Consider the following 110,929-nt stretch of genomic DNA (forward strand, 5'->3'; position numbering starts at 1 on the left):
AAAACCCCACTCTGTTTTTTGGTCCCCCCGGCCGGCGCCCCCCCACCCGCGGGCCGTGGGGGGGGTTGAACCCCCTTAAACGTTCACCCCCCCGGCCCTGTAGCAGAGTGTTACTCCCCCGCCACCTGCGCGGGCTCGTCCTCGTACCGGCCGTCCAGCCGGGAGACGAGGCCGGTGACCTGCCGGGCGATGTCCGGGGCGGTCAGCCCGATCTCGGCCATGACCTCCTTGCGGGAGGCGTGGTCGAGGAACTGCTGCGGGATGCCGAAGTCGCGCAGGGGGACGTCCACGCCCGCGTCGCGCAGCGCCTGCGAGATCGCGGAGCCGACGCCGCCGGCGCGGCCGTTGTCCTCGACGGTGACGACCACCCGGTGGCGGGCGGCCAGACCCGGCAGTGCCTCGTCGACCGGCTTGACCCAGCGGGGGTCGACGACGGTGGTGGTGATGCCCTGGGCATCCAGCAGGCCGGCGATCTCCAGGCACATGGGCGCCAGCGCGCCGACCGAGACCAGCAGCACGTCGGGCCGCTCGGCGCCGGCCTCGCGCAGTACGTCCATGCCGCCGACCGTGCCGACCGCCTTGACGGCCGGGCCGACCGCGCCCTTGGAGTAGCGGACCACGGTGGGGGCGTCGTCGACCTGGACGGCCTCGCGGAGCTGGGCCCGTACCTGGTCGGCGTCGCGCGGGGCGGCGATCCGCAGGCCGGGGACGACCTGGAGGATCGACATGTCCCACATGCCGTTGTGCGAGGCGCCGTCGGTGCCGGTGACGCCGGCCCGGTCCAGGACGAAGGTCACGCCGCACTTGTGCAGGGCGACGTCCATCAGGACCTGGTCGAAGGCGCGGTTCAGGAAGGTCGCGTAGACCGCGACGACCGGGTGCAGCCCGCCGGTGGCCAGGCCGGCCGCCGAGGTGGCGGCGTGCTGCTCGGCGATGCCGACGTCGTAGACCCGGTTCGGGAAGGCCTTGGCGAACTTGTCCAGGCCGACCGGCTGGAGCATCGCGGCGGTGATCGCCACGATGTCCTTGCGCTCCTTGCCGAGCTTGACCATCTCCTCGCCGAAGACCGAGGTCCAGTCGGCGCCGCCGGCCGAGATCGGCAGACCGGTGTCGGGGTGGATCGGGCCGATGCCGTGGAAGCGGTCGGCCTCGTCCTGCTCGGCCGGGCTGTAGCCGCGGCCCTTCTCGGTGAGGCAGTGCACTATCACCGGGCCGCCGAAGCGCTTGGCCCGGGTGAGCGCGGACTCCAGGGCCTCGATGTCGTGGCCGTCGATCGGGCCGACGTACTTCAGGCCGAGGTCCTCGAACATGCCCTGGGGGGCGATGAAGTCCTTCAGGCCCTTCTTGGCGCCGTGCAGCGTCTCGTACAGCGGCTTACCGATGAGCGGGGTGCGCTCCAGCAGGTCCTTCGTACGGGTGAGGAACTGCTCGTAGCCGTCGGTGGTGCGCAGCGTGGCCAGGTGGTCGGCGAGGCCGCCGATGGTGGGCGCGTACGAGCGCTCGTTGTCGTTGACGACGATGACGAGCGGGCGGTCCTTGGCGGCGGCGATGTTGTTGAGCGCCTCCCAGGCCATGCCGCCGGTGAGGGCTCCGTCACCGATGACGGCGACGACGTGGTCGCGCCTGCCGAGCAGCTGGTTGGCCTTGGCGAGGCCGTCGGCCCAGCCGAGGACGGTGGAGGCGTGGCTGTTCTCGATGACGTCGTGCTCGGACTCGGCGCGGGAGGGATAGCCGGACAGACCGCCCTTGCCCTTGAGCCGGGAGAAGTCCTGACGGCCGGTGAGCAGCTTGTGCACATAGCTCTGGTGCCCTGTGTCGAAGAGCACCTTGTCCTGTGGCGAGTCGAAGACCCGGTGCATGGCGATGGTGAGCTCGACCACGCCGAGGTTGGGGCCCAGGTGGCCACCGGTCTTGGAGACCGCGTCGACGAGGAAGGTACGGATCTCGCCCGCCAGCTCCACCAGCTGCTCCTGGCTGAGCCGGTCGAGGTCGCGCGGTCCCTTGATGCGGGTCAGCAGCGCCACCCGTGCCTCCTTCTTGCTGTCGCTTACCGGTTTCCCGAATTGCCGAGTCTATGTGGTGGCCTTTCGGCCCCCGCACACACCTGTGCCCGGCACCGGGAACGATCATCCTGGTGCCGGGCACATGGCGCTACCGCTGGCGTGTTACACCCGGGTGGTCACGCCCGTCCGGAGGCCTTCTGGCTCTTGCGCGACACCGAGTCGATGACCACGGCGCCGAGGAGCACCGCGCCGGTGATCATGTACTGGATGGACGTGTTCATGTTGAGCAGGTCCAGGCCGGTCTGGATGGACTGGATGACCAGCATGCCCAGCAGGGCGGACCAGACGTTGCCCCGGCCGCCGAAGAGGCTGGTGCCACCGATGACGGCGGCCGCGATGGCCAGCATCAGGGTGTTGCCGCCACCGGCGTTCAGGGTCGCGGTCTGGGTCTGCCCGGCGAAGAACATGCCGCCGATCGCCGCGAAGCCACCGGAGATGGCGAACACGGTGATACGGACCATGGGCACGTTGATACCGGCCCTGCGGGCGGCCTCGATGCCACCGCCGACCGCGAAGACCTTACGGCCGTACGTGGTACGCCGCAGCACGAAGTCCACGATCACCAGCGCCGCGAGGAAGATCACCAGGGAGTTGGTCACACCGGCGGCCTGGTTCAGCACGTACGCCGAGACGAAGGCCGCCACGGCGAGCGCGCCGACCCGCAGGGCGATCTCGCTGGTGGGCCGGAAGGGCACACCGGCCGCGCGCCGGCGGCGCTGGTCCATGAGCGAGCCCACGAGCATGGACAGGACACCGAGGCCGGCCAGCAGATAGGCGCCGATGACGGCCTGGTCCAGGAAGAAGGAGTTCTGGCTCAGCAGGTGCGACGGGCCCGCGTCCGGGACGTTGATCGTCCCGTTCGAGCCGAGCAGCCACAGCATCAGGCCGTTCCAGCCGAGGAAGCCCGCCAGGGTGACGACGAAGGCCGGTACGCCGATTCTGGCGAAGAACCAGCCCTGCAACGCGCCGATCAGGGCACCGATCACGATGGTGACGATCAGGGCCAGCCAGGCGTTCACGCCGTGGTTGACCACGAAGACGGCGAAGAGGGCGGACGCCAGTCCGCTGAGGGAGCCGACCGACAGGTCGATCTCACCGAGCAGCAGCACGAACACCAGGCCGATGGCGAGCATGCCGGTGGCCGACAGGAAGTAGCTGATGTTGGAGAGGTTGTCCGCGCTGAGGAACCGGGAGTTCTGGGTCTGGAAGATGGTCCAGATGACGATCAGGCCGACGAAGACCGGCAGCGAGCCCAGCTCGCCGCCCTTCACCTTGCGCTTGAACTCGGTGAAGTAGCCCTTCAGGCCCTCTTCGCGGATCAGCAGTCGCGGGTCGACGACGGACACCGGCGCTGCCGTGGGGTCGTCGGCCGGGGCCACGGTGTTCTGGTTCTCCAGCGCCGGGTCCGGCTTCACGGTCTTGGACGTGTCGCTCACTTTGACGCCTCCGTGGTGCGACGCCCCGCACGACGGGTCACGGCGTTGTCCGTGGCACCGGTGATCGCGGCGATGATCTCTTCGTGGCTGGTGTCCTTCACCGGGAAGGAGCCGTTGTTCTTGCCCAGGCGCAGCACGTGGACGGTGTCGGCGACCGCCTTGACGTCGGCCATGTTGTGGCTGATGAGGATGACGCCGAGGTCGCGCTCACGCAGCCGCTCGACCAGGTCGAGGACCTGGGCGGTCTGCTCGACGCCGAGGGCGGCGGTGGGCTCGTCGAGAATGACGACCTTGGGGTCACCGATCAGGGCACGGGCGATGGCGACGACCTGACGCTGGCCACCGGAGAGGCTGGCGATCGGGATGCGTACGCTCGGGATGCGGATGGAGAGCGTGCTCAGCAGCTCGCGGGAGTTCTTCTCCATGGTCACCTCGTCGATGACGCCGCGGTGAAGCAGCTCGCGTCCGAGGTAGAGGTTGCCGACCACGTCGAGGTTGTCGCACAGGGCGAGGTCCTGGTAGACGGTGGCGACGCCGAGTCCCTTGGCGTCATGCGGCTTGTTGATGCTGACCGGCCGGCCCTCCCACTCGATGACTCCCTCATCGATGGGGTGCACCCCGGCGATCGTCTTGACCAGGGTGGACTTTCCGGCGCCGTTGTCGCCGACCAGGGCGACTACTTCTCCGGCGTGGACCTCCAGTTCGACATCGGTGAGCGCCTGCACCGCACCGAATCGCTTGGAGACTCCGCGCAACGCCAGCACGGGCGTAGCGGACACGTGAACCATCTCCTTCGCCGCCTGACCGGCGGGGATGCCGCGCTTGAGAACAGGCGCGGAGGGTTGTGCGCAAGGCACAGGTTTACAAGACGAACATGCGCGTGGCCGGTGCCCATTGGCAACGGCTACGTCTACTGCGTTTGCAAGGGGTCTGTCCGGACGCCCGCCCCGCAGCGGGGTGTGGAGGTGGGGCGGGCGCCGGACAGGCTTTGCGTGCCGCAGGGCGGCAGTTACTTCAGACCGGCGGCCGCGCAGGCCTTGGCGTAGGCGGCGGTGCAGATCTCGGGGACGGTCCAGAGCTTGTCCTTGACCACCGTGTCCGCGATGTTGGCCTTGGTGACCGACACCGGGGTCAGCAGCGCAGAGGGGACCTTGTCGCCGGAGCCGCTGGTCAGAGTCGTGGTGGTCAGCGACGAGTTGCTCTTGCCGTTGAGCAGGTTGACCGCGAGCTCGGCAGCCGTGTCGGCCTCCGGCTTGTAGGCCTTGTAGACGGTGCTGGACTGGGTGCCGGCGACGATCCGCTGGATACCCGCGAGCTCCGCGTCCTGGCCGGTCAGCGGGATGCCGCTGATGCCGGCGCCCTTGAGGGCGGTGGCGATACCGCCGGCCATGCCGTCGTTGGCGGAGTAGACGCCCGCGATGTTCTTGGCGCCGAGCTGGGTGATGGCGGCCGACATCTTCTGGGCCGCGATGGTGTCCTTCCACAGGCCGGACTGCTCGTAGGCGATGTTGACCTTGCCGTCGAGGGCCTTGTGGGCGCCTGCCTTGAACTGCGCGGCGTTCGGGTCGGCGCTGTCACCGTCGATCATGACGATCTTCGACTTCGTGGTGGCCTTGGAGCCCAGCGCGGTGAGCAGGGCCTGACCCTGGAGCTCGCCGACCTTGACGTTGTCGAAGGAGACGTACGCGGAGACCGGGCCCTGGGCGAGGCGGTCGTACGCGACGACCTTGATGCCCTTGTTGACCGCGGACTGGATGGAGGACTTGATCGCGGCAGAGTCCTGGGCGCTGATCACGATGACCTTGACGCCCTTGGTGATCATGGTGCTGACCTGCTGGGCCTGCTTGGCCGCATCGGCGCCGGCATTCGCGTACTGGACCGTGCAGTCGGAGCAGAGGGCCGCGACCTTGGCCTCGAAGTACGGCTTGTCGAACTTCTCGTACCGGGCCGTGACGCTGTCGGGAAGCAGCAGGCCGATGCTCTTGTTCGAGCTGCTGCTGCTGTTGTCCGAGCTGCTGCCGGCCTTGCCGCAGGCGGCCACCGAAAGGGCCATCGAAACCGCGGCGGTGCCGATCACAACGCGACGCATCATTGCGTTCATCTGGGGTTGCCTCCCTGACAGGGCCGCAACGCTGCGGCCGAGGTGAACGTGAGTCAACTCGGCCGCAGCTTTGTCGTCAAGAAGTAAATCCTTAACGAGATGGCAACGGTGCGTTTCGTTATCTAGATGAACGCAGCGTCACCCTGTGAATGCCGGGGCGACTGCGGGGACAGTACCATCCAAAAGGTGTGAATCGCCCACCTCGCTCAGGGCCAATGCGAGCGCGCCGAGCACCTCCGCCCGGGCCCCCAGGGAGCCCGGGACGATCGAGAGTTGGCGGGCGGCGCTGGGGATGGCGTAACGCGCCACGGACTCCCGGATCGGCGAAAGCACCAGCTCACCGGCCTCCGCGAGGTCGCCACCGAGGACGATGCGGCTGGGGTTGAGCAGATTGCAGAGGCTGGCGACACCCATGCCGATGTGCCGGCCGACGTCGGCGATGACCCGGCGGCAGCCCGGATCGCCGTCGCGGGCCAGCTGAACCATGCGAGGCATGGTGAGATCGGGGCCGTGACTGCCGCGCAGCAACTCCAGCACGTAGCGGGCGGCGGTGAAGGTCTCCAGGCAGCCCCGGTTGCCGCAACGGCAGACCGGACCGGCCTCGTCCAGGGTGATGTGGCCGATCTCGCCGGCCGTGCCGCCGGGGCCGCGGTAGATCCGGCCGTCTATCACCAGCCCCGCGCCGACACCGCTGGCGACCTTGATGTACGCCAGGTCCTTGACCCCCCGGCCGCCGCCCCAGACCAGCTCGCCCAGGGCCCCGAGATTGGCGTCGTTGTCCACCTGGACCGGCATCCGCAGGCGTTCCGCGAGCTCCTGGCGCGGGTTGATGCCGCTCCAGCCCGGCAGGATCGCTGTCGACCCGAGGGCGCCGGTCTCCACGTCGATAGGGCCGGGGACGCCGAGGCCGACGCCCAGCACCTTGCCGGGTCCGACGCCGGTGGCCTCGATCAGCTGGCCGACGAGCTCTTCCGCCCGGTCAAAGCCTTGTGAGGCCGAGGCGTCCACGTCGATCGGCTCGGACTGCTCGGCCAGCACCTGGTGGGCCAGATTGCCGACCGCGACCCGCAGATGCGAGTGGCCGAAATCAACCCCCACCACGATCCCGGCGTCACCGGACAGCGCCACACTGCGGGCCCGGCGGCCACCGGAGGAGGTCGGTGTGACCTCGACCGTTCCGTTGTCCCGCAGCTCACGAACGATGTTGGAGACCGTGGCCGCCGACAGTCCGGTACTCCGGGCGATCTCCGCCTGGGTGAGCGAACCGGCCAGCCGTACGGCCCGGACCACCCTCTCCAGATTGGCCCGGTGCAGCGACGACTGCGATCCCGGAGTCTCCACGACCAACCACTCCTGCCGGTACATGGCGGCGGAGTCGCACCGATGAGACCCCGTCGTCTACAACATGTGAACCCTAAGCTGAGCGTTTGGGCTTGTGTTCCGTCAAGGGGCAGAACCACACCGTTATCGGAATCGGCCGAAAACGCGCAGGCGGCCCCGTGGTGTCACAGGGCCGCCGGACAGGTGTACGTACGGTTATTACTTGAGGGCGCCGGCGGTCAGACCGGCCTGCACCTGCCTCTGGAACACTGCGTAGACCACGAGTACCGGAAGCATCGCGATCGACAGTCCGGCGAAGAGTCCGGACCAGTCGCCCTTGTACCCCTGCTGCACCGCGAGGTCGGCCAGGCCCTGGGTGAGGACCCACTGCTTGGTCTCGCCCTGGTTCAGCACCAGCGGCAGCAGGTACTGGTTCCACTGGCCCAGGATGTTGAAGATCCCGACGCTGATCAGGCCCGGCTTGGCCATCGGCAGCATCACCTGGAAGAAGGCCCGGCTGTGCGAGGCCCCGTCGATCAGCGCCGCCTCGGCCACCGAGGTCGGCAGGGTTCTGAAGAAGGCCGTCATGAAGAAGACGGTGAAGGGGAGCGAGTAGGCGATGTAGACCAGCACCAGCCCCGGGACCGTGTTGAGCAGCTGCATGTTCTTCAGGACGAAGAACAGCGGCACCAGCACCATGATCACCGGGAACGCCATGCCGCCGACGAAGAGGAAGTAGACGAAACGGTTGCCGGGGAACTCGAAGCGGGCCAGCACGTAGGCCGCCATCGAGCCGAGGACCATCGTGCCGACGGTCGAGAAGCCGACCACCACGAAGGTGTTGAGGAAGTACTGCCCGATGTTGGCCTTGGTCCAGGCGCGCGCCCAGTTCTCGAAGTGCAGGTGGGTCGGCAGCGACCACGGCGAGCCGAGGATCTGCGAGTCGGTCTTGAAGGAGCTCCACACCGCCCACAGCAGCGGCACGCCCACCATCAGCGCCCAGAGGACCAGGAAGCCGTGCGAGAAGACGTTCAGCACGCCGCCCTCGCTGGAGCGCCAGCGCCGCTTCGTACGCGTCGCCTGCCGCTGCCCGGCGTCCGCCTTCTCCACCCGTACGGTGTCCGTCGTCATCGCAGGCTCCCTAGAACTCGACCCGCTCGCGCCGCGAGAACCGCAGCGTGAGGACGGCGAACACCATCGTGACGATCAGCATCGCGATACCCATCGCAGCCGCGAGGCCGTATTGGCTGCTTTCCCGGAACGCTGTCTTCCACAGCAGCAGCGGCACCACCTGGGTGGCGTTGTCGGGGCCGCCGTTCTGCACGGACATGATCTGGACGTACGCGAAGGCGTCCATGCAGATGATGCCCATGTACACCCAGCCGGTCTGGACCGTGTCCCACAGCAGGGGGAGCGTGATCCGGAAGAAGGTCGCGCCCCGGGTCGCGCCGTCCAGCAGCGCGGCCTCGTAGATGTCGCTCGGGATGGAGGACATGCCGGCCGAGAAGAGCACCACGTAGAAGCCGACGCTGCACCACACCATGACGGCCATGATGCAGATGAGCGCCAGGTTCGGATCGCCGAGCCAGGACTGCTGGAGCGAGCCGAGTCCGACGGCTCCCAGGAGGGAGTTGAGGAGGCCGTCGTCCGGGTCGGGGTTGTAGATCTGCTGCCACAGGACGGCGACGATCGTGATCGACAGCACCTGCGGGAAGAAGTAGACGACCTTGTACAGGCCCGCGCCCCTGACGCCCGTGACGGCCGCCGCGCCCTTTCTGCGGCGGCCGCCCACATTGAGCATGAAGGCGAAGAACAGGCCCAGGCCCAGCGTCACGACCGGCACCACCAGGAGAATGATGACGTTGTGCCAGAGCGCCTGCCAGAACAGGTCGTTGTGCACCAGCTTGTCGTAGTTCTCCAGACCGATGAAGTTCATGTCGGGAGTGAGGCCGCTCCAGTCCGTCATCGAGATCTGGAACGCCTGGATGAACGGCGAGATCACGAAGACGGCGTACATCGCCAGTGGAGCTGCCAGGAACCCGATGATGAACCGGTACTTGCCGTGCCGCATCGCGCTGTCCCGTCAGGAGTGCTTGAACTTCTTGATCGACGAGTCCTTCTTGGTGGCGTCGGCGCCCTTCTGCGCACGCTTGATCCACTCGGCGGACGTGATCTTGCCGGTCAGCAGCTGCCCGGTCGCTCCGCCGATCGTTTCGTTGCTCAGCGTCGGATACCAGTCCGCCAGCCGGGGATTCACCACATTGGAGCCGGCCGCCTTCAGCGCGGCACTCGCCGAGGTCAGGCCCGGGGTCAGGGTCAGCCCCTCCTCGGCGCCGGCGTAGCAGGTCAGGGACTTCAGCGACTTGGTGAAGGCCTGGGCGTTCTTCTTGCTGAGCATGATGCGCAGCAGCTCCATGCCCCCCTCGGGGTTCTTGCCCTCCTTGGCGACGATGAAGGGCTCACCGGCGGCCGCGCGGACCGTACCGAAGGGGAGCTTGTCGCTGCTTCCGGTGCCGATGGTGGCGCCGACGCCCAGCTTGAAGTCGGCCGGCATGGTGGGGGCGGCCTCGTTCTCCACCCAGGAGCCGTTGGGGATGAAGGCGGCCTTGCCCTTGGTCCAGGCGGTCTGCGCCTGGATGTGGGTCATGCCCTCGGAGCCCTTGAGGAAGTAGCCCTTGGCGGCCAGCTCCTCGTAGTACGCGACCACCTGCTTGACCGCGTCGGTCTGCCAGGCGCCGTCCTCCAGGTTGTCGATGGCGTTGATGGCTTCCTTGCCGCCGACCTTGGCGATCTGCGCGAAGAGGTCGAAGTGCACGTAGTACGGGTATTTGCCCGGGTACGTGAAGGGGGCGATGCCCGCCGCCTTGATCGTGGCGGCCAGCTTGATCATGTCGTCGAAGGTCTCGGGGTAGGCCCAGCCCTTGTCGGCGAGCAGCTTCTGGCTGTACCAGGTGCCGTACACGGTGAAGGCGTAGTTGAGGGCGTAGACCGCGCTGGTGCCGTACTGGCCCTGCTCGATGGTGCCGGCGACGAGGATGTCGCGGACCTTCTTCGCCGGGTCGTCGATGGTCGCCGCGTCCAGCAGCGGGGTGAGGTCGGCGAGCTGGCCCTGCGAGGCGAGGGACGCGGTGTCGAGGTTGTCGGCGCCGGAGTTGTCCATGACGTCCGGCGGGGTGCCACCGGCGAAGCGGGGCTGCAGCTTGGGGCCGAGCGACTGGGTGCCGGTGTGCTTGACGGTGACGCCGTAGGTGGCCTTGTAGTCCTTCTCCGCGTTCTTGACGTAGTCGTCGCCGAAGCCGCCCTTGAAGATGAACGCCTCCAGTGCGACGCCCTTCTTCACCCCCAGGGGGTTCGTGGCGGACGTCTTCCCCGCCGGGGCGGTGGAGTTGCCGCTGCTCCCGCCCGAGGTGGCGCACGCGCTCAGCAGCGCTGCGGAAGGGGCTGCCACCAGGCCGACGGCCATGGCTCGCTTGATCAGATCGCGGCGGTTGATGTCGGATCCCATACTCAAGTCCTCGCCTTCTCCAGGACCAAGCGGTAAGGGAAGACTGATGTGAGCGGGCCACACACCCGCCGCTCCCCCCGCCCGGACGCAGAAAGGTATAGTCCACTCTCTGTGATGTGGGCAAGGTCATACACACGTTTGGCGGACAGCTTTCCCTAGTTGAGACCTCCCCGAAACGGGAGCGGGCCCGCACCCCGGTGAGGGTGCGGGCCCGGTCGGCGCTGCCGAGGCGTTTACTTGCGGATCAGCGAGCGCAGCACGTACTGCAGGATGCCGCCGTTGCGGTAGTAGTCCGCCTCACCGGGGGTGTCGATGCGCACCTTGGCGTCGAACTCGACATCGCCGGCCTTGACCTTGACGGTCTCGGGGATGCCGCCGTCGTTCAGGGCGGTGACACCGGTGAAGGAGAAGGTCTCCTCGCCGGTCAGGCCCAGGGTCTCGGCAGACGCGCCCTCGGGGAACTGCAGGGGCAGGACGCCCATGCCGATGAGGTTCGAGCGGTGGATGCGCTCGTACGACTCGGCGATGACGGCCTTGACGCCCAGCAGCGAGGTGCCCTTGGCCGCCCAGTCGCGGGACGAGCCGGAGCCGTACTCCTTGCCGGCCAGGATGACCAGCGGGATGCCGGCCGCCTGGTAGTTCTTCGAGGCGTCGTAGATGAAGGAGACCGGGCCGCCCTCGACGGTGAAGTCGCGGGTGTAGCCGCCCTCGGTGCCCGGCGCGACCTGGTTGCGCAGCCGGATGTTGGCGAAGGTGCCGCGGATCATTACCTCGTGGTTGCCACGGCGGGAGCCGTACGAGTTGAAGTCGCGCCGCTCGACGCCGTGCTCGGTGAGGTACTTGCCGGCCGGGGTGTCGGCCTTGATGGCGCCGGCCGGGGAGATGTGGTCGGTGGTGACCGAGTCGCCCAGCTTGGCCAGCACGCGGGCACCGGAGATGTCGGTGACCGGGGACGGCTCCAGCGCCATGCCGTCGAAGTAGGGGGGCTTGCGGACGTAGGTGGACTGCGCGTCCCACTCGAAGGTGTCGCCGGTCGGGATCGGCAGCGACTGCCACTGCGCGTCGCCCGCGAAGACGTCCTGGTAGGACTTGTTGAACATGTCCTCGCCGATGGCGTTGGCCACGACGTCGTTGACCTCGGCCTCGGTCGGCCAGATGTCCTGGAGGTAGACCGGCTTGCCGTCCTGGTCGGTGCCCAGCGCGTCCTTGGTGATGTCCACCTTCATCGAGCCCGCGAGGGCGTACGCGACGACCAGCGGCGGCGACGCCAGGTAGTTCATCTTGACGTCGGGGTTGATCCGGCCCTCGAAGTTGCGGTTGCCGGACAGGACCGCGGCGACCGCGAGGTCGTGCTCGTTGACGGCCTTGGAGACCTCCTCCGGCAGCGGGCCGGAGTTGCCGATGCAGGTGGTGCAGCCGTAACCGACCAGGTTGAAGCCGACCTTGTCGAGGTACGGGGTCAGGCCCGCCTTGTCGAAGTAGTCGGTGACGACCTTCGAACCCGGGGCCAGAGTGGTCTTGACCCACGGCTTGCGGGTCAGGCCCTTCTCGACCGCCTTCTTGGCGACGAGCGCGGCCGCCACCATGACGTACGGGTTCGAGGTGTTGGTGCAGGAGGTGATCGCGGCGACGGTGACGGCGCCGTGGTCGATCTCGTACGTCGACCCGTCGGGGGCCGTGACCAGGGTCGGGCGGGTCGGCACGCCGTTGGTGGAAGCCGGGGCGTCGGAGGCCGGGAAGGACTCCTTGCCCGCCTCGTCGTCGTCCTCGACGTAGTTGCGTACGTCCTGCTTGAACTTCTCGGCGGCGTTGGCCAGGACGATACGGTCCTGCGGGCGCTTCGGGCCGGCGATGGAGGGGACGACCGTGGAGAGGTCGAGCTCCAGCTTCTCCGAGAAGTCCGGCTCGGCGGCCGGGTCCAGCCACAGGCCCTGCTCCTTGGCGTACGCCTCGACGAGCGCGAGCTGCTGCGCCGGGCGGCCGGTGAGCTTCAGGTACTTGATCGTCTCGGCGTCGATCGGGAAGATCGCGGCGGTCGAGCCGAACTCCGGCGACATGTTGCCGATGGTGGCGCGGTTGGCGAGCGAGGTCGCGGAGACGCCCTCACCGTAGAACTCGACGAACTTGCCGACGACGCCGTGCTTGCGCAGCATCTCGGTGATCGTGAGGACCAGGTCGGTCGCCGTGGTGCCGGTCGGCAGCTCGCCGGTCAGCTTGAAGCCGACCACGCGCGGGATCAGCATCGACACCGGCTGGCCGAGCAGAGCGGACTCCGCCTCGATGCCGCCGACGCCCCAGCCCAGCACACCCAGGCCGTTGACCATGGTGGTGTGCGAGTCGGTGCCGACGAGGGTGTCGGGGTACGCCTGGCCGCCCCGGACCATGACGGTGCGGGCCAGGTGCTCGATGTTGACCTGGTGGACGATGCCGGTGCCGGGCGGGACGACCTTGAACTCGTCGAACGCGGTCTGGCCCCAGCGCAGGAACTGGTAGCGCTCCTTGTTGCGGCCGTACTCCAGCTCCACGTTCTGCGCGAAGGCCTCGTTGGTGCCGAACTTGTCGGCGATGACCGAGTGGTCGATGACCAGCTCGGCGGGGGCCAGCGGGTTGATGCGCGACGGGTCGCCGCCCAGGTCCTTGACGGCCTCACGCATGGTGGCGAGGTCCACGACACAGGGCACACCCGTGAAGTCCTGCATGATCACGCGGGCCGGCGTGAACTGGATCTCCTGGCTCGGCTGCGCCTGGGAGTCCCAGCCGCCGATCGCCCGGATGTGGTCGGCGGTGATGTTCGCGCCGTCCTCGGTGCGGAGCAGGTTCTCCAGCAGCACCTTCAGGCTGTAAGGGAGGCGCTCGGAGCCCTCGACCTTGTCCAGCTTGAAGATCTCGTACGACTCGTCGCCCACCTGCAGCGTGCTGCGGGCGTCGAAGCTGTTCGCCGACACGACAGTCTCCTTCATTGCATGAATTCGCGCGTACCACCGCATGCTGCCGCTTCGGCCGCGTGGCCGGTCCGCTAAGGTAGGGCTTAGTTAGGTAACCCTTACCCCGGGCGACAGCGGTACGCCTCGGCAGATATCTCGATGTCGAGATAACTCTAGTACATCACCGCTGCGAGGTCATGCCCTGGGCCGTGGCCTGTGCCCGCGCCGCGCCGGACCACTCCGCCGGCTCCACGGCCGGTTCCCTGCTGCCGAACCAGACCCTGCTGGTCGTCGAGGTCACCTCGCAGTCCAACGGGGACACCGACCGGATCGTGAAACTCCGCCGCTACGCCGAGTACGGCGCGCCGCTGTATCTCGTGGTCGACCGCCAGGAACGGTCCTGCACCCTCTACGCCGAGCCCGGGGAACTCGGCTACACCAGGGCGGACGGCCCTCACCCCTTCGGCACGCCGGTCCAGCTGCCGGCGCCGTTCGACCTGGAGCTGGACACGTCGGAGTTCTGAGCCGGAGCTCAGCCACGCATCAGGGCGTTGAACTCGCCGTAGGCGATGGCTTCGCCGAAGGAGTCGTACGTCCCCCGCTCCAGCAGTTCTCGGGCGCCGCGCCGGACCAGGGCGTACGCCGACTCGGCGAGGGCGCCGCCGACGCTGATGCGGGCGGGGCCGGCGGCGGCGAGCTCGGGGACGGGCGGGGCGCCGGGGCCGGTGAGGATGCCGAGGGGGGCGTCGATGGCGGAGGCGAGGTCGGCGACGAGGGCGGGGTCGGTGACGCCGGGGACGAAGATGCCGGAGGCGCCGGCGGCGAGGTAGGCGGCGGCGCGGTCGAGGGTTTCGGACAGGCCGCCGGCGCCGCGCAGGTAGGTGTCGGTACGGGCGTGGATGAAGAGCGGCACGCCGGCCTGGTCGGCGGCCTCGCGGGCGGCGGCGATGCGGGCGGACTGCTCGGCGGTGTCGCGGAGGGCGGGGCCCTGGGAGTCCTCGATGTTGATGCCGACGGCTCCGGCGGCGAGCACGCCCCGGACGGTCTCGGCGACGCCGTCGGGGTCGTCCCCGTAACCGCTCTCGATGTCGGCGGTGACCGGGATGTCGACGGCCGCCACGATACGGGCGAGGGCCCGCAGGACCTCGTCGCGGTCGGCGTGGTTGCCGTCGGCGGCGCCCAGGGCCCAGGCGACGCCGGAGCTGGTGGTCGCGACGGCGGCGGCGCCGGCCTCCCCGATGACACGGGCGCTGGCGGCGTCCCAGGCGTTGGGCAGGACCAGCGGGTGGCCGGGGGCGTGGAGGGAGTGGAAGAGCTCGGCGCGGGCCTCGAGGTCGTGGGTCGTCGTCATGAGGCCAGTCCATCAGGCGGCGCGGTGGCCCGTCCGGCGATTTTCCGACACGTACCTCCGCCCCACCTCGATGTCGGATTCTCGCTAGCCTCAGCGGCCCCCCGGGGCGAATGCTGGAGGACATGTACACCGACTTCGAGCGCTGCGTACGTGCCGTACAGGCCAAGGACTCCCGCTTCGACGGGTGGTTCTTCACGGCTGTTCTGACCACGAGGATCTACTGCCGCCCGGGCTGCCCGGTGGTGCCGCCGAAGCCCGAGAACATGACCTTCTACCCGAGCGCGGCCGCCGCCCAGCAGGCCGGATTCCGGGCCTGCAAGCGCTGCCGGCCCGACGCGAGCCCGGGGTCGCCGCGGTGGAACGAGCGGGCGGACCTGGTGGCGCGGGCGATGCGGCTGGTCGCCGACGGGGTGGTGGACCGGGAGGGGGTGCCGGGTCTGGCGGCGCGGCTGGGGTACAGCACGCGGCAGATCGAGCGGCAGTTGCTGGCGGAGCTGGGCGCCGGGCCGCTGGCGCTGGCCAGGGCGCAGCGGGCGCAGACGGCGCGGCTGCTGATCGAGACCAGCGGGCTGCCGATGGCGGAGGTGGCCTTCGCCGCCGGGTTCTCCAGCATCCGTACCTTCAACGACACCGTGCGGGAGGTCTTCGCGCTCACGCCCTCGGATCTGCGGTCCCGGGCCCGCCCGGACCAGCAGGCGGCCGGGTCGCTGTCGCTGCGGCTGCCGTACCGGGCACCGCTGTGCCCCGACAACCTCTTCGGGCATCTGGCGGCGACCGGGGTGCCGGGGGTGGAGGAGTGGCGCGACGGCGCCTACCGCCGCACGCTGCGGCTGCCGCGCGGGCACGGCGTGGTGAGCCTGCGCCCGGCCGCGGACCACATCGCGTGCCGGCTGTCGCTGACGGACTGGCGGGACCTGTCGCTGGCGATCAGCCGCTGCCGGTGGCTGCTCGACCTGGACGCGGATCCGGTGGCGGTCGACGAGCTGCTGCGGCGCGACGCGCTGCTCGCGCCGTACGTGGACAAGGCCCCGGGCCGGCGGGTGCCGCGCACGGTGGACGGCGCGGAGTTCGCGGTCCGGGTGGTGCTGGGCCAGCAGGTGTCGACGGCGGCGGCGCGCACGCTGGCCGGGCGGCTGGTGGAGGCGCACGGCGAGCCGGTGGCCGACCCGGAGGCCGGGAACGGGGGCGAGCTGACCCGGCTGTTCCCTTCGCCGGAGGCGCTGGCGGCGCTGGACCCGGCCGCGCTGGCGATGCCGCGCACCCGGCGGGCGACGCTGACCGGCCTGGTCGCCGCGCTCGCGGCCGGCGAGGTCGACCTGGGCGTCGGCGCCGACTGGGACCGGGCCCGCGAACGGCTCGCCGCCCTCCCCGGCATCGGGCCCTGGTCCGTCGAGGCCGTCGCCATGCGGGCACTGGGCGACCCCGACGCCTTCCTGCCCACCGACCTCGGCGTCCGGCACGCCGCCCGCGCGCTGGGCCTGCCCGCCACGCCGGGCGCGCTGGTCAGGCACTCCGCCGCGTGGCGCCCGTGGCGCGCGTACGCCGTCCAGTACCTGTGGGCGACCGGCGACCACCCGATCAACGTCCTGCCTTCGAACGGATCCTGACATGCGTACGCACACCATGACCGACAGCCCGGTCGGGCCGCTGACCCTGGTCGCCGACGACGGCGTCCTGGCCGGGCTCTACATGACCGAGCAGCGGCACCGCCCGCCGGAGGAGAGCTTCGGCGAGCGCGACCCCGCCGGTTTCGACGCCGCCGTCGAGCAGTTGGCGGCCTACTTCGCGGGCGAGCTGACCGCCTTCGACCTGCCGCTGGCGTTGCACGGCACGCCGTTCCAGCGGCGCGTCTGGAAAGCCCTCCAGGGCATCCCGTACGGCTCGGTGGTCTCGTACGGACAGCTGGCCGACCGCCTCGGGCAGCCGACCGCCTCTCGGGCCGTGGGTCTGGCCAACGGCCGCAACCCGGTGGGCATCATCGTGCCCTGCCACCGGGTGGTGGGCTCGACGGGCAGCCTCACCGGCTACGGCGGCGGGCTGGCCCGCAAGCGTCAGCTGCTGGACTTCGAGCGCGGCCTGCGGGAGCCGACATCTCATATGTGAGATAGTCTCGCCCCATGGGAGACGACTACCTCGCACGTATCGGCAAGCTCATCCGTGACGCGCGCCAGCACCGGGGCTGGACACAGGTACAGCTCGCGGAGGCGCTGGGCACCAGCCAGAGCGCGGTGAACCGTATTGAACGCGGTAACCAGAACATCAGCCTTGAGATGATCGCCCGGATCGGCGAAGCGCTCGACAGCGAAATCGTCTCCCTCGGGTACGCCGGACCGATGCATCTGCGCGTCGTCGGCGGTCGCCGGCTGTCCGGCAGCATCGACGTCAAGACCAGCAAGAACGCCTGCGTGGCCCTGCTGTGCGCCTCGCTGCTCAACGCGGGGCGCACGACGCTGCGCCGCGTCGCCCGGATCGAGGAGGTCTACCGGATCCTGGAGGTGCTGGCCAGCATCGGCGTCCGGGCCCGCTGGATCAACGACGGCAACGACCTGGAGATCGTGCCGCCGGCCCGCCTCGACCTGGAGTCGATGGACACCGAGGCCGCGCGCCGCACGCGCAGCGTCATCATGTTCCTGGGCCCGCTGATGCACCGCACCGACCGCTTCCGGATCCCGTACGCGGGCGGCTGCGACCTCGGTACGCGCACCGTGCAGCCGCATATGACGGCGCTTCGGCACTTCGGGCTCGAGGTCACCGCCACCACCGGCATGTACCACGCCCAGGTGCACCGGGACGCTTCGCCCAGCCGCCCGATCGTGCTGACCGAGCGCGGCGACACCGTCACCGAGAACGCGCTGCTGGCCGCCGCCCGCAACGACGGGGTCACGGTCATCCGCAATGCCAGCTCCAACTACATGGTCCAGGACCTGTGCTTCTTCCTGGAGCAGCTCGGCGTCAAGGTCGAGGGCATCGGGACCACGACCCTCACCGTGCACGGCGTGCCGCACATCGACCGCGACGTGGACTACGCACCCTCCGAGGACCCGGTCGAGGCGATGAGCCTGGTCGCGGCGGCCGTGGTCACCGAGTCCGAACTGACCATCCGGCGCGTGCCGATCGAGTTCCTGGAGATCGAGCTGGCGGTCCTGGAGGAGATGGGCATCGACCACGAGCGCTCGGCCGAATACCCGGCCGACAACGGCCGTACGAGGCTCATCGACCTGACCGTACGCCCGTCGAAGCTCCGCTCCCCCATCGACAAGATCCACCCGATGCCCTTCCCGGGCCTCAACATCGACAACGTGCCCTTCTTCGCGGCCATCGCCGCCATGGCGCAGGGCTCGACCCTCATCCACGACTGGGTCTACGACAACCGCGCGATCTACCTCACCGAGCTGACCCGGCTCGGCGCCAACGTCAAGCTCCTGGACCCGCACCGGGTGCTCGTCGAGGGCCCGACGCGGTGGCGCTCCGCCGAGATGATGTGCCCGCCCGCGCTGCGGCCCGCGGTGGTCGTGCTGCTGGCGATGCTGGCGGCGGAGGGGACCAGCGTGCTGCGCAACGTCTATGTGATCAACCGCGGTTACGAGGACCTGGCCGACCGGCTCAACTCGATCGGCGCGCGCATCGAGACCTTCCGCGACATCTAGCCCGGGGCATCCTGGGCCTCCGGGGCATCCGGGGCCCTTTACGTCAGCACCTGCTCGGTCCAGATGGTCTTGCCGGTCGTGGTCTGCCGGGTCCCCCAGCGCTGCGTGAGCTGCGCGACCAGCAGCAGCCCGCGGCCGCCCTCGTCGAAGATGCGGGCCCGGCGCAGGTGCGGGGAGGTGGAACTGGCGTCGGAGACCTCGCAGTTGAGGGTGCGGTCGCGGATCAGCCGGAGCTGGATGGGAACGCCGCCGTAGCGGATGGCGTTGGTGACCAGTTCGCTGACGACCAGTTCGGTGACGAAGGCGGCCTCGTCGAGTCCCCATTCGGTGAGCTGCTCGGCGGCCAGCCGTCGGGCCTCGCTGACCACGGCCGGGTCCGAGGGCAGGTCCCAGGCCGCCACCTGGTCGGCGTGCAGGGCCCGGGTACGGGCGATGAGCAGGGCGACGTCGTCGGTGGGGCGTTCGGGGAGCAGGGCGGACAGCACGGTGTCGCACGCGGCCTCCAGCGAGGCGGCCGGGGTGGCCAGGGCGATGCGCAGGGCCTCCGTGCCGGCGTCCAGGTCACGGTCGCGGGCCTCGATCAGGCCGTCGGTGTACAGGGCGATCAGGCTGCCTTCGGGCAGTTCCAGCTCGGTGGCCTCGAAGGGCAGTCCGCCGACGCCGAGCAGCGGCCCTGCGGAGAGTTCGGCGACGTACGCCGTGCCGTCGGGCGGCAGGACGACGGGCGGCGGATGACCGGCGCTGGCGAGGGTGCACAGGCGGGACACCGGGTCGTAGACCGCGTACAGGCAGGTGGCGCCGATCTCGCCGCCGCTGGTGTCGGCGCTGTCGTCGCCGCTGGCGAGGTGGAGGACCAGGTCGTCGAGGTGGGCCAGCAGCTCGTCGGGCGGCAGGTCGACGTCGGCGAGGGTGCGGACCGCCGTACACAGCCGGCCCATGGTGGCCGAGGCGTGGATGCCGTGGCCGACCACGTCGCCGACGACGAGGGCCACCCGGGTGCCGGAGAGCGGGATGACGTCGAACCAGTCGCCGCCGACGCCGGCCTGCGAGCCGGCCGGCAGGTAGCGGGAGGCGGCCTCGACGGCGGCCTGGCCGGGGAGACCGCGCGGCAGCAGGCTCTCCTGGAGGGCGAGGGCGTTGGCGCGTTCGCGGGTGTAGCGGCGGGCGTTGTCGACGCAGACGGCGGCCCGGCTGACCAGCTCCTCGGCGAGGGCCACGTCGTCCGCGACGAAGGGCTCCTCGCGCCGGATGCGGATGAAGACCGCCACGCCGAGCGTCGTGCCCCGGGCGCGCAGCGGCACCGCCAGCACGGAGCGGATGTCCTCGCCTCGGGCCTTCGCCGCCCTGGCGCTGTGCCCGGCGATCCACCGGTCGAAGTCGGGGTCCCCGGAGCCGCTCAGCACCGGGCTGCCGGACAGCAGCGCCCGGGCGGGCGGCGAGAACACCGGGTAGGTGTCTGCCGCGCCCAGGCCGATGACCGCCTCCGGGGTGCCCTCGGTCGGCGAGCGGTGGGTCACCCTCCGCATCACCACCGCGCCATCGACCGGGCCGGGGGTGGGTTCGTCCCCGAGCACCACCGACTCCAGCAGGTCCACGCTGGCGAAATCGGCGAACCTGGGTACCACCATCCCGGCGAGTTCCTGGGCGGTGCGCGTCACGTCGAGCGTGGTGCCGATGGTGGCGGCGGCCTCGTTCAGCAGCGCCATCCGCTGCCGTGCCCAGTGCTGCTCGCTGCTGTCGAAGGCCGCCAGCGCCACGGCACGTACCTGCCCCGAGGGGTCCCGGACCGGCCACATCTCGGTGTTCCAGGCGTGTTCCCGGGTCCCCGACGGGGCGCGGGTGTGGCTCTCGTAGTGCACGGGGCGCCCGGACTGCGCCACCTCGCGCAGATGCGCCAGGAAGCCGCGGCTGTGCTCCGCGTTCTCCACGGTGTCCGGGAAGTACCGCCCCTGCAGCGTCGACTCCTCGACGCCCATCACCCGGCAGGCCGTGTCGTTCAGCCGCAGGTAGCGCTGCTGGGTGTCGAAGATGGACATGGAGACCGAGGCCTGGTCGAAGGCCCACGCCACCATCTCGCGGTCGTCCTCGTCCCCGCTGTCGGTGTCCACTCCCCCAGCGTGATCCTTGCGCGGCGCAGCCTCAACTCGGACGTTCCGGGCTCCCGCCACGGCCGACGCCGGTCAGGGCGTGTCGCGGATGAACTCCCGCAGCGCCTTGACCAGGGCGGCCGGCTGGTCCTCCGGGATGAGGGTGCGCGAGTCCGCGATCTCGACCAGTCGCCCCTGCGGCAGCAGCGCCGCCAGCCGCAGGCCGTGGTCGCGGGGCATCAGCAGATCCTCCTCGGCCCAGACGACCAGGGCGGGGCGGTCGAATGCGCGGAGCCCCTCGGCGGCCTCCACCAGGTCGCCCTTACGGGTACCGAGCAGATAGCGGCGCAGGTCGTGGCGGATGGCCGGATCGGTGAGCAGGGGCTCCAGCCAGCCGTCCACGATCTCGTCCGGGACCGGGCGCTTGGTCATCGCGCCGAGCCCGACGGGCAGCCGCCGCAAGGACTTCAGGGCCAGCAGCCGCACAACGGCGTTGAGTCCACCGGGGATCCGGGCGGCCAGCACGAGCAGCTTGCCGGGCAGACCCGGCGGATAGTTGTCCAGCGCCTCACAGGCGACCAGGACGAGCCGCGCCAGGCGTTCGGGGTGCTGGACGGCCACGGTCTGGGCGCGGCCCGAGTCGTTCTCGACCAGCGTGACGCCGGTGAGGTCCAGCCGGTCCAGGAACTCGGCGACCAGGTCCGCCACCGACTGCGGGGTCAGCTCGGCCTCCGCCCGCATGGCCTTCCGGTGGCTGCCCTCGGGAAGCGTCGGCACCACGCACCGGAAGTCGGCGCGCAGGTCGGCGACGACATGCCGCCACAGCGTCCCGTCCTGCGTCAGGCCGTGCAGCAGGACCACCACCGGTCCGTCGCCGCCGGTGTCCTCGTACGCGATCGGGCCGAGGGACAGGTCGAGTTCAGAGTTCACGGCAGCACCGCGCTCCCGTCCGCTTCGGCCGGCGTCTGTTCATCCCACCACCGTACGACGCCGGTCACCGCCACGCCGGATGGTCACCGCCTGCCAGGGCGCGCCGGACCCGGCCGAGTTCAGCGGACGCGCCCCGGGGGAGGACGCAGGTCCGTGGAGCCCGACGTGCCGCCGCGTATCTAGAGTGATCGCGTGACCACCGAGCATGCCTCTCATACGCCCAGTTCGCTCATCCTGACCTTCTTCGGCGCTTACGGGCGGGCCGAGTTGGACGGCCGGGTGGCGGTGGCCGAGCTGATCCGGCTGATGGGCGCGGCCGGAGTCGACGCGCAGTCGGTGCGGTCGGCCGTCTCGCGGCTCAAGCGGCGCGGGCTGCTGGTGGCGGAGGCGGTGGGCGGGGCGGCGGGGTACGCGCTGTCCGGCGAGGCGCGGGAGCTGCTGGCGGACGGCGACCGGCGGATCTACGACGTCCCCGGTGGCCCGTCCGGCGACTGGGTGCTCGCCGTCTTCTCGGTGCCCGAGAGCGAACGCGCCAAGCGGCACCTTCTGCGCTCCCGGCTGGCCCGGCTCGGCTTCGGCGCCGCCGCCCCCGGTGTCTGGATCGCCTCGGGACACCTCGAGGACGAGGCCCGGCACACCCTGACCCGCCTCGGCCTCGACAGCTACGCGGAGCTCTTCCGGGGCGCGCACGTCGGCTTCGAGCCGACGGCCGACGCGGTACGCCGCTGGTGGGACCTCGACGCCATCGCCGACCTGTACGAGGCCTTCCTCGCCGCCCACGGGCCCGCGCTCGGCGCCTGGGCCTGGCGGTCCGGCGCCGCCCCGGCCGACGAGGCCTTCCGCGACTACGTACGCGCCCTCGACGCCTGGCGCCGACTGCCCTACGCCGACCCCGGGCTGCCGGCCGCCCTCCTGCCGGAGGACTGGCCAGGGGCCCGCGCGGCGGAGGTCTTCGGCGAGCTGCACCGGCGCCTGCGGGACGCGGGGGCGGCGTTCGTGCGGGTGGACGGCTGACCGGCTCAGGCCAGGGTGGCCACCAGGATCGCCTTGATCGTGTGCATGCGGTTCTCGGCCTGGTCGAAGACGACCGAGCGCGGCGACTCGAAGACCTCGTCGGTGACCTCGAGGGAGGTCAGCCCGTGCCGTTCGTAGATCTCCTGGCCGACCTTGGTGCCCAGGTCGTGGAAGGCGGGCAGGCAGTGCATGAACTTCACGTCCGGGTTGCCGGTGGCGGCCAGCACGTCGGCGGTGACGGCGTAGGGGCCGAGCAGCGTGATCCGCTCGTCCCAGACCTCCTTGGGCTCGCCCATCGAGACCCAGACGTCCGTGTGGACGAAGTCCGCGCCGCGCACGCCCTCGGCCACGTCCTCGGTGAGCGTGACCCGGGCTCCGGTGCCCGCCGCGAGGCGGTGCGCCTCGGCGACCACGGCGTCGTCCGGCCAGAGCTGCTTGGGCGCCACGATCCGTACGTCCATGCCGAGCAGCGCGCCGGTGATCAGCAGGGAATTGCCGGTGTTGTAGCGGGCGTCGCCGAGGTAGGCGTAGGCGATCTCCTCCAGCGGCTTGGCGCTGTGCTCGGTCATGGTGAGCACGTCGGCCAGCATCTGGGTGGGGTGCCACTCGTCGGTGAGGCCGTTCCACACTGGCACGCCCGCGTATGCCGCCAGTTCCTCGACGATCTGCTGGCCGTTGCCACGGTATTCGATGCCGTCGAACATGCGGCCGAGGACGCGGGCGGTGTCCTTGACCGACTCCTTGTGCCCGATCTGTGAGCCGGCCGGGTCGAGGTATGTGGTCGAGGCGCCCTGGTCGGCGGCGGCGACCTCGAAGGAGCAGCGGGTCCGCGTCGAGGTCTTCTCGAAGACCAGGGCGATGTTCCTGCCCCGCAGCCGCTGGACCTCGGTGCCCGCTCGCTTGGCCGCCTTCAGCTCGGCGGCCAGCTCCACCAGGTGGCGGAACTCCTCGGTGGTGAAGTCCAGCTCCTTGAGAAAGTGGCGGCCCGTGAGGTCGATGGCCATGGGGGCTCCTAGGTCGCGGTCGTAGGGCAATAGGACTGACTGACCCTGGAAGTCTATACGACCCGCCGCATCCTTATACAGCGTCCCGTTCGATGGGACAGCTCATGCAGCGCGGGCCGCCGCGCCCCCGCCCCAGCTCGCTCCCGGGGATCTCTATCACCTCGATGCCGCGCTTGCGCAGGTAGGTGTTGGTCGTGACATTGCGTTCGTAGGCGAGCACCACGCCCGGTTCCAGGGCCAGCACATTGCACCCGTCGTCCCACTGCTCGCGCTCCGCCGCGTGCACGTCCTGGGTCGCGGTGAGCACCCGGATGTCGTCGAGCCCGAGGGCGGCGGCGATCGCCCGGTGCATGTGCTCGGGCGGGTGGTCGGTGACCTTCAGATCGCGCTCGCCGGCGCCGGGCCCGATCGTGTACGAGCGGAGCATGCCGAGCCCGGCGTACTTGGTGAAGGTGTCGCCGTCGATCATCGTCATCACGGTGTCCAGGTGCATGAACGCCCGGCGCTTCGGCATGTCCAGCGCCACGATGCTGCGGGCCGAGCCGGCCGCGAACAGCCGCTGGGCGAGCATCTCCACGGCCTGCGGGGTGGTGCGCTCGCTCATGCCGATCAGCACCGCGCCATTGCCGATGACCAGGACGTCGCCGCCCTCGATGGTCGAGGGGTAGGCGGCCTGCCCCTCCGACCAGACGTTGAAGCCGCCCGGCGCGAAGAGGGGGTGGTGCTGGTAGACCGCCTCGTAGTGGATGGTCTCGTGCCAGCGGGCGGGCCAGCGCATCGCGTTGATGCTGACGCCGTCGTAGACCCAGGCGGAGGTGTCCCGCGTGAAGAGGTGGTTCGGCAGCGGATTGAGCAGGAAGTCGTCCGCGCCCATGACGTGGAAACGCACCGAGGTCGGCTCGGCGAAGCGCTCCAGGAACTCGCGCTTGGTCATGCCGCCGACCAGCGCCTCCACCAGGTCGGCGGCGGACAGTTCGTCGAAGGCCGCACGGAGGTGGTCGGTGACCACGGGACCGTACTCCTTCTCGTCGAAGACCCGGTCGAGGACCATCCGGCGGGCCTCGGGCAGGGTCAGCGTCTCGCGCAGCAGGTCACCGAAGAGGTGCACCTCCACGCCCCGGTCGCGCAGCACGTCCGCGAAGCCGTCGTGCTCGGCGCGCGCCCGGCGCACCCAGAGGAGGTCGTCGAAGAGCAGCGCGTCCTTGTTCGACGGTGTCAGTCGCTTCAGCTCGAGATCGGGCCGGTGAAGGATGACGCGGTGCAGCCGCCCGGCCTCTGAGTCCACATGGAAGCCCATGGGAATGACCTTCCCACTCCGCGCCTGATTTAGCGGCGGTTCGGCCAGGACGGGGCCGATGTCACATCCCGCGCCCCCGGTGCGTCCAAGAGGTGAAGTCCACGAGGTGAAGGACTGCGGGGAGCGAACGAGGAGACCGACCCATGCGGCACCGATCCATGCGGCACATCACGGTCGTCGGCGGCGGGTTCGCCGGGCTGACGGCGGCGATCACCTGCGCCGAGGCGGGCGCGCGGGTCACGCTCTACGAGACGCACGACACCCTTGGCGGCCGGGCTCGCACCGCCGAGGGCGCCTACCGTACGAACGAGGGCCCGCACGCCTTCTACGCTTCCGGCCCGCACTGGACCTGGCTCACCCAGCGCGGCCTGACCGGGCCCCTGGCGAAGACCCCGCCCCGCGACGGCGCACGGCCGCGCTTCCGGTACGGGGGCCGGCTGCGCCGGATGCCGCCGCTGGGCGTGGTGCGGCTGCTCTGGCAGCGCGAGGCCCCGGTCGGCCAGGACTTCGCGGGCTGGGCCGCCGGCCTGGTGGGCGGCCGCGCGGCGCGGGCGGCGGCCCACTACGCGGCGGTGGCGCTCTTCCACCACGACCCCGGCAGCCTCTCCGCCGCCTTCGTCCAGGAACGGCTGCGGCGGTTGGCGGCCGTGCCGCCCGAGGCCCACCACCCGGTCGGCGGCTGGGGCACGGTCATCGAACGGATGGCGGCCCATGCCTGGAACCTGGGCGCCCGCCTGGAACTCGGCGCCCGGATCGACACCCTGCCCGAGGATGGCCCGGTCGTCGTCGCCACCTCGCTGGACGCCGCGCGCGCCCTGCTCGGCGACGACTCGCTGGTCTGGGGCAGCGGCCGCACCGCCCTGCTCGACCTCGCCATGCGGCGCGGGCACGGCGACGCCCTCGCCCTGTCCGACCTCGACGCCCCGGGCTGGATCGGCCGCTTCACCGCCCACGACCCCACCCTCGCCCCGCCCGGCGAATCGCTCCTCCAGGGCCAGATACCCCTGGCCCCCGGCGAGGACCGCACCGCCGCCACCGCCCGCGCCGAGTCCCTGCTCGACCTCGCCTTCCCCGCCTGGCGCGACCGCCTCACCTGGCGCCGCGAAGCCCTCGCCACCGGCCGCACCGGCGCCGTCGACCCACCCGGCACCACCTGGCGCGACCGCCCCGCCCTCGACCGCGGCTCCGGCATCTACCTCGCAGGCGACCAGGTCGCTGCCCCCGGCGTCCTCAGCGAGGTGTCCTTCACCAGCGCCATCAACACGAGCACCCTCGCCCTGGCCCCGCCCCGGCGTCACAACCGCAGGTCAACCGGCTCCGACTCCAAGGCAAGAACCGCGAAGACCGCCTCATGAACCCACAACCCGGCTACCCGACCGGCCAAACCACCGCCGGACGGAGTCCGGCACAGCCGCCCGAAGCGCGGGAGGCGCCCCGGCGCCGAGCGCTGCGAGGACGGCACGAAAAGGTTCAGCCCAGGTCGCTGCGCCCGGCGTCCTCAGCGAGGTGTCCTTCACCAGCGCCATCGCCACGAGCACCCTCGCCCTGGCCCCGGCCCGGCGTCACAACCGCGGGTCAACCGGCTCCGACTCCAAGGCGAGAACCGCGAAGACGGCTTCGTGAACGCGCCAGAGGGGCTCGCCGGTGGCCAGGCGGTCGAGGGCTTCGAGGCCGAGGGCGTACTCGCGGAGGGCGAGGGAGCGCTTGTGGCCGAGGGCGCGGGAGCGGAGGCGGGCGAGGTGGTCGGGGCGGGTGTATTCGGGGCCGTAGATGATGCGGAGGTATTCGCGGCCGCGGCACTTGATGCCGGGCTGGACGAGGCGGTTGCCCGACTCGCTGCGGAGGAGGGCCTGGAGGGGCTTGACGACCATGCCCTCGCCGCCGGCCGCGGTCAGCTCCAGCCACCAGTCGGTGCCGGCGGCGACGGAGGCTCCGTCGCCGGTGTCGACGACCAGGCGGCGGGTCTCCTGGAGCAGGCCGGTGGGGTCGGCGGCGACCAGGCGGTCGATGAGGGCGAGTTGGTCGTCGTGCGGGAGCGCGGCGAGGCTGCGGCCCTGGACGGCGAGGATCTGGAAGGGCGCGAGGCGCACGCCGTCCAGTCCTTCGGTCGTCCAGCAGTAGCGGCGGTACGCGTCCGTGAAGGCGGCGGCGTCGGCGGACCGCTCCTGCTGACGGGCGAGCAGGCCGGCCACGTCGGTGCCACGGGCGGCGGCCGATTCGAGCGCGGCGAGCGCACCCGGGAAGACCGCGCCGGAGGCGGCGCCCACGGCGGCGTACTGCCTGCGCAGCAGGCCGGAGGCCTTGAGCGACCAGGGCAGCAACTCGGCGTCGAGCAGCAGCCAGTCGGTCGCCGGCTCGTCCCAGAGCCCGGCGGCGGAAATCGCCTCGCGCAGCCGGCCGAGCACCTGCTCGGTGACGGCCGGGTCGTCGAAGAACGGCCGCCCGGTGCGGGTGTGCAGGGCGCCGGTGACCCCGTCGGTGACGCCGAAGCGACCACGGGCGGCCTGGGCGTCGCGGCAGACCAGGGCCACCGCGCGGGAGCCCATGTGCTTCTCCTCGCAGATGACCTGGCGTACGCCGTCCTCGCGGTAGGCGGCGAATGCCTCGTGAGGGTGCTCCAGATAGCCGTCGAGCTGCGAGGTCGCGCAGGGCGACATGGTCGGCGGCAGGTAGGCGAGCAGGCGCGGGTCGACGGCGAAGCGGCTCATGACCTCCAGGGCGGCCGCCGCGTTCTCCTCGCGGACGGCGACGCGGCCGTGGTGGGTGGTCTCGACGACCCTGCGCCCTGTGACGTCCGCGAGGTCGAGCGGGCGGCCGTCGTGACCGCCCGGTGCCTCGTTGGTGAGCGGCTTGGCCGGCTCGTACCAGACCTGCTCGGCGGGTACGTCAACCAGTTCACGCTCGGGCCAGCGCAGCGCGGTCATCCGGCCGCCGAAGACGCAGCCGGTGTCGAGGCAGATGGTGTTGTTGAGCCAGGTCGCCGACGGGTTCGGGGTGTGGCCGTAGACCACGGCGGCGCGGCCCCGGTAGTCCTCGGCCCAGGGGTAGCGGACCGGCAGGCCGTACGCGTCGGTCTCGCCGGTCGTATCGCCGTACAGCGCGAAGCTGCGCACCCGGCCCGAGGTGCGGCCGTGGTACTTCTCCGGCAGGCCGGCGTGACAGACCACCAGCTTGCCGCCGTCGAGGACGTAGTGGCTGACCAGGCCCTCGATGAACTTGCGGACCTGCTCCTTGAAGTCCGGGTCCTTGGTGTCCTCCTGGGTGAGCTGCTCGATGGTCTCGGCGAGGCCGTGGCTGTGCTGGACCTGCTTGCCCCTGAGCCAGCGGGCGAGCTTGTTCTCGTGGTTGCCGGGCACGCACAGCGCGGTGCCGGCGGCGACCATGCCCATGACCCGGCGCAGCACCCCGGGGCTGTCGGGGCCGCGGTCGACGAGGTCGCCGACGAAGACGGCGGTGCGGCCCTCGGGGTGGACGCCGTCGGCGTAGCCGAGCTTGGCGAGCAGGGTCTCCAGCTCGGAGTGGCAGCCGTGGATGTCGCCGATGATGTCGAACGGGCCGGTCAGGTGCCGCAGGTCGTTGTAGCGGCGCTCCAGGACGACCTCGGCGGCCTCGATCTCCTCGACCCCACGCAGGTGGTGGACCTTGCGGAAGCCCTCGCGCTCCAGGTGCTTCAGCGAGCGACGCAGCTCGCGCTGCTGTCGCTGGATGACGTGGCGCGGGAGACCGGCCCGGTCGGCGCGGCCGGCGTTGCGCTCGGCGCACACCTGCTCGGGGACGTCCAGCACGATGGCGATCGGCAGCACGTCGTGTTCGCGGGCGAGCCGGACCAGCTGCTTGCGGCTCTCCGGCTGGACGCTGGTGGCGTCGACGACGGTGAGCCGGCCGGCGGCGAGCCGCTTGCCCGCGATGTAGTGCAGGAGCTCGAAGGCGTCTCCGCTGGCGCTCTGGTCGTTCTCGTCGTCGGCGACCAGGCCGCGGCAGAAGTCGGAGGAGATCACCTCGGTGGGCTTGAAGTGCTTGCGGGCAAAGGTGGACTTGCCCGAGCCGGTGCTGCCGACCAGGACCACGAGGGACAGGTCGGTCACGGGAAGCGTGCGCTGCTCCGACGGTACGGTCATGCTGCCGCCTCCTTCGCGGTCGTCTTGGTCAGGGTGAACACAGCCATCTGGGTCGGCGGTCCGACCTCGGGGTCGTCGGGCCCGACGGGTGCGAACCCGACGCCGTACCCGTGCCGCCGGGCGACCTGGCGGGCCCACGCACGGAACTCCTCGCGGGTCCACTCGAAGCGGTGGTCGGAGTGCCGGACGTGCCCGGCGGGCAGCGTCTCCCAGCGCACGTTGTACTCGACGTTCGGCGTGGTCACGATCACCGTCGCCGGGCGGGCGGCACCGAACACCGCGTACTCCAGGGCGGGCAGCCGCGGCAGGTCGAGGTGCTCGATGACCTCGCTGAGCACGGCGGCGTCATAGCCCTTGAGGCGCGCGTCGGTGTAGGCGAGCGAGCCCTGCAGCAACGTCAGGCGGGAGGACTGTCGCTCCCCCATTCGCTCCAGACGCAGCCGCCGTGCCGCCTCGTTGAGCGCGCGGACCGAGACGTCGACGCCGACGATCTCGGTGAAGCGCACATCCTTCAGCAGCGCGCCGACCAACTGCCCCTGACCGCAACCGAGGTCGAGCACCCGGCTCGCCCCCGCCGCGCGCAGCGCGTCGAGGATCGCCTCGCGGCGCCGCACGGCGAGCGGCACCGGTTTCTCGTCGGTGTCCGTCTCCTCGTCGATCGCGTTGTCGATCTCCTCGGCCTCGGTGTCGTCGGTCTCGGCGAGCCGGGCCAGCTCCAGCCGCTCCAGCGCCTGCCGGGTCAGCGACCAGCGCCGCGACAGATAGCGGCTGGTGATCAGCTGCTGCTCGGGGTGGCTCGCGAGCCAGCCGTCGCCCATCCGCAGCAGCTTGTCCACCTCGTCCGGCGACACCCAGTAGTGCTTGGCGTCGTCCAGTACCGGCAGGAGCACATAGAGGTGTCGCAGCGAGTCCGCCAGCCGCAGCTCGCCCTCCAGCACCAGCCGTACGTAGCGCGAGTCGCCCCACTCCGGGAACCGCTCGTCCAGCGCGACCGCTTCGGCCTCCACCGTCCAGCCCAGCGGCTCGAACAGCCGCCGTACGAGGGCGGCGCCACCCCGCGCGGGCAGCACCGGAACCTCGATCCGCAGCGGCAGCGGGCTCGCCGCACGCTCGGGCAGCGCATTGCACACGCCCCGGAGCGCGCTGGCGAACGCCGTCCGCAAGGCGACCGCCAGCAGCGACGACGCGGCATACGGCCGGTCGTTGACGTACTGCGCCAGCGACATGTCCGGGGCCCCGCCACGGCCTTTGCCCTTGCCACGCCGGACCAGCGCCACGGGATCCACCTCCAGCAGGAGCGCGGCGGTGCAGCGCTCGGCGGACGCCTCGGGGTAGAAGACGTGCGCGTCGCCATAGGAGGTGGAGAAGGCCTGGGCCTTGTCGGGGTGCTTGTGCAGCAGGAAGCCGAGGTCGGTGGCCGGAAGGCCGTTGCTGCCGGTGGTGGAGATCGTCAGGAACACGCGACCGAGTATCGTGCCCGGGCGCGGCCCGGGACCATGGGTTTTCGGTTCCTGCGCCCGGTCGCCGTGCCCGTCAGCCGCCCAGGACGGCGGCCAGTTCGGCGATCTCACGGGGCCCCACGCGGCAGCAGCCGCCGATGAGCCGGGCGCCGTCCCTCTGCCAGTGGCCCACGCGGGCGGGCTGGAAGGTGGAACCGCCGCGCCAGGCGCGGGCCCGGGCGTCCCAGGTCTCGCCGCTGTTGGGGTAGACCGCGACCGGTTTGCCAGTGGCCTCGGCGGCGATGCTCACGGCCCGGTCGGCGTCCTCCGGTATGCAGCAGTTGACGCCGACCGCGATGACGTTGTCCGCGCCGGCGGCCAGCGTGAAGGCGTCCTCCAGCGGCTGTCCGGCCCGGGTGGTGTCGCCGTCGATGGTGTAGGTGAGCCAGACCGGGACGCCGGTGCCCTCGACTGCGCGGAGCAGGGCCTCGGCCTCGTCGGTGTCGGGGACGGTCTCCAGGGCGAGCACATCGGGGGCCGCCTCGGCCAGGGCCTCGATCCTGGGCCGGTGGAAGGCCTCCAGCTCCTTGACGCTCAGTCCGTAGCGGCCCCGGTACTCACTGCCGTCCGCGAGCATCGCGCCGTACGGGCCGACGGACGCCGCGACCCATACGTCCTCGCGGTCGCCGGCCGCCAGCCTGGCCAGCTCGACGCTGCGCCGGAGCAGCGCCGAGGTCTCGTCGCGGCTGATGCCGCGCTTGCCGAAGCCTTCGTACGTGGCCTGGTAGCTGGAGGTGATGAGCACCCGCGCGCCCGCCCGCACATAGGCCGCGTGGGCGGCCTGGATCTGCTCGGGGGCGTCGGCGAGCAGCCGGGCGGACCACAGCTCGTCGGACAGGTCGCAGCCCTGGTCGGCGAGTTGGTTGGACAGGCCGCCGTCGAGGACGACAGGTCCCTCGGCCAGGGCCGCGGCGAGCGGCTTCGTGGAGGCGGGCATCGCGGGTGCTCCTTGCGGTTGGTGCGCTTGCGGGTCCTGTTCCGCGAGCTCAGGTGAGCTGCGACTGGACCTCAGAGGAAATCAGTTCAAGGTGGTCGATGTCGTCGAGGTCCAGAATCTGGAGGTAGAAGCGGGTGGCGCCCACCTCGGCATAGCGGCGGATCTTGTCGACGACCTCGGCCGGGGTGCCGGCGAGCCCCTCGGCCTTGAGCTGGTCGGCCTCGCGGCCGATGGCGGCGGCCCGTCGCGCGACCTCCGCGTCGTTCTTGCCGACGCACGCCACGAGCGCGCTGGAGTAGACGATCTCGCCGGGCTTCCGGCCCTCCGCGTCGGCGGCTTCACTGACCCGGGCGAACTGCCGGTCCGAGTCCTCGACCGAAGCGAACGGGACATTGAACTCGTCCGCGTAGCGGGCGGCGAGCCGCGGGGTGCGCTTGGCGCCGTGTCCGCCGATCAGTACCGGGACCTTGGCCTGGACCGGCTTGGGCAGCGCGGGCGAGTCCTTGAGCTGGTAGTAAGTGCCCTCGAAGGTGAAGCGCCGGCCCACCGGCGTCGACCACAGCCCGGTGATGATCGCCAGTTGCTCCTCCAGGCGGGCGAACTTCTCCTTCGGGAAGGGGATGCCGTACGCGGTGTGCTCCTCCTCGTACCAACCGGCGCCGATCCCCAGCTCCACCCGTCCGCCGGACATCTGGTCAACCCCGGCGACCTCGATGGCGAGCACGCCGGGCAGCCGGAAGGTGGCGGCCGTCATCAGTGTGCCGAGCCGGATCCGCTTGGTCTCGCGGGCGAGCCCGGCGAGGGTGATCCAGGCGTCGGTCGGCCCGGGCAGACCGTCCGACGCGCCCATGCTCACGTAGTGGTCCGAACGGAAGAAGGCGTCGAAGCCCAGCTCCTCCGTGGCCTGGGCGACCTTGAGGAGGGTGTCGTAGGTGGCCCCCTGCTGGGGCTCGGTGAAGATGCGAAGATCCATACCTCCATCCTGCACCGCACGAAGCGGAAGAGGATCGTCAACAGCTCACCCCGATGGTCACGGCCAGGTGCCCCGGCGGGGTGAAAATCGGCCAACTCGCCCTTCAGCGAGGCGTATCCACAGTGACTGGTGGGGCGTGTGATCGTTGGCTCGGGCGGAGCCGGACCGCCCGGCCCGCACGCCGGCGGCCGCTGCCGGCGGTCACGACGCGTCACCGCCCTCACGCCCCGGGAGGGCCAGGACCCGAGGAGGCCACGATGTCCCAGGAAACCGTGCCCGAGCAGGGAGGCGAGGCGCATCCGCCCGCCGCGGCACCCAAGGGGCTGCTGCAGCAGATGGAAGAGCTGATGGCCGCGCTCAACGCGGACCTCGCGGGTCTCGACGCCGATCTCCAGTCCGCCGGACGGGGCACCGCACCGACCGCGCCCAGCGCCTGGGACGACGCCCCCCGTTCCTCCTGAGGCTCGGTTCGCCATGGGGCCCCGGGGCCGGTCCTCGGGGCCGTTCACCGGTCTCGCTCCTGTGCCAGGGCCGCTTCGGCCTCGCGGAGCAGCGCGCACACCCGTTCCCTGCGGTCGGCGGCCCCGTCCAGCGCCTCGATGCACTGCCAGTACACCGCCTCGTCCTCGGTCGAGCAGGCGGCCGACACCAGCACCGCGCCCAGCTCCGACAGCAGCTCGCGCAGATCACGCAGGGCTCCGGCCGGATTCCGTACGTCAGTGAGAGCCGCCCCACGACCGGGCGCCGCACGGGGGGCCGGGCCGGTCGGGGGCCCCTTCGCCACCGTCCCGTCCGGTACGAGGTGGCGGATGACCGCCTCCGTCAGGGCCTGCGCCTGCCAGGCCTCCGCGAGCAGTTCCCCCTCGCCCCGGGTCTCCTTGAGCGCGCGCCGGGTGCTGCCGATGAGCCGTGCAGCGTCCATGTGGTCCACTCCCCCTCCGCCACGTATGTCGTTCACTCAGAGTGACCGATCACGTACGCGAGGGGAAGGGCCCTCCTCCGGCCTGTGGATAACTCCCAGCAGGTCCCGCAGGACGGGTCAGTCGCCCTCCCCCGGCACGGGAAAGCGCAGCTCATTGCGGTCGATCTTGGCGCCGAGCGCCTCCAGCGGATCGATCCCCAGCACGTCGCAGAACTGCAGCAGATACGCCAGGACGTCCGCCACCTCGTCCTTCACCCGGTGCGCCTTCCCGGCGTCCGCCATCACGGCGGCCGCCTCCTCGGGCGTCAGCCACTGGAAGATCTCGAGCAGCTCGGAGGCCTCGACGCTCAGCGCCGCGGCCAGGTTCTTGGGCGTGTGGTACGGCTGCCAGCGGCGGGCAGCCGCGAAGGCGGTGAGTCTGCGCTGCAGCGCGTACAGATCCTCGGTCACGCTGCCCAGGTCTACCGCATCGCGGCGACCGCGCGCGCCTCGCCCTGAGCGGGCTGAGCGGGCTGAGCGGGCTGAGCGGCAGCAGCGGCCGGCCCGGGCTGGGCAGGCACCCGGGACGGACGGCCGAACTCCACCACCGATACCCCGCCCACGCCCTCGGCGACCGCCGGGTCGTGGGCCGTCGCCAGCAGCCGGATGTGCCCGCGCTCGGCCGCCTGGCTGGCCAGGTCCAGCAGTTGGCGGGTCTGGGCGCGGTCGAGGCCCAGGTCGAGTCCGTCCGCGAGGACGGTCAGTGCCTGGAAGGCGGGCAGCAGTTCACCGCTGGTGTCCACCTCCAGCACGTCGGGGCCGGTGAGCAGCACCAGGCCCAGGGCCAGGAAGCGCAGTTCGCCATCGCCGAGCCGGTCCACCGGCACCATTCCGAGCGGGCCCCGGTCGACGGCGGCCAGCACACCTGAACCCTCAGGCCCCACAGGCACGGTCGTCAGCCCCTCCACCGGCCCGCTGCACACCGCTCGCATCGCCCGGACCAGGGCGGCATGCCGCGTCCGGCACTCGCCCTCGGTACGGTGCAGCACGGCCGAGAGGTTGTCGCAGGCCTTGCGCAGCATGCCGTCCTTCACCGCCACCGGCTGCCTCATCCGCTGCGGCAGCGGCTCCACGGCGAACACCCCGCGCAGGGCCACCACCATCTGCTCGGCGCCCGCCAGCACCAGCCGCTGCCCCTCCGTCGTCCCGGCGACGCGCAGCGGCAGCAGTGCGGTGGCCAGCCGGTCGTCCGGCAGCGGCGCCCTGGTCACCGGTACGGCTCCCGCCGTGTGCCAGGCGGCCTGGACCGTACGCCGTCCCGGGTCGCGCAGCGCCGTCGTCAGCAGGGTCTCGCCGGCTCCGGTCAACCGCTCGCCCACGATGCGCAGTTCAGGCTCGGTCTGGACGGCGACGTCCAGCCTGACCGGACCCAGCGGTCCGTCGGCCGTGCAGCCGATCCGGAATCCCCGGCGTCCCTCCGCGTCCGGCTGCGCCCCGTGCGGCACGCATGCCCCGACCCCGCCCCGTACGACCCCGGCCTCGGCGGCGAGCACCTCGCTCAGTTCGTCACCGCCCGCCAGGCGGCCGAGTACGGCCAGGGCCTCCAGGACGCTCGACTTGCCGGTCCCGCTCGGGCCCGCAAGCAGCGTGAGGGGGCCCAGCGCGAAGCTCGCGCCGCGATGCGACTTGAAGGCGGACAGCCGCAGTTCGGTGACGATCGGGCGCTCACTCTTCGCGTTCATGCCCGCGAACGTATCGACGCATCCGGCCGCCGAACCGTTTCCCCGGTTCCCCGTCCTCCGAATGGACGACCTCCGGCAGGATCATCCGCATGAAGATCGTTGACGCAAGTCCCGCCTCCGGCCTCGAACTCACCGCCTTCGGCAGCTCCGGCGTCCGCCACGTCCGGGTCCACGCCGGCACGGAGGGCGCCGTCTCGACCGGCGTCATGCACCTCGCGCCCGGCGGCCGCATCGGCCGGCATGAGGCGCCGGTACCGCAGGTCCTCATCGTGGTGGCGGGCCAGGGGCACGTCAGCGGCGCCGACGGCGTCCCGCGCCGCATCGCCGCCGGTCAGGCCGCCTGCTGGAGTGCCGGCGAGGACCACGAGACCTGGACCGGCAGCGGCCTCACCGCCTTCGTGGTCGAGGCGCAGGCCCCGCACCCGGCGGAGATCCTCGGCAGGGCCCTGAACGGCGAGGACTGAGCTACGGTGCCGGTATGGCGACGACGACGTACGTGGCGCTGCTGCGCGGCATCAATGTCGGGGGCAATGTCCGCCTCCCCATGCAGTCGCTGCGCGAACTGCTCGACGGGATGGGCGCGACGGCGGTACGTACGCACCTCCAGAGCGGCAACGCCCTGTTCGACCACGCCTGGGCGGAGCCCGAGCGGCTCGCGGCGGAGCTCAAGGACCGTATCGAGGGTGAACTGGGGCTCCGGGTGCCGTGCATCGTGCGGGAGGCGGCGGAGCTGCGCGGGGTGATCGAGCGGAATCCCTTCGAGATGACGGGGATCGAGCCGGCGCGCTTCCTGGTGACGTTCCTTTCCGGGCCGGTGGACACCGACAAGCTGAAGGACCTGGACCCGGCCGTTTTCGCACCGGACGAGTTCCGCGCCGGCGAGCGCGAGATCTACGTCCACTGCCCGAACGGCATCCAGAAGACCAAGCTCTCCCACGCCCTGTGGGAGAAGCGCCTCGGGCTCACCGCCACGGCCCGCAACTGGAACACCGTCACCAAGCTCGCGGCTCTCGCAGGCGTGGGGTAGGACCCGGACCGGACGCTTCGGCCGGCGCCGAAGCAATCCGGCCCTACCGTCGGGGCCATGACCAGCTCCGTGCACCGGTTCGGCCGGTACGCCGACGTCCGAGCCGCCCTCGCCGACCCGCATCTCGTACCGCCGCCCGCCGAGTCCGGTCCTCCCGGTGGCATGGCCTGGCTGCGCGCAACGGTGGCCCGGTTCAGCGCGGGCGAGACCCACGCCCGCCGCCGGGCGCTGGTGGAGTCCGACCTCGCCCGCCTGGACCCGGCGGCGCTGCGCGAGGCCGTGGAGTCCGGCCCCGACGGCGACGCCCGCCTGCTGGTGGTCCGTACCCTCGCCGAGGGACTGGGCGCCTCCCGGAGCCTGACGCCATCGCGAAGGCGATCACCGTCATCGCGGGGGTGTACTTCGGCGGGGACGACCAGGACGCCGACGCGGCCGTGGCCTGGCTGCTGCCCCGGATGCTGCAGCCCCGGATGCTGCAGCCCGAGCCGTCGGACGCCCAACTCGAGCTCGCCGCCAACCGGATCGGGCTCCTGTTGCAGGCATGCGACGCCACCGCCGGCCTGGTCGACCGCACCCGGCGCGCGGCCGACGGCCGCCCAGCCACGCTTCCCACCGAGGCGCTGCTGGCCGAGACCCTGCGACACGGCCCCCCGGTACCGGCGTTGCGCCGGGTCGCCGTCCGTGACACCCGCCTGGCCGGGACCGAGATCGCCGAGGGCGACGTGGTGGTCCTGGACGTCGCCGTGGCCAACCGGGACCCGGAAGTCTTCGCGGACGCCGGGACCTTCGACCCCGAACGGTCCGGCCCACCTCCTCTGACCTTCGGCAGCCGGCCCCGCCTCTGCCCGGGAAGGGAGCACGCCCTCGCCCTCGCGGCCGGCATCCTGGACCGGGCTGCGACGAACCGGACCCCCGCCCCCGCCGAGGCCGTTCTCGGTCGAAGGCGCCGGCGGGGCGCGGCGACAGCCGCGCTGAGGCCGCAACGGCAGGGAGGCAATGAGGCATTGCCCTCCGCCGCCCGGTTTCAGGGCGCTGAAACCATCGTGAAACCGCGCTGAATGCGCCCTGCCGCAACCTCCTCGGCATGACGACAACGACATCGCACTCACCCGCCATCGCGGCCACGGGGCTGCGCAAGGCATACGGGGACAAGACGGTCCTCGACGGCATCGACCTGACGGTGCCGGCCGGCACGGTCTTCTCCCTGCTCGGCCCGAACGGCGCCGGCAAGACCACCGCCGTCAAGATCCTCTCCACCCTCATCACCGCCGACGCCGGCGACCTGCACGTCGGCGGCCACGACCTGGCCGCCGACCCGCAGGCCGTGCGGGCCGCGATCGGCGTCACCGGTCAGTTCTCCGCCGTCGACGGCCTGATCACCGGCGAGGAGAACATGCTCCTCATGGCGGACCTGCACCACCTCTCCCGCAGCGAGGGCCGCCGTACCGCCGCCGAACTCCTTGAGCGCTTCGACCTGGTGGAGGCCGCGAAGAAGCCCGTCTCCACCTACTCCGGCGGCATGAAGCGCCGCCTCGACATCGCCATGACGCTGGTCGGCAATCCGCGGATCATCTTCCTCGACGAGCCGACCACCGGCCTCGACCCGCGCAGCCGCCACAACATGTGGGGGATCATCCGCGAGCTGGTCTCCGACGGCGTCACCGTCTTCCTCACCACCCAGTATCTGGACGAGGCCGACGAACTCGCCGACCGCATCGCGGTACTGAACGACGGCAAGATCGCCGCCGAGGGGAGCGCCAACGAGCTGAAGCGACTCATCCCGGGCGGGCACGTACGGCTGCGGTTCTCCGACCCGTCCGCGTACCAGTCCGCCGCCGTAGCCCTGCGCGAGGTCACCCGGGACGACGAGGCGCTGGCGCTGCAGATCCCCAGCGACGGCAGCCAGCGCGAGCTGCGCGCCATCCTCGACTGGCTGGACTCGGCCGGCATCGAGGCGGACGAGCTGACCGTGCACACCCCCGACCTCGACGACGTGTTCTTCGCCCTGACCGGCGGCACCAACGTCCCCAGCCAGCCCAACCAGCCCAACCAGCCCAAGGAGACCGTCCGATGAGTGCCCTCTCCCTCGCCGTCCGCGACTCGAACACGATGCTGCGCCGCAACCTGCTGCACGTACGGCGCTACCCGTCCATGACCCTGAACCTGCTGCTCACGCCGATCATGCTGCTGCTGCTCTTCGTCTACATCTTCGGAGACGCGATGAGCGCGGGCATCGGTGGAGGCGGCGCGGACCGCTCCGACTACATCGCCTACATCGTCCCGGGCCTCCTGGTGATGACCATCGGCAGCACCGTGATCGGGGCCGCGGTGTCCGTCTCCATGGACATGACCGAGGGCCTCATCGCCCGCTTCCGTACGATGGCGGTCTACCGCGGGTCGGTGCTCATCGGGCACGTCGTCGGCAGTGTGCTGCAGGTGCTCGCCAGCCTGGTCCTCGTCGGTGCCGTCGCCGTGGCCATCGGCTTCCGGTCCACCGACGCCACGGCCCTGGAGTGGCTGGCGGCGTTCGGACTGCTCGCGCTGTTCGCCCTGGCACTCACCTGGATCGCGGTCGGGATGGGCATGGCCAGCCCGAACCCCGAGGCTGCGAGCAACATGGCAACGCCGCTGATCCTCCTCCCGCTCATCTCGAGCGCCTTCACCCCGGCCGACACGATGCCGGGCTGGTTCCAGCCGATCGCCGAGTACCAGCCGTTCACGCCGGCCATCGAGACCCTGCGCGGCCTGCTGCTCGGCACCGAGATCGGCAACAACGGGTGGATCGCGATCGCCTGGTGCGTCGGCCTGGCCGCGCTCGGCTACCGCTGGTCGATGGCGTCGTTCAACCGCGACCCGAAGTAACCGCCATGACAGCGCGGGCTGCCTCCCGCAACTCGTCCCGCTCCAGGGCGGCGTACTCCGACACCGCGTCGGCGTACGCCGCCCTGTCGGCGTCCTGGGCCGCCTTCCGGGCGCGGTCCGCCGACATCGTCGGCTGGAAGTCGCGCAGCACCCGCAGCCGTTCGGCCAGCGCGATCATCCGTACGGCACCGGCGTCGCCGGACGCGAGCCCCGCCATACCAAGGGCGTGCAGCCCCGTCCCGAACACAGGGAGCTCCATGGGCGAGCGGGACGGACCGGAGAGCAGGGTCCGCAGCCGCTGCCGCAGCCGATCGACCACCTCCACGACGAGCCCGAGTCGGCCGGCGTGCGCGTGCGCCGTCACCGCCGCCGACTGGATCTGCAGCAGCCACCGGTCGAAGAAGGGGTCGTCGCTGTGCATCGAGCCGGCCTCGGGCATCCGCTCCACGTTGCGGCGCCACAGGCCGAGCCCGACCTCCGTCAGTCCGCGGGCGAGCGCGATCTCGGCGCGGCCGCCGAAGTCGGGGCTGTAGAAGTCGTCCTTCTGCGGGGTGTTGTCGCCCTCCGCCTGCCGCAGCCAGTACTCGGCCTCGTCGGGGTCGCCACGATGCAGGCAGGCGAGGACAAGGCCCCAGCGGACGCCGATGGAGTCCTGCTCGTCGCCGAGCCGCGGCAGCGCCTCGAGCGCCGCCTTGAGGTGCCCGTAGGCGGCCTCGCCCTGCTCCATCTGCAAGCACAGCTCGCTCAGCCGGGCGTGGCCCATGACCTGAAGGAACGGGTTGTCCACCGGCGCCAGGGCGGCGATGATCCGGCGAGCCGAGGCGAGCGCGCGGTCGATGTCGTGCTCGTACTCCCAGACGTAGGTGGCGACGCACTCGGCGATGCCTGCGAGCAGCGGCTGCCGACTGTCGCAGAGCCCCCGCAGCACGTCGTAGTCGGGAGGCAGCATCTCAGGGACTGCGCTCAGCACTACCGCGAAGGCCCGCAGCAACGTGTCCGGCGGGGCCGGGGGCAGCCGCCGGAGGGTGACAAGCTGGCGTACGGCGACCGGGCCATAGCCCATGAACAAGCTCGCCGTGCACAACACCGCGGCGGCGCGGGCGACTTCGACGTATTCGGGCTCGGGGTAGTAGTGCGACAACGGCGGGCCGGTGTCCGCGGCGAGGGCGGCGAGGCGGGGGTAGCTGGAGCCGGTGGACCACAGGGCGGTGAGGACGGCGGTGAGGGCGGCGGTGGTGGGGCCGTCCGTACGGGCCAGGGCGTGCCGCAGGGCCAGCACGAGGTTGTCCTGCTCGGCCCTTATGCGCTCCCAGGCGTCCCGTGGTGCCGAGCCGAAGAACCAGTCGTGGTACGCGACCCCGAAGTCCCGTGCCCAGGCGAGGAACCGGCCGACGGCCTCCTCGTCCTCGCCCGCCTCCGCGCGCCGGGCCGCGCTGAACTCCCGTACGGTCTCCAGCATCCGGAACCGCACACCGGCCGGGGTTTCGGCAACGGTGATCAGCGACTGACCGGCCAGCTGCTCCAGCAGGAACAGCGCATCCTCGCCCAGCACCTGCTCCGCCGCATCGCCGGAGAAGCCACCGGGGAAGACGGACAGCATGCGCAGCGCGGCCCTGGCTTCCTCGTCGAGCAGGTTCCAGCTCCAGTCCACGACCGCGTGCAGCGTGCGGTGGCGCTCAGGAACGTCCCGCGCCCCGCCGCGCAGCAGTGCGAACCGGTCGCCGAGGCGGCGGGCGATCTCCGGCACCGACAGCACCCGCACCCGCGCCGCGGCCAACTCCACAGCGAGTGGCAGCCCGTCTAGGTGGCGGCACAGCTCGGCCACCGCGTCCGGCGGCAGCTCCACGCCGGGCCGGGCGGCCCGGGCCCGCTGCGTGAACAGCTCGACCGAGGTGTCGAGACCGAGCTCCGGCAGCGCGTACACCGCCTCCGAGGTGAGGCCCAGCGGGGACCGGCTGGTGGCGAGCACCCGCAGGTCCTTCGAGGACGAGACCAGAGCCTGCACGAGGTCGGCGGCGCCCCGGATGACCTGCTCGCAGTTGTCGAGGACCAGCAGCGCCGCCCCGGAGCCGAGCACGCCGAGGATGCCGGACACCGGGTCGGCCGAGGCGTGGCCGCTCACGGCGCCGGGCCGCCCCTCGCCCGCGCCGAGCACGGACGCCACCTCCGCGGCCACGTCCTCGTCCGCGGTGACGCCGGCGAGCGGCACGAAATACACCACACGCTGCTCGGCCCGGCGGCTGACGGCGTGCGCGAGCCGGGTCTTGCCGAGGCCGCCGGGGCCGACGACGGTGACGGCACGGGAGGCGCGCAGCAGCCGCTCCACCGCCGCGATGTCCTCGTCCCGGCCGAGGAGCGGGTTCGGCTCGTGCGGCACGCCGTGCCTGACCACAGGTGCCTCGCCGCGCAGCAGCTCCTGCTGTACGGCCTTGAGCCCGGCGCCCGGATCGGTGCCGAGCTCGTCGCGCAGCTCACGGCGGTACGCCTCGTACCGCATCAGCGCGGCGGACGGGCCCGCCGTCGCCGCCTCGCCGCGCAGCAGCTCGGCGAGCAATTCCTCGTCGCGCGGATGCTCCGAGACGGCCACGGCCAGCGGCCCGGCCGCCTCCGCGTGCCGCCCCAGCCGGGCGAGCGCGAGCGCCTGCGCGCGTACGAGCGTGTCGCGGACAGGGGCGCGCTCGGTGCGCAACGCGGCTACGGGGTCGTCGGTGTCGCCGGCCCCGTCAGGGGTGCCCTTCCACAGCGCGAGCCCGGCCTCGGCCGCAGCCAGCGATCCCGCGTGGTCCCCGGCCCTGGCCCGGTCCGCGCCGGCGGCGGCGTGCAGCAGCAGGGCGGAGCTGTCGACCTGGTCCTCGGCGAGGGTGAGCCGGTATCCGGTCGGCGTGATGGCGATGACGTCGGCGCCCAGCTGCGCCCGCGCCCTGGACACGAGGACCTGCAGCGCCTTTCCCGGCTGCCCCGGCAACTCGTCCGGCCACAGCCCTGCCACCAGCCGCTCGATGCTGCAGCCCGTGCGCAAGTCGCCCGCGAGCAGCGCGAGGAGACCGCGAAGCCGGGGCGCGGTGACCTCCTGTCCGCGATAGGCGACACGCGGCAGCAGAGTCAGGTCGGTAGTCACCCGTGCAGATTAGCCAAGGCCCGGCCGCCGGAACCCCCACCGCGGGCCGAACTCCCGCTGCCCGGGCGGCTGCCGCCGCCGCGCCGATCGTTCCTGGACCCGGCTGCCGGCCACCGGCGGCAAAGGATCGTGGCGACGAGGTCAGCCGGCTGCTGGTCGACCGGCTGCGCTCCCTGCACCCAGCGAGCGCCTGAGGAAGTCCAGCTGAACCCGCAGCTGGGTGTCCGCCACCCCTGGCCGGGCGATGAGGTGGCCCACGCCGGGCAGCAGCAGCACGCTGTGCGGCCGGCCCGCGGCGAGCAGCGCCGCCGAGAGGCGCAGCGTGTGGGCGGGGGCCACATTCTCGTCGAGGAGTCCGTGGATGAGCAGCAGCGGGCGGGTCAGCTGCTGGGCGACCGGGAGCAGGGAGCTGCGCTCGTAGTTGTCGGGGTGGAGGTCCGGGTGCCCGAGGAAGCGCTCCTCCCAATACGAGTTGTACAGCCGCCGGTCGGTGGGCGGCGCGCCCGCGACGGCCGCGTGGAACACGTCGGGGCGGTGCAGGACGGCGCCCGCCGCCAGGTAGCCGCTGAACGACCAGCCCCGGATGCCCACCCGGTCCAGGTCCAGCGCGTCGTACCGTTCGGCCGCGGCGTGCAGCGCGTCGACCTGGTCGGCCAGGACGGGGGCGAGCCGGTCGCCGCGGATGCCCCGCTGCCACCGCACCCCGCGCCCGGGCGTCCCGCGGCCGTCCGTGGCCAGCACGGCGAAGCCCTGCTCGGCGTACCACTGGCACACCGCGGCGTCCCAGCGGTGCCCCTTGGTCACCACCTGCATGCCGGGCCCGGCGTACGGATTGAGCAGCACCGGCAGCTTTCCCGAGCCCGGCTCGTACCAGGAGGGCAGGTGCAGTCGGCTGCGCAACTGACGCTCCCCGAGCACCAGGTGCACCTCCCGGGACGGGACCGACGGCTGCTCCGCCAGGACCGCGATCCGGCCCGCCGGTTTCCCGCCCCGGAACACCGTCACGGTGTGCCCCTCCGGTGTGCTGCTGTCCAGGACGAGCGTGTCTCCTCCGGCGGCGGCCGTGTGCACTCCCGGTTCCCGCGTCAGCTGTTCGAAGCCGCGCCCCGGTTCGTACGACCAGACGTGCACCTCCGTCGGCTCCTCGCTCGCGGTGAACAGCACCCGCTCCCCCACCGCCCCCAGTACCTCGCGCACGTGCCACTCGGGCGGCGGGAATGCGCTGCCGATCCGGATCGTGCGCACGTCGCCGCGCACGTGCGGGAGCACCGGCACCCCGGAGGCGGTGTGCAGCGGGGCGCCGGGCGGGAACTCCACCCAGGCGTCGTCGCTCTGCCGGGACACCGGTTCGACGCCGCCGGTCGCCGGGTCGACCCGCACGACCCACATCGTGCGCTGGTCCCGGGTCTGGATGCCCACCACCGGGCCGACGCTCTGCCAGCCGGCCCTGACGACGTACTCGAAGGCGCGACCCCACGCGCCGGGTGCGTCTGGTGCCTGTCGCGGCAGCCTTACGGGCGTCCGAGCGCCGGCGGTCGTGACCAGGTGCAGCGTGGTGTGTGCGTTGGCGGTGCCGGCCGCCGGATAGCGAATCGACCGGGGCGGTTGAGTGGGGTCCGACGGGTCGCCGATGTAACGGCGTTCCACCATCGAGGTGTCGACCCTGGTCATCAGCAGCGCATCGCTGTCCGGCGACCACCAGTAGCCCCGCGACCTGCCGACGTATGTGGCCGCGTTGTCATCGAGGCCGTAACCGACCTCGTCGGCCTCGGGCTCGGCCAGCGCCACGTCCTGCGTCCCGTCGGTGCGTACGACGTGCAGGGCGCCCCCGGTGACGTAGGCGATCAGGCTCCCGTCCGGAGAGGGGCGCGGATCGTCCACCGGCCCGGCGCTCGGGACGCGGCGCGGCTCACCACCGTCCGTGCGTACGGTCCACAGCACGCCGTCCGCGGCGTAGGCCACGACCCGGGCCTCCCGGTCGGCCGCGTAGGCGACCAGCCCGGGCGGATCGGCGAGGATCCGCTCCTCTCCCTTCTCGTACATCCACAGCAGGTTCCGCGGATCGGTCCCGGACACGGACCGCAGAAACAGCACCCGCTCGCCGTCCGGTGAGACGGTGAAGTCGCGCGGGATGCCGAGCGAGAAGCGTCGGGTTCGGGCGAACTGAAGGGGAAATCCATCGGTGTCCATGCTCTTCGGTCTCCGGATCTTTTCGGCTTGGTCCGAACAACAAAAAGGCTCCAGGTCGTTGACCTGGAGCCTGATGATGGAACCGCGTACGGATGCCGAATGCCGAACTCACGCTCTGCGTAAGGGATTGCGTCACTTTACCATCAGCCGCGCCCGCGAGGCGAACGAGTAGCGTGACGGTTTTGATGACCGAGACCTGGGACACGATCGCTGATTGGTATGCGGAACGGGTGCGGACCGGCTCCGCGATGCACGAATTCGCCCGCGATGTTCTGCTCGACAAGCTTCCGGCCGACCTGAGCGGTCAGCGCATCCTGGATCTGGGGTGCGGGGAGGGCCTCATCACACGGGCCCTGGCCGCCCGCGGAGGGGCCGTCGTCGGCATCGACCCGTCGCCTCGCATGATCGGCCACGCCCGGGCCGCCGAGGAGTCCGGTCCTGGCGGCGCCCTCTATGCCGTGGACGACGGGTGCTCCCTGGCCACGGTCGCGACCGGCAGTGTGGAGTGGGTGACCGCTGGGCTGTCCTTGAACAACGTGCCCGACCTGGCGGCTGCGGTCACTGCCGTGCGGAGGGTCCTGGCGCCCGACGGGCATCTGGTCTTCACCGTTCCGCACCCGTGCTTCGAGGCGCCGCAGGCACAGTGGGGCGACCGCGGAGGCGGGACGCCGGGGCGCATCGTCGGCAACTACCTCGCCGAGGGATTCTGGCGGTCGGCCAACCCGGAAGGGGCCCGTCGGGCCGGGAACCAGCACCGGACGCTCTCCACTTACATGACGGTGCTGGTCGAGCAGGGGTTCACGATCGAGGGTGTGGCAGAGCCGGCCCCGGACGCTCGGGTGGTTGCCGAGCAGCCGTTGCGGGCCGGGCTGCCGCCGTTCCTGGTCGTCAGTGCTCGGCCGGGTGGTCCCAGAGGGCGGTGCTGTGGGTGTCGATGAGGGCGCGGATGCGGGTGAGGGCGTCGGGGGCGGGTTGTGGGTCGAGGCGGCGGCCGTCGCGGAGGCGGAGGGCGATGTGGTCGGAGGCGGCTTCCTTGGGGCCGATGACGGCTTGGTAGGGGACGAGGCGGGCGTCGCGGATGCGGGCGCCGAGGGTGCCGCGGTCGGGGGCGGAGGTGTCGGCGCGGAGGCCGAGGGTGGCGCAGTGGCGGGCGAGGGCCGCGGCGTTGGGGAGCTCGGCGTCGGAGATCGGGAGGATCATGAGTTGGGTGGGGGCGAGCCAGGCGGGGAAGGCGCCGGCGTGGTGTTCGATGAGGTGGGCGACGGCTCGTTCCACGCTGCCGATGATGCTGCGGTGGACCATGACGGGGCGGTGTTTCGCGCCGTCCGCGCCGATGTAGTGCAGGTCGAACTGCTCGGGCTGGTGGAAGTCGACCTGGACGGTGGACAGGGTGGACTCCCGGCCGGCGCCGTCGGTGACCTGGACGTCGATCTTGGGGCCGTAGAAGGCGGCCTCGCCCTCGGCGGCCTCGTAGGGCAGGCCGGAGCGGTCGAGGACGTCGGTCAGCAGGGCGGTGGCTCGCTGCCACAGCTCGGGGGCGGCGACGTATTTCCCGCCGGGGCCGGGGAGGGAGAGGCGGTAGCGGGTCGGGCTGATGCCGAGCGCTTCGTACGCCTGGCGGATCATCTCCAGGGCGGACCGTGCCTCGTCGGCGGCCTGGTCCAGGGTGCAGAAGATGTGCGCGTCGTTGAGCTGGATGGCCCGGACGCGGGTCAGTCCGCCGAGCACGCCCGACAGTTCGGAGCGGTACATGCCGCCCAACTCGGCCATGCGCAGGGGAAGTTCGCGGTAGCTGTGGGAGCGGGAGCGGTAGATCAGGGCGTGGTGGGGGCACAGGCTCGGGCGCAGGACGACCTGCTCGCCGCCGAGATCCATCGGGGGGAACATGTCGTCGCTGTAGTGCGACCAGTGCCCGGAGATCTCGTACAGCTCGCGTTTGCCGAGCACCGGCGAGTACACGTGCCGGTAGCCCGCGCGCCGCTCGGCGGTGCGGATGTACTCCTCCAGGGTGTGCCGTACGGTCGCGCCGTCGGGCAGCCAGTACGGCAGTCCCGCGCCGATCAGGGGGTCGGTGTCGAACAGGCCGAGCTCGCGGCCGAGCTTGCGGTGGTCATGCATGGCGATCTCCTCGCGGCGGATGTCGGGCGAGGCGAGTGACCGCAAGACGAAGCCCCGGGGCACTCGCCCCGGGGCTTCGGACTGAGACAGCTGTCAGCGCGCCGGGACACTCTCCGGCGTCGTCGTCATAGCGGCGCGCTTCATGCCGCCAACGTTACCAGGGCACGGCGACGCCCGCGTCCGCCAGAATCGGCGCATGCTGAGAATCGGGTCTGTGGTGATGGGCGTCTCGGATGTGCCGCGCGCGGCCGCCTTCTGGATGGAGGCTCTGGGATACGTCCCGCGCGAGGAGATGGAGGACGACTGGGCGCTGCTGGTGCCGGCGGACGGGCGGCCCGGCGTGCAGCTGGCGCTCGGCCTCAGCGAGACGCCGCTCCAGGAGCATCCGCGGGTCCATCTGGATCTGTACGCGGGGGACGCGGCCGCCCAGGCCGCCGAGGTCGAGCGGCTGGTGTCGCTGGGCGCCCAGCGCGTCGACTGGGACCTCTATCGGGACGACGCCGACTTCGTCGTGCTCGCCGATCCCGAGGGCAATCGCTTCTGCGTCATCGACACATCAGCCTCAGCGTGAACCAGGGCACGGTGTCGCCGGGCAGCAGGTACTTCTCGACCTCGACGAATCCATGCCTCTGCGCGAACCGCAGTCCGTCCGGGTTGGATGCCAGGACCACCGTCTCGATCACGTCGGCGCCGAGCTTTCGGGCCTGTGCCAGGCCCTGTTCGTAGAGTTCTCCGCCGAATCCCTGCCCGCGGTGGGCGGGCAGCACTCGGGCGTTCACGGTGGCCGTCGACGGGTCGTCGCTCGTGGGGGGGCGTACCGTCATGCAGCCGACGAGGACGTCGTCGAGATACGCGACGTCCAGCCGGTTGCGCTGCGCACGCTCACGCACCTCGTCGAGGGACAGGACGGCGGTGGGGATGATCAGGTTGTGGACGTAACGCCAGTCCTGAAGCATGGCATCGTCGTCGTCCACGCGGGCAATGCGGAGGTTGGACACCGGGACAGGAAATCGCACGCATCAGGTTCGGTCAACTGCGATTACCGCCCAAGCAACCCCCTGATCGGGTGACGGGCTCTATGGTCTGTTGCCATGCAAGGGGCGGCCGTCATCGACAGCGTTTCCGGGGCCGCCGGTAGGTCGCCGGGCCGATTCGCGTGGCTGAGGCGGCACCGGCGGTGGCTGTTCGCGCTCGCGGTGGTCGCGCTGCTCGCCGAGATGGCGGCGGCGATGGTGACGACGGCCGTGGAGCAGACGCCGACCATCGACGAGCCGGTGTACGTGGGCACGGCGGTGGTCTACGTGCAGCAGCACAGCCTTCGCTACAACCCCGAGCATCCGCCGCTGGGCAAGTTGATCATCGCGAGCGGGGTGGCGTTCGCCCACCCGCGCCTGGACCCCGCCTTCGTCGGCGACCAAACGGCGCTCGGGCGGCATCTGTTGTACGAGTCGGGCAATGATCCGGGGCGGCTGATGCTGCTGGCGCGACTGCCGGTGATCGTGCTGACGCTGCTGTTCGGGCTGGTGGTCCTCGCGTTCGCCCGGGACCTCGTCGGCTCCGGGGGCGCCTTGGTGGCGCTCGCCCTGTACACGTTCTCGCCGGACATGATCGCGCACGGGTCGTTGGCCACGCTCGACGTACCGGAGGCAGGCTTCCTGCTGACGTCGGTCTGGCTGCTGTGGCGGGCACGGCTGCGGCCGCTCCGCTACCTCCCGCCCGCCGGGGTGGCGCTCGGTGCGGCCGTGGCCACGAAGATGAGCGCGTTGCCTGCGGTTCCGGTGCTGATGCTGCTGGCCGTCCTGTCGGTCCGGCACGCCCGCCGGAGGCACGGCCTCGGCACCCGGGGGCCGGAGCGCAGAGCGCTACTCGCGCTCGGCGTGGCGGCGGCGGTCGGCGTGGCGCTGGTCGCGGTCGCCGTGGTGTGGGCCGCCTACCTCGCCGTCGATCCCCGGTTGCGGTGGACGGCGCCCGCGAACCTGCCGGCCGTTCACGGGTTGCGCGCGCTTGCCGTCGGTTGGCTGCCGTTCCCGCAGCCGTACCTGGACGGGATGCGCGTCCAGTTCGGCTTCGAGGACGCGACGTGGAGCAGTTTCCTGTTCGGCCGGCACTACTACGGTTCGCTCTGGTACTACCTGCCGGCCGCGCTGCTGGTGAAGACGCCGCTGGGCATGCTCGCGCTGTGGGCGGCCGGGGCCGTCGCGCTCGTGACGCTTCCCCGGCTTCGGCCCGCGGCACCGTACGTGCTCGTCCCCACAGCCGTGCTGCTGGCCTCGGCCATGACCGGGTCCCGCAACCTCGGTGTGCGGTATGCCCTCTTCGTTCCGATGTTCCTGGCGGTCGGGGCGGCCGGTGTGGTCGCGGTCCGATGGCGGTGGGCGCGTGTCGTCACGGCGGCGCTGGTCTTGTTCGTCGCGGTGAGCTCGCTGCGTACGTACCCGTACTACCTGCCGTACTCCAACGAGGCGTTCGGCGGGCCGTCGAAGACCCATCTGCGCCTGCACGACTCGAACGTCGACTGGGGTCAGGACCTGGGGCGGCTGGCGGACCGGCTCCGGCAGCGGTACCAGGGCGAGAGGATCTGGCTGGTCTACAAGGGCAGCGGCGTGCCGTCCTCCTACGGCATCGAGGCGTCCGACCCGCGCACGGTGTCCACGAGCGAGGTCCACGGGGTGCTCGTCGTATCGGATTCCGCGGTCGCCAAGGCCGAGGGGCGGCTGGCAGCGCTGATCGACAGCAGCAAGCCGATCGACGAGGTCGGCCACTCGATCACGATCTATCGCCGGTGATTGAACTGAAGCCACCGGCGAGCCGTACCGGATGGTGGCGGCCCCGACTTCGCGAGCCTGGTCCGCCGCGCCGCACCGGGCTTCGCAGGGAAGGATCTCGCATTGTCGTTCATCACGCGCTCTCGTCGGCTGCCGGATACGGACGAGGCGACCACGGAAGAAGGCCCGACGCCGGACGACACTGCTCCTGACGACCAGGACGGGGTCATCGCACAAGAGCCGGACGAGGCCGTCACCGAAGAGACCGAAGAGGCCGTCACCGAAGAGGCCGTCACCGACAGGGCTGCCGCACAAGGCGGTTGGCGAGGCAGGCACCCGGCCGCGGCGCAGACCATGGCGAGGGTGACCACGGTTCTGGCCGGCGTGCTGGTGCTCGGCGCGATCCTCGTGCCGAACCGGCTCTCCCACATCACGCCCGCCTCGTTCGCGCGCATACCGGTGGAGGGGGTCCTCGGCGCCGCCGTGCTGCTCGTTCTGCCGCCGAAGGTGAGGCGGGTGGCGGCGGTGCTGGGCGGGACGGTCCTCGGCCTGCTGACCATCCTGAAGTTCCTCGACATGGGCTTCTACTCGATTCTCGTCCGGCCCTTCGACCTCGTTCTCGACTGGGTCCTGCTCGCCAACGCCGAGGAGTTCGTCAAGGAGTCGGTCGGCCAGGCCGGCGCGATCGCCGCCGTGGTCGGCGTCGTGATCCTCGCCCTTGCCCTACCCGTCGTCATGACGCTGGCGGTCCTCCGGTTGAGCCGGCTCATGGCCAGGCACGGCACCGCGGCGACCCGTGGCCTCCTGGTGCTCGGGACCACCTGGGTCGCCTGCGCCGCCCTCGGCGCGCAGGTCGCGGGCGTGCCGATCGCGACCAGCGGCTTCACGCAGTTCGTCGACAACCGTGTGAAGCAGGTGAACGCGAGCATCAACGACGAGCGCGTGTTCGCCCAGCAGGCCTCCGTCGACGCCTTCAGCAAGACCCCGCCGAACCAGCTGCTGACCGGGCTGCGCGGCAAGGACGTGATCTTCACCTTCATCGAGAGCTACGGCCGCAACGCGGTCCTGGACGACCCGGTGATGGCGGCGTCGGTCGACAAGGTGCTCGCGAACGGGACGAGCCGGCTGAAGAAGGCCGGGTTCTCCTCCCGCAGCGCCTGGCTCAAGTCGCCGGTCACGGGCGCCGGCAGCTGGCTGGCCCACTCCACCTTCGGGTCGGGCCTGTGGATCGACAACCAGCAGCGCTACCGCAGCCTCACCAACAGCAACCGCATGACCCTCACCAGCGCCTTCCAGCGCACCGGCGCCTGGCGGACGGTCGGCATCGTGCCCGGCGTCCGACGGGCGTGGCCGGAGGGGAAGTTCTTCGGCCTGGACCACATCTACGACTCCACGCACCTCGGATACAAGGGCCCGTACTTCAGCTGGACGCCCGTGCCCGACCAGTTCAGCCTGGCGGCCTTCGAACGCCTGGAGCACGGCAAGAAGAACCACGAGCCGCTGATGGCTCAGATCATCCTGGCCTCCAGCCACAACCCCTGGGCACCCATCGCCAAAACGGTCGGCTGGGACCAGCTGGGTGACGGCACGATCTTCAACGCCATCAAGGCGGCGGGCAAGGACCCCAAGGAGGTGTGGAAGGACCCCAAGAAGGTGCAGAACGAGTACCGGCGGGCCATCGAGTACTCGCTGAACAGCCTCATCGACTACGTGGCGAAGTACGGCGACAAGAACACCGTGCTCGTCTTCCTCGGCGACCACCAGCCCGTCCCGACGGTCGTCGGCGACAACGCCAGCCGGGACGTACCGATCTCGATCGTCGCCCACGACCCGGCCGTGCTGGACCGGATCTCCACCTGGAACTGGCAGGACGGCCTGCAGCCCGACGCCAAGGCCCCCGTCTGGCGGATGGACAGCTTCCGCGACCGCTTCCTGACCGCCTACGGCCCGAAGGGCGGCTCCACCGCGACCCCGTGAACCGGGTGACGTACCGCCGCTCGCGTCAGCAGCGCATCAGCGCATGACGAGGACCAGCTTGCCGGTCGTACGGTGCGAGTCGCCGAGTTCGTGGGCCTTGGCCGCCTCGTCGAGGGTGAAGGTGTCGGCGACCGCGGCGCGCAGTTTGCCCGCGCGGGCCAGGTCCGCGATGGCCTTCATGCCGCCGTGGTCGTGCTCGACGAGCATGCGCTCCACGCGTACGCCGCGCCGCGAGGCCACTTCGGTGAGGTCGGGCTGGCCGAGGGACAGGATGGACACCACTGTGCCGCCCCTGCGCAGAACGCGCAGGGAGCGGCTGCAGTTGTCGCCGCCGAGCGTGTCGAGGACGACGTCGATGTCGCCGACGGCCTCGGCGAAGTCGGTGGCGCGGTAGTCGATGACCTCGTCCACGCCCAGCGCCCGCAGGAAGTCGTGCTTCGGCGCGCTGGCCGTCCCGACGACGTACGCGCCCCGGGCCTTGGCTATCTGCACCGCGAGGTGACCGACCCCGCCGGCGGCGGCGTGGATGAGGACCCGCTGGCCGGGGCGGAGGTCGACGGTCTCGGCCAGGGCCTGCCAGGCGGTCAGGGCGGCCAGCGGCAGGGCCGCGGCCTGTACGTGGTCGAGGGAGGGCGGCTTGAGGGCGAAGGCGCGGGTCGGCCCGGTGACGTACTCGGCGTGGGAGCCGACGCCGTACGGGTAGGGCAGCATGCCGAACACCTCGTCGCCGGGCCGGTAGAGGGTGACGCCCCGCCCGACCGCTTCGACGACGCCGGAAACGTCCCAGCCGAGGGTGTGCGGTGGCTCGCCGAGCAGGCGTAGGGCCCGGTGCTTCCAGTCGGCCGGATTGAGGCCCGCGGCGTGCACCCTGACGAGCAGCTGGCTGAACCCTGGCTCCGGCCGGTCGACCTCGACCACCTTCAGCACCTCGGGGCCCCCGAGGACGTCCTGGCCGACCGCACGCATCGTCAATGATGTGCTCATGAAGGCAAGACTGCCCTCTTACTGTCGCCCGGGAATATCGTCCGCGCGGCATTGTGCGAAAGATCCACGCGGACCGCCGTCCGCACTCTAGAATCCGCTCCCTTGGAGCGGCGCCCCCGCCGGGGGAGGTTCGACGGGGGCACCGCGGTCCTGTGTGGTGGTCCTACGCGCCGGCCAGTGCCGCCACTTCGACACCGGCCAGCAGGAACGCGCCGACGCCGAAGTCGGCGGTGCTGTTGTAGGTCACCGGCTGGCTCGATTCGGGCCGGTCACCGACGTTCTGTACGTAGCCGAGGAACCCGTCCGAGTGGACCGCCTTCGTCACCAGACCGTTCCAGGCGCCAGCGACGACGGGCTGGTACTGCGCGGCCGTGACGAGACCGGTTCGGATGCCGTAGGCCGTGGCGTAGGCGAAGAACGCGGTACCGCTGGTCTCGGGGCCCGGCAGGTGGGCGGCGTCGGCGAGGTTGACGTTCCAGAAGCCGTCCGTGCGCTGGACCTTACGCAGCGCCGTGAGCCCGGCGGTCAGCGTACGGCGGTACTCGGGGGCGTCCCGGTGGGTCGCGGGCAGGGCGCCCAGCACCTTCACGTGGGCCGCCGCCACCCAGCCGTTGCCGCGGGACCACAGCACCGGCAGGCCGTTGGGCGAGGTGATCCCGCCGGGCAGGAACCGCGCGTCGCGGTACCACAGGCCGCTGCCCGTGTCGTACAGGCCCGGGCCGCCCTCCGCGCTCTTGGTGTGGGTGTACAGGCCGTGCAGGGTGTCCGTGAAGGCGGCTTCGCCGCGCAGCACGCCGAGCCGGGCGAACGGCGGCATGGCCATGTGGAGAGCGTCGCACCACGTCCAGTCGTCGTATCCGTCCGGTGCGGCGATCATGCCGCGCAACGACTGCTCGATCGCCGCGATCTTCGCCTGCTCGGGCTCTATCGCATACAGGTCCAGGTAGGTCTGCCCGGCGCAGTGGTTGTCCGCGTGCCGGGTGGTGACGCCGCCGTTCAGCCCGTAGGAATGCTTCTCCGCCCAGCCGCGGGCGTAGGTGAGGTAACGCGGCTCAGCCGTGAGGCGGTGGAGCGCCATGAGACCGCTGAAGAACGTGGCTCGGGCCCACTGGTTGTCACCCGGGTCGGTGTTCGCGCCGATCCAGTGGTCGGCGACCAGACGGAGTACGGACACCACGTCGGCGCGGGTGGGCAGCCGGGCGGCGGCGGCCGCGCTCGCGGGGGACCAGGCGGACAGGGGAGCCGCCAGGGCGGCACTGGCGGCGAGGAACTGACGTCGTCTCATGGGTGACTGCCTTCCGGTTGCGGGTACGTACCGGCTGTTCACATCTATGAATTGCGTTCGTGAACGTGAAGACATGGTTCCAGTCGACCAGTTGGAGTGAAAGAGCCCGGACCCGCCGTTCCCGCCCTGTCCGAAACCCGTCGCCGACGATCCTGAACTCCTCGGCTCAAAACGGGAGTTACCCTTCGTCGCCACGCCGACCCTGTTCCTCAAGGGCTGGAGCCACGGTGGCGCCTTCGCTGCCTTGTCTTAGGCAACCACGCACGCGAGGATCGGGGCATACGCGCGCAACAGGTGCGTGTACCTCGTGAACGGGGCTGCCCGTGACCGACCCCGGAACGACACCCGGAGCCGTGTTCCGGGAGACCACCGCGGAGCCCCGCACCCGGTCCGTGCCGCTCGCCCACCTCTCCCTCGAACTCGGCCATCTGTACATGGAGGACTTCGAAGCCGGACCGGAGCGGCTGCGCGAACACTTCGCACGGGTACGGCCTTGGGCGGACGCGGTACGCGCAGCGGCCGCGACGCGCGGCCGGCAGCCCAGGGTCAGCACCTGCTTCCTCATCGACGACTACTTCGCCCGCCTCTCCTCGCCCGCCGACCTGGTACCGATGCTCCTCGCGGAGGCAGGGCGGGCCGGGTTGACCATCGACTATCTGGCCCGTGAGTCCGGCTGCGCCGTCGCCGACGGTATCGACGTCGCCGCGGCCGTGGAACGCCGTCTGGTCGAATCACCGCCTCCCGGCAGCGACGGCTCCCGGCCGCCGGCCAGGGAGACCGGCTGGCTCGCCAACCGCGAACGCACCCCGGGCACGGCCACGCCGGCGGCCATGGCCACCGTCCCTTCCTGGCAGCCGCCCGAGGAGGATCCCGCGCGCCGCCACCCCGTCTTCCTGGACGTCGAACTCCGCGACGACCAGGACGGCCGCCGGACGTGGTCCTGCGCCTTCCTTGCCGCGGTCTGGCAACTGGCCCGCCTCGGCCTGCTGCGCCACCGCGGTGAGCCCGTACTCCAGCCCCGTCCCCGGCCGGGCGGAGGATTCCCGGCAGACTGGGACGACCTGCCGCCGCTCATCCAGCTCAACGCCTCCGCCGCACCCTTCTCCGCGTACGGCACCTGCTCGGTACTGCCCGTCCGTTTCCTGCCCGTCGAGCACGCCGTCCGGGTCATCCTCGACCACTTCGACGCCGACCCGGGCCCGGCCCGGCAGGTCGCCGACTGCTCCGCCCACGAGGGAATCGCGGTGCCGGACGGGATCCCCGACCGTGCTTCCTACGTTTTCTACGCGGGACCCCTGTGGGAGCGGGCTGATCGGCCGCCTCAGTCATCGGCCTGACCCGGGGGCTCGGCCATCATCTCCAGCGCGCGCAGCGCCATGTGGTCGCGGATGCGGTTGACGCAGGCGTCCCACTGGCGGGTCAGGCCAGGGCAGGACTCGAGGAGGTCCCAGGCGTCCAGGAGCCCGGAGGCGACGGCGGCCCCGGGCATCCACAGATGGACGAGGTGGTCGATGGCCGGACGCAGGCGTCGCAGCGCGGCCCCGCTGCCGCTGCCGGTGCAGGCCCGGTCGGCCACCGAGGCGACCGTGCCGAGCAACCAGTCGTGCAGGGCCAGGTCCTCGCAGAGCGCGGTGAGCTCCTCGGGGTCGGCGTGCAGGTGCGGCGGGACGGACAGACGCAGGGTGCGCAGCTCGTCGTCCACCAGCGTGAAGGCGCCTTCGAAACGGTCTCCTGCGAGGCACGCGGACCAGCGCAGGCGCGAGCGCCGTGCGCGGAAGGCGGGCCTGTGGTCCAGCAACGCGGAGTTCTGGACACGGCCCGTGAGCCACTCGCTGACGGCGCCGGGATCAAGCGCTCCGGGACCGCCGCCCGCCAGGAACCGCGTGGGGAGGTCCCCGTCGCGGCCTCGCCCGCTCACCTCGATGACGCCGGGCCGTTCCAGATAGTGGGCCCAGGCCAGCCGCCGCTCACCGCCCCTGGCGAGTACCGCGCGCGTCGACCCCTGGAGCACCCGGCCGCCCACGACGCAGGCCCTGGCGGCGAGTGTCCCGATACCGCGCGTACGGGCCCCCGATCCGGTGAAGACAGGGCAGTCCACTCCGTGCAGGAGGTCGGCGGACACCGAGCGCTGGACGGGACGCCGATAGGAGCGGACCCGCTGACCCGGGACGATGTCCAGCAGGGCTTCGACCGACGCGGTCCGCATGCTGTGGGAGTTCAGCACCAGACCGGTGCGGACCTCGCCGACCACGATGAGCGAGCCGCCGGGCTCCTGTCCCGTCATGCCGCACCGCCGGCCGGATGTCCGGGGACGGAGGCGTACTCGACACGTTCGGCCAGGCCCACCGGCAGCGTGATGCCCTCGGCGGTGCTGCGTGCGGCCGCCTGCCGCAGTGCCCCGGCATCGGCGGCCGTGTGCCCGAGGATGATCTGCACCGCGTGGGCCGCCGGCAGGTCGCTGCCGCTCAGCACCGAGAACGTGCGGTAGGCGCAGAACGGGGCAGCCCTGGGGTTCAGTTGCACCAGCGGCGGCAGGTCGTCCCAGCCCCGGGGTGGTGTCTCCCAGCTCCACGGACGTGCCCGCAGCACCGCTTCACCCCGGTTCCTCAGCAGTCCGAGCCTGAGCAGTTGCCACACCGCCGAGAGAAACGGGGCCGTCCAGTGCCGTCGCCCATCGGCGTCCTCATGCCACAGCCGGGTGTCGAGGAACACCGAGTGCCGACGCGCCCCGATTTCCAGCGGCGGAGTCCACTCCGGGTCCGGGGACATCGCCTCGGGCGCCCCCGAGTGCGGCGACCGTACGCCGTTGGACAGCCGGTCGGGCTCCGCCGGCGGCGGCTGCGCGCCGGTGCTCCCAACCGCGGGTTCGGGAACCAGCCGTCCCAGCAGCAGCGCGCCGACTCCCACACCCTCCGCTTGGTCGCACCCCGACTCCCGCATCAGGTAGTCGACTTCCAGACCCACTCCGGCGGTGGCGTCCCTGAGCAACTGGACCACCGCGTCGGGTGAGGAGAAACGCGGGAGATGATCGTCGACGAGAACACAGGTGCTCACCCGGAGCCTGCTCCGGCCGGCAGGGGTCATGGCTGCCCGGGCCAGGAGCCCGACCTGAGCGAAGTGATCGCGCAGTCGCTCGGCGCCTGCCTCGAAGTCCTCCCGGTGCAGGTGCCCCAGCTGCACCGAAAGGTGCGCGTACGGGACCGCCTCGGTCCGGATCTCGGCCGCCGACTCGCGGTAGACCCAGTCCGGGTCCTTCTGGGAGCCCGGGCTCGCGTCGCCGCCACCGGCCGCGCCGTCCGTCACAGCGTCTCCCACCGGCGGTCGTCCGTCAGCGCGTCGGCCAGGTCCCGGAACGCCTCCGCGGTACGCCTGTTGGCGACCGGCGGATTCGCCACGTCCGCGTCGGTGATGAGCTGCTCCCGCCACTGCAGCACCGGGTCGAGCGGAACCGTCCCCAGCCTGACGGTCCGCCCGAGTCTGTTCTTGGCGGCCAGCTCGTGCAGATCCTCGTCGCAGACTCTGAGCCACTCGGCGAGTGCGCCTTCGTGCGGACTCCCGATGTCCGGCACGGCGGCGCGCACGTATCGGATGCGGCCGGCCAGCGCCTCCCGGTCGTGGCCCCGGTTCTGCCCCGTACTCAGAATCCCGCGTTCACCGTGCACAAGGCCCGCCGTGGCCACGATGTGCTGGCGGGTCCATCGGTGGAACACGAGCCAGCGCGACACGATGCCCTGCGATTCGAGGCGGACGGCGGCCTGCAGTGCGATGTCGATGGCGTAGGAGCGGCCGGCGCTCAGGTCCACGATCGTCACGTCGAACTCCTCGTGCAGCTGGGTCAGCAGCCGCACGCACCGATCGACGACGTCCTTCCTGACGGCGAACTCGCCACCGCCGCGGTCGCCCGGCACCAGGCAGAGCCGGCCGGCGTTTGCTGGGCCGCCCCGCAGGGCCTCCCGGTCGGTCTGGGACCACACGTCCAGCCGGGTCGGCTCGTCCGAGTCCCCCTGCAGATAGGAGTGGACGCCCTGGTTGTCCACCCCGCGCATGGCCGCGATCACCTCGAAGACCACCGCCGCGGTCGGGGAGCCGAAGTCGAAGTCGACGTACGCGACGTCGTCGTCCGTCAGCGCGCGTCTATAGGCGATGTTGGCGCAGGTCACCGATCGACCGGTGCCGCCCTTGTCGGAGGTCGCGAAGACGATCACCGGCGTCAGCCTCCGCCTGCGGCCCTGGACCTGGCGTGCGCCAGCTCGTCGAGTTCCCGCAGCGCCTGCTGGGCGCGGACGCAGGCGACACCGGGCAGGAGTTCGACGACGTCCCGGGCCCGTCGCAGGCTGATCTCGATCTGTCCGAGCAGGCCGTCGGTCGAGGACCCGCTGACCGGCCGGAGCATCATCTCCTGCGCCAGCAGGTGTTCGGCCTCCCGGAGCAGTTCGGTCGCGGTCTCGAAGAGCAACCGGCTACGGGCGGGTGGTGCGCTGACCGTCGTCGCCGCGACGACCAGCACCTCCACGACCCGTTCGGTCAGGTACCAGGACGGAGCCGTCGGGCTCTTCGTCGTGTGCGGGGCGTAGACCAGGCCGGGTGCGTCCCAGAGTCCCGCTGCGGGTCCCCGGGTCATCCTCCGCTGCCACAGGTGCTCCATCAACTCGTCCGCCGCCGACAGCAGCCGGTCCCGCTGATGCAGGTCCTGGGCCAGACCGGCGACCTGAAACATGCGCTTGAGCAGCATCGGCGCGTAGTCCGAGGCGAGCCAGCCTGTCGGTGAGCCGTAGCGCTCGCTGCCGGGCAGCGGCACCAGTACTCCGGGGTCGTGCAGGTCCCAGACCCTGCTGCCGGCCACCGGTCTGCGCGTGATGCCGCCGCGGGCGGCCAGCTCCTCCAGTACGTCGACCAGCGGCGTCAGGTCGTCGCCGAGCACCATGTCGCCCATGCCCCGGTAGCGCATGAGGCTGTGCACGACCACGGAGGCCACCTGCAGCGTCGTGTAGTCGTTCTCCTCGCCGCCGACCGTGCGCCACGGTACGTCCTCCAGGGGCCACTTCCCGGAGCCGTACCGGGCCAGCGCCGTCCAGTAGTTCTGCGTCAGCCGCCAGCACGTCCCGAGGTCGGCGGCGTCCCGCTGCTGGTCGGCGGCCACCAGGCCGCGGCTCAGCGTCTGGTCCGACAGGAGGTCGACGATGCCGTCCATCGCCACGGCGGTGAAGTACAGGGAAGGGCTGGAGTCGGCCACGGGCGGCTGGTCGTCGTGGGCACCGGTGCCCACCGGCCCCCAGGACCAGCCGCACTGGAACAGGCGCGACTCGTCATCCAGCAGGGAGTCGAGATGTTCGGGCAGCCGGGGAAACCCGCGCAGGCCGGCCCGGGTCGGCTGGAGGTCGCGCCTCAGCCGTTCGAAGAGCATGGTGCGCGGCTGACGCCTCTGGTTGATGGTGTGGTAGAGCATGTCGCCCTGCGGGGAGTCCTCGGGGAAGACGTCCACCGTGAAGCTGTCCAGCAGCCCGCGCATCGCGTGGGTCAGCCGGCGGGACAGCGCGCCTTCCAGCTCCCGCAGCATGGTGGAGAGTTCCGGGCCCCGGACCTGCTCCGCGAATTCCTTGACGAATGCCAACGCGGAAAGGGAAAGAGTGATCGAGATCGAGAACGCCTCGACTGTTTCCAGCCCGGTCTGCTCCTTGGTCGGCGCAGTCTCCGGCGACAGCGACCGGACGTAGCCTCCGGCCGGAAAGATCGGCCGGCCGTCGGCCGCGGAGTACCTGGCCAGGTAGCTGGTGAGGATTTCGGTCATGGCCCTGGGTGCCCCCGTCCAGTCGCCCAGCGCCGAGAGCGCCTCGTGAACGTCCGGCTCTGTGGCGTCCGGTCGCGAGATGCCGAGACCGGGAATCTTGAAGGCCGGGTAGAGCAGGCAGACGAGCTGCTCGGCGTCGCTTATCGAATTTCCGCCGTCCCGGCCGGTGTTGGTCCAGTCCCCTCCCACCAGGGAACAGCGCAAAATCGACCGCCACACATCGAGCAACCTGCGCCGAGGCTGAGTAATCACGCCGAACCGGCCCCCCCAACCGTTTCTACTTCACGAAGCCGTGCACCAGGATCATTCCGGTGTAGCCATCCCTGAGCGGTTCCGAACCGACATCGAAGGAATGAAACTCCAAGTCTTTTCCGAGCCCCTTCAGCGCTTTACGTATTTCCCTGACTCCTACGGCGAATCCGGGAAAGTGCTGGCCGCCGACATCGTATCCGGACGAGTTCTCCATGAATGTGACAGCGAAGGGGGCGCCCGGCCTGAGCAGACCGCAGAAATTCTTCAGGACGGCGTTGAACTCGTCGCGGATGGTGGTCATCGACTCCGCGACGAAGAACATCGTGCCGACGTCCCACTTCTCCTCGGTGGCCAGGTGGAGGATGTCCCACTCCCGCACCTCGGTGCGGCTGCACAGCCGCTCCCATGGGTCGGCCACCTTCCGGTACGTCTCCTGCTCGGTGAGCACGTCCCAGAACTTGTCCCAGACCCCTCGGAACCCGACCCCGCCCGCCGGGTCCGCGTCGAGCTGGCCGCTGAGCCACTTCCTGTTGGTCGGGGCGTACTCCAGCAGGCTGATCCCGGCGCAGAAGGGAAGCATGGCGAGAGCGGGGTAGAGGTTGGTTCCGGTGCCGACGTCCACGCCCCGCGTCCGCGACGGGAAGGAGTGCCCGGAGAAGAAGTCGCGAACGATCTGCAGAATCCGCCGGTCGACATCGAGGAAGGGGACGTAGTTCTGCTCCAGGTACTCCTCCGAGTCGAACAGTTCCCAGCGGTACGCAGCGTTCTCTGCCATGCGTCTCCCCGGAGAAATCCCAAGCCTGGAAGACAGAGAGTACTATCAACTCCCTTACTGCGGTGCTATTTTACGTGCACCAGTACCAAACCTGCGCATGAAGGATCACGCCTTTGCCCCCAAGCGTGTCGGCCAGCGGGCAAGATCGATTCCGCACTCCCGAAGAAAAAGATCTTCCGCAGCTCTACCGACTCGATCACGAGTCCTTCGGCGAGATCGAAGGGTATCCCTACTTCTTCCTGCGGCAGTTGTTCGACGCCCATCGCCGCGACTTCCTGCTCCTGGAGCGCTCCGGAGTGCTGTGCGGCTATGCGCTGCCCGTCCTCAGCGCGCAGGAGGACACGGGTTTGCTGCTCGCGCTCGCCGTCCTGCCGGCGTTTCAGGGACAGGGGTGCGGACGGGCCCTGTTGCATGCCGCCGTTCTCCACATCCGGAACTCCGGGGCCCGGCGGATGAATCTCGTGGTACGCCCCGACAACCACGCCGCCCGCCATCTCTACACCTCCTACGGATTCACCGGTGACGAACTCCAGCCCGGGTACTACGGAGAGGGACGCGACCGCATTCTCATGAGCCTCGCACTGTCCGCACCGTCCAAGGACTGAATCACCGGCCACAGGGGGAGGCGGAAATTACCACCGGAAGCAGAAGTCCCGGCACCGGAAGTGGTATGCGGTCATGGCTTATTCTGGCGCTGGGTGTCGTGACGACCGGTTTCGGAGTGGCTTTCGCGGCGGCAGCGGCCGGGAACGACGGGAAGATCTCACTGCCCAATCAAGAGGTGTCCGGGGTGCTCACCGCCATCGGCGGCGGGATCGTCGGCGCGGTGATCAGCATCATGGTCGCCAGGGCGTCGGACCGGGAGGCCCTCGCCCACATCACCAGCGTGCTGGACGATTCGCTCACCAGCGAACTGCGCTCGGACAACACGCGCCTGGCGTCGGCGCGGCAGCTGTGGCACCACTACTTCGTCACCACCCTGCGCGGACAGAACGTCTGGCGGTACGAGAAGTACCCGTTCCATCTGAGTGCGCACGTCAGATCCCTGGCGGTGGAAATCGACGTCCCGGCGGACGGCGGTCTCACCCACAGGTACTCGGTGGAGGCGTTTGTGCGCCATGAGGCGCTGACCGTCGTCAGCCGCAAGGTGGCCGACGAAGCCAACGTGTTCGTGGAGGTGTACCCCCAGTTCGACGGCGAGTTCTCCGAGTACTACGGGGCGGGCTTCGTCCGCACCTGGGACCGTACGAACATCGTCACCAAGGTCATACTGAGCCGCTTTCCGCTCGTCACCAGCGCCCAGGGCACCGTGGCCGACGCGGACTTCGCGGAACTCGACCGGATCTGGGAGTCCGGCTTCAAACGTGTCAACGAGGTGCTGCCCGACTGCACGTGACGACCGTTGCCGCCACGTCCAGCACCATGCCGGGTCAGCGCGCCGGCCGCCCGTACAGGCCGTCGAAGAGGATGGCCGTCAGGGTGTCCGCCAGCGTCGCCACGGGCAGGCCGCGGTCGGGGCGGTACCACTCCACGAGAGAGTTGACGGTCCCGAACAGCAGTCGGCTGGCGAGGTGCGGGTCGATGTCGTGGCGTATGCCGCCTTCGGCTGCCGCTCGGGCCATCTGCTCGGCGACACGGTGGTCGAACTCACGGCGCCGTGCGAGCGCCCGCTGTTCGACGTCGCTGTTGCCGCGCAGGCGCAGGCGCAGGCGCAGCAGCAAGGTGACGTACGGCAGTTCGGCGGCGAGGACCTCGACGCTGCGGTGCACGATGTGCTTCATCCGGGCGGTAGCCGTGGTGGCCGGGTCCTGGTCCTCGTCGAGTACCGCGAAGAGCGCGTCCAGGGCGCGACCGACCGCGAGTTCGAGGAGTTCCTCCTTGCCGGAGACATGGTGGTAGATGCTCGACTTGCTCAGGCCCAGCCGCCTGGCCAGCTCCTCCATGCCGGTGCCGTCGTAGCCGCGCTCGTTGAAGACCACGACGGCGACTTCCAGCAGCGAGTCGCGGTCGTAGCTGGGGCGTCCGGGTCGGCCGGCCGGGCTCTGCACAGGTGTCCTGGTCACTCAGCCATGGTGGCAAGGACGGCGATCACTGCTGCCGCAGATCCTCGACCCGGCGGATCTTGCCGACCGAGCGCTCCAGGGTGCCGGGGTCGACGATCGTCACTTCGACGGTCACGCCCACCCCGTCCTTGACTCCCTTGGCGACAGCCGCGGTGGCGGCCTCGCGCTGCTCGGGGCCGGCGCCGGGGCGGGCCTCGGCGCGGACGGTCATGTGGTCCATGCGGCCGCGCCGGCTCAACTGGATCTGGAAGTGCGGAGCGACTGCGGGGGTACGCAGCAGAATCTCCTCGATCTGGCTGGGGAAGACGTTCACCCCGCGCAGGATGATCATGTCGTCGCAGCGGCCGGTGATCTTCTCCATGCGCCGGAAGGCCGGGCGGGCGGTGCCGGGCAGCAGCCGGGTCAGATCGCGGGTGCGGTAGCGGATGATCGGCAGCGCCTCCTTGGTGAGGGAGGTGAAGAGCAGTTCACCGCTCTCGCCTTCGGCCATCACCTGGTCCGTGATCGGGTCCACGACCTCGGGGTAGAAGTGGTCCTCCCAGACGTGCAGACCGTCCTTGGTCTCCACGCACTCCTGGGCCACGCCGGGGCCGATCACCTCCGACAGGCCGTAGATGTCGACGGCGTGGATGTCCAGGCGCTCCTCGATCTCGCGGCGCATCTCCTCCGTCCACGGTTCGGCGCCGAAGATGCCCACCTGGAGGGAGGTGGTACGCGGGTCGATGCCCTGCCGCTCGAACTCGTCGAGGAGGGTGAGCATGTAGGACGGGGTGACCATGATGATCTCGGGCCGGAAGTCCTGGATGATCTGCACCTGCCGGGCCGTCATGCCGCCGGAGGCGGGAATGACGGTGCAACCCGCGCGCTCGGCCCCGTAGTGCGCGCCCAGGCCGCCGGTGAACAGCCCGTATCCGTAGGAGATATGTATCTTGTGGCCGGGCCGGCCACCTGCGGCGCGGATGGAGCGGGCGACCACGTCGGCCCACATCGACAGGTCGTTCTCGGTGTAGCCGACGACGGTGGGGCGGCCGGTGGTGCCGCTGGAGGCGTGGATCCGGCGGACGTCGGCCATGGGGACGGCGAACATACCGAAGGGGTAGGTCTCCCGGAGATCGGCCTTGGTGGTGAAGGGGAAGCGGGCCAGGTCCTCCAGGGCGCGGCAGTCGTCGGGCTTGACCCCGGCCTCGTCGAACTTCTTGCGGTACAGCTCGACATGGTCGTAGGCGTGCCGCAAGGTGCTCTGGAGCAACCCGAGCTGATGAACTCTCAGCTCCTCGCGCGTCATCCGCTCACCGTCGTCCAGCAGCTCATCGGGGAGCGGCTCCCCCAGGCGGGCTCCTGGGACCGCAGGGGCCGTCAGTTCGCTGCTCATGGAGCCTCCTTCGTCTTCGTGCTTCTGATACTGCGGCTGCGCCCGCGGAACTCCGCGATCACCTCGTCGCCGCGCAGGATGCTCACGTCATAGATGCCGCTGCGGCCGAAGCGGGCGCGCTCCCGCGCGGTCGCCACCAGTACGTCGCCCTCGTGCGCCGGAGTGACGAAGTCGATGTCGGCTCCGGCCGCGACGGTCACCGGACCGTGGCTGTTGCAGGCGCAGGCGAAGGCGGTGTCGGCGAACAGGAACAGATAGCCGCCGTGAGCGATCCCGTGCCCGTTGACCATCGCGGGGGTCACGGTCATCCGGAGCACGGCGGTCCCTTCGCCGTGCTCCAGCAGCTCGATGCCGAGACTCCTCGACGCCTCGTCCGCGGCGAACATCGTCTCCGTCGGGCCGGAAATCGGACCGGGAGCCGTGTCAGTGGCCTGCGTCATGATTTCTACCACCTTGTGTACCGACCGAACATTCGGTTAGCTTGCGGCACGGCCAAGTAATCCAGCATCACCACTGCCTGTCAAGAGGTGGAACGTATGCCCCAGAACAGCCCCGAGCGACCCGACTTCTTCGCCCGTCACCGCGCGCTGCTGGAACAGGCGGTCGCCGCGACTGCGGCCCGGGACCACTGGACGCCGTATCCGGAATCGCCCAGCACGTCGGTGTACGGCGAGCAGGCGCCGAAAGCCGGGGAAGCCGCCTTCCGGGACCAGGTCGGCGGGCATTTCGAACTGGCGGGTCACCCCGGCGAGGGGCATGTGTCGGCCTCCGAGACCTCTCCGTACGGCCTCGCCCTCGGCATCACCTACCCCCGCGTCACGCCGGACGAGGCGGTGGCCGCCGCCACGGCAGCCACCGGCCCCTGGCGCGACGCCGGCCCCGACGCCCGCGCCGGAATCGCCGCCGAGATCCTGGCCCGGTTGAACGCCGCGAGCTTCGAGATCGCGCACGCCGTGCAGCACACCACCGGCCAGGCCTTCGTCATGGCGTTCCAGGCGGGCGGCCCGCACGCCCAGGACCGCGGCCTGGAAGCGGTCGCGTACGCCTGGGCGGAGCAGAAGCGGCACCCGGGCGCGGCCCGCTGGAGCAAGCCGCAGCGCAAGGGCGGCCCGCTGGTGCTGGACAAGAAGTTCACCCCCGTCGGACGCGGTGTGGCGCTGCTGATCGCCTGCAACACCTTCCCGACCTGGAACAGCTACCCGGGCCTGTTCGCCAGCCTGGTCACCGGCAACCCGGTCGTGGTCAAGCCGCACCCGGGCGCCGTCCTGCCGCTCGCCATCACCGTGCGGATCGCCCGCGAGGTGCTGGCCAAGGCGGGCTTCGACCCGGATGTGGTGATCCTCGCCGCCGAGGAGCCCGGGGACCGGAGCGGCGGTGTCCTCGCGCTGCACCCCGAGGTCCGGATCATCGACTTCACCGGCTCGACGGAGTTCGGCGACTGGCTGGAGACCAGCGCCCGGCAGGCCGTCGTGTACACGGAGAAGGCCGGCCTCAACACCGTCGTCCTGGACTCCACCGACGACTACCGCGGCCTGCTGGGCAACCTGGCCTTCTCACTGGCCCTCTACAGCGGCCAGATGTGCACCACCCCGCAGAACCTCCTCATCCCGCGCGACGGCATCGCCACCGACCAGGGCGTACGTAGCGCTGACGAGTTCGCCGCCGACCTCGGCGCCGCACTGGACAAGCTGCTCGGCGACCCGGCCCGCGCCGCTGGCACCCTCGGCGCGATCGTCAACGACGGCGTACGCGAGCGCCTGGAGCAGGCCTCCGCGCTCGGCCGTACGGTGCGTCCGTCGGCAGTCGTCGAGCACCCCGAGCACCCGAAGGCGTCCATCCGTACGCCGCTGGTGGCCCGGCTGGACGCCGAGGCCGACCGGGAGACGTACACCCGTGAGTGGTTCGGGCCGGTCTCGTTCGTCATCGGCACCGACTCCGAGCACAGCCTGCGGATCTTCCGCGAGACGGTACGCGCGCACGGCGCCCTGACGGCCGCCGTCCACTCCACCAGCGAAGAGGTGCTGGACGCCACCGAATTGGCGGCCCTGGACGTGGGGGTGCATCTGTCGGAGAACCTCACCGGCGGCGTCTTCGTCAACCAGTCGGCCGCCTTCAGCGACTTCCACGGCAGCGCAGCCAACCCGGCCGCCAGCGCCACCCTTTCCGACCCCGCGTTCGTCACCGGCCGCTTCGCGACGCTGCAGTCGCGCCGGCCCGTCGTGGTCAAGGAGGGCACCGATGCCTGACGCGGTCTATCTGATCGACGGCGCCCGCACTCCGCAGGGCCGCTACGGCGGCGCCCTGGCCTCCGTGCGCCCCGACGACCTCGCGGCCCTGGTGGTCGGCGAGGCGGTCCGCCGGGCCGGGATTCCCGGTGAGGCGGTGGACGAGGTGATCCTCGGCGCCGCCAACCAGGCCGGGGAGGACAACCGGGATGTGGCCCGGATGGCCGTGCTGCTGGCCGGGCTGCCGCACACCGTGCCCGGCTACACCGTCAACCGGCTCTGCGCCTCGGGACTGACCGCCGTGGCGTCGGCCGCCCAGTCGATACGTGCCGGAGAGGCCGACCTCGTCGTCGCGGGTGGCGTCGAGTCGATGACCCGCGCCCCGTGGGTGATGGCCAAGCCCGGCACTCCCTGGGCCAAGCCGGGCGAGGTGCACGACACCTCGCTGGGCTGGCGCTTCACCAATCCGCGCTTCGCCGCCAAGGACACCCTGTCGATGGGCGAGACGGCCGAGGAGGTCGCCGCGCTCGACGGCATCACCCGCGCCGAGTCCGACGCCTTCGCGCTGCGCAGCCACCAGCGGGCCGTCGCCGCCCAGCAGGCGGGCCGCTTCGACAAGGAGATCGTGCCGGTACCCGTCCGCGACGGCGAGGTGACCCGCGACGAGGGCCCGCGCCCCGGCACCACGCCGGAGAAGCTCGGCTCCCTGCGCACCATCTTCCGCAGCGACGGCATCGTCACCGCCGGCTCCGCCTCGCCGCTGTCCGACGGCGCCGCCGCCCTGGTGGTGGCGAGCGCGGCGGCCGTCGAGCGGTACGGGCTCACCCCCAGGGCCCGGATCGTCACCTCGGCCTCGGCCGGGGTGCAGCCCCACCTCATGGGCCTCGGCCCGGTACCCGCCACCGAGAAGGCCCTAGCCCGCGCCGGATGGCAGACCGGCGACCTGGACGCGGTCGAGCTGAACGAAGCCTTCGCCGCCCAGGCGCTCGCGGTCATCCGCCGCCTCAAGCTCGACGAGAAGAAGGTCAACGCCGACGGCGGCGCCATCGCACTGGGGCACCCGCTGGGCTGCTCCGGCGCCCGCATCCTGCTCACCCTGCTCGGCCGGCTGGAGCGCGAGGACGCCCGCCGGGGCCTGGCCACGCTGTGCGTGGGCGTCGGCCAGGGCGTCGCGATGCTCGTGGAACGCATATGAGCACGGCCTACGAGACGCTCCTGGTCGAGGAGCGCGACGACCGGGTCGTCGTCACCCTGCACCGCCCCGAGGCCCGCAACGCCATCAGCGGACTGATGATCCGCGAACTGCACGCCGTCTGCGACCTGCTGGAGCAGGACCCGAAGCTGCTGCTGCTCACCGGCCACGGCGGCGTGTTCGCGGGCGGCGCCGACATCGCGGAGCTGCTGCGGCGCGGGCGGGACGAGGCCCTGCAAGGCATCAACAGCCGACTGTTCGAGCGCGTGCGCAGGCTGCCGATGCCCACCGTCGCCGCCGTGGACGGCTGGGCGCTCGGCGGCGGTGCGGAGCTGTCGTACGCCTGCGACATCCGCATCGCCGGACCGGACGCCGTCTTCGGCAACCCGGAGCCGGGGCTCGGCATCCTCGCCGCGGCCGGTGCCTGCTGGCGGCTGCCCGAACTGGTCGGCGAGTCGGTCGCCAAGCAGGTGCTGCTCGCCGGACGGAACCTCGACGCACCATCGGCACTGGCCACGGGGCTGGTCATCGACGTCGTACCGGCGGACAAGCTACTGGACGAGGCGCACGCACTGCTCGACCGCATGGCCCGGTCATCGGCCACCGCCCTGCGTCTGACCAAGCTGGTGGTCGACTCCCCGGGGGCCCACCCGGTGGCCGACGACCTCGCGCAGGCCGTGCTCTTCGAGGGCCAGGACAAGAAGGACCGGATGACACGCTTCTTGGCGAAGAGGAGCCGGGCATGACCACCACACCCCCGTCCGCACCCGCCGTCGTGGGCGTCATCGGCGGCGGCCGCATGGGCGCCGGCATCGCGCAGTCCTTCGCGGCCGCCGGATCATCCGTGACCCTCGTGGAGAGCGGCGAGCAAGCGGCGGCCGCCGCACTGGACCGTGTCGCCACCGGTCTCAAGCGGGCCGCCGAGCGGGGCAAACTCACCGAGCCCGCCGAGCAGGTGCTCGCCCGGGTCGCCCTGGCGGACTCGGTGGCGGGGCTGCCCGCTTCGGCCGACCTGGTCATCGAGGCCGTCCCCGAGGACGCCGCACTCAAGGCCCGCCTCCTCGCCGCGGCCGAGCAGTCGGTGAGTACGACGACCGTGCTGGCCACCAACACCAGCTCCCTGTCGGTCACCGAACTCGCTTCCGCGCTCACCCGGCCCGGCCGCTTCCTGGGCATGCACTTCTTCAACCCGGTGCCCGCCTCCGAACTGGTCGAGATCGTCGTCGCGCCGGACACCGAGGCCGAAGTCGTCCGGGACGTCCTGGACTGGACCCACGCCCTCGGCAAGAAGGACGTCGTCGTCAAGGACTCCCCCGGCTTCGCCAGCAGCCGGCTCGGAGTGGCACTCGGCCTGGAGGCGATCCGCATGGTCGAGGAGGGCGTCGCCGAGCCGGAGGCGATCGACGACGCCATGAGCCTCGGCTACAAGCACCCCATGGGACCGCTGCGCCTGACCGACCTGGTCGGACTCGACGTGCGCCTGGCCATCGCCGAATACCTGCACGCCACTCTCGGTGAGCGTTTCGCACCGCCCCGGCTGCTGCGCGACAAGGTCGCCCGCGGTGAGCTGGGCCGCAAGACGGGACAGGGGTTCTACACGTGGCCGTGAGCAGCGGAAGGGCTTGCCCAGCCGGGGAAAATCCAGCAGACTAAGAACCGAACGAACGGTCGGTAGGGGAGTTGGTATATCAATGACCACCGCAGACACAGAAGCGTCAGCCGCCGGCTGCGACGGACCACGGCTTGAGGAACACTTCAACGCCACGATCGGCAAGGACCAGCGGATCGAGCCGCGTGACTGGATGCCCGACGGCTACCGCAGGACCCTGATCCGGCAGATCGCGCAGCACGCCCACTCGGAGATCATCGGGATGCAGCCGGAGGGTGACTGGATCACCCGCGCGCCCTCCCTGCGCCGCAAGGCGATCCTCTTCGCGAAGGTTCAGGACGAGGCAGGGCACGGGCTGTATCTGTACTCGGCCGCCGAGACCCTGGGCGCGGACCGTGCGGAGCTGACCGAGCAGCTGATCAGCGGCCGGCAGAAGTACTCGTCGATCTTCAATTACCCGACGCCGACGTTCGCCGACGTCGGCGTGATCGGCTGGTTCGTGGACGGTGCGGCGATCTGCAACCAGGTGCCGTTGTGCCGCTGCTCGTACGGGCCGTACGCGCGGGCGATGGTGCGGGTGTGCAAGGAGGAGTCCTTCCACCAGCGGCAGGGGTACGAGCTGCTGCTGACGATGATGCGCGGCACGCCCGCCCAGCGGGCGATGGTCCAGGACGCCGTCGACCGGTGGTGGTGGCCGTCGCTGATGATGTTCGGCCCGCCCGACGACGACTCCCCCAACTCCGCGCAGTCGATGGCCTGGAAGATCAAACGGCACAGCAACGACGAGCTGCGCCAGCGCTTCGTCGACATGACGATCCCTCAGGCCGAGAAGCTCGGCGTCACCCTGCCCGACCCCGAGCTGCGTTGGAACGCCGAGCGCGGCCACCACGACTTCGGCACCCCCGACTGGTCCGAGCTGCAGCGCGTGATCAGCGGCGACGGGCCGTGCAACGCCGAGCGGATCGCCCGGCGCCGGGCCGCCCACGAGGAGGGCGCCTGGGTACGGGAGGCGGCGACCGCCCACGCGGCCAAGCAGGCCGTCCGCGCACAGACAGCACAGGCACGGGAAGGAGCGGCGGCATGACGCAGGAGTGGCCTTTGTACGAGGTGTTCGTACGCGGCAAGCGCGGCCTGAACCACGTCCACGTCGGCTCGCTGCATGCCGCCGACGACCGCATGGCCCTCACCCACGCCCGCGACCTGTACACCCGGCGCAACGAGGGCGTGTCCATCTGGGTGGTGCGCTCGGAGCACATCGCCGCCTCGACGCGCGACGAGAAGGACCCGTTCTTCGCCCCCAGCGCCGACAAGGTCTACCGGCACCCCACCTTCTACGACATCCCCGACGACGTCCCGCACATATAAGGAGCAGGGCATGAGTGACGACCACGTCTACCTGTCCCTGGCCGAGGGACACGACGACACCGGCGCCCACTGGGCGTTCGGCACCGGCTTCGAGGATCCGCTGCACGGCGTCGACCAGGCCGTGCCGGACGGGATCGATGGCCGGGAGCTGGCCGCGTACTGCCTGGCGCTCGGTGACGACGCGCTCGTCAGCGCGCAGCGGCTGGCCCAGTGGTGCACGGCCGCCCCAGAGCTGGAGGAGGAGGTGGCGCTGGCCAACATCGGGCTCGATCTGCTCGGCCAGGCCCGCCTGCTGTACGCGCGGGCCGGGCAGGTGGACGGCACCGGGCGCGGCGAGGACGCGTACGCCTACTTCCGCGACGCGGACGACTTCCGCAATGTACAGCTGGCCGAACTGCCCAACGGCGACTTCGCGTTGTCCATCACGCGGCTGCTGGTGCTGTCCTGCTGGCGGCTGGCGCTCTTCGAGCGACTCGCCTCCACCACGCCGGACCCGGTGCTGGCCGCCGTCGCCGCCAAGGGTGTCAAGGAGCTGACGTATCACCGCCAGTACGCCGCCGACTGGGCGGTGCGGCTGGGCGACGGCACCGAGGAGTCACACCGCCGGATGCACGACGCCCTGGCCGACCTCGCGCCGTACGTGGACGAGCTCTTCGCCGGGTCGGCCGATGTGCGGGACGAAGTGCTGGCGGTGCTCCACCAGGTCACCGACGCTGCCGGGCTCGTCCTGCCCGAGGCGGCGCCGGTGCCCGGGCACGGCCGCGACGGCGACCACACCGAACACCTGGCCCCGCTGCTGGCCGAGCTCCAGAGCGTCGCCCGCGCCGATCCGGAGGCGACATGGTGACCGTCACGCTTACCGACGAACGGCGGGCCCGGCACATCGCCGAGCAGGTGCCCGACCCCGAGATGCCCATGCTCACCCTCGCCGACCTCGGCGTACTGCGCGATGTCGAGCTCGGCGCGGACGGCACCGTCGTCGCGAGCCTGACGCCCACCTACTCCGGCTGCCCCGCCATGGCCGAGATGCGCGCCGAGGTCGCCGCGCGGCTGCGGGACGCCGGGTTCGCCCGGGTGGAGATCCGGACCGTGCTCGACCCTCCGTGGACCACCGACTGGATCACCCCCGCCGGCCGCCGCAAGCTCACCGAGCACGGCATCGCCCCGCCCGGCGCCGCGCCCCGGCACGCTTCGGGGCCCGTGCCGCTGGAGCTGTCCTCCACCCGGCTGTCCGCCACCCGCCGTTCGGTGGCCTGCCCCCGCTGCGGGTCGGCGGGCACCGAGGAGACCTCGCGCTTCGCCGCCACCTCCTGCAAAGCCCTGTGGCGCTGCCGCGCCTGCCGCGAGCCGTTCGAGTACGTCAAGGAGATCTGATGACCGCCCCGGCACCCACCCGTCAGGCACGCCGCCGCCCGGCCTTCCACGCGCTGCGGGTCGCCGCGGTCCAGTCGTTGTGCGAGGACGCCGCCGCCATCAGCTTCGACATACCCGATCACCTCACCGAGGAGTTCGCGTACCGGCCCGGCCAGTCGCTCACCCTGCGCCGCGAGGTCGGGGGACGCGACGAGCGGCGCTCGTACTCCATCTGCTCCCCCGTGGGGTCGCGGCCCCGCATCGGCGTACGGGTCGTCCCCGGCGGGCTGTTCTCCTCCTGGCTGGTGCACGACGTGCGCCCCGGGGACACCGTCGAGGTGATGGCACCGACCGGTGCCTTCACACCCGACCTGTCGCAGCCCGGCCATCACGTCCTGATCGCCGCGGGCTCCGGGATCACCCCGATGCTGTCCATCGCGGAATCCGTCCTCGCCGCCGACGACCGCTCGCGCGTCACCCTCTTCTACGGCAACCGTCGCACCGACACCGTGATGTTCGCCGACGAACTCGCCGACCTCAAGGACCTCTACCCGACGCGCTTCCAGCTCGGCCACGTCCTCTCCCGTGAGCCCCGCGAGGCCGAGGTGCTGTCCGGCCGCCTCGACGCCACCCGGCTCGCCGCGCTCATCGACGCCCTCGTCGACGTGGACGCCGCCGGCCACTGGTGGCTGTGCGGCCCGCACGGCATGGTCCGCGACGCCCAACAGGTCCTCGCCACACTCGGCGTCCCTGCCGAACGCGTCCACCAGGAGCTGTTCTTCGCCGACGACGGCCCCGTACGACCCGTCCGTCAAATCGACACCGCCTACGACGGCCCCGTCAGCCAGGTCACCATCACCCTCGACGGCCGTTCCACCACGTCCGCCCTGCCCCGCGACCTCGCCGTCCTCGACGGTGCCCAGAAGACCCGCCCCGACCTGCCCTTCGCCTGCAAGGGCGGCGTCTGCGGCACCTGCCGCGCCCTGGTCACCGAGGGCACGGCGGACATGCGCCGCAACTACGCACTGGAGCCCGCCGAGGTCGACGCCGGTTACGTCCTCACCTGTCAGACCTTCCCGGCCTCCGAGACGCTGACCGTCGACTACGACAGCTGAGCAGTCAGGCGCCCTTTGCCGCAGGCTCCAGCACCGCAACGCACTCCACGTGGTGCGTCATCGGGAAGTGGTGCGCCCTGTGGTCGCACGGAGAAGCAGCAGGTCATAGCCGCTTCCCCGATCTGGCGATCATCGTCGCTGACCCGTGAGTGTCAAAAGAGCGTCACGGTGGCCAGTTCTCAAGCGGCCTCGCGAGCGCGTCCACGGTCACCCCGACAGGTGGCTCAAGTGCGCCGTTCCGGGATTCCGGGACAGCGCGGCCTTGGGGCGGCAAGGCGAAGCCGTGCCGGCCCACGACGACCTTCTCGTCCGCAAATCTTCGGGCAGGTCACCGCGTCCGGGTATCGCTGACACCGCTGGTGGACCCGCATTCCCATCAGAGCCTGTTGGGCATCCTGTTCTGGTCAAGGCCCGCCATGCTCGCCATCAGGACTCATTCACGCGGACGGAACAAGTCGGACAACAGCTCGTCCAACACCGCCTCCTCCTCGACGCGCACGCTGAGCATCGGCTCGGAACCCTTGTTCAGCGGCCGGGGTTCGTACAGGTGGAGCTTGAGGCTTCCATGCGCCCCCATGCCGTTGTCCTGGCTGCAGTCCTCGACGCACCAGGACGGGCAGGGAGGCGTCTCCTGGTCCGTACTCGTCTCCGTCTTCTCCGTCATGGCGCCTCCTATCGCCGGGCCGCCCGCCGAACCGTTGGACGATCAGTGCGCCCACCAGCCCGAGTCCACGCCCGGTGACAGGACGCCGCTCACGGCCGACGAACAACATCCCCTGGCCGTACGGCTCCACAGAGCCATGGACCATCGCGGTGGCCAGCGCGGCGCCGAACCCCCAGAGATCAGCCCGCAGATCGGTCGGCAGGTCGGCCCTGACAAAGATTGCCGGCCGCAGCTCTCCGTCCTTGTAACCCGCCACCGCCACCGCGCCGAGGACGTCGGGCACACGAGCGTCGCAGGGCAGGATGTCCTCTGCCTCGCCGCCCATGCCGTCAGTGACCATCGCGCGGATGGCAAGGATGACTTCCACATCGGACCGGCAGCCGTGCAGCGGCGGCGCCCATCGCTCGCCCCGGTAGTGATCGAGAAAGCCCATCAGGCGACTGTCCGTGTCCATGCGCAGGACCGCGGCGGCCATACGCAGATCCACCAGGGCCGGCAGCGCACACATTCGCAGACCGTCCGTCGCATCGTCGCCTTGACAGTCATGTCAGGCCGCCTCAGCCAGGTCTGTCAGATCCGCGAGGTCTACCAGATCCCCGATCGAGGGCAGATGAGGGCGGCCCGGTCCGGGCTCGGCCCCCGGGACCAGGAGATAGCGGGCAAGCCGCTCCTCGGCGACGGCGCGCCGCACGCGGCATGCGGTGTACCCGATGCCGAGCCGACGGGCGGCGTCGGCCAGCCCCTCGTCCTCCATACGCGGCCACCCGATCAGCTCCGCCTCGTCAGCGGTGACCGCACCCGCCCTCACCGCCCGCTCCAGCACGAAGTCCGGGTGGCCGGTGGCGAACGCCGAACCCCGGGCATGCAGCTCCCACTGCTCGATCAGCGGCGTGGTCCGCATCCCGCCCGTATACGCCGCCCTCGCACGCAAGCCGTTGCCGTACCCGGCCCACCACAGACGCGACGCAACCGCACCCGCATCGATGTCATGGCCGGCAGCTTCGTCAGAAAGCCCTCGATGACCTCGGCCTCCATGTCGGGGTACGGCACCCTGCCCGTACGAACCACCCGGGCGGCAGCCCGTCGCAGGCCCGGCGCCATCATCCAGACCGCCGCCAGCGGCCAGTCCCCGCCCTCGCCCTGCACCCGGAACACCAGCTCCATCCAGCCCTCCTCCCTGACCGCGTACGGTGTTCCCCGCTGCAGGATCTCGGCTCGGAGTTCCCTCAGCGACGCCTGCTTCCCGGAGTGATCACCAAATCGGACGCCGATCCCCTCGACATCGAGCGCGAACGGCCCCGACCGGGCCTCCATCTCCCTGAAAACCGCTTCGACCGAATCCAGCGGAGTCCGCTCACCTGCCCATGGCATGGGTCTACCGCCCCTCACTCCGCAAGCAGGCCGGCGTCGGTGAACACCCCGCCGGTACGCCCGGAGGGGAGGCACCGCACGACCGCCCCCGGCTCAGCCGCCCTCTCGGTCAGGTGTTCAAGGACCCGCCGCTCCGCCCGGCCACGGCGTTTCGCGCACGCCTCATAACTGATCCCGAGCCGCCGTGCCGCCACAGCCAGCGGCTCACCCTCCAGCCGCGTCCGGCCGATCAGATCCCCCTCCGCCGCGCTGATGATCCCCTCCCGGCACAACCGGGCCAGCGCCAGATCCGGGTGCCCGGACGCCTCCGCCGACGTGTGAGCCCTCTCCCCGACATCCGGCGCGAGCTGCCGTACGGCGAGCGCGCTCCGCTTGCGGGCACTGTGCGCGCCCCGGAATGCCGCCCACCACAGTCGCTGCGCCAGCCCGCCCACAGCGGGATCGGCTCTGCTCAGTTCCGCCAGGAGCCCTACCACCGCCTCGGAGTCCAGGTCCTCGCGGTCCATCCATGATCCCTACCCCTGCCGCTGGCTGATTCCCCGCAATCCCGGCAGCATCACTCCGATCGCCGCCACCAACCACGTCTCCCGGTCGGTCTCCTGGCGCACCCGTCCGGCCAGAGCCCTCCATGCCGCGTCCAGGACCTCCGGCTGGGGCGGGACAGCAGGAGTGACCGCACATCGTTCAGCGTGACCGGCCCGGGCGGAAGGCCCCTGACCGGCTCCCCGAGCAGTGTGCCTGCCCACGCCCCATGCGGTGCTACCCAGTAGCACCGCATGGCGCTGTTGGCGTACCGTTGCCGCTATGACAGCGCAACCCGAGATCACCCAGCGCGACCTGCGCAACAGGTCGAAAGAGATCATGGACGCCGTCCAGAACGGACAGGCGTTCACGGTCACCCGCGACGGGCATCGGATCGGCGAGCTGATCCCACTGCGGCGACGCAGGCGGTTCGTGCCACGGGGAGAGTTCGCGGCAATGTCGCGGAGCGCTCCGGACATCTCCATCGGCGCCTTCCGCGCCGATCAGGACTCCACGGCCGATCAGGGGATGAGTGACCCCTATGACCGTTGACCACCAGCAGGGGCTGCTCGACACCAACATCATGATCCTGCGCAAGTGGGTGGACCCTGACGAACTCCCTGCCGAAATGGCGATCAGCGCTGTCACCCTGGGCGAACTGTCCGCAGGACCCCACGAGGTACGCAGGAACGACGAGCAGGACGACTACGACGAGTACGCCGAGCGCGCGCGGCGGCTGGACGTCCTCCAACGCGCTGAGAATGAATTCGACCCCATCCCGTTCGACGCGGAAGCGGCCCGTATCTACGGCAGAGTCTGCGCAGCCGTGATCGGCGCCGGACGCAAGCCCCGGCGCCGAGTGGCCGACCTGATGATCGCGGCAATCGCAATCGCGGAGGAACTGCCGCTCTTCACCACCAACCCTGACGACTTCAAAGGCCTGGAAGACCTCCTCACCGTCGTGCCGGTAACCGGGCCGAAGACGCACCACGACCGCTGACGCGACAGACGCCGCGTCAGGGCCCACCCGGCAGAACACCACGGCCGTTGTTGGCGCCAAGCGCCGGCAGAAGGCGCGGGCGTCGGCGGCTGAGCCGAAGCGGCCGGGGAAGACCGGGCAAGGCTGCGCAGGTCTCGAAGTTCGCCCGCGAGTATGGACGTCTTGGCGCCCTCGGTAGTCTCGCGGGCACCATCTGCCAGTGCACGGCCTCGTGGGAGCAGATGTCGAAGGTCGCGAACAGGTCGTAGTACGCGCCGCAGTCCGGCCTCTTGAGCCTGATTGCGTCCCATGTCCACACCTGACTCGGGCCCCTGACGACCAGAAACATCCTGATGAACCATCAGACCGAGCGTCACGCGAGCGTCAGGAGGCCCAAACAACACCGGCAACACTCGTCACACCAGACGAAGACAGCAGGTCAGCCCGCCTATCCGTAGGCTGGACGAAGACCGACACTTCCACCTGCTCGAAGACCGAAAACACGTGGGGCCCCGTCCGCCTCAAGAAACCGCCGGTCAGGCTCCCTTGGCCACCGGCTCAAGCACCGCCACGCACTCCACGTGGTGCGTCATCGGGAAGAGGTCGAAGGCGCGCAGTCGCAGGGGGCGGTAGCCGGCGGCGGCGAAGTAGGCGAGGTCGCGGGCGAGGGCGGCGGGGTCGCAGGCGACGTAGGCGATGCGGCGGGGGCCGAGGGAGGCGAGGTGCTGGACGGTGGATTTGCCGGCGCCGGTGCGCGGGGGGTCGAGGACGATGAGGTCGGCCTCGGTGATGCCGGTGCGGGGGAGGACGGATTCGACCTTGCCGTGCTCGATGCGGACGCGGTCGTGGCCGCCGAGGTTGTGCCGGGCGTCCTCGACCGCGCGCTTGCCGGACTCGATGCCGAGGACGGCGCCGGTGTCGCCGACGCGTTCGGCCAGGGCGCCGGCGAAGAGGCCGACGCCGCAGTAGAGGTCGAGGGCGGTCTCGCCCTTGCGGGGCATGAGGCCCTGCATGACGGCCTCGACGAGGAGGTCGGGGGCCTGGGGGTGGACCTGCCAGAAGCCGCCGGAGCCGACGCGCCAGGTGTGGTCGACGGCGCGTTCGCGGACGAAGCCGCGGCCGTGGACGCGGTGCACGCCGCCCTGCTCGTCGACGCGGAGTACGGACACCGGCCGGTCGAGCTCGACGATGGGCAGCCGGCCACCGGGGCGAGGGGTGAGGATGACCTGGCGGTCGGAGGAGCCGGTGGCCGAGATGGCCTCGACGGTGGCGATGCCGGGCCACTCGCGTGACTCGACGCCGAGTTCCGAGACGCCCGGCGCCGCGATGAGGCAGTGGTCGATGCGCTCGACCTCGTGGGAGCGGTGGCGGCGCAGTCCGGCGTGTCCCTCGGGGTCGACCGCGTACTGGACGCGTGTGCGCCAGGCCGGGACCTCGCCCTTGGCGACCTTGTCGCCCGGCGCGGGCTCGACGGTGCCGTCCCAGCCGGCGTCCTCGGGGGTGAGCCCGGCCAGCCGCTGGAGCTGCTCGGTGATGACGGCGACCTTGAGCCGCCGCTGGGCGCCGGGCGCGGCGTGCTGCCAGTCGCAGCCGCCGCACTTGCCGGGGCCGGAAAAGGGGCACGGCGCGGGGACCCGGTCCGGGGAGGCCTCAAGGATCTCCACCGCGTCGGCACGCAGGAAGTTGGAGTCGGGGCCACCCTCGGTGACCTCGGCGATCACCCGCTCGCCGGGCAGCGCGTGCCGTACGAAGAGCACCTGACCCTCATGCCGCGCGATGCAGTGACCGCCGTGCGCCACCGGGCCGACCTCGACCTCGTAGCGCTCGCCGACGAGTACGCCGGCCTGGTCCTTCGTACGGTGCTGCATGAGGGAAGGGGCTCCAAGCATGGGGGTGAGCGGCGGGACGACAGCGCACCAGTCTACGTCCCGCCGTGGCACCCCCGGTCACTGCTTGCCGCTGGGCTCCCGGTTGCGCGAGGACGGCCGTCCGACCTCGCCGCGCCGGACCGAGCCGGGGGCGTTCCATTCGGCGCCCCGGCGCTGCCGCAGCTTCGCGCGCTCGGAGGACTCCAGCTGCCACGGCACCGAGGTGACCATGACGCCGGGGGTGAAGAGCAGCCGGCCCTTGAGCCGCAGGGCGCTCTGGTTGTGCAGCAGGTGCTCGTACCAGTGGCCGACGACGTATTCCGGGATGAAGATCGAGACCACGTCGCGCGGGCTGGCCCGGCGCAGGCTCTTGACGTACTCGACTATCGGCCGGGTGATCTCGCGGTAGGGCGAGTCCAGCACCTTCAGCGGGACGTCGATGCCGCGCCGCTGCCACTCCGCCTGGAGGGCCTTGGTGTCGGCGGGGTCGACGTTGATGCTCAGCGCTTCCAGGGTGTCGGACCGTATGAGCTTGGCGTACGACAGGGCGCGCAGCGTCGGCTTGTGCACCTTGGAGACGAGCACGATGGAGTGCACCCGGGACGGCAGGACGGTGTCCTCGCCCGGCTCGTCGGCGGCGGCCAGCTCGCCGGCGACGCGGTCGTAGTGGCGGCGGATGGCGGTCATCAGGGCGTAGAAGGCGACCATGCCGAGCACCGCGACCCAGGCGCCGTGGGTGAACTTGGTCAGCAGCACGATGACCAGCACCAGGCCGGTGAAGAAGGCGCCGAAGGTGTTGATCGCACGGGAGCGGATCATGCGACGGCGCTTGGCCGGGTCGGTCTCGTCACGCAGGTGCCGGTTCCAGTGGCGGACCATGCCGGTCTGGCTGAGGGTGAACGAGACGAAGACGCCGACGATGTAGAGCTGGATCAGCCGGGTCGAGTCGGCGCCGTAGAGGTAGACCAGGACGGCGGCGAAGCCGGCCAGCAGGACGATGCCGTTGCTGAAGGCCAGCCGGTCGCCCCGGGTGTGCAGCTGGCGCGGGAGGTAGCGGTCCTGGGCGAGAATCGAGCCGAGCACCGGGAAGCCGTTGTACGCGGTGTTGGCGGCCAGGAACAGCACCAGCGCGGTGACGGCGGCCAGGAAGACGAAGGGGATGGAGCCGTTGCCGAAGACGGCGGCGGCGACCTGGGCGATCACCGGGTCCTGGGTGAACGACGAGCCGACCGGCTTGCCGTTCAGCAGCAGGTCGGTGGCCGGGTTCTCGGCCATCCTGACGCCCGTGTTGATGGCCAGGGCGATGATGCCGCAGAACATCGTGACCGCGAGGATGCCCATCAGGGCCAGCGTCGTGGCGGCGTTCTTTGACTTCGGCTTGCGGAAGGCCGGCACGCCGTTGCTGATCGCCTCGACGCCGGTGAGCGCCGCACAGCCGGAGGAGAAGGCCCGCAGCAGCAGGAAGACCAGCGCGAAGCCGGTCAGGCCGGTGTGCTCGGCATGGATGGTGTAGCCGGAGGTCGGGGCGTGCATCTGGTCGCCGGTGGCGATCCGGTAGATGCCCCAGGCGATCATGCAGAAGACGCCGAAGACGAAGGCGTACGTCGGGACGGCGAAGATGGAGCCCGATTCCCGCACACCGCGCAGATTCATCAGCATCAGTACGATGATCATCCCGACCGCGCCCAGCACCTTGTGCTGGACGAAGAACGGCACGGCCGAGCCGAGGTTCTCCACGCCCGAGGCGACGGACACGGCGACGGTGAGGACGTAGTCCACGAGCAGCGCGCTGGCGACCGTGAGTCCGGCACGGGGGCCCAGGTTGGTGGTGGCGACCTCGTAGTCACCGCCCCCCGAGGGATAGGCGTGCACGTTCTGCCGGTACGAGGCCACCACCGTGAACATCAGTACGACGACGGCGACCGCGATCCACGGGCTGAAGTGATAGGCCGACACACCGGCGATGGACAGGACCAGCAGGACCTCACCCGGTGCGTACGCGACAGAGGACAGCGGGTCGGAGGCGAACACGGGAAGCGCGAGACGCTTGGGGAGGAGCGTTTCCCCCAGCTTGTCGCTGCGCAGGGCCCGGCCGATCAGGATCCGTTTCGGCAAGTCGGTCAGTTTGGACACGCTGAGGATGGTAAGCCGTCGCCAAGACCGGCATCTACCGGGGACTCCCCCGCGCACTACCTCCGTGTGTAGCTTTGGCCCTGGTCTGAGACTCTGTAAAGAGCTCAGCAAATCAGTTGACAGCCGGAAGGACGGTCGTGCACGTCGTCATCATGGGATGCGGGCGAGTGGGTTCCACGCTCGCGCACTCCCTCGAACAGCAAGGTCATACGGTGGCCGTGATCGACCAGGACCCGACGGCTTTCCGCCGCCTGGGCTCGGGTTTCAGCGGGCGCCGCGTGACCGGCATCGGGTTCGACCAGGACACACTGCGCGAGGCCGGAATCGAGGAGGCGGGAGCCTTCGCGGCCGTCAGCAGCGGCGACAACTCCAACATCATCGCGGCCCGGGTGGCCCGCGAGATGTTCGGCATCGAGAACGTCGCCGCCCGTATCTACGACCCCCGCCGGGCCGAGGTCTACCAGCGTCTCGGCATCCCCACCGTGGCCACCGTGCGGTGGACCGCGGACCAGATGCTCCGCCGGCTGCTGCCGTCCGGGGCCGAGCCGCTGTGGCGTGACCCGAGTGGCGGGGTGCAGCTCGCGGAGGTGCACATCTCCCCCGCTTGGGTGGGCCACAAGGTCAGCAAGTTGCAGGAGGAGACCGGAGTGCGTGTGGCGTTCCTCACGCGGCTGGGTGAGGCGATGCTGCCGACCTCCCAGACGGTGCTCCAGGAAGGCGACCTCGTCCACGTGATGATGCGCACAAACGAGGTCGAGCAGGTCGAGGCGGCATTCGCCAAGGGCCCCGAGGAAGGTCACTGATGAGGGTCGCCATCGCCGGAGCCGGCGCGGTGGGTCGCTCGATCGCGGGCGAGCTCCTGGAGAACGGCCACGAGGTCCTGCTGATCGACAAGAACCCCAGCTCCATCTCCGTGGAGCGGGTTCCGCAGGCCGAGTGGCTGCTGGCCGACGCCTGCGAGATCACCTCGCTGGACGAGGCCGCGTTGCAGCGCTGCAACGTCGTCATCGCCGCCACCGGCGACGACAAGGTCAACCTGGTCGTCTCGCTGCTCGCCAAGACCGAGTACGGGGTGCCCCGGGTCGTCGCCCGGGTCAACAATCCCAAGAACGAGTGGCTGTTCAACGAGGCCTGGGGCGTGGACGTCGCCGTGTCGACCCCGCGTCTGATGTCGGCACTGGTCGAGGAGGCCGTCAGCGTCGGCGATCTCGTACGGCTGATGCGCTTCAGCCAGGGCGACGCGAACCTCGTCGAGCTGACTCTGCCGCCGGAGGCTGCCCTGGTCGGCACCCGGGTCGGTGACGTGGAGTGGCCGCAGGACACCTCCCTGGTCACCATCATCCGGGGCCACCGGGTGCTCACGCCGTCCAAGGACGACGCCCTGGAGGCCGGTGACGAGCTGCTGTTCGTCGCGGCCCCGCATCGGGAGGAGCAGCTCGAGGACCTGCTGTCGGTACAGAGCGGCGCCGCCACGGAGTGACGCGTACGCGCATGGGGCTGCCCCGGACCGTGAGGTCCGGGGCAGCCCCATGCGGTGTCCGACGCGTCAGCGGTTCGGCGGGTAGCGCCGGTCGGCGTGCTCGGTCCGGGCCTCGGTCACCACCCGGTCGGCCCACTCGTCCAGCAGCGGCTGCGCGATCTTCTCGGCCTCCGCGGCCTCCTTCGCGGCCCTCTTGGCGGCCTTCTGGGCTTCTTCCTCCGCCTCCATCTCCGCGATCACGTCGATCGGCGGCGGCGCCTTGGCCAGGAAGATCCAGGTCAGGTAGACGCAGAGGAGGAAGGGCGGGATGCCGAGGGCGACCTTGACCCAGCCCAGCTGGGTGGCGTTGCCCCACCAGTAGAGCGGGAAGAGGATCGCGGACTTGGCGAGCAGGATGATGCCCCAGGCCCAGCTGGCCTTGGTGTAGGCGACCCGGCGGCCGGGGTTGCGGTCCCGCCAGGAGAGGTTCTCCTTGAAGACCGGGCCGAGGATCAGGCCCAGGAGCGGAAAGCCGGCCAGGGCGGACACGCAGTACGCCACGGCGAGGCCGAGGGTGTAGAGCATGCCCGGCAGGTAGAAGTTCTTGGCGTTGCCGGACATCATCGCGAAGACCGCGCCGAAGGCGACCCCGAAGACGCCGCTGAAGGCGTGCTTGAGGGTGTCCTTGCGGGCCAGCCTGGCCAGGCCCAGCAGCACGGACAGGCTCACCGCGACGATGGCGGCGATGTGGATGTCGCGGTTGACCGTGTAGATCGCGACGAAGACCAGTCCGGGCACGGTGGTCTCCACCATGCCGCGAACCCCGCCGAAGGCCACGAAGAGGGCCGCTTCCGTGACGGCCCTCGACTCGTCCGTCTGCTCGTCCGTCTGCTTGTCGTTCGACGCCACCCGTTACTCCTGTCCGACCGGACGCAACTCGTATTTGGGGTTGAACAGCACCGGCCGGCCACGGTTCATGGAGATCCGTCCCGACGCGATGATCTTGCGACCCGGCTCTATTCCGGCGATGCTCCGGCGGCCGAGCCACACCACGTCCAACGCGGCCGAGCCGTCGAACAGCTCGGCCTCCAGCGCCGGTACGCCGGCCCGCGGTCGCAGTGTGACCGCGCGTAGTGTACCGGTCACCGTCACGATCTCGCGGTCGTTGCAGGCGCTGATCGGCAGGCATCCGGCCGCCAGGGTGTCCTCCTGCAGTTCCTCGGAATGCAGCTCTTCCTGCGTCGAGGACAGGCGGTCGAGCATCCGGCGGAAGCGGTTGGCGGGTCGGTCCGAACGGGTGGTACCACTCATGCTTGAAGCCTACCCGGCGGCGCCCGAAGGATCAGCGCCCGCAGCGCCGTCGTGTGCCGGGCGGCGGCTGGATTCGGGCGGGACGACTTCGGGTGAGACTTCGCACGACTGCCATACGCCTGTAACGCTACGGCGTTGACCCCGGCCCCCGACCGTTGCGAGCATCGGCACATGGCTTCTCCGGCTTCCTCACCCTCCCGCTGTACGGACTCGCGCCGCCGCTGAGCCCCGCGATCTCGCCGGCTCTGTCCGCCGTCCCGCCGATCGAGCGAGAGGGAGCCGATGACCGCCGTCTCCGACTTTTCCCTGCGGCCCGCGCTGGTCGCACCGCCCGCGCCGCTGCCCGCCGCCGACCGCTCCGGGGAGGGCGGCGGCACCGCGGCCGTGCTGCGGGCCGTCCTGCACGGCGGCCCGCTGGCCCGTACGGCGCTGGCCCGCGCCACCGGACTCAGCCCGGCCGCCGTGTCCCGCTACACCGCCGAGCTGATCGGCCTCGGGCTGCTGCGCGAGCTGCCGCCCCCGGCCGGTCCGCCGCGCGCGGGGCGGCCCCAGGTGCCGGTGGACATCGATCCGTCGCACCACGCCGCGTGCGGGGTGCACATAGCGCTGGACTTCACCACGTACGCCGTCGTGGATCTGCGTGGCCGGGTCGTCGCCCATGAACGGCGCCCGCACCTGGGCGACTCAGGCGGAGTCCTGGACGACATCCGCCGCCACCTCCCCCGCTTTCTGGCCAGGCACGCCGCCGGCCGCTCGGTCCTCGGACTGGGCGTCGTCACCGGCGGCTGGGTCGACTCCGAGCAGGGCACGGTCGTCGAGCACACCCCGCTGGGCTGGCGAGACGTCCCGGTACGGCGCGTGCTGGCCGCCGCCACCCGGCTGCCGGTGCATGTCGACGGCCATGCCCGGGCCCTCGCACAGGCCGAGCTGCTGTTCGGCGCCGGGGCGGGGCGCTCGGAGCTGGTCCAGCTCTTCGTCGGCAATGTCGTGGACGCCGCCATCGCCGCCGGCGGCACCGTCCTGCGCGGCCGCCGCTCCGGCGCCGGCGACGTCGCCCACCTCGCCCTCGGCGGCCCGGCCCGGCACGCCTGCGCCTGCGGCCGTACCGGCTGCCTCCAGGCCGCCGTCTCCGAACTCGCCGTCGCGGAACGCGCCTTCGAGGCCGGCATCATCCCCGCCCCCGAGTTCCAGCTCCTCATCGCCCTCGCCGGCGAAGGCAACCGCCGCGCCGTACGCGTCCTGCGCGAACGCCTCCGCACGGTCGGCCGCGCGGCGGCCCTGCTGCTCGACCTCATCAACCCCGAAGTCCTCGTCGTCGCCGAGCAGGCAGCCATCCACTTCCCCGAGCTGCTGCCCGACCTGTACGAGGAGGTCGCCGCGCACTCACATCTGTGCGCCGACCCCGAACGCGCCGTCGTGCCCACGAGTTTCGGCACCCGCGTCCTGGCCGTCGCGGCCGGCGCGGTCGTCCTCGACGCCGTGTACCGGCGGCCGATGGAACTGCGTACGGCGCGTACAGCACGTACGGCGTAAGCTGCTCCCAGCTTGTCGAAATGGGGGTTCCGGCATGGGTGGCTGGATGTGGTGGCTGATTCCGGTCGTGTTGGTCGGCGGGGGCCGGATCGCCGAGAGCGTACGCAGCGGCATGAAAACCCGTCACAAGCGAAAGCTTGAGCTGGTCAAGGCCGCTGAACGCAAGCAGCTCGCCCTCGACGCCGCGAACCGGCCGCCCGAGCCGGTCTGTGGCTGCACCCACCACCTGGCCAAGCACGACAAGCACGGCAAGTGCCACGAGGTGGTCGAGGCACCCACCGCCTGGGACGCCGACCGCAAGCCCCTGCAGTTCGAGGCGCGGCCCTGCAACTGCCAGCAGTACATCGGCCCGGAGCCGCTGGGTACGGTCTTCGCGCCGGAGATCACGGACTTCCGCTAGCCGGCTGCGCCGGCCGGGCCGACGCCAGCCCGGGGTTTCTTCCAGCGCGTAGCAAATCGTTGCCGCAGCCAACCACCCGCCGCAGACTCGGGTCCATGGACGCGACACGAAGGGCCGCGGCGCGGGACGCCGCCGGGCGGGAGACGGTCAACGCCTTCCGGGCCCACCACTTCGCCGGTCTCGGCTGTTGCGGCGCGCGCTGAGCGCGCGCCTTCCGGCCTTCTGTCACCCGTGAGTTGGAGCTGCTTCGCCATGACCGCACCCGCACAGACCGCCATCGACGTCGTCAAGGTCGCCGGGAACATCGGCGCCGAGATCAGGGGCGTCGACCTCGCCGCCGAGCTGACCGACGACACCGTCGCCGCGATCCGCACCGCCCTGCTCGACCACAAGGTCGTCTTCTTCCGGGGCCAGGACCTCGACGAAACCTCGCACGAGCGCTTTGCCCGCCGCTTCGGCACTCCCACCACCGCCCACCCCACCGTGCCCGCCCTGGAGGGCGCGCCGGCCGTCCTCGACCTGGACTACGGCAAGACCACCGGCCGGGCCAACCAGTGGCACACCGACGTGACCTTCGTGCAGAGCCCGCCGCTGGGCTCGATCCTGCGCGCGGTCACCATCCCGCCGTACGGCGGCGACACGGTGTGGGCCAACACCGCGACCGCGTACACGAATCTCCCGTCCGAGCTGCGCGAACTGGCCGACCGGCTCTGGGCGGTGCACTCCAACCAGTACGACTACGCGGCGTACCGCCCGACCGACGAGGACGAGGTCGTCAAGCGCCACCGTGAGGTCTTCACCTCCGTCAACTACGAGACCGAGCACCCGGCGGTCCGCGTCCACCCCGAGACCGGCGAACGCGTCCTGGTCCTCGGCGGATTCGTACGCCGCTTCGTCGGCTGGACCGGGGACGCCTCGCGCGAACTGCTCCAGCTGCTCCAGTCCTACGTCACCGAGCTGGAGAACACCGTGCGCTGGCGCTGGGCGCCGGGCGACGTCGCCCTCTGGGAGCAGCCAACAAGATCCCCCATAGCCTAATATTCCCAAGCCACAGAGGGCATGCACCTAACTTTCATTTGAAATATTGAGACACATATCCACTAATATGCGGGACCGGGAGAGGGGTGGCACCTGACTGATTCGTGGGCGTCGCTCCCCGCAATAGCCCCAGTCCGCACGGTGACCTTTCTCGCGCGGCATAGACCGACGTCAGGCGCGCCGAGTCACAAGCATTCCGCATCTTCCTGTAGCCGCACCTAACAGCAAAGTCCTGGGAATTGCATGGATTACGCGATTCGGGGTTGGCCGGCGTGGGGCGTCCGGCATATCGAGTCGCTTTCCTTCGTACCGAGTTACCTGTTTGGACTGTCGCTCGCCGCAATGGCGCTGGCGAGGCGCAAAGGCGGTTGCCTGGACTGTGGGCGGATCAGCCAGCCAGCGTGCTCGCTTCTGATAAACGGGGTACCGGCAACCGTACTGATGATCGGTACGTGACTTCCCCTCCCATCAACGGTCAGCAAGGCTCGCCGGTCATGGAGCACAACAGGCACCGCTTATAGCACTGCTGGAACCCTTTGGGCAGGTTTTATAAATTGATCACTCATTGTGGTCTATGCCCACTGGAATTCCGACGGGCTGGACAGACTCTCCCTCAAGGGCCGCAGGTGTTCGTGCCGGCGGGGAGACGAGGGGGGATGCCGTGACGCAAGCCAGTGACAGTGCCGGAGACAGCCAGGGGATCGATGCCGCGCTGGTGGCTGCCGGGGTGGCTGACTTGGTGCTCAGCGGTATTGGGGCTGTCTTGCGGGGAGCGCAGGTGGTGTTGCGGCGGTCGGACCTGGCCGAGCTGGCGCAGGACGGTCAGGAGGAGATGAAGGCACGGGGGCGGCTGGCACTTCGACGACATGCCTTGGTGAGCGAACCTCATATGGAACTGCTTGCTCGTCGGGTTGCCGCGCGTCTCGGTCAGAGCGATGAGTGAGAATCGGGAGCAGGATGCGCTCCGGTCCCGGGTGGACGCAGAGCTGCATGAGTTCACGCAGCGGGAGTTGGAGCAGTTCGTCGCTGTCGACCCCGATCTGATTCCGGTGGCTGAGCAGTTGGCCGTAGCCGTGGCTCGGGGCAAGCGTCTGCGGGCGGCCTTCTGCTACTGGGGGTGGCGAGCGGGCGGACAACCGGACAGCGATGCGTTGGTAAGGGCCGCCGCGGCGATGGAGTTGGTGCACACCGCTGCCGTCGTGCACGACGACCTGATCGACGAAAGCCCGGTGCGGCACGGCATGCCGAGCGCCCACATTGCCCTGCGCTCGGCGTTCACCGGCCGGACACGCTCCCAAACCGGCGGCCGGGCCTTGGCCATGCTGGCCGGAGACCTGCTGATGTCGTGGGCTGGGCAACTGTTCGCCTCCTGCGGCCTGCCCGCGGCCTACCTGGCCCGGGCCCGCGGGTTGTGGGCGGTCATGGCCAGAGAACTCATCGCCGGAGAGTGTCTGGAGATCCTGCGCACCGGCGCTCGGCCCGATACAGGCAGCTCGCTGCAGGTGATCCGGTACAAGACCGCCAAGTACACGGTCGAGCACCCACTGCACATCGGTGGCGCACTGGCCGGTGCCCCCGGCTCACTGATGAAAACCTTCACCGCCTACGGACTGCCCCTGGGTGAAGCGTTCCAGCTACGCGACGACCTGCTCGGCCTCTTCGGCGACCCGGAGCGCACCGGCAAGTCGAATCTGGACGACATCTGCGGCAACCGGCCCACCGCCTTGCTCGCCGAAACCTGGTCGGCCGCAACCACGGCCGAGCGCAGGGAACTGCGCGGCCTGCTCGGCCGGGGCAATCCGGACGCCGAGGGCCTGTCGCGGATACGGGCGATCATGCAGCGCACCGGAGCACCCGCCCGCATCGAGGAAATGATCACTCAACGCGTGCACGCCGCAACCGGCGCCCTCGCACACGCGTCGTTGCCGGCCTGCGCGGCCGACGCACTGTCCCAGCTGATGGCCTCGGCCACAGCCCGCCAGTTCTGAATCTGCCGAAAGGACCCTATGTCCTACACAGAAGAATCCATGAACGCCCTGCGGGTCCTGGGTGACGAACTTGCCGACGCGACGGTGAACACCCTGTTCGAGCGGGGAGACATCGGCAAGTTCAACACGCTCATGCGCTACTTCTCCACCGCCGGCCAGGATCTCCCCGACGGGCTGCCCGACGTGGCCCGCGAATACCTGCACGCGACCAGCACACCACCGGCCTGGGTGGACTGGGGCGAGATGGAAAAGGCCCGGCTGTTCTTCGTAGACAACAACGTGCACATCTGCACGGCGTTGTCCTTCGCGGCGATGCCGGCCTGCTACGCCGTCCCGCACGTGGCGAAGCTGCTCAGCGCCACCCACTCTCTGGAATACCCCTCTCGGCGCATGGCCGAGACCGGGCAGTTCACCGTCTACCTGATGCAGCCCGACGCGTTCGAAGCCGGCAGCCGGTTCATCCCTGCCGCGCAGAAGGTGCGTCTGCTACATGCCTCCATCCGCTACCACCTGAACCGCGAAGGCCGCTGGGACGCGGCCGGGCTCGGCACGCCGATCTGCCAGGAGGACATGATCGGCGGCCAGATGATGTTCTCCATCCAGGTCCTGGACGCGATGCACCGCCTGGGTATCCACATGTCGGTCGACGGAGCGGAGTCCTACTTCTACGCCTGGCGCGTTGTCGGCGCGATGCTCGGCATCAGCCTCGACCACGCACCGGCCGACCTGGGCAGCGCCCGGCAGTTCTCCGACCTCTACATGACGCGGCACATGGGCCCGTCCGAGGAAGGCGCCCGGCTGACCCGCCAGCTCATCGACCTCTACGAGGAGGTCGTCCCCGGAACCCTACTCGACCCCCTGGTCGCAGCTCTCGTCCGCTACCTCATCGGTGACACCTGCGCGGACTGGCTCCAAGTGCCACGAACCGCCTGGGACACAGCGGTCAAAACAGCCCCCGCCCTACTCGGGATCCTCGAACGCATCGAAGACAACTCCCCATTAGGAGCCTGGGCCCTGGACCGCCTCGGCCATTTCACCACCCTCTTTGAACTCAGCGCGCTCACCCGCGGCCGTGTCATGCAGTACGCCATCCCCGAACAACTCAAAAGCGAGTACGGCGTAACCTCCACCAGCCTCCGGACCAACCGCTGGACCCCGCCACCCCTGACAGTCCAGACCTGAGCGCCCCCTCTTCTAGGAGATGCCTGCGCGCGGAGCCAGGCCGCCCCACATTCCGCAAATTCCAATCGCCGGACTTACCAGCACACGTCCACGGCACCCACGCCGCAGCTCGCATTTCAGGGCAGCCAGCGGTGGGCCTGGACGAGGGTGACGCATGCGGCGTCGACGTACCAGAGGCGGTTCTCCCCATCCCATCGGGCACGCAGCTCCTTCTTCGCCTTCTCCTCGTAAGGGACATCGAGATACAGCTCTCAGCGCGGGCGTCACACCTGGACCACGTGAACGTCCTGGGCTTTGAGTGCTGACAGATAAGCCCTTAGATCGTCGGGATCGCTGGTGAAGACGACAGCACTGCCATGTCGCACGGCCGTCAGTGCGACCAAGGCGTCCACTGCGTCCGGGCGCTTCTTCGGTGGCAGTTCCGCCATGCCGAGCGCGGCGCCGATACGGTGCCAGTCCGTCAGGTCAGGCCCAGTCGCGCAGGCCATGCACGGGGTCTGCCCGGCACTGGTCGGACGCATCGCTGCGGCGGCAGTGCGGGCTTGCGGGACCGTGCAGTCCTTCATCACGCCGGCGAGCGCGTGCACGATAGCAGGATGGGGTCGCCATACCTGAGCAAGTACCGGGCCGAGCACCACCGCACGGTGCGGCGCGCCCTTGAGCCCGCCGTGCAGGCGGACAGCCTTGGCCTTGCGGTCGGCCAGGGCGATGAGCATCCCCGTGTCGTACACCGGAACGCGGGCGGTCACGCAGCTTCCCCCGGACCGGCGGCAGGACGGTCCGCACCATAAATGAGATCCAGGGCCTCTTGGACTTCGCGCCGCTCTTCCTCGGTCAGATCGCCTTCAGCAACCTCCGGCAGCGGAGGCAGCGCGGCAGCTTCGACCTCGGCTGCGGCGATCACCTCGTCCACCTGGGAGAACTGTGCCTCGATGGCTTCCGCCTCGGCCATCTGCCGAGTGGCGGCATTGACGAGATACGCGGAGACGTCCATCCCGGCCCGTTCGGCATGGACCTTGATGCGCTCGGCGTGCTCCTCGTCGAGACTGATGCTGATCCTGGTCTTGGCCATACCGATAGTGTATGACGCGTATTACGGGAGGCCAAGCGGCCTGCGAGCATTCAGCCGCCACCCGTCTTCGGAATGGACGTCCATGGCTTGACGATCAAGCTGTTTTCCCTGGTCAACGGGGCCGACATCGCGGCCGGCCCTGCGTGGACGGGATGCACCACCAACGTCGGCTGCTCATTCCCGCAGGCAGCACGATAAGGCCCCTCTCGTCGACGGCCCGCCCGCGCAAGCACAGGATCTCCGGCGCGCACAGCAAGGCTGCACGAGGGTTTCTTCCACGGTGTTGCAAAACATTGCGAGGGCTGCACCGGCCCTCGCACAATCGAGCTATGGATGCGACTGGGAGGGCTGCGGCGCGTGACGCCGCCGGGCGGCAGGCCGTCAACGCCTTCCGCGCCCACCACTTCGCAGGGCTCGGCTGTCGCCGCGCCGCCGGATCCACCCGCTGAGCCAGCGGCGCCCCGCGTCTCCCGTGCCGCCTCTAGCCGGTTCCCGCACGGCCTCTGCCCCCACCACGGGGCCTCCCTGCTATGCCCGCACCCCGTTGGAGCTGCCTCACCATGACCGCACCCGCACAGACCGCCCTCGACGTGATCCCGGTTTCCGGGCGCATCGGCGCCGAGATCCGCGGCGTCACCCTCACCGGCGACCTGCCTGCCGACACCATCAGCCAGATCCTCGACGCCCTCCACGAACACAAGGTCATCTTCTTCCGCGGCCAACGTCACCTCGACGACACCGGCCAGGAAGCCTTCGCCCGCCTGCTCGGCCACCCCGTCTCCCACCCCACCGTGCCCTCCGCCGACGACCGCTACGTCCTCGAACTGGACTCCGCGAAAGGCGGCCGCGCCGACCACTGGCACACCGACGTCACCTTCGTCCCCGCCTACCCCAAGGCATCCATCCTGCGCGCGGTGACCGTACCCGAGCGCGGCGGCCACACCATCTGGTCCAACACCGCAGCCGCCTACAACACCCTCCCCGCCCCCATCCGCGAACTCGCCGACAAACTCCGCGCCGTCCACACCAACGCCTACGACTACGCGGCCCGCCTCGTGGAACGCCCCGACCTCACCACGGAAGCCGCCAAGCTCTACTACGAGACGTTCAGCTCCACCGCCTTCAAGACCGAACACCCCGTCGTCCGCGTCCACCCCGAAACCGGCGAACGCTCCCTCCTGCTCGGCGGCTTCGTCCAACGCATCGCCGAACTCCCCGCCAACGACAGCCGCCTGATCCTCGAACTCCTCCAGTCCTACGTCGAAAAGCCCGAAAACCAGGTCCGCTGGCACTGGCAAGCCGCAGACGTAGCCATCTGGGACAACCGATCCACTCAGCACTACGCCGTCAACGACTACGCCGACCAACCCCGCCTCGTCCGCCGCATCACCCTCGACGGCGACATCCCCATCGGCGTCGACGGCACCCACAGCCGCCTGCTGGAACCCGCCGACCCACCCGCCGTCGCCGGCATCATCCCCGCCGAACAGCTCACCCACGCCCACACCGGAGGAGCCGCATGACCACCCCCACCCGCAACAAAACACGGCCAACTTCACGAAGGTGCTGGGACAACCGCGCCACCCAGCACTACGCGCTCGCGGACTACGGCACGCTGCCGCGGCGGGTCCAGCGGATCACCCTCGCGGGCGATGTGCCGGTGTCGGTGGACGGGACACGCAGCCGCTCGCTCGCCGGGGACGACACCACGTACAACACCGCGCTCGCCCAGCCGGGCGACGGACAGAAGGGCTGAACCCGATGACCGCCACCGTCAAGCCCGCCTCGGGCCACACCGGAGCCGACATCTCCGGCGTCGACCTCTCCCGCCCCCTGCCCGACGAGGACCTGGCCGCCGTCAAGGCCGCCCTGCACCGCTGGAAGGTCGTCTTCTTCCGCGGCCAGCAGCTCGACCACGCCGCCCAGATCGCCTTCGCCCGGCAGTTCGGCGACCTGACCTACGCCCACCCGCACGACGACGCCCCTCCGCAGGAGCACCCGGAGATCTTCACCATCGACCCGCGCCGCTACGAGGAACGCTACGGCGCCGGGTTCCGCGAGGCCGTCAAGAAGCGCCAGTACAGCTACTTCGCCGGCTGGCACACCGACGTCACGGCCGCCGTCAACCCGCCCGCAGGATCGATCCTGCGGGCCGAGACGGTCCCGGAGTTCGGCGGCGACACCCAGTGGACCAACCTCGTGGCCGCGTACGAGGGCCTGTCAGCCCCGCTGCGGGCCTTCGTCGACACCCTGCGCGCCGAGCACCGCTACGGCGGCGCCGAAAGGCCCACCGGCGACAGCGAGTACGCCCGCCGGATCAACGACAACCTCCTGGTCGCCGTCCACCCCGTCGTCCGGGTCCACCCCGAGACCGGCGAACGGGCGCTCTTCGTCAACCCCGGCTTCACCAGCCACATCGTCGACGTGACCCCGCGCGAGAGCCGGGCGATCCTCGACCTCCTCTACGGGGAGATCACCCGCCCGGAGTACACCGTCCGCTTCCGCTGGGAGCCCGGCAGCGTCGCCTTCTGGGACAACCGCGCCACCGCCCACCTCGCGCCGCGCGACATCGAGCACCTCGACGTCCAACGAACCCTGCACCGGGTCACCTTGATCGGTGACTTCCCGGTCGGCCCGGACGGACGGGAGTCCGAGCTGATCGCGGGCAGGCCGTTCACGGCCGAGCACAAGGTGGTCGTCAACGCCTGAGTCCGGAAAAAGCCGGTGGCCCGGAGCTGTTCTCCACAGCTCCGGGCCACCGGCTTTACGCGTACGGGTCAGTGGACCTCGGTGATCTCCGGGCCCCGGCGCATCGGGTCGATGCCGTCGGAGAACTTGCCCTCGGTGTCTTGGGCGACGCCCTCGGGGACCATCTGCGCGTCGTTCGGCAGCTTGAGGACGATCGGGTCGCGGGGCGCCATCGGCGATTCGCCGCGTACGACCACGGTGTCCCGGAAGACCTGCTCCAGCAGTCCGGCGGCCTGCGGCTGGACCGCGCCCTGGCCGGAGATCACTCCGCGCAGGAACCAGCGGGGGCCGTCCACACCAACGAAGCGGACCAGCTGCACGCCATTGGTGCCGTCCGGCAGCTGTACGGGCACCTGGGCCCGCAGTTCCCAGCCGAGCGGGCCCTCGACGAGGTCGACGATGCCACCCTGCCTGGTGATGCCGGAGGCGATCTCGTCGCGTACCTCGCCCCAGATGCCCTCGGACTTGGGGGCGGCGAAGCCCTGCAGCTGGACGGCGCTGTCCTTCAGCACCACGGTCGCGGCGACGATGGACTCACCGGCCACCTCGACCCGCAGCTCCATGCCCTCGACTCCGGGCACGAAAAGACCGCCGAGGTCGACCCGGCCGTCGGCGGGATCCTTGACCTCGCTCAGATCCCAGGGCCCGTCCGGCCTCGGGGCGGGCGGAAGGTTGTACCGACGGGACTCCACGGAGTCGTCCGACTCCTCGGCGTCTTCGGCCAGCTCGTCAGGGCTCTCGGCCTCGAGCTCGTCGAGGGCGTCTGCGCGCTCCTTGCGACGACGACGGAACACGTCACTGTCCTTCCCGGTCAACAATGACCGAAGCGTATCCATTACTGGCCGTAGCCGAGGGGCCCACCACCGCGGCATGACCCCCTGTGGAGCCGAAGCCCCCCGCGCCCCTTTCAGAGCCTGGCAGCTCCGCCACCTCCTGGAAGCGGACCCGCTCGACCTGCTGGACGACCAGCTGGGCGATCCGGTCTCCCGGCTCGAACCGCACGCTCTCGCGAGGGTCCAGGTTGACCACGATCACCTTGATCTCCCCACGGTACCCGGCATCAATGGTTCCCGGGGCATTCACCATGGCTACTCCGCAACGGGCGGCGAGCCCGCTGCGCGGATGTACGAAGGCCGCGTACCCCTCGGGGAGCGCGATGGACACCCCGGTGGGCAGCACCGCGCGCTCGCCGGGGGCGAGTTCCGCGGCCTCGGTGGTGATCAGGTCCGCACCCGCGTCCCCCGGCTGCCCGTACGAGGGAATGGGCACGCTGTCGTCCAGGCGCCGGATGAGTACGTCCAGCGGCGGACGGCTCCCGCCGCTCACGGGTTCACCTCGAAGGCGCGGGCGACCCGCACCTGGTCGGGGTCGGCCATGGCGGCACTGACCTCTTCCGGGCGGCCGTTGTTCGTGAAGTGTTCGACCTTGACCTCGATGAAGAGGGCCTCGGCCCGGACCGCGACCGGGCCGTCGGGAGCGCCGATCCGGCCCACCCCGGTCGCGTAGATCTTGCGTCCGGCGACGGCCGTGACGCGGGCGGCCAGGTACAGGGTCGTGCCGACGGGCACAGGGCGTACGAAGTCGGTCTCCAGGCGTCCGGTGACCGCGATGGTGTGCAGCAGCCAGCTCAGCGAGCCCAGCGTCTCGTCCAGCGCGGAGGCCAGCACCCCGCCGTGCGCCAGGCCCGGGGCGCCCTGGTGGGCAGGCTGTACGGTGAACTCGGCGGTGACGTCCACCCCGTCGCCGGCGCGGGATTCGAGGTGCAGTCCGTGGGGCTGTGCGTCGCCGCATCCGAAACACTGGTCGTAGTGCGCCCCCAGCAGCTCACCGGGCGCGGGAGCGTCAGGGTGCCGCACCGGCGCGGCCGCGTCCGGTGGCGGGGTCAGGGCCTGGCGGGGGGCCCGGCCGTCGTCTGTTGTCGCTGCACTCACGCCCGAGACCCTACCCTCCTGCGGGATCCTTTCCCGCCGGGTGTCCGTTGGTCTTGTCAGCCGTAGGGCAAGCCCTATGTCCCCGTCAGCACGGAGCACTCATGAGCCTCAAGTCCGTCGTCGTCACCGGAGCCGGCAGCGGGATCGGCCTCGCCGTCACCATGGAGCTGGCGCACGCCGGTTTCGACGTGATCGGCACCGTACGCGGTGAGGACAAAGCGGAGGCGCTGCGCTCGGCGGTGGAGCGGACCGGCGCCGCGGTGCGGACCGTGCTGCTCGACGTCGCCGACGCGACCTCCACCGTCAAGGCCTTCACGGAGATCGCCACTCTCACGGACGGCGGGCCCTGGGCGGTGGTCAACAACGCGGGCTTCGCCCAGCCCGGGGCGATCGAGGACGTGGACGACGATCAGGTACGGCGCCAGCTGGAGACCAATCTGATCGGCCCGGCGCGGATCGCCCGCCTGGTGCTGCCCACGATGCGCGAGCGGCGGGCGGGCCGGATCGTCAACGTCTCCTCGATCTCCGGGCGCGTCTCCCTTCCGATGATGGGCTGGTACTGCGCCAGCAAGCAGGCTCTGGAGGCGGTCACCGACGCCCTGCGGATGGAGACCGCGGCCTTCGGGGTCAAGGTCGTCCTGATCGAGCCGGGCTCGTACGCCACCGGTATCTGGCAGCACAGCGCCGGGCTGATGCCGGACGCGCAGTCCTCCGCCTACAGCGACCAGTACGACGCCGCCGACGACATGCTGCGCCGCGAGCTTCCGGGCCCCCGTCCGGTGGCTCTGGCGGTCCTCAAGGCCCTCACCACCCGCCGGCCCCTCCCCCGCTACCTGGTCGGCGGCAGCGCCCGCTCCACGGCGGTCCTGGACGCGGCCCTCCCGACCCAGGCCACCGACTGGGCCAAGCAGGTCGCCACCGGCCTGCGCGGCGCCCCCCGGGCCCTCGGCCGGGTCCAGGGCGCCCTCAAGCGCCGCACGGACTAGGCCCCGTGCCAAGCTGGTGACATGCAGCCTTACGACGAACGCCTCACCGTGCCGCGCTCCTGGTGGTTCCTGGCCGCCGGGGCGGGTCTCTCGCTCGCGCTGATCCTGCTCCCGCTGGGGACGCTGCCGATGCTGGCGGGCCTGGTCGGCGGGGCGGCGCTCACCGCGGCGGCGGTCAGCTCGTACGGCTCGGCGCGGATCCGCGTCGTCGCCGGATCGCTGGTCGCGGGGGACGCCCGGATCCCGGTCGAGGCGCTGGGCGAGGCGACGGTGCTGGACGCCGAGGAGGCGCTGGCCTGGCGGCAGCACAAGGCGGACCCGCGGGCCTTCATGCTGCTGCGCGCCTACGTCCCCACGGCGCTGAAGGTGGAGATCACGGACCCGGCCGACCCCACTCCGTACGCCTACCTCTCGACGCGCTCCCCGGAGAAGCTGGCGGCCGCGCTGCAGGCCGTCAGGACGCACTAGTGCCGTGACCGGCAATGTTTGCCCGTCAAGGAGCGTCGTCCGGTGCGTGCGATCGCAAGGCGGCCGGAAGTCCTTGTAGCGGAGCTACCAGGACTTTTGGCCAACGCCGCGAGCGTGCGTGCTGGGCGGTGCGACAGGGCAAAGCTTGCCGGGAGGGGCACTAGCTCAGGATTCGATGGCCGGCGGCTCGTCGGGCGCGGGGAGCGGCTCGTCCAGCTTTTCCAGCTCGTCCCAGGTGATCTGGTGCTCGCGGAGGTCCTTGCGGACGCGCTCGGCGAGCTTGCTGGTGTCGCGCCGGTTCATAACGGCGCCGATGGCCGCGCCGACCATGAAGGGGGTCAGGGTCGGCAGGTTGCGCAGGGTGCGCTTGAGGAGCTGCTGGCGCAGCTCCCGTTTCATCTTCACGCCGAGGGCGATGTTGACGGTCGACGGTTTGGTGACGTCGATGCCGCGCCGCTCGGTCCACTCGGCGAGGTAGAAGGTCGCCCGCTGCCGTACGGAGCCCGGGGCGCGCAGCCCGTAGACCTCGTGGAGCTCGGCGATGAGCTTGTACTCGACGACGGCGACCGCGAAGGTCTCCGCCGCCAGCTCGGCCGCCATCGCCGGCGGGGTGGGCAGCATCGCGGCGGCCCCGATCCCCGCGCCGACGGTCGCCGTGCCCTTCACGGCGCCGCTGGTGAGCTTGTCGGCGATCTCCTCGGGGCCGAGCCCCGGAAACTGCCGCCGGAGCGTCTGCAGGTCGCGTACCGGAATCCGCGGGGCCGCCTCGAGAAGCCGCTCCGCGAGGCTTGTGAGGCCCTTGCGGCCGACCCCGACCGCCACCTGGGTCCGGGAGCGTTTGACCCCGTCACCGGCGCCTATGGCGCCTGCGTCGATGATCTCGGCGCCCTCCGCGCCCGCGAGCGAGGCCGCGCGGCCTCGCTCGTCGTCGCTGTCCATGTCCACCCGGCTCCGTCAGGCCGCGCAGTCGCGGCAGATGGGGTTGCCGTTCTTCTCCGCGGCCAGCTGGCTGCGGTGGTGGACCAGGAAGCAGCTCATGCAGGTGAACTCGTCGGCCTGGCGGGGCAGCACACGGACCGACAGCTCCTCGTTGGAGAGGTCGGCGCCGGGCAGCTCCAGACCCTCGGCCTGGTCGAACTCGTCGACGTCCACTGCGGACGTGGACTTCTCGTTCCTCCGAGCCTTGAGTTCCTCGATGCTGTCCTCGTTGACGTCATCGTCGGTCTTGCGTGGTGTGTCGTAATCAGTAGCCATGTGTCGCTCTCCCCCTCTGGGTGTCTGCGGTGTCTCCAGCGCACGTAACGCGTGGGAGGCCGGTCTTGTGCCCGACCCGAAGCGGAGATTTTGCCTTACATCAAGTGCCGTTACTCAATCGACACCCAACCGAACCCCCGAAGAGGTGATCGCATCGGCTGCCGGTCACGACCGGAAACGGCCCTCATGTCGCACCTCGCTCACGCCACCACGTGTACTTCCCGTGATCATGACCTGCGGAAACATGGATTTATCGGAACTTTTTCCGATCTTCGCGATCACGGAGTGTGCATGTGGCGGGAATCGTATGTGTGATCGCTCACAGGGTCCCTCGGTGGGGTCCAGACCGCAAAATTCCGCCCAAAGCGAACACGGTCCGGGCCCTGTCACCTGTCGATGGGACGTGGATCACATCGGGATGGCGACCCTCATGACCAGGCCGCCTCCCTCTCGCGGCACCGCGGAGATGGTGCCGCCGTGGGCCCGGGCCACGGAACGGGCGATCGAGAGGCCGAGACCGACCCCCTTGTCGCTGCCGGTCCGCTCGGTACGAAGCCGGCGGAATGGCTCGAAGAGGTTGTCGATCTCGTACGCCGGGACCACCGGCCCGGTGTTGGAGACGGTGAGCAGGGCGTGGCCGCCCTCGGCACCGGTGGTGACCTCGACCCAGGGGCCGTCCTGCCCGCCGTCCTCCTTCGGGACGTTGTAGCGCACGGCGTTCTGCACCAGGTTGAGCGCGATCCGCTCCAGCAGCACCCCGTTGCCCTGCACGACGGCGGGCTCCAGCGTGCTGCGCAGCTCTACGCCCTTGGCGGTCGCCTCGCTACGGGTCTGCTCGAGGGCCTGGGAGGCCGCCTCGGCGACGTCCACCGGCTTGCGGTCCACGATCTCGTTGTCGCTGCGGGCGAGCAGCAGCAGGCCCTCCACGAGCTGCTCGCTGCGCAGATTGGTGGCCAGCAGGGTCCTGCCGAGCTGCTGCAGGTCCGCGGACGCCTCCGGATCGGAGAGCTGGACCTCCAGGAGGGTGCGGTTGATGGCCAGCGGCGTACGCAGTTCGTGCGAGGCGTTCGACACGAACCTGCGTTGCGCGTCGAAGGAGCGGTCGAGCCGTTCGAGCATCTCGTCGAAGGTGTCGGCGAGCTCCTTGAACTCGTCGTCCGGGCCGTCCAGCTCGATCCGGCGCTTGAGGTCGGAGCCGGCGGTGGCCCGCGCGGTGCGGGTGATCCGGCCCAGCGGGGACAGCACCCGGCCGGCGAGCAGATAGCCGACGGCGAAGGCGAGCACGGCCAGACCGATGAGGGCCAGCAGCGAACGCTTGAGCAGAGTGTTGAGCGCGACCTCACTCTGCTTCTGCATGCAGTCGGCCACCGCCTGGTTGAAGGCGGCGCTGTTGCCGCTGGGCAGGTCGCAGCTGGTGTTGGTGCGCTGGAACTCGGCGCTGATGAGGCGGAACGGCAGCACACTGCTCTGGTGCATGCCCTGCGCGGCGAGCAGGTAGATGATCCACAGCAGGACGACGCCGGCGATCAGGAACATGCCCCCGTAGAGCACGGTGAGCCTTATCCGGATCGTCGGGCGCAGCAGCGGCATCGGGCGCAGCGGCGGCCTGGGGTCCCAGGTCGGCTTGGGCGGTACGGCGGCCGACAGCGGGGACGACTGTTCTGGTGGGGAAGCGGCCACGGCGGATCAGATCCTGTAGCCGGAGCCGGGCACGGTCACGACGACGGCGGGCTCGCCGAGCTTGCGGCGCAGCGTCATGACGGTGACCCGGACGACATTGGTGAAGGGGTCGGTGTTCTCGTCCCAGGCCTTCTCCAGCAGCTGCTCGGCCGACACCACGGAGCCCTCGCTGCGCATCAGCACCTCCAGCACCGCGAACTCCTTGGGCGCCAGATGGATCTCCTTGCCTTCGCGGAAGACCTCCCGGCGGTTCGGGTCCAGCCTGATGCCTGAGCGCTCCAGTACGGGCGGCAGCGGAGCCGTCGTACGGCGGCCCAGGGCCCGCACCCGGGCGGTCAGCTCGCTGAAGGCGAAGGGCTTGGGCAGGTAGTCGTCCGCGCCCAGCTCCAGGCCCTCCACGCGGTCGTTCACATCGCCGGCGGCGGTCAGCATCAGCACCCGGGTGGGCAGGCCGAGCTCGACGAGCTTCCGGCAGACATCGTCACCGTGGACCACCGGGAGGTCGCGGTCCAGGACGACGACGTCGTAGTCGTTGACCCCGATCCGCTCCAGGGCGGCGCCACCGTCGTAGACGACATCGACGGCCATGGCCTCGCGTCGTAGTCCGGTGGCTACCGCATCGGCGAGCAGCTGCTCGTCCTCGACGACCAATACGCGCAAGGCGCTGTTCCTTCCGATGAGCATGAGCACTCGAGCATGAGACATCCCCCCGTACATCGTGCACCGACGCACGGTAAACGGACGGTAAGAGGCCATGGCCTCGCCGGACGGCGCCGGTGTACGACGGTGGCTTTCGCCCGGGAAGATTCTTCTACGGGTTGAGGTTTCCCTTCCGTTCCGCCTGGGGAGGACGATTTCAACCCCCGATCACGCCCACTGGGCGCGTACCTTCATCGTCATCTCGTCCCGTGGCAGAGCCGCTGCGTGATCCGAGGGTCCTGGACCACACACCTCGGACACACCCTGTGTCACCGACGACGACGAGGGGGCGCCATATGGACGCGTTCACCACCGGAATCCTGCAGCGCATACACAGCACCGAGTCCGACATCCGTCTCGCGAGGGAGTCAGGGGACGACTTCCTCGCCGAGGTCGAGCAGGCCGAGCTCGAGGACCTGCGTCGCCTCGCCGCCGAGCACGGCGTCGACGTCCTGCCGAAGATCGCCTGACAGGACCCGGCCCGCTCGCCCCGGACACCCGCTGGGTGCCGGGGCGTTTGCGTGCCCGCGTCTACGCACGTAGACAGTCCCGAGGGGCGGCCATGGCCAGGGCCTGTCCGGCCCTGGTCCGCCGGACAGGCCCCAGGCCCCTAGTCGTGCCAGGCGCCGAGGTCGTCCAGCAGGCGCTGCAGGCGCTCGAAGGTGCCTGGGACCGCCGCGACGGTCAGGTCGGGGTTGGGCGGCTCGCCGGGGCGGCCGCCGGTCAGGGCGCCGCCCTCGCGGGCGAAGAGCGCGCCGGCGGCGTAGTCCCAGGCGTGGAGGCCGCGCTCGTAGTAGCCGTCCAGGCGGCCGGAGCCGACGTCGCAGAGGTCGATGGCCGCGGACCCGGCGCGGCGGATGTCCCGCACCTGAGGGATCAGGCGGTGCGCGACCGCGGCCTGGTGGGTGCGCACTTCGAGGCGGTAGCCGAAGCCGGTGGAGACCAGTGCGTGCTCGAAGGGCGGGGCGGGACGGCAGTGCGCGCGCTCGCCGTTGACGAAGGCGCCCTGGCCGAGCACGGCATGGCAGGTCTCGCCGCGCATCGGGGCCACGACCACGCCGACGACGGTCTCGCCGTCGACCTCGGCGGCGATGCTGACGGACCAGGAGGGCAGCCCGTAGAGGTAGTTGACGGTGCCGTCCAGCGGGTCGATGACCCAGCGCACGCCGCTGGTGCCCTCGCTGCTGGCCCCCTCCTCGCCCAGCAGGCCGTCGGCGGGCCGGCGGTCGGTGATGATGCCGGTGATGAGCTTCTCGGCGGCGATGTCCATCTCCGTGACGACGTCGATCGGGCTGCTCTTGGTGGCGGCCACGCCGAGATCCGCCGGCCTGCCGTCGCGCAGTAGTGCGCCCGCCCTGGCGGCCGCCTCCAGGGCGATGGCCAGAAGCTCGTCCTTCAGCCGGCCGGTCACTGGGCACCCGCCGCGGCCGGGCGCGGGCTGCGCGCCGGGCAGCAGCCGACCGGGCAGACGTCGTGGCTCGCCCCCAGCGCGCCCAGCGCGCAGCGCTCCACCGCGAGGCCCCGCTCGGTCACGGCGCGCTCGAGCACCAGGTCCCGTACGGCCGCCGCGAAGCGCGGGTCCGCTCCGACGGTCGCGGCGCGGGCGACCGGGAGGCCGAGCTCGGCGGCCTTGGCGGTGGCCTCGGTGTCGAGGTCGTACTTGACCTCCATGTGGTCGGAGACGAAGCCGATCGGCACCATGACGGCGGCCGGGGTGCCGGTGGCGTGCAGTTCCTCCAGGTGGTCGCAGATGTCGGGCTCCAGCCACGGGATGGTCGGGGCGCCACTGCGCGACTGGTAGACCAGCCTCCAGGGGCGGTCGACGCCGGTGGCCTCACGTACGGCGTCGGCGATCAGCCGGGCGGTGTCGAGGTGCTGGGCGACGTAGGCGCCGCCGTCGCCGTGGGCCTCCACCGGGCCGGAGGTGTCGGCGGCGGCCGTGGGGATGGAGTGCGTGGTGAAGGCGAGGTGCGCGCCTTCCCGTACGTCCTCCGGCAGTTCGGCCAGCGCGGCGAGGACGGCGTCCGTCATGGGCGTCACGAAGCCGGGGTGGTTGAAGTAGTGCCGCAGCTTGTCGACGCGCGGCACGGGCCGGCCCTCGGCCTCCAGGGCGGCGAGGGAGGCGGCGAGGTTCTCGCGGTACTGGCGGCAGCCGGAGTAGGAGGCGTAGGCGCTGGTGGCGAGGACGAGGATGCGGCGGTGGCCGTCGTCGGTCATCTGACGCAGGGTGTCGGTGAGATAGGGCGCCCAGTTGCGGTTGCCCCAGTAGACGGGGAGGTCGAGGCCGTTCTGCGAGAAGTCCTTGCGCAGCGCGTCGAGCAGCTCGCGGTTCTGCGCGTTGATGGGGCTGACGCCGCCGAAGAGGAAGTAGTGCTGCCCCACCTCCTTCAGGCGTTCGCGCGGGATGCCACGGCCGCGCGTGACGTTCTCCAGGAAGGGGACGACGTCGTCCAGCCCTTCGGGGCCGCCGAAGGACAGCAGCAGCAAGGCGTCATAGGGGACGGCTGTGGTGGGAGCGAGCTGATCGGACATGCCTCCGATCCTGCCACTCGCCCGGCGGCCCGCGAGCGGACCCCGTGCCGGGAAATGACTTGCGCCTGCTCCGTAAGCTGTGTCGAGCAGCTACATTCCTGACCACCTTCGGCAACGCTGCCGTGGAGACGCCTTGCCCAGCCCCTACCGCGCGATCTTCGCCGCCCCCGGCACCAGGGGCTTCTCCGCCGCCGGGTTCGTCGGGCGGATGCCGATGGCCATGCTCGGCATCGGCATCGTGACGATGATCTCCCAGGTCTCCGGCCGCTACAGCCTCGCCGGCGGGCTGGCCGCCGTCTTCGCGCTGACCGAGGCGGCGGCCGGCCCGCAGATCTCCCGCCTGGTCGACCGCTACGGGCAGCGGCGGGTGCTGCGCCCGGCGGCGACGGTCACCGTGACGGGCGTCGCCGGGCTGCTGGTGTGCGTACGGGCTGGGGCGCCGGACTGGACGTTCTTCGCCTGCACCGTGGTCGCGGGCTCCAGTACGCCGAGCGTGGGTGCGCTGGTGCGGGCCCGCTGGGCGGCGATCCACGGGGGCTCACCGGGGCTGCTGCACACGGCGTACGCCCTCGAGTCGGTCGTGGACGAGATCTGCTTCATCATCGGGCCGATCCTGTCCATCGGGCTGTGCACGGTCTGGTTCCCGGAAGCCGGCCCGCTGCTCGCCGCGCTGTTCCTCGCCGCGGGCGCGTATCTGCTCGCCGCCCAGCACTCGACCGAACCGCTCCCGCATCCGCGTGGGCAGCACTCCGGCGGCTCGGCGCTGAGCTCGCGCGGGCTGCGGGTGCTGGTGCTGACCTTCGTGGCGACCGGGACGATCTTCGGGGCAATGGATGTCGCCACGGTGGCCTTCGCCGACGAGCGCGGTCACAAGGCGGCGGCCAGCCTGGTCCTGGCGACGTACGCGGCCGGATCGTGCACGGCGGGCGTCCTGTTCGGGCTGTTCCGCCCGAAGGGTCCGGCATCTCATCGGTTCCTGCTGGGCGTTTCCCTGATGGCGGTGAGTATGATCCCGCCACTACTGGTCGGAAACTTGCCGTTCCTGGCCGTGGCGCTGTTCGTCTCGGGCCTGACCATCGCACCGACGTTGGCCACCGCGATGGGCCTGGTCGAGCAGCTGGTACCGCGCGCGAAGCTCACCGAGGGCATGACGTGGACGATCACCGGGCTGGCGGTCGGAGTGGCGCTGGGCGCCTCGCTGGCCGGGGCGGTGATCGACTCGGCCGGTGCCCGGGCGGCGTACACGGTACCGGCCTCCGCAGCGGCGCTCGCCGTGGTGGTGGCCTTCCTGGGGTACCGCCGGCTCCGGCCGGCGGCGGAGCTGGAGCTGGAGGGGTCTCGCAGTGATGAGCAGCAGCACCACGAGCACGACGAGCAGGACCGCCGGGAAGGCCGCATGGCGTAACTGGGCCGGCAACGTCGCCGCCCGGCCGCAGCGGGTCGTCTCCCCGGCCTCCGTGGACGAGCTGGCCGCGGCGGTCGTCAAGGCCGGCGAGGACGGGCTGACCGCCAAGGCCGTGGGCACCGGGCACTCCTTCACCGCGGCCGCCGCGACGGGCGGCGTGCTGATCCGTCCCGAGCGGCTCAGCGCGATACGCGCGATCGACCGCACGGCGGGCACCGTCACCGTCGAGGCGGGCGTGCCGCTCAAGCAGCTCAACGCCGTCCTCGCCGCCGAGGGGCTGTCGCTGACCAACATGGGCGACATCATGGAGCAGACCGTCGCCGGCGCCACCAGCACCGGCACGCACGGCACCGGCCGCGACTCCGCCTCGATCGCCGCCCAGATCAAGGCACTTGAGCTGGTGCTCGCCGACGGCTCGGTGCTCTCCTGCTCGACGGACGAGAACGCCGACGTCTTCGCCGCCGCCCGGGTCGGCATCGGCGCGCTGGGCGTCATCAGCGCGATCACCTTCGCCGTCGAGCCGCTGTTCCTGCTGACCGCGCGCGAGGAGCCGATGACCTTCGACCGGGTCGTCGGGGAGTTCGACCGGCTCGCCGCCGAGAACGAGCACTTCGAGTTCTACTGGTTCCCGCACACCGACGGCTGCAACACCAAACGCAACAACCGCAGTCAGGGCCCCGCCGCCCCGGTCCCGGCCGTCCGCGGTTGGATCGACGACGAGTTGCTGTCCAACGGCGTCTTCCAGGCCGCCTGCGCGGTGGGCCGCGCCGTGCCGTCGGTCATCCCCGGGATCGCCCAGCTCAGCAGCCGCGCGCTGTCCGCGCGTACGTACACCGACATCCCGTACAAGGTCTTCACGCATCCGCGCCGGGTCCGCTTCGTCGAGATGGAGTTCGCGGTGCCGAGGCAGGCGGCCGTGTCGGTGCTGCGCGAACTCAAGGCCCTGGTCGAGGCCTCCGACTTCCGCATCAGCTTCCCGGTCGAGGTCCGGATCGCCCCGGCCGACGACATCGCCCTCTCGACGGCGTCGGGCCGCGACAGCGCGTACGTCGCCGTGCACATGTACCGAGGTACGCGCTACCAGGAGTACTTCACGGCGGTCGAGAAGATCATGACGGCCCATGAGGGGCGTCCGCACTGGGGCAAGATCCACACACGGGGCGCGGAGTATCTGGCCGGCGTGTACCCGCGCTTCGGTGAATTCACCGCCCTGCGGGACCGGCTCGACCCGGGACGGCTCTTCGCCAACGACTACCTGCGGCGGGTCCTCGGCGCGTAGCCCTGCGCCCGGTCGGCGCTCCTTACGCTCCCTCCACTTTCGAGTGACGTGTGAAGATCGCCACTCAACTCCCTTGGGACGGGACAAGTTCGGCGGCGCGGCGGCCCACCCGCGTGGCCCAAATGGAGTACTGTGACAAATCCTGGCTCCGGGAACCTTCCGGTTGCCCGGGCATGGGAGGGAACCCGAGTCGGCGCTCGTGACGCTGGGTGATTCGGTTGGTCACGCAGAGTTGCAAATAGGTAACCGTGCCATAACGGCGAGTCACGGCACATGCCCGACACGCCGGGAAACTCAGCAAGGTTGTGGCAGGCTGCACCCGGGCAGGTCACACTCGTCCATCGGGAGCAGCGACGCACGTGACGTCGGCAGGCACCACCCGGGAGGTAACCGTGCCCGAACTGCGTGTCGTGGCCGTCAGCAACGACGGCACACGACTGGTGCTCAAGGCTGCCGACAGCACGGAATACACGCTTCCCATCGATGAGCGGCTGCGCGCCGCCGTGCGCAACGACCGGGCACGGCTGGGCCAGATCGAGATCGAGGTCGAGAGCCACCTTCGGCCGCGTGACATCCAGGCGCGGATACGAGCCGGTGCCTCCGCCGAGGAGGTCGCACAGCTCGGCGGTATCTCCGTGGAGCGGGTCCGCCGATTCGAGGGACCGGTGCTCGCCGAGCGGGCCTTCATGGCCGAGCGGGCGCGCAAGACACCGGTACGTCGCCAGGGCGAGAGCACCGGGCCGCAGCTCGGCGAGGCGGTCGCGGAGCGGCTGCTGCTGCGCGGCGCCGAGAAGGACACCGTCCTGTGGGACTCCTGGCGGCGCGACGACGGTACGTGGGAAGTGCTGCTGGTCTACCGGGTGGCCGGTGAGCCGCATTCGGCGAGCTGGACGTACGACCCGCCGCGGCGGCTCGTGCAGGCCGTCGACGACGAGGCTCGCGCCCTGATCGGCGAGACCACGCCCGACACACAGGAGCCGAGCTTCCCCTTCGTGCCGAGGATCGCCCGGCTGCCGCGCGACCGTCCGCTCGACCGTGCGATGGACCGCCAGCTCGGCGGCCCCGACCGGCCCGCGCCCCCGACTCCCGAGGAGCGCGGTGCCGCGTCTGCCTCCGGCGCGGTCTCCGGTGCGGTCTCCGCTGAGGATGAGCGCGACTCGCTCACCAGCCTGCTCGAGGCCGTGCCGAGCTTCCGCGGCGACATGGTCGTACCGGCGCCGGCCACCGTGCCGGATGCGGTGCCGGTCGCAGAGCCCGCCGAGGACGACGAGTCCGTCGAGGATGCCCCGGCTGCCCCGGCCGCCAGCGCGGGGGCCGGTTCCGCCTACGCCGACGTCCTCATGCCGCGTGCCGTCGCCGGTCACCGCGACCGCCTCGTCGGCACCACCGACCGCCAGGCCGAGGCGGACGGCGTCCGCCCCGGCCGGCGTGCGACGGTGCCGAGTTGGGACGAGATCGTCTTCGGCTCGCGCCGCAAGAAGCAGGAGTAACCGGCGGGGGTTCCCCCCCTCTCTACCGGGTTGGGGGTAGGCCGCTCGCCTGAGGCGTAGCGGGCTGGCCCAACTCGGCCGCACCCGGCAACGGACGCGCACCCCGACGGTGGGTGGCCGAGGGTGCATCGGCGGCCGACGGTCCGTGGCCGAGTTGGGCCAGCCCTCCCCAGCCTTCGGCCGGGGGGACCCCCACCTCGCTTCGCTCGCCTCAGGCGGACGGCCTACCCCCAACCCGGGGGGTTGGGCTCAGCCCGGCTGGGGGCCCGTTGCCACGGGGCGGTCGGGGTCGGAGGACCATTCGCTCCAGGAACCGACGTACAGCGCGGCGGGGACGCCGGCGACCGCGAGGGCGAGCACTTCGTGGGCGCCGGAGACGCCGGAGCCGCAGTAGACGCCGACCTCGGCGTCGGGGGCGGCGCCCAGGTCGGCGAAGCGCAGCGCGAGCGCGTCGGCGGGGAGGAAGTGGCCGTCGGCGGCGAGGTTGTCGACGGTGGGGGCGCTGAGGGCGCCGGGGATGTGGCCGCCGACGCGGTCGATGGGCTCGACGTCGCCGCGGTAGCGCTCGGCGGCGCGGGCGTCGAGGAGGACGCCGCGGCGGGCGAGGGCGGCGGCGTCGGCGGCGGAGAGCAGCGGGAGGGCGCCGGGGGCGGGGGTGAAGTCGCCCGGGGCGGGGGCCGGGATGTCCTTGGCGAGGTCGTGGCCGGCGGCGAGCCAGGCGGGGAGGCCGCCGTCGAGGACGCGGACGCGGTCGTGGCCGGCCCAGCGCAGCAGCCACCAGGCGCGGGCGGCGGCCCAGCCGAGGCCGCCGTCGTAGGCGACGACGTCACGCCCGGCGCCGACCCCCGCGCGCCGCATGGCCGCGGTGAAGACCTCCAGGCCGGGCAGTGGATGCCTGCCGTCACCGGCCCCGGGCGCGCCGGCGAGTTCCGAGTCGAGGTCGACATGGACCGCGCCGGGGATGTGGCCGGCCTCGTACTCCGGGCGGCCGGGCGGGCCGCCGAGCTGCCAGCGGACGTCCAGCAGGACGGGCGTCGAAGGGCCGGACAGTTCGCTCGCCAGCTCGGCTACGGTGATGATGGGATGCATACGTCCATTGTGAGCGTCCGGGGGACAACCTTTGGCGGATTGTCACTGCGCGGCAACGGTCGCGAAACGGACCGGTAATGCTAAATCGGGCATTCTCCTGCGGGAACACGGTGATTGCGGCGCGGCCGGAGCGCGCGCCGCACCAGGTGGTGGAAGCATCGGCTCTGGCACCTCCCCCACACCCCCCACAGCCCCGTGCGCTGCTCCCCAGGAGAGAACCGATGACCGAGGTACCGACCCGCCGCCCCCCTGGCGCACCGTGCTGGGTCAGCCTGCTCGCGCACAACCTGGAGGCGACCCAGGACTTCTACGGCCAGCTGTTCGGCTGGGAGTTCGAGTCCACACCGCAGCCCTTCGGGCCGTACGTACGGGCCACCCTGAACGGCCGCGGTGTGGCCGGGATCGGCGAGATGCCCAGGGACCGGCATCTGCCGATCGCCTGGACGACCTACTTCGGCACCGACGACGCCGACATGACGGCCGAGCTGATCAGGGGCTGCGGGGGCACGGTCGGCGTCGGGCCGCTGGACGCCGACGACGCGGGGCGGATGGCGATTGCCTCCGATCCGCTGGGCGCGGTGTTCGGTATCTGGCAGCCGCTGCGGTACACGGGCGTCGAGGTGCTGGGCGAGCCGGGGTCACTGGCCTGGAACGAGCTGATCACCCGGGAGACTTCGGCCGTGGGGAAGTTCTACGCGGCGGTCTTCGGCTTCGACACGGAGGCCGTGGTGTCCGCCGACTTCGACTACCTCACCCTCCACCTTCAGGGGCAGCCGGTGGCCGGGATCCACGGCGTGGGCCAGGCGCTGCCGCGCGACCGGGGCGCGCACTGGATGACGTACTTCGCCGTGGCCGACACCGATGCCGCCGTCCGGCACGTCGCCGAGCTGGGCGGCCATGTGGTGCGCGGGGCGCGCGACTCGGCGTACGGGCGGCTGGCGACGGTGGCCGATCCCGAGGGCGCGGTCTTCACCGTGATCCATACGGCTCACTGACCGATCGGCAGGACATCCGGGGAGATGGCGGCCGCGCGGGCCGTGGCGGCGGTCATACGGCGGATGTGGTGCCGGCGGCACAGCACCTCGTAACCCACCTCGCCGCCCTGGCCGTTGACGTCGCCGACGACGACCTGCTCGCCCTCGACGACCATCACCCCGTCCACCGTACGGCCGTTGTGGGTGGCGCGGGCGCCGCACCAGCACAGGGCCTCGACCTGGAGGACCTCGACGCGGTCGGCCATCTCGACCAGGCGGCGGGAGCCGGGGAAGAGCTTGGTGCGGAAGTCGGTGGTGATGCCGAAGGCGAAGACGTCCAGGCGGAGGTCGTCGACGATGCGGGCGAGCTGGTCGATCTGGTCGGGGGTGAAGAACTGGGCCTCGTCGACGAGTACGTAGTCGGCGCGGCCGCCGCCGGAGAGGTGGGCGACGAGGTAGGCGTAGAAGTCGAAGTCGTCGGTGGCCTCGACGGCCTTGGTCTCCAGGCCGAGGCGGGAGGACAGGACGCCTTCGCCGGCCCGGTCGTTGCGGGTGAAGATCATGCCTTCCAGGCCTCTGGCGGAGCGGTTGTGCTCGATCTGGAGAGCGAGGGTGCTCTTTCCGCAGTCCATGGTTCCGGAGAAGAACACAAGCTCGGGCATGAGGTGGCAATGGCCTTTCGGGCGGGCGGCGGTGAGCTTCAGGAGCGTACTTCGAGCAGCGGGACGAGCTGCTCCCCGGGGGTCATCGAGCCGTGCAGGCCCACCATGGAGGACTCCCCCGGCTCCGTGCGGGTGGCGACGATCGCGATGTCGTCGCGGGCCACGGCCACCACGTCACCGATCCGGCCCCGGACCCGCTCGTCGACGACCGGGCCGAACCAGCCTGCCGCGATCGCCTCATCGCGGGTGGCGACCCACATCTGCTCGCCCAGGACCTCGCTCCAGACGGTGTACACGTCGGTGGCGGCACCCGGCACCGCGTAGACGTGGCGGGCGCGGGCCTCGCCGCCGAGGATGGCGACTCCGGCGCTCAGCTCCCAGTCCTCGTCGAAGTCGATCCGCGACTCGGGGTCGAAGGGGATGTCGATCATGCCGTGGTCGGCGGTGATGTACAGCGCGGAGCGCGGCGGCAGTTGCTCGGCGAGGCGCTGCGCGAGGCGGTCGGCCATCATCAGCTGGCCGCGCCAGGCGTCGGAGTCGATGCCGTGGCGGTGCCCCATGGAGTCGAGTTCGCTGTAGTACGTGTAGACCAGCGCGCGGTCGGCTGCGGCGAGCCGGTCGGCGGCGAAGTCCATCCGCTCGTCGCCGGTGAGGCGGCCGTGGAAGCTGCCGCCGCTGAGGGCGATCTTGGTGAGCGGGGTGTGCTGGAAGGTCGGCGAGGTGACCTGGCAGGTCTCGATCCCGGCGGCTTCCGCGAGCTGGAAGACGGTGGGGTACGGCTGCCACGTGTACGGGTCGGTCCAGGGCTGCCAGCGCAACTGGTTCATCAGTACGCCGCTGGCCGGGTCCAGCACGGTGTACCCGGCCAGGCCGTGCGACCCGGGCGGCAGACCGGTGCCGACGGAGGCGAGCGAGGTCGCGGTGGTGGACGGGAAGCCGGCGGTGAGGGGCTGCCCGGTGCGGTTCAGCGACGTGCCGAGGAGGGAGGTGAGGAACGGCGCCTCGTCGGGGTGCGTACGCAGCAGCTCCCAGCCCATGCCGTCGACCAGGAAGACGCACACCCGGTCGGCCGGGGGCAGGTCGAGACCGGTCGGCGGGCCGGTGGTCACGCCGAGCCCGGCACTGACGGCGGGCAGCACGTCGCTGAGGGAGGCCGTGCCGTAGCGCGGGGCGGGGGCGGTGCGGGGATCCAGCGGTTCGTAGGCCGGTGCGGGCTGGATCATCAGCCGGCGGAGGCGGGGGTCGCCGCGGTGGCCTCGGACAGCGCCTGCGCGAAGGCCAGGGTCTGCCGGACGGTCTCCGGGCCGTCGCCCGCCTCGCTCACCCGGAGGCTGAGGTCGTCGGCGGTGGAGGAACCGGTGTAGCCGTGGTCCGCCTCGCAGTTGGGGTCACCACAGGCCGCGGGCTCCAGGTCGAGGCGGCTGACGGCGCCCCAGCCGATCGTCAGCACGACCTCGCGCGGCAGCGTGCCGGGGGTGTACGACTCCGGGTTGGCGACGACGCGGCTCAGCACCACCGAGGAGATCCTGGCCAGCTTCACGGACTCGGTGGACGTGGTGGCGTACGGCGACGGGGACGTGTCGTCGGCGGCCTGCTCATCGGTGTGGCTGACGATGAAGCGGGTGGAGGTGAGCACCAGGACCGTGACATGCCGGCGTACTTCGTTGGCGTCGAACGTCGTCTCCTGGTGCACCAGGTACGACGCCACCGGCTCCCCGCCGACCGCCGCCTCCACGGCCTCGGCCACGAGGGCCGGGTAGTAGCCGCTGCGCTCGATCGCCGCGCGCAGCCCCTGGGTCGTCGTACCGGTCTTCGCCATGCGCACCATCCTAGTGCGGCCCGCGCCATGGGCTGCGCCCCGTGCGGCGGCTGCCGCCCCTGCGCCCCGGGGGCTCCGCCCCCTGCCCCGTGCCCCGAGCGCTCCGCGC

105 protein-coding genes and 2 pseudogenes are annotated in these 110,929 nt (G+C 70.8%); 49 read left to right on the plus strand and 58 right to left on the minus strand.

Annotation, left to right across the window (positions count from 1 at the left end; translation table 11 throughout):
• Window positions 1-110: 110 nt before the first annotated feature.
• The 9 genes from dxs to acnA form a co-directional block, all read right to left on the minus strand.
• A complete protein-coding gene (dxs, locus tag ACFXJ5_RS17750) occupies window positions 111-2,024 on the minus strand; it encodes a 1-deoxy-D-xylulose-5-phosphate synthase (RefSeq protein WP_384631357.1) in 1,914 nt (637 codons plus the stop codon).
• 155 nt (window positions 2,025-2,179) lie between these two features.
• Window positions 2,180-3,499 (minus strand): sugar ABC transporter permease, encoded by a 1,320-nt coding sequence (locus ACFXJ5_RS17755; RefSeq protein ID WP_384631359.1) that lies wholly within the window; start codon window positions 3,497-3,499, stop codon window positions 2,180-2,182.
• A complete protein-coding gene (locus ACFXJ5_RS17760) occupies window positions 3,496-4,287 on the minus strand; it encodes an ATP-binding cassette domain-containing protein (RefSeq protein ID WP_384631361.1) in 792 nt (263 codons plus the stop codon). The genes ACFXJ5_RS17755 and ACFXJ5_RS17760 overlap by 4 nt, the downstream gene beginning before the upstream one ends.
• 221 nt (window positions 4,288-4,508) lie before the next feature.
• Window positions 4,509-5,600, minus strand: coding sequence for a sugar ABC transporter substrate-binding protein (locus ACFXJ5_RS17765; protein ID WP_384631363.1), 1,092 nt, complete (start codon window positions 5,598-5,600; stop codon window positions 4,509-4,511).
• Between the two features lie 138 nt (window positions 5,601-5,738).
• On the minus strand, window positions 5,739-6,941 hold the full coding sequence (locus ACFXJ5_RS17770) for an ROK family protein (RefSeq protein ID WP_384631364.1): 1,203 nt from the start codon (window positions 6,939-6,941) through the stop codon (window positions 5,739-5,741).
• A 198-nt stretch (window positions 6,942-7,139) separates the two neighbouring features.
• Window positions 7,140-8,051, minus strand: a complete 912-nt coding sequence (locus ACFXJ5_RS17775; protein ID WP_384631366.1) for a carbohydrate ABC transporter permease — start codon at window positions 8,049-8,051, stop codon at window positions 7,140-7,142.
• A gap of 10 nt (window positions 8,052-8,061) precedes the next feature.
• Window positions 8,062-8,991, minus strand: coding sequence for a carbohydrate ABC transporter permease (locus ACFXJ5_RS17780; RefSeq protein WP_384631368.1), 930 nt, complete (start codon window positions 8,989-8,991; stop codon window positions 8,062-8,064).
• Window positions 8,992-9,003: 12 nt separating this feature from the next.
• Window positions 9,004-10,425: an N-acetylglucosamine/diacetylchitobiose ABC transporter substrate-binding protein gene (gene ngcE, locus ACFXJ5_RS17785; protein WP_384631370.1), complete on the minus strand. Its 1,422-nt coding sequence runs from the start codon at window positions 10,423-10,425 to the stop codon at window positions 9,004-9,006.
• A 233-nt stretch (window positions 10,426-10,658) separates the two neighbouring features.
• Window positions 10,659-13,370, minus strand: coding sequence for an aconitate hydratase AcnA (gene acnA, locus ACFXJ5_RS17790; protein ID WP_384631372.1), 2,712 nt, complete (start codon window positions 13,368-13,370; stop codon window positions 10,659-10,661).
• Between the two features lie 182 nt (window positions 13,371-13,552).
• On the opposite strand from acnA, the pseudogene ACFXJ5_RS17795 reads away from it, so the two are divergent.
• A pseudogene (locus ACFXJ5_RS17795) lies at window positions 13,553-13,873 on the plus strand (Uma2 family endonuclease); the annotation flags it as partial.
• 8 nt (window positions 13,874-13,881) lie between these two features.
• Here ACFXJ5_RS17795 and ACFXJ5_RS17800 read toward each other — a convergent pair.
• The gene (locus ACFXJ5_RS17800; RefSeq protein WP_384631374.1) at window positions 13,882-14,700 is read right to left on the minus strand and encodes an isocitrate lyase/phosphoenolpyruvate mutase family protein; all 819 of its coding nucleotides are present in this window, start codon (window positions 14,698-14,700) and stop codon (window positions 13,882-13,884) included.
• A 122-nt stretch (window positions 14,701-14,822) separates the two neighbouring features.
• Between ACFXJ5_RS17800 and ACFXJ5_RS17805 the strand changes: the two genes are divergently transcribed.
• The 3 genes from ACFXJ5_RS17805 to ACFXJ5_RS17815 are packed head-to-tail and all read left to right on the plus strand — an operon-like array spanning window position 14,823 to window position 18,347.
• Window positions 14,823-16,307 carry a DNA-3-methyladenine glycosylase 2 family protein gene (locus ACFXJ5_RS17805; protein ID WP_384631376.1) on the plus strand — a complete coding sequence of 495 codons (1,485 nt, stop codon included), beginning with the start codon at window positions 14,823-14,825 and terminating at the stop codon, window positions 16,305-16,307.
• A gap of 1 nt (window position 16,308) precedes the next feature.
• Window positions 16,309-16,803 carry a methylated-DNA--[protein]-cysteine S-methyltransferase gene (locus ACFXJ5_RS17810; protein WP_384631378.1) on the plus strand — a complete coding sequence of 165 codons (495 nt, stop codon included), beginning with the start codon at window positions 16,309-16,311 and terminating at the stop codon, window positions 16,801-16,803.
• A 14-nt stretch (window positions 16,804-16,817) separates the two neighbouring features.
• Entirely contained in the window at window positions 16,818-18,347 is a 1,530-nt protein-coding gene (locus ACFXJ5_RS17815; protein ID WP_384631380.1) for a UDP-N-acetylglucosamine 1-carboxyvinyltransferase, read from the plus strand.
• A gap of 38 nt (window positions 18,348-18,385) precedes the next feature.
• Here the strand turns inward: ACFXJ5_RS17815 and ACFXJ5_RS17820 are convergent, their stop codons facing one another.
• Both ACFXJ5_RS17820 and ACFXJ5_RS17825 read right to left on the minus strand, forming a co-directional pair.
• Window positions 18,386-20,419, minus strand: a complete 2,034-nt coding sequence (locus tag ACFXJ5_RS17820; RefSeq protein ID WP_384631554.1) for a SpoIIE family protein phosphatase — start codon at window positions 20,417-20,419, stop codon at window positions 18,386-18,388.
• 108 nt (window positions 20,420-20,527) lie between these two features.
• Window positions 20,528-21,364: an alpha/beta fold hydrolase gene (locus tag ACFXJ5_RS17825; RefSeq protein WP_384631382.1), complete on the minus strand. Its 837-nt coding sequence runs from the start codon at window positions 21,362-21,364 to the stop codon at window positions 20,528-20,530.
• 192 nt (window positions 21,365-21,556) lie between these two features.
• On the opposite strand from ACFXJ5_RS17825, the gene ACFXJ5_RS17830 reads away from it, so the two are divergent.
• Window positions 21,557-22,378 (plus strand): PaaX family transcriptional regulator C-terminal domain-containing protein, encoded by an 822-nt coding sequence (locus tag ACFXJ5_RS17830; protein WP_384631384.1) that lies wholly within the window; start codon window positions 21,557-21,559, stop codon window positions 22,376-22,378.
• 5 nt (window positions 22,379-22,383) lie between these two features.
• On the opposite strand, the gene argF is transcribed toward ACFXJ5_RS17830, so the two are convergent.
• Window positions 22,384-23,382, minus strand: coding sequence for an ornithine carbamoyltransferase (argF, locus tag ACFXJ5_RS17835; RefSeq protein ID WP_384631385.1), 999 nt, complete (start codon window positions 23,380-23,382; stop codon window positions 22,384-22,386).
• A gap of 73 nt (window positions 23,383-23,455) precedes the next feature.
• Window positions 23,456-24,679, minus strand: a complete 1,224-nt coding sequence (locus tag ACFXJ5_RS17840; RefSeq protein WP_384631387.1) for an arginine deiminase — start codon at window positions 24,677-24,679, stop codon at window positions 23,456-23,458.
• A gap of 158 nt (window positions 24,680-24,837) precedes the next feature.
• On the opposite strand from ACFXJ5_RS17840, the pseudogene ACFXJ5_RS17845 reads away from it, so the two are divergent.
• Window positions 24,838-25,959, plus strand: a pseudogene (locus ACFXJ5_RS17845) (NAD(P)-binding protein); the annotation flags it as partial.
• 282 nt (window positions 25,960-26,241) lie between these two features.
• Here ACFXJ5_RS17845 and ACFXJ5_RS17850 read toward each other — a convergent pair.
• From ACFXJ5_RS17850 to ACFXJ5_RS17865, 4 genes are all read right to left on the minus strand, one after another.
• Entirely contained in the window at window positions 26,242-28,797 is a 2,556-nt protein-coding gene (locus ACFXJ5_RS17850; protein WP_384631389.1) for a polynucleotide kinase-phosphatase, read from the minus strand.
• Window positions 28,794-30,257 (minus strand): 3' terminal RNA ribose 2'-O-methyltransferase Hen1, encoded by a 1,464-nt coding sequence (locus ACFXJ5_RS17855; protein WP_384631390.1) that lies wholly within the window; start codon window positions 30,255-30,257, stop codon window positions 28,794-28,796. The genes ACFXJ5_RS17850 and ACFXJ5_RS17855 overlap by 4 nt, the downstream gene beginning before the upstream one ends.
• A 73-nt stretch (window positions 30,258-30,330) precedes the next feature.
• Window positions 30,331-31,233, minus strand: a complete 903-nt coding sequence (gene mmuM / locus ACFXJ5_RS17860) for a homocysteine S-methyltransferase (RefSeq protein ID WP_384631392.1) — start codon at window positions 31,231-31,233, stop codon at window positions 30,331-30,333.
• A gap of 49 nt (window positions 31,234-31,282) precedes the next feature.
• Window positions 31,283-32,206, minus strand: coding sequence for an LLM class F420-dependent oxidoreductase (locus tag ACFXJ5_RS17865; protein WP_384631394.1), 924 nt, complete (start codon window positions 32,204-32,206; stop codon window positions 31,283-31,285).
• Between the two features lie 257 nt (window positions 32,207-32,463).
• On the opposite strand from ACFXJ5_RS17865, the gene ACFXJ5_RS17870 reads away from it, so the two are divergent.
• Entirely contained in the window at window positions 32,464-32,667 is a 204-nt protein-coding gene (locus ACFXJ5_RS17870; protein ID WP_384631396.1) for a hypothetical protein, read from the plus strand.
• Window positions 32,668-32,711: 44 nt separating this feature from the next.
• Here ACFXJ5_RS17870 and ACFXJ5_RS17875 read toward each other — a convergent pair whose 3' ends face one another.
• The 3 genes from ACFXJ5_RS17875 to ACFXJ5_RS17885 form a co-directional block, all read right to left on the minus strand.
• Window positions 32,712-33,128 (minus strand): DUF6099 family protein, encoded by a 417-nt coding sequence (locus ACFXJ5_RS17875; RefSeq protein ID WP_384631398.1) that lies wholly within the window; start codon window positions 33,126-33,128, stop codon window positions 32,712-32,714.
• 117 nt (window positions 33,129-33,245) lie between these two features.
• Complete coding sequence (locus ACFXJ5_RS17880) at window positions 33,246-33,578, minus strand: nucleotide pyrophosphohydrolase (RefSeq protein WP_384631400.1); 333 nt, start codon at window positions 33,576-33,578, stop codon at window positions 33,246-33,248.
• A gap of 11 nt (window positions 33,579-33,589) precedes the next feature.
• Window positions 33,590-34,849, minus strand: a complete 1,260-nt coding sequence (locus ACFXJ5_RS17885; RefSeq protein ID WP_384631402.1) for an AAA family ATPase — start codon at window positions 34,847-34,849, stop codon at window positions 33,590-33,592.
• A gap of 89 nt (window positions 34,850-34,938) precedes the next feature.
• On the opposite strand from ACFXJ5_RS17885, the gene ACFXJ5_RS17890 reads away from it, so the two are divergent.
• The 5 genes from ACFXJ5_RS17890 (at window position 34,939) to ACFXJ5_RS17910 (ending at window position 38,738) form a co-directional block, all read left to right on the plus strand.
• Window positions 34,939-35,313: a cupin domain-containing protein gene (locus tag ACFXJ5_RS17890; protein WP_384631403.1), complete on the plus strand. Its 375-nt coding sequence runs from the start codon at window positions 34,939-34,941 to the stop codon at window positions 35,311-35,313.
• Between the two features lie 14 nt (window positions 35,314-35,327).
• Window positions 35,328-35,876 carry a DUF1697 domain-containing protein gene (locus ACFXJ5_RS17895; protein ID WP_384631405.1) on the plus strand — a complete coding sequence of 183 codons (549 nt, stop codon included), beginning with the start codon at window positions 35,328-35,330 and terminating at the stop codon, window positions 35,874-35,876.
• A 395-nt stretch (window positions 35,877-36,271) separates the two neighbouring features.
• Window positions 36,272-36,934, plus strand: a complete 663-nt coding sequence (locus ACFXJ5_RS17900) for a cytochrome P450 (RefSeq protein ID WP_384631407.1) — start codon at window positions 36,272-36,274, stop codon at window positions 36,932-36,934.
• 26 nt (window positions 36,935-36,960) lie between these two features.
• A complete protein-coding gene (locus ACFXJ5_RS17905) occupies window positions 36,961-37,950 on the plus strand; it encodes an ATP-binding cassette domain-containing protein (protein WP_384631409.1) in 990 nt (329 codons plus the stop codon).
• The gene (locus ACFXJ5_RS17910; RefSeq protein ID WP_384631411.1) at window positions 37,947-38,738 is read left to right on the plus strand and encodes an ABC transporter permease; all 792 of its coding nucleotides are present in this window, start codon (window positions 37,947-37,949) and stop codon (window positions 38,736-38,738) included. The genes ACFXJ5_RS17905 and ACFXJ5_RS17910 overlap by 4 nt, the downstream gene beginning before the upstream one ends.
• Here ACFXJ5_RS17910 and ACFXJ5_RS17915 read toward each other — a convergent pair.
• On the minus strand, window positions 38,719-41,856 hold the full coding sequence (locus ACFXJ5_RS17915; RefSeq protein ID WP_384631413.1) for an ATP-binding protein: 3,138 nt from the start codon (window positions 41,854-41,856) through the stop codon (window positions 38,719-38,721). The two genes, ACFXJ5_RS17910 and ACFXJ5_RS17915, sit on opposite strands and share 20 nt — an antisense overlap.
• Window positions 41,857-41,997: 141 nt before the next feature.
• Window positions 41,998-44,046, minus strand: a complete 2,049-nt coding sequence (locus tag ACFXJ5_RS17920) for a prolyl oligopeptidase family serine peptidase (RefSeq protein ID WP_384631415.1) — start codon at window positions 44,044-44,046, stop codon at window positions 41,998-42,000.
• 185 nt (window positions 44,047-44,231) lie between these two features.
• On the opposite strand from ACFXJ5_RS17920, the gene ACFXJ5_RS17925 reads away from it, so the two are divergent.
• Entirely contained in the window at window positions 44,232-44,984 is a 753-nt protein-coding gene (locus ACFXJ5_RS17925) for a class I SAM-dependent methyltransferase (protein ID WP_384631417.1), read from the plus strand.
• Here ACFXJ5_RS17925 and thrS read toward each other — a convergent pair.
• A complete protein-coding gene (gene thrS, locus ACFXJ5_RS17930; protein WP_384631419.1) occupies window positions 44,935-46,209 on the minus strand; it encodes a threonine--tRNA ligase in 1,275 nt (424 codons plus the stop codon). The genes ACFXJ5_RS17925 and thrS overlap by 50 nt on opposite strands.
• Before the next feature lie 151 nt (window positions 46,210-46,360).
• Between thrS and ACFXJ5_RS17935 the strand changes: the two genes are divergently transcribed.
• Window positions 46,361-46,735 carry a VOC family protein gene (locus ACFXJ5_RS17935; protein WP_384631420.1) on the plus strand — a complete coding sequence of 125 codons (375 nt, stop codon included), beginning with the start codon at window positions 46,361-46,363 and terminating at the stop codon, window positions 46,733-46,735.
• On the opposite strand, the gene ACFXJ5_RS17940 is transcribed toward ACFXJ5_RS17935, so the two are convergent.
• On the minus strand, window positions 46,710-47,138 hold the full coding sequence (locus ACFXJ5_RS17940; RefSeq protein ID WP_384631422.1) for a GNAT family N-acetyltransferase: 429 nt from the start codon (window positions 47,136-47,138) through the stop codon (window positions 46,710-46,712). The two genes, ACFXJ5_RS17935 and ACFXJ5_RS17940, sit on opposite strands and share 26 nt — an antisense overlap.
• A 117-nt stretch (window positions 47,139-47,255) precedes the next feature.
• Here ACFXJ5_RS17940 and ACFXJ5_RS17945 point away from each other — a divergent pair, with 117 nt between their 5' ends.
• The gene (locus ACFXJ5_RS17945; RefSeq protein ID WP_384631424.1) at window positions 47,256-48,950 is read left to right on the plus strand and encodes a glycosyltransferase family 39 protein; all 1,695 of its coding nucleotides are present in this window, start codon (window positions 47,256-47,258) and stop codon (window positions 48,948-48,950) included.
• 102 nt (window positions 48,951-49,052) lie between these two features.
• On the plus strand, window positions 49,053-50,906 hold the full coding sequence (locus tag ACFXJ5_RS17950; RefSeq protein ID WP_384631425.1) for a sulfatase: 1,854 nt from the start codon (window positions 49,053-49,055) through the stop codon (window positions 50,904-50,906).
• A 36-nt stretch (window positions 50,907-50,942) separates the two neighbouring features.
• On the opposite strand, the gene ACFXJ5_RS17955 is transcribed toward ACFXJ5_RS17950, so the two are convergent.
• Window positions 50,943-51,890, minus strand: a complete 948-nt coding sequence (locus ACFXJ5_RS17955) for an NADP-dependent oxidoreductase (protein ID WP_384631427.1) — start codon at window positions 51,888-51,890, stop codon at window positions 50,943-50,945.
• Window positions 51,891-52,053: 163 nt separating this feature from the next.
• Window positions 52,054-53,175 (minus strand): glycoside hydrolase family 88 protein, encoded by a 1,122-nt coding sequence (locus tag ACFXJ5_RS17960; protein ID WP_384631429.1) that lies wholly within the window; start codon window positions 53,173-53,175, stop codon window positions 52,054-52,056.
• Between the two features lie 323 nt (window positions 53,176-53,498).
• On the opposite strand from ACFXJ5_RS17960, the gene ACFXJ5_RS17965 reads away from it, so the two are divergent.
• Complete coding sequence (locus tag ACFXJ5_RS17965; RefSeq protein ID WP_384631430.1) at window positions 53,499-54,512, plus strand: SCO2522 family protein; 1,014 nt, start codon at window positions 53,499-53,501, stop codon at window positions 54,510-54,512.
• Here ACFXJ5_RS17965 and ACFXJ5_RS17970 read toward each other — a convergent pair.
• The 5 genes from ACFXJ5_RS17970 to ACFXJ5_RS17990 are packed head-to-tail and all read right to left on the minus strand — an operon-like array spanning window position 54,497 to window position 59,990.
• A complete protein-coding gene (locus ACFXJ5_RS17970; protein WP_384631432.1) occupies window positions 54,497-55,459 on the minus strand; it encodes an SCO2521 family protein in 963 nt (320 codons plus the stop codon). The genes ACFXJ5_RS17965 and ACFXJ5_RS17970 overlap by 16 nt on opposite strands.
• Window positions 55,456-56,478, minus strand: a complete 1,023-nt coding sequence (locus ACFXJ5_RS17975; protein WP_384631433.1) for an SCO2522 family protein — start codon at window positions 56,476-56,478, stop codon at window positions 55,456-55,458. The genes ACFXJ5_RS17970 and ACFXJ5_RS17975 overlap by 4 nt, the downstream gene beginning before the upstream one ends.
• Window positions 56,475-57,380, minus strand: coding sequence for an SCO2523 family variant P-loop protein (locus ACFXJ5_RS17980; protein ID WP_384631435.1), 906 nt, complete (start codon window positions 57,378-57,380; stop codon window positions 56,475-56,477). Before ACFXJ5_RS17980 ends, ACFXJ5_RS17975 begins: the two co-directional genes overlap by 4 nt.
• Window positions 57,381-57,385: 5 nt before the next feature.
• Window positions 57,386-59,215 (minus strand): SCO2524 family protein, encoded by a 1,830-nt coding sequence (locus ACFXJ5_RS17985; RefSeq protein ID WP_384631437.1) that lies wholly within the window; start codon window positions 59,213-59,215, stop codon window positions 57,386-57,388.
• 25 nt (window positions 59,216-59,240) lie between these two features.
• Window positions 59,241-59,990, minus strand: coding sequence for an SCO2525 family SAM-dependent methyltransferase (locus tag ACFXJ5_RS17990; RefSeq protein ID WP_384631439.1), 750 nt, complete (start codon window positions 59,988-59,990; stop codon window positions 59,241-59,243).
• 113 nt (window positions 59,991-60,103) lie between these two features.
• Between ACFXJ5_RS17990 and ACFXJ5_RS17995 the strand changes: the two genes are divergently transcribed.
• Complete coding sequence (locus ACFXJ5_RS17995; protein WP_384631441.1) at window positions 60,104-60,595, plus strand: GNAT family N-acetyltransferase; 492 nt, start codon at window positions 60,104-60,106, stop codon at window positions 60,593-60,595.
• Window positions 60,596-60,693: 98 nt separating this feature from the next.
• Window positions 60,694-61,386: a hypothetical protein gene (locus tag ACFXJ5_RS18000; protein WP_384631443.1), complete on the plus strand. Its 693-nt coding sequence runs from the start codon at window positions 60,694-60,696 to the stop codon at window positions 61,384-61,386.
• A 34-nt stretch (window positions 61,387-61,420) separates the two neighbouring features.
• On the opposite strand, the gene ACFXJ5_RS18005 is transcribed toward ACFXJ5_RS18000, so the two are convergent.
• The 3 genes from ACFXJ5_RS18005 to paaI are packed head-to-tail and all read right to left on the minus strand — an operon-like array spanning window position 61,421 to window position 63,865.
• A complete protein-coding gene (locus ACFXJ5_RS18005; RefSeq protein WP_384631444.1) occupies window positions 61,421-62,053 on the minus strand; it encodes a TetR/AcrR family transcriptional regulator in 633 nt (210 codons plus the stop codon).
• 25 nt (window positions 62,054-62,078) lie between these two features.
• On the minus strand, window positions 62,079-63,425 hold the full coding sequence (gene paaK, locus ACFXJ5_RS18010) for a phenylacetate--CoA ligase PaaK (RefSeq protein ID WP_384631446.1): 1,347 nt from the start codon (window positions 63,423-63,425) through the stop codon (window positions 62,079-62,081).
• Window positions 63,422-63,865: a hydroxyphenylacetyl-CoA thioesterase PaaI gene (paaI, locus tag ACFXJ5_RS18015; protein WP_384631447.1), complete on the minus strand. Its 444-nt coding sequence runs from the start codon at window positions 63,863-63,865 to the stop codon at window positions 63,422-63,424. The genes paaK and paaI overlap by 4 nt, the downstream gene beginning before the upstream one ends.
• A gap of 96 nt (window positions 63,866-63,961) precedes the next feature.
• Here paaI and paaN point away from each other — a divergent pair, with 96 nt between their 5' ends.
• The 9 genes from paaN to paaE all read left to right on the plus strand — a co-directional run bounded on the left by paaN (window position 63,962) and on the right by paaE (window position 72,284).
• A complete protein-coding gene (gene paaN / locus ACFXJ5_RS18020) occupies window positions 63,962-65,671 on the plus strand; it encodes a phenylacetic acid degradation protein PaaN (RefSeq protein ID WP_384631449.1) in 1,710 nt (569 codons plus the stop codon).
• The gene (locus tag ACFXJ5_RS18025) at window positions 65,664-66,845 is read left to right on the plus strand and encodes a thiolase family protein (protein ID WP_384631450.1); all 1,182 of its coding nucleotides are present in this window, start codon (window positions 65,664-65,666) and stop codon (window positions 66,843-66,845) included. The genes paaN and ACFXJ5_RS18025 overlap by 8 nt, the downstream gene beginning before the upstream one ends.
• Window positions 66,842-67,588, plus strand: coding sequence for an enoyl-CoA hydratase/isomerase family protein (locus ACFXJ5_RS18030; protein WP_384631452.1), 747 nt, complete (start codon window positions 66,842-66,844; stop codon window positions 67,586-67,588). Before ACFXJ5_RS18025 ends, ACFXJ5_RS18030 begins: the two co-directional genes overlap by 4 nt.
• Window positions 67,585-68,451: a 3-hydroxyacyl-CoA dehydrogenase family protein gene (locus tag ACFXJ5_RS18035; protein ID WP_384631454.1), complete on the plus strand. Its 867-nt coding sequence runs from the start codon at window positions 67,585-67,587 to the stop codon at window positions 68,449-68,451. Before ACFXJ5_RS18030 ends, ACFXJ5_RS18035 begins: the two co-directional genes overlap by 4 nt.
• Window positions 68,452-68,533: 82 nt before the next feature.
• Complete coding sequence (gene paaA, locus ACFXJ5_RS18040; RefSeq protein ID WP_384631456.1) at window positions 68,534-69,535, plus strand: 1,2-phenylacetyl-CoA epoxidase subunit PaaA; 1,002 nt, start codon at window positions 68,534-68,536, stop codon at window positions 69,533-69,535.
• Complete coding sequence (paaB, locus tag ACFXJ5_RS18045) at window positions 69,532-69,816, plus strand: 1,2-phenylacetyl-CoA epoxidase subunit PaaB (RefSeq protein ID WP_384631458.1); 285 nt, start codon at window positions 69,532-69,534, stop codon at window positions 69,814-69,816. The genes paaA and paaB overlap by 4 nt, the downstream gene beginning before the upstream one ends.
• 10 nt (window positions 69,817-69,826) lie before the next feature.
• Window positions 69,827-70,663 carry a 1,2-phenylacetyl-CoA epoxidase subunit PaaC gene (paaC, locus tag ACFXJ5_RS18050; protein ID WP_384631460.1) on the plus strand — a complete coding sequence of 279 codons (837 nt, stop codon included), beginning with the start codon at window positions 69,827-69,829 and terminating at the stop codon, window positions 70,661-70,663.
• Window positions 70,657-71,190, plus strand: a complete 534-nt coding sequence (paaD, locus tag ACFXJ5_RS18055) for a 1,2-phenylacetyl-CoA epoxidase subunit PaaD (protein ID WP_384631462.1) — start codon at window positions 70,657-70,659, stop codon at window positions 71,188-71,190. Before paaC ends, paaD begins: the two co-directional genes overlap by 7 nt.
• Entirely contained in the window at window positions 71,190-72,284 is a 1,095-nt protein-coding gene (gene paaE / locus ACFXJ5_RS18060) for a 1,2-phenylacetyl-CoA epoxidase subunit PaaE (RefSeq protein ID WP_384631464.1), read from the plus strand. The genes paaD and paaE overlap by 1 nt, the downstream gene beginning before the upstream one ends.
• Before the next feature lie 433 nt (window positions 72,285-72,717).
• On the opposite strand, the gene ACFXJ5_RS18065 is transcribed toward paaE, so the two are convergent.
• Together ACFXJ5_RS18065 and ACFXJ5_RS18070 are read right to left on the minus strand one after the other, a co-directional pair.
• Window positions 72,718-72,948, minus strand: a complete 231-nt coding sequence (locus tag ACFXJ5_RS18065) for a hypothetical protein (protein ID WP_384631466.1) — start codon at window positions 72,946-72,948, stop codon at window positions 72,718-72,720.
• Between the two features lie 547 nt (window positions 72,949-73,495).
• On the minus strand, window positions 73,496-73,849 hold the full coding sequence (locus tag ACFXJ5_RS18070) for a hypothetical protein (protein WP_384631468.1): 354 nt from the start codon (window positions 73,847-73,849) through the stop codon (window positions 73,496-73,498).
• 117 nt (window positions 73,850-73,966) lie between these two features.
• On the opposite strand from ACFXJ5_RS18070, the gene ACFXJ5_RS18075 reads away from it, so the two are divergent.
• Entirely contained in the window at window positions 73,967-74,200 is a 234-nt protein-coding gene (locus ACFXJ5_RS18075) for a hypothetical protein (RefSeq protein ID WP_384631470.1), read from the plus strand.
• Between the two features lie 133 nt (window positions 74,201-74,333).
• On the opposite strand, the gene ACFXJ5_RS18080 is transcribed toward ACFXJ5_RS18075, so the two are convergent.
• Window positions 74,334-74,825, minus strand: a complete 492-nt coding sequence (locus tag ACFXJ5_RS18080; RefSeq protein ID WP_384631472.1) for a hypothetical protein — start codon at window positions 74,823-74,825, stop codon at window positions 74,334-74,336.
• Window positions 74,826-75,123: 298 nt separating this feature from the next.
• Between ACFXJ5_RS18080 and ACFXJ5_RS18085 the strand changes: the two genes are divergently transcribed.
• Together ACFXJ5_RS18085 and ACFXJ5_RS18090 are read left to right on the plus strand one after the other, a co-directional pair.
• Window positions 75,124-75,393 (plus strand): type II toxin-antitoxin system Phd/YefM family antitoxin, encoded by a 270-nt coding sequence (locus tag ACFXJ5_RS18085; RefSeq protein ID WP_384631474.1) that lies wholly within the window; start codon window positions 75,124-75,126, stop codon window positions 75,391-75,393.
• Window positions 75,383-75,841 (plus strand): type II toxin-antitoxin system VapC family toxin, encoded by a 459-nt coding sequence (locus ACFXJ5_RS18090; RefSeq protein WP_384631475.1) that lies wholly within the window; start codon window positions 75,383-75,385, stop codon window positions 75,839-75,841. The genes ACFXJ5_RS18085 and ACFXJ5_RS18090 overlap by 11 nt, the downstream gene beginning before the upstream one ends.
• A 515-nt stretch (window positions 75,842-76,356) precedes the next feature.
• Here ACFXJ5_RS18090 and ACFXJ5_RS18095 read toward each other — a convergent pair.
• Together ACFXJ5_RS18095 and ACFXJ5_RS18100 are read right to left on the minus strand one after the other, a co-directional pair.
• On the minus strand, window positions 76,357-77,688 hold the full coding sequence (locus ACFXJ5_RS18095) for a class I SAM-dependent RNA methyltransferase (RefSeq protein WP_384631477.1): 1,332 nt from the start codon (window positions 77,686-77,688) through the stop codon (window positions 76,357-76,359).
• A gap of 78 nt (window positions 77,689-77,766) precedes the next feature.
• Window positions 77,767-79,821 carry an APC family permease gene (locus ACFXJ5_RS18100; RefSeq protein WP_384631479.1) on the minus strand — a complete coding sequence of 685 codons (2,055 nt, stop codon included), beginning with the start codon at window positions 79,819-79,821 and terminating at the stop codon, window positions 77,767-77,769.
• Between the two features lie 137 nt (window positions 79,822-79,958).
• Here ACFXJ5_RS18100 and ACFXJ5_RS18105 point away from each other — a divergent pair, with 137 nt between their 5' ends.
• Complete coding sequence (locus ACFXJ5_RS18105) at window positions 79,959-80,624, plus strand: potassium channel family protein (RefSeq protein WP_384631481.1); 666 nt, start codon at window positions 79,959-79,961, stop codon at window positions 80,622-80,624.
• Window positions 80,624-81,301 (plus strand): potassium channel family protein, encoded by a 678-nt coding sequence (locus tag ACFXJ5_RS18110; RefSeq protein WP_384631483.1) that lies wholly within the window; start codon window positions 80,624-80,626, stop codon window positions 81,299-81,301. Before ACFXJ5_RS18105 ends, ACFXJ5_RS18110 begins: the two co-directional genes overlap by 1 nt.
• Before the next feature lie 66 nt (window positions 81,302-81,367).
• Here the strand turns inward: ACFXJ5_RS18110 and ACFXJ5_RS18115 are convergent, their stop codons facing one another.
• Together ACFXJ5_RS18115 and ACFXJ5_RS18120 are read right to left on the minus strand one after the other, a co-directional pair.
• Window positions 81,368-82,189 (minus strand): DUF3159 domain-containing protein, encoded by an 822-nt coding sequence (locus ACFXJ5_RS18115; RefSeq protein WP_384631485.1) that lies wholly within the window; start codon window positions 82,187-82,189, stop codon window positions 81,368-81,370.
• A gap of 3 nt (window positions 82,190-82,192) precedes the next feature.
• Entirely contained in the window at window positions 82,193-82,591 is a 399-nt protein-coding gene (locus ACFXJ5_RS18120; RefSeq protein ID WP_384631487.1) for an OB-fold nucleic acid binding domain-containing protein, read from the minus strand.
• Between the two features lie 282 nt (window positions 82,592-82,873).
• Between ACFXJ5_RS18120 and ACFXJ5_RS18125 the strand changes: the two genes are divergently transcribed.
• From ACFXJ5_RS18125 to ACFXJ5_RS18150, 6 genes are all read left to right on the plus strand, one after another.
• On the plus strand, window positions 82,874-84,124 hold the full coding sequence (locus tag ACFXJ5_RS18125; RefSeq protein WP_384631488.1) for an ROK family protein: 1,251 nt from the start codon (window positions 82,874-82,876) through the stop codon (window positions 84,122-84,124).
• Between the two features lie 34 nt (window positions 84,125-84,158).
• Window positions 84,159-84,524 carry a hypothetical protein gene (locus ACFXJ5_RS18130; RefSeq protein WP_384631490.1) on the plus strand — a complete coding sequence of 122 codons (366 nt, stop codon included), beginning with the start codon at window positions 84,159-84,161 and terminating at the stop codon, window positions 84,522-84,524.
• 252 nt (window positions 84,525-84,776) lie between these two features.
• Complete coding sequence (locus tag ACFXJ5_RS18135) at window positions 84,777-85,562, plus strand: TauD/TfdA dioxygenase family protein (protein ID WP_384631492.1); 786 nt, start codon at window positions 84,777-84,779, stop codon at window positions 85,560-85,562.
• A 661-nt stretch (window positions 85,563-86,223) separates the two neighbouring features.
• Window positions 86,224-86,505: a polyprenyl synthetase gene (locus ACFXJ5_RS18140; RefSeq protein WP_384631494.1), complete on the plus strand. Its 282-nt coding sequence runs from the start codon at window positions 86,224-86,226 to the stop codon at window positions 86,503-86,505.
• Window positions 86,498-87,550: a polyprenyl synthetase family protein gene (locus ACFXJ5_RS18145; RefSeq protein ID WP_384631558.1), complete on the plus strand. Its 1,053-nt coding sequence runs from the start codon at window positions 86,498-86,500 to the stop codon at window positions 87,548-87,550. Before ACFXJ5_RS18140 ends, ACFXJ5_RS18145 begins: the two co-directional genes overlap by 8 nt.
• Before the next feature lie 18 nt (window positions 87,551-87,568).
• Entirely contained in the window at window positions 87,569-88,732 is a 1,164-nt protein-coding gene (locus tag ACFXJ5_RS18150; protein ID WP_384631496.1) for an oxygenase MpaB family protein, read from the plus strand.
• A gap of 116 nt (window positions 88,733-88,848) precedes the next feature.
• Here the strand turns inward: ACFXJ5_RS18150 and ACFXJ5_RS18155 are convergent, their stop codons facing one another.
• Genes ACFXJ5_RS18155 through ACFXJ5_RS18165 form a run of 3 tightly spaced genes read right to left on the minus strand, consistent with a single transcriptional unit; the run spans window position 88,849 to window position 89,804 of the window.
• On the minus strand, window positions 88,849-88,980 hold the full coding sequence (locus ACFXJ5_RS18155; RefSeq protein ID WP_384631559.1) for a DUF5710 domain-containing protein: 132 nt from the start codon (window positions 88,978-88,980) through the stop codon (window positions 88,849-88,851).
• Window positions 88,981-88,995: 15 nt separating this feature from the next.
• Entirely contained in the window at window positions 88,996-89,481 is a 486-nt protein-coding gene (locus tag ACFXJ5_RS18160; RefSeq protein WP_384631498.1) for a hypothetical protein, read from the minus strand.
• A complete protein-coding gene (locus ACFXJ5_RS18165) occupies window positions 89,478-89,804 on the minus strand; it encodes a ribbon-helix-helix protein, CopG family (protein WP_384631500.1) in 327 nt (108 codons plus the stop codon). Before ACFXJ5_RS18165 ends, ACFXJ5_RS18160 begins: the two co-directional genes overlap by 4 nt.
• 560 nt (window positions 89,805-90,364) lie before the next feature.
• On the opposite strand from ACFXJ5_RS18165, the gene ACFXJ5_RS18170 reads away from it, so the two are divergent.
• The 3 genes from ACFXJ5_RS18170 to ACFXJ5_RS18180 are packed head-to-tail and all read left to right on the plus strand — an operon-like array spanning window position 90,365 to window position 92,513.
• Window positions 90,365-91,327, plus strand: coding sequence for a TauD/TfdA dioxygenase family protein (locus ACFXJ5_RS18170; protein WP_384631502.1), 963 nt, complete (start codon window positions 90,365-90,367; stop codon window positions 91,325-91,327).
• Window positions 91,324-91,560: a hypothetical protein gene (locus ACFXJ5_RS18175; RefSeq protein ID WP_384631504.1), complete on the plus strand. Its 237-nt coding sequence runs from the start codon at window positions 91,324-91,326 to the stop codon at window positions 91,558-91,560. Before ACFXJ5_RS18170 ends, ACFXJ5_RS18175 begins: the two co-directional genes overlap by 4 nt.
• A 5-nt stretch (window positions 91,561-91,565) precedes the next feature.
• Window positions 91,566-92,513, plus strand: a complete 948-nt coding sequence (locus tag ACFXJ5_RS18180) for a TauD/TfdA dioxygenase family protein (protein WP_384631506.1) — start codon at window positions 91,566-91,568, stop codon at window positions 92,511-92,513.
• A gap of 68 nt (window positions 92,514-92,581) precedes the next feature.
• Here ACFXJ5_RS18180 and ACFXJ5_RS18185 read toward each other — a convergent pair whose 3' ends face one another.
• From ACFXJ5_RS18185 to ACFXJ5_RS18195, 3 genes are read right to left on the minus strand one after another with little or no spacing between them, the layout of a single operon-like run.
• Window positions 92,582-93,346, minus strand: coding sequence for a DUF3710 domain-containing protein (locus ACFXJ5_RS18185; RefSeq protein ID WP_384631508.1), 765 nt, complete (start codon window positions 93,344-93,346; stop codon window positions 92,582-92,584).
• 1 nt (window position 93,347) lies between these two features.
• Window positions 93,348-93,878: a dUTP diphosphatase gene (dut, locus tag ACFXJ5_RS18190; protein ID WP_384631510.1), complete on the minus strand. Its 531-nt coding sequence runs from the start codon at window positions 93,876-93,878 to the stop codon at window positions 93,348-93,350.
• On the minus strand, window positions 93,875-94,483 hold the full coding sequence (locus ACFXJ5_RS18195; RefSeq protein ID WP_384631512.1) for a PaaI family thioesterase: 609 nt from the start codon (window positions 94,481-94,483) through the stop codon (window positions 93,875-93,877). Before ACFXJ5_RS18195 ends, dut begins: the two co-directional genes overlap by 4 nt.
• A 101-nt stretch (window positions 94,484-94,584) precedes the next feature.
• Here ACFXJ5_RS18195 and ACFXJ5_RS18200 point away from each other — a divergent pair, with 101 nt between their 5' ends.
• Both ACFXJ5_RS18200 and ACFXJ5_RS18205 read left to right on the plus strand, forming a co-directional pair.
• Entirely contained in the window at window positions 94,585-95,469 is an 885-nt protein-coding gene (locus tag ACFXJ5_RS18200) for an SDR family oxidoreductase (protein ID WP_384631513.1), read from the plus strand.
• 21 nt (window positions 95,470-95,490) lie between these two features.
• On the plus strand, window positions 95,491-95,937 hold the full coding sequence (locus ACFXJ5_RS18205) for a DUF3093 domain-containing protein (RefSeq protein ID WP_384631514.1): 447 nt from the start codon (window positions 95,491-95,493) through the stop codon (window positions 95,935-95,937).
• Window positions 95,938-96,102: 165 nt separating this feature from the next.
• On the opposite strand, the gene ACFXJ5_RS18210 is transcribed toward ACFXJ5_RS18205, so the two are convergent.
• The 4 genes from ACFXJ5_RS18210 to ACFXJ5_RS18225 form a co-directional block, all read right to left on the minus strand.
• Window positions 96,103-96,876 carry a hypothetical protein gene (locus ACFXJ5_RS18210; RefSeq protein WP_384631516.1) on the minus strand — a complete coding sequence of 258 codons (774 nt, stop codon included), beginning with the start codon at window positions 96,874-96,876 and terminating at the stop codon, window positions 96,103-96,105.
• Window positions 96,877-96,891: 15 nt separating this feature from the next.
• Window positions 96,892-97,191: a DUF4193 domain-containing protein gene (locus ACFXJ5_RS18215; protein WP_384631518.1), complete on the minus strand. Its 300-nt coding sequence runs from the start codon at window positions 97,189-97,191 to the stop codon at window positions 96,892-96,894.
• A gap of 408 nt (window positions 97,192-97,599) precedes the next feature.
• Entirely contained in the window at window positions 97,600-98,871 is a 1,272-nt protein-coding gene (locus ACFXJ5_RS18220) for a sensor histidine kinase (protein WP_384631520.1), read from the minus strand.
• A gap of 6 nt (window positions 98,872-98,877) precedes the next feature.
• Window positions 98,878-99,531 carry a response regulator transcription factor gene (locus ACFXJ5_RS18225; protein ID WP_384631521.1) on the minus strand — a complete coding sequence of 218 codons (654 nt, stop codon included), beginning with the start codon at window positions 99,529-99,531 and terminating at the stop codon, window positions 98,878-98,880.
• A 335-nt stretch (window positions 99,532-99,866) separates the two neighbouring features.
• Between ACFXJ5_RS18225 and ACFXJ5_RS18230 the strand changes: the two genes are divergently transcribed.
• On the plus strand, window positions 99,867-100,040 hold the full coding sequence (locus ACFXJ5_RS18230; protein ID WP_384631523.1) for a hypothetical protein: 174 nt from the start codon (window positions 99,867-99,869) through the stop codon (window positions 100,038-100,040).
• A gap of 140 nt (window positions 100,041-100,180) precedes the next feature.
• Here ACFXJ5_RS18230 and ACFXJ5_RS18235 read toward each other — a convergent pair whose 3' ends face one another.
• On the minus strand, window positions 100,181-100,981 hold the full coding sequence (locus tag ACFXJ5_RS18235) for an inositol monophosphatase family protein (protein WP_384631525.1): 801 nt from the start codon (window positions 100,979-100,981) through the stop codon (window positions 100,181-100,183).
• Window positions 100,978-102,102 carry a ferrochelatase gene (locus ACFXJ5_RS18240; RefSeq protein WP_384631527.1) on the minus strand — a complete coding sequence of 375 codons (1,125 nt, stop codon included), beginning with the start codon at window positions 102,100-102,102 and terminating at the stop codon, window positions 100,978-100,980. The genes ACFXJ5_RS18235 and ACFXJ5_RS18240 overlap by 4 nt, the downstream gene beginning before the upstream one ends.
• Window positions 102,103-102,235: 133 nt before the next feature.
• Between ACFXJ5_RS18240 and ACFXJ5_RS18245 the strand changes: the two genes are divergently transcribed.
• The 3 genes from ACFXJ5_RS18245 (at window position 102,236) to sepH (ending at window position 106,276) form a co-directional block, all read left to right on the plus strand.
• Window positions 102,236-103,507, plus strand: a complete 1,272-nt coding sequence (locus ACFXJ5_RS18245) for an MFS transporter (RefSeq protein WP_384631529.1) — start codon at window positions 102,236-102,238, stop codon at window positions 103,505-103,507.
• On the plus strand, window positions 103,449-104,786 hold the full coding sequence (locus tag ACFXJ5_RS18250; RefSeq protein WP_384631531.1) for a D-arabinono-1,4-lactone oxidase: 1,338 nt from the start codon (window positions 103,449-103,451) through the stop codon (window positions 104,784-104,786). Before ACFXJ5_RS18245 ends, ACFXJ5_RS18250 begins: the two co-directional genes overlap by 59 nt.
• A 359-nt stretch (window positions 104,787-105,145) precedes the next feature.
• Window positions 105,146-106,276 carry a septation protein SepH gene (sepH, locus tag ACFXJ5_RS18255; protein WP_384631533.1) on the plus strand — a complete coding sequence of 377 codons (1,131 nt, stop codon included), beginning with the start codon at window positions 105,146-105,148 and terminating at the stop codon, window positions 106,274-106,276.
• 249 nt (window positions 106,277-106,525) lie between these two features.
• Here sepH and ACFXJ5_RS18260 read toward each other — a convergent pair whose 3' ends face one another.
• On the minus strand, window positions 106,526-107,365 hold the full coding sequence (locus tag ACFXJ5_RS18260; protein ID WP_384631535.1) for a sulfurtransferase: 840 nt from the start codon (window positions 107,363-107,365) through the stop codon (window positions 106,526-106,528).
• A gap of 221 nt (window positions 107,366-107,586) precedes the next feature.
• Between ACFXJ5_RS18260 and ACFXJ5_RS18265 the strand changes: the two genes are divergently transcribed.
• Window positions 107,587-108,360 carry a VOC family protein gene (locus ACFXJ5_RS18265; RefSeq protein WP_384631537.1) on the plus strand — a complete coding sequence of 258 codons (774 nt, stop codon included), beginning with the start codon at window positions 107,587-107,589 and terminating at the stop codon, window positions 108,358-108,360.
• On the opposite strand, the gene ACFXJ5_RS18270 is transcribed toward ACFXJ5_RS18265, so the two are convergent.
• Genes ACFXJ5_RS18270 through ACFXJ5_RS18280 form a run of 3 tightly spaced genes read right to left on the minus strand, consistent with a single transcriptional unit; the run spans window position 108,354 to window position 110,820 of the window.
• Window positions 108,354-109,001: a thymidine kinase gene (locus ACFXJ5_RS18270; protein WP_127359264.1), complete on the minus strand. Its 648-nt coding sequence runs from the start codon at window positions 108,999-109,001 to the stop codon at window positions 108,354-108,356. The two genes, ACFXJ5_RS18265 and ACFXJ5_RS18270, sit on opposite strands and share 7 nt — an antisense overlap.
• A gap of 38 nt (window positions 109,002-109,039) precedes the next feature.
• Window positions 109,040-110,224 (minus strand): alkaline phosphatase family protein, encoded by a 1,185-nt coding sequence (locus ACFXJ5_RS18275; RefSeq protein ID WP_384631539.1) that lies wholly within the window; start codon window positions 110,222-110,224, stop codon window positions 109,040-109,042.
• Window positions 110,224-110,820 carry a DUF5998 family protein gene (locus ACFXJ5_RS18280; protein ID WP_384631540.1) on the minus strand — a complete coding sequence of 199 codons (597 nt, stop codon included), beginning with the start codon at window positions 110,818-110,820 and terminating at the stop codon, window positions 110,224-110,226. Before ACFXJ5_RS18280 ends, ACFXJ5_RS18275 begins: the two co-directional genes overlap by 1 nt.
• Window positions 110,821-110,929 lie beyond the last annotated feature (109 nt).

Origin of the sequence: Streptomyces sp. NPDC059373, from assembly GCF_042751495.1 — a bacterium.
Taxonomy (GTDB): domain Bacteria; phylum Actinomycetota; class Actinomycetes; order Streptomycetales; family Streptomycetaceae; genus Actinacidiphila.

Excerpts from the sequence above, each read along its gene's own strand:
- ACFXJ5_RS18145 (WP_384631558.1), top strand. The coding sequence starts at position 86,498 with ATGAGTGAGAATCGGGAGCAGGATGCGCTCCGGTCCCGGGTGGACGCA.
- ACFXJ5_RS18090 (WP_384631475.1), top strand. The coding sequence starts at position 75,383 with ATGACCGTTGACCACCAGCAGGGGCTGCTCGACACCAACATCATGATC.
- ACFXJ5_RS18130 (WP_384631490.1), top strand. The coding sequence starts at position 84,159 with ATGGGTGGCTGGATGTGGTGGCTGATTCCGGTCGTGTTGGTCGGCGGG.
- paaN (WP_384631449.1), top strand. The coding sequence starts at position 63,962 with ATGCCCCAGAACAGCCCCGAGCGACCCGACTTCTTCGCCCGTCACCGC.
- ACFXJ5_RS18270 (WP_127359264.1), bottom strand. The coding sequence starts at position 109,001 with ATGCCCGAGCTTGTGTTCTTCTCCGGAACCATGGACTGCGGAAAGAGC.
- ACFXJ5_RS18025 (WP_384631450.1), top strand. The coding sequence starts at position 65,664 with ATGCCTGACGCGGTCTATCTGATCGACGGCGCCCGCACTCCGCAGGGC.
- ACFXJ5_RS18175 (WP_384631504.1), top strand. The coding sequence starts at position 91,324 with ATGACCACCCCCACCCGCAACAAAACACGGCCAACTTCACGAAGGTGC.
- ACFXJ5_RS18260 (WP_384631535.1), bottom strand. The coding sequence starts at position 107,365 with ATGCATCCCATCATCACCGTAGCCGAGCTGGCGAGCGAACTGTCCGGC.
- ACFXJ5_RS18215 (WP_384631518.1), bottom strand. The coding sequence starts at position 97,191 with ATGGCTACTGATTACGACACACCACGCAAGACCGACGATGACGTCAAC.
- ACFXJ5_RS17895 (WP_384631405.1), top strand. The coding sequence starts at position 35,328 with ATGGCGACGACGACGTACGTGGCGCTGCTGCGCGGCATCAATGTCGGG.
- ACFXJ5_RS18230 (WP_384631523.1), top strand. The coding sequence starts at position 99,867 with ATGGACGCGTTCACCACCGGAATCCTGCAGCGCATACACAGCACCGAG.
- ACFXJ5_RS17760 (WP_384631361.1), bottom strand. The coding sequence starts at position 4,287 with ATGGTTCACGTGTCCGCTACGCCCGTGCTGGCGTTGCGCGGAGTCTCC.
- ACFXJ5_RS17990 (WP_384631439.1), bottom strand. The coding sequence starts at position 59,990 with ATGGCAGAGAACGCTGCGTACCGCTGGGAACTGTTCGACTCGGAGGAG.
- ACFXJ5_RS18280 (WP_384631540.1), bottom strand. The coding sequence starts at position 110,820 with ATGGCGAAGACCGGTACGACGACCCAGGGGCTGCGCGCGGCGATCGAG.
- ACFXJ5_RS18150 (WP_384631496.1), top strand. The coding sequence starts at position 87,569 with ATGTCCTACACAGAAGAATCCATGAACGCCCTGCGGGTCCTGGGTGAC.
- ACFXJ5_RS17765 (WP_384631363.1), bottom strand. The coding sequence starts at position 5,600 with ATGAACGCAATGATGCGTCGCGTTGTGATCGGCACCGCCGCGGTTTCG.
- ACFXJ5_RS18165 (WP_384631500.1), bottom strand. The coding sequence starts at position 89,804 with ATGGCCAAGACCAGGATCAGCATCAGTCTCGACGAGGAGCACGCCGAG.
- argF (WP_384631385.1), bottom strand. The coding sequence starts at position 23,382 with ATGGCCATCGACCTCACGGGCCGCCACTTTCTCAAGGAGCTGGACTTC.
- mmuM (WP_384631392.1), bottom strand. The coding sequence starts at position 31,233 with ATGCCCGCCTCCACGAAGCCGCTCGCCGCGGCCCTGGCCGAGGGACCT.
- ACFXJ5_RS17890 (WP_384631403.1), top strand. The coding sequence starts at position 34,939 with ATGAAGATCGTTGACGCAAGTCCCGCCTCCGGCCTCGAACTCACCGCC.
- ACFXJ5_RS18080 (WP_384631472.1), bottom strand. The coding sequence starts at position 74,825 with ATGGACCGCGAGGACCTGGACTCCGAGGCGGTGGTAGGGCTCCTGGCG.
- ACFXJ5_RS17850 (WP_384631389.1), bottom strand. The coding sequence starts at position 28,797 with ATGACCGTACCGTCGGAGCAGCGCACGCTTCCCGTGACCGACCTGTCC.
- ACFXJ5_RS18065 (WP_384631466.1), bottom strand. The coding sequence starts at position 72,948 with ATGACGGAGAAGACGGAGACGAGTACGGACCAGGAGACGCCTCCCTGC.
- ACFXJ5_RS18265 (WP_384631537.1), top strand. The coding sequence starts at position 107,587 with ATGACCGAGGTACCGACCCGCCGCCCCCCTGGCGCACCGTGCTGGGTC.
- ACFXJ5_RS17945 (WP_384631424.1), top strand. The coding sequence starts at position 47,256 with ATGCAAGGGGCGGCCGTCATCGACAGCGTTTCCGGGGCCGCCGGTAGG.
- ACFXJ5_RS17775 (WP_384631366.1), bottom strand. The coding sequence starts at position 8,051 with ATGACGACGGACACCGTACGGGTGGAGAAGGCGGACGCCGGGCAGCGG.
- ACFXJ5_RS17820 (WP_384631554.1), bottom strand. The coding sequence starts at position 20,419 with ATGGTGGCGTGGGCCTTCGACCAGGCCTCGGTCTCCATGTCCATCTTC.
- ACFXJ5_RS18180 (WP_384631506.1), top strand. The coding sequence starts at position 91,566 with ATGACCGCCACCGTCAAGCCCGCCTCGGGCCACACCGGAGCCGACATC.
- ACFXJ5_RS17960 (WP_384631429.1), bottom strand. The coding sequence starts at position 53,175 with ATGAGACGACGTCAGTTCCTCGCCGCCAGTGCCGCCCTGGCGGCTCCC.
- ACFXJ5_RS18240 (WP_384631527.1), bottom strand. The coding sequence starts at position 102,102 with ATGTCCGATCAGCTCGCTCCCACCACAGCCGTCCCCTATGACGCCTTG.
- ACFXJ5_RS17875 (WP_384631398.1), bottom strand. The coding sequence starts at position 33,128 with ATGGACGCTGCACGGCTCATCGGCAGCACCCGGCGCGCGCTCAAGGAG.
- ACFXJ5_RS18275 (WP_384631539.1), bottom strand. The coding sequence starts at position 110,224 with ATGATCCAGCCCGCACCGGCCTACGAACCGCTGGATCCCCGCACCGCC.
- ACFXJ5_RS18085 (WP_384631474.1), top strand. The coding sequence starts at position 75,124 with ATGACAGCGCAACCCGAGATCACCCAGCGCGACCTGCGCAACAGGTCG.
- ACFXJ5_RS18110 (WP_384631483.1), top strand. The coding sequence starts at position 80,624 with ATGAGGGTCGCCATCGCCGGAGCCGGCGCGGTGGGTCGCTCGATCGCG.
- ACFXJ5_RS18125 (WP_384631488.1), top strand. The coding sequence starts at position 82,874 with ATGACCGCCGTCTCCGACTTTTCCCTGCGGCCCGCGCTGGTCGCACCG.
- ACFXJ5_RS17920 (WP_384631415.1), bottom strand. The coding sequence starts at position 44,046 with ATGGACACCGATGGATTTCCCCTTCAGTTCGCCCGAACCCGACGCTTC.
- paaD (WP_384631462.1), top strand. The coding sequence starts at position 70,657 with ATGGTGACCGTCACGCTTACCGACGAACGGCGGGCCCGGCACATCGCC.
- paaC (WP_384631460.1), top strand. The coding sequence starts at position 69,827 with ATGAGTGACGACCACGTCTACCTGTCCCTGGCCGAGGGACACGACGAC.
- ACFXJ5_RS17800 (WP_384631374.1), bottom strand. The coding sequence starts at position 14,700 with ATGACGACGACCCACGACCTCGAGGCCCGCGCCGAGCTCTTCCACTCC.
- paaB (WP_384631458.1), top strand. The coding sequence starts at position 69,532 with ATGACGCAGGAGTGGCCTTTGTACGAGGTGTTCGTACGCGGCAAGCGC.
- ngcE (WP_384631370.1), bottom strand. The coding sequence starts at position 10,425 with ATGGGATCCGACATCAACCGCCGCGATCTGATCAAGCGAGCCATGGCC.
- ACFXJ5_RS17885 (WP_384631402.1), bottom strand. The coding sequence starts at position 34,849 with ATGAACGCGAAGAGTGAGCGCCCGATCGTCACCGAACTGCGGCTGTCC.
- ACFXJ5_RS17905 (WP_384631409.1), top strand. The coding sequence starts at position 36,961 with ATGACGACAACGACATCGCACTCACCCGCCATCGCGGCCACGGGGCTG.
- paaK (WP_384631446.1), bottom strand. The coding sequence starts at position 63,425 with ATGAGCAGCGAACTGACGGCCCCTGCGGTCCCAGGAGCCCGCCTGGGG.
- ACFXJ5_RS17970 (WP_384631432.1), bottom strand. The coding sequence starts at position 55,459 with ATGACGGGACAGGAGCCCGGCGGCTCGCTCATCGTGGTCGGCGAGGTC.
- ACFXJ5_RS17805 (WP_384631376.1), top strand. The coding sequence starts at position 14,823 with ATGTACACCGACTTCGAGCGCTGCGTACGTGCCGTACAGGCCAAGGAC.
- paaE (WP_384631464.1), top strand. The coding sequence starts at position 71,190 with ATGACCGCCCCGGCACCCACCCGTCAGGCACGCCGCCGCCCGGCCTTC.
- ACFXJ5_RS17910 (WP_384631411.1), top strand. The coding sequence starts at position 37,947 with ATGAGTGCCCTCTCCCTCGCCGTCCGCGACTCGAACACGATGCTGCGC.
- ACFXJ5_RS18070 (WP_384631468.1), bottom strand. The coding sequence starts at position 73,849 with ATGCGGACCACGCCGCTGATCGAGCAGTGGGAGCTGCATGCCCGGGGT.
- ACFXJ5_RS17840 (WP_384631387.1), bottom strand. The coding sequence starts at position 24,679 with ATGGGCTTCCATGTGGACTCAGAGGCCGGGCGGCTGCACCGCGTCATC.
- paaA (WP_384631456.1), top strand. The coding sequence starts at position 68,534 with ATGACCACCGCAGACACAGAAGCGTCAGCCGCCGGCTGCGACGGACCA.
- ACFXJ5_RS18250 (WP_384631531.1), top strand. The coding sequence starts at position 103,449 with ATGAGCAGCAGCACCACGAGCACGACGAGCAGGACCGCCGGGAAGGCC.
- paaI (WP_384631447.1), bottom strand. The coding sequence starts at position 63,865 with ATGACGCAGGCCACTGACACGGCTCCCGGTCCGATTTCCGGCCCGACG.
- ACFXJ5_RS17925 (WP_384631417.1), top strand. The coding sequence starts at position 44,232 with ATGACCGAGACCTGGGACACGATCGCTGATTGGTATGCGGAACGGGTG.
- ACFXJ5_RS18120 (WP_384631487.1), bottom strand. The coding sequence starts at position 82,591 with ATGAGTGGTACCACCCGTTCGGACCGACCCGCCAACCGCTTCCGCCGG.
- ACFXJ5_RS18135 (WP_384631492.1), top strand. The coding sequence starts at position 84,777 with ATGACCGCACCCGCACAGACCGCCATCGACGTCGTCAAGGTCGCCGGG.
- ACFXJ5_RS17865 (WP_384631394.1), bottom strand. The coding sequence starts at position 32,206 with ATGGATCTTCGCATCTTCACCGAGCCCCAGCAGGGGGCCACCTACGAC.
- ACFXJ5_RS18030 (WP_384631452.1), top strand. The coding sequence starts at position 66,842 with ATGAGCACGGCCTACGAGACGCTCCTGGTCGAGGAGCGCGACGACCGG.
- ACFXJ5_RS18075 (WP_384631470.1), top strand. The coding sequence starts at position 73,967 with ATGACCTCGGCCTCCATGTCGGGGTACGGCACCCTGCCCGTACGAACC.
- ACFXJ5_RS17870 (WP_384631396.1), top strand. The coding sequence starts at position 32,464 with ATGTCCCAGGAAACCGTGCCCGAGCAGGGAGGCGAGGCGCATCCGCCC.
- ACFXJ5_RS17780 (WP_384631368.1), bottom strand. The coding sequence starts at position 8,991 with ATGCGGCACGGCAAGTACCGGTTCATCATCGGGTTCCTGGCAGCTCCA.
- ACFXJ5_RS18170 (WP_384631502.1), top strand. The coding sequence starts at position 90,365 with ATGACCGCACCCGCACAGACCGCCCTCGACGTGATCCCGGTTTCCGGG.
- ACFXJ5_RS18095 (WP_384631477.1), bottom strand. The coding sequence starts at position 77,688 with ATGCAGCACCGTACGAAGGACCAGGCCGGCGTACTCGTCGGCGAGCGC.
- ACFXJ5_RS17955 (WP_384631427.1), bottom strand. The coding sequence starts at position 51,890 with ATGAGCACATCATTGACGATGCGTGCGGTCGGCCAGGACGTCCTCGGG.
- ACFXJ5_RS18200 (WP_384631513.1), top strand. The coding sequence starts at position 94,585 with ATGAGCCTCAAGTCCGTCGTCGTCACCGGAGCCGGCAGCGGGATCGGC.
- ACFXJ5_RS18205 (WP_384631514.1), top strand. The coding sequence starts at position 95,491 with ATGCAGCCTTACGACGAACGCCTCACCGTGCCGCGCTCCTGGTGGTTC.
- ACFXJ5_RS17935 (WP_384631420.1), top strand. The coding sequence starts at position 46,361 with ATGCTGAGAATCGGGTCTGTGGTGATGGGCGTCTCGGATGTGCCGCGC.
- ACFXJ5_RS18210 (WP_384631516.1), bottom strand. The coding sequence starts at position 96,876 with ATGGACAGCGACGACGAGCGAGGCCGCGCGGCCTCGCTCGCGGGCGCG.
- ACFXJ5_RS18035 (WP_384631454.1), top strand. The coding sequence starts at position 67,585 with ATGACCACCACACCCCCGTCCGCACCCGCCGTCGTGGGCGTCATCGGC.
- ACFXJ5_RS17810 (WP_384631378.1), top strand. The coding sequence starts at position 16,309 with ATGCGTACGCACACCATGACCGACAGCCCGGTCGGGCCGCTGACCCTG.
- ACFXJ5_RS17815 (WP_384631380.1), top strand. The coding sequence starts at position 16,818 with ATGGGAGACGACTACCTCGCACGTATCGGCAAGCTCATCCGTGACGCG.